Source organism: Rhodopseudomonas sp., from assembly GCF_013377015.1.
Classification (GTDB): Bacteria; Pseudomonadota; Alphaproteobacteria; order Rhizobiales; family Xanthobacteraceae; genus JARJEH01.
In genome coordinates, this window is sequence record NZ_JACABA010000001.1 from 145,554 (window position 1) to 256,410 (window position 110,857).

Below are 110,857 nucleotides of genomic sequence, written 5' to 3' on the forward strand. Positions count from 1 at the left end.
GGCTGGGCTCGGCGTCGGCCGAAACGCCGGGCGGCGTCCGCGTCGCCGCGCTTGCCGTGGTCAACGCGGTCGGCAGCGTCACCATCGGCGACGGGCCGTGGTTCTGGGCGGCGCCGTTCGAACAGCACGGCGAATTCGGCGGCCGCGGCCTGCCGGGTGCGTTCACGCCCGCGATGCTGGCGATGCGGCTGAAGGGCACAGCCACCGCAGTGGAGAACACCACGCTGGTGGTTGTCGTCACCGACGCGCAGCTCAGCAAACCGCAGGCCAAGCGGCTGGCGATGATCGCGCAGACCGGGATGGCGCGGGCGATCTATCCGGTGCACGCGCCGCTCGACGGCGACGTGGTGTTCGCAGCCGCGACCGGCGCCAAGCCGATCGATCCGCTGGTCGGCCTTACCGAATTGGGAATGGTCGCGGCCAATACCGTGGCGCGGGCGATCGCGCGCGGCGTCTATGAGGCCACCGCGCTGCCGTTTCCCGGTGCGCTGCCGGCGTGGCGGGATCGCCATTGAGAGGTGGCGCATCAGCGCCTTGTCATTCCGGGGCGCGAGCGCTTGGGCGAGCGAACCCGGAATCTCGCCACCGGTTCGGACTGCAAGATTCCGGGTTCGCTCACAGCTTCGCTGTTCGCGCCCCGGAATGACGACGACGAAATCTGTGGCGAGCTCAGCAGCCAGATACGCTACGCGCTGACCGACACCGAGGAGCCAGACGCCTGCGTGACCGCGTTGGCCTGACGCTGGATCAGACTCTCGATGAAATTATACGACGAGGTCGCGCTCGACGACGCGGTGCCTGTGGCCGATGTCATCGAGACCCGGGAGCCGTCGGCATAGGTCAGCGACGTCGTGGTGGTGCCGTCGCTGTTGGTGGTCGAGGTGCTGGACGCGCCCTGCAGCGCCTGCAGCAGCGGATCGGTCGCGCCGTCGGCGGAGGTCGCCGAGCCGCTGGTCGGCTTGGCGTGCTTATGATGGCCCTTGCCGCCCTTCAGCGCCGCCGACAATTCGTCGAGGCTGACCTGGCCGTCGCCGTCCTTGTCGAGCTTGGCGAACACCGAATCGGCATTCGCCGTGTTGGTGCCGCCGGCGCCGAGCGCGCTTTCGAATTCCGCCTTGCTGACCTTGCCGTCGCCGTTGCTATCGAGCTGCGCGAACAGGTCCTTCAGCGCGGCGGCCCGGCTGGTCGACGAGGTCGACGCGGTCGAATCCGTGGTCGACGACGTAGATGTCGTCGACGCGGTCGTCGACTGGCCCTGCGCCGCCAGCAACGCGCTCATCATCGCCGCCGACAGCCCGCCCGACGCGGTCGAACCGCTGCTACTTGAGCTGCTGCTGCTCGAGCTGCTGCTGCTGCTGCTCGATGTCGAGCTGGAATCGCTCGACGACAGCAGGTCGGCCGGGTTGAACTCCTTGCTCGACCCGCTGACGCCGGTGGTGGTTTTCGATTTCGACGACGTCGACAGCGCATCGAGCATCGACGACAAGGCGCTCAGGGCGGGTAGCGCAGCCAGCATGGTGAGTCTCCAGAACCGTCGTCTGTCCGTGGCCGCGGGTCGCGGCCGCAATTCGTCACCAGCAACTTAGCAATCGCCATGCCACGCGGCGCGTGCCTGTAAAGACTGGGCTTTTTCACCCGCGCCGCCGCCCACGACCGGGAAAATTCTGCCGCTCCGGCAGAACTTGCCAGCCGCGGCGCGGCAAACTCCCGCGCTTGCCCGCGCGCATTGCCCCGGCACGGGGCGCATGTTAGCGAAGCATTCCCCTCAAGCTTCGGAACCGCGCCCATGTCCCCGTTCGAGCCCCGCCCCCTCGTCATCGCGCCGTCGATCCTGGCGTCGGATTTCTCCAAGCTCGGCGAAGAGGTCCGCGCGGTCGATCAGGCCGGCTGCGACTGGATTCATCTCGACGTGATGGACGGCCATTTCGTGCCGAACATTTCCTACGGCCCCGACGTCATCAAATCGATGCGGCCGCACACCAAGAAGGTGTTCGACGCCCATTTGATGATCTCGCCCTGCGATCCCTATCTGGAAGCCTTCGCCAAGGCCGGCTGCGACATCATCACCGTGCACGCCGAGGCCGGCCCGCATCTGCATCGCTCGCTGCAGGCGATCCGCGCGCTCGGCAAGAAGGCCGGCGTCTCGCTCAACCCCGGCACCCCGGCCAGCGCGATCGAATACGTCATCGACCTGATCGACCTCGTGCTGGTGATGTCGGTCAATCCCGGCTTCGGCGGCCAGGCCTTCATCCCCTCGGCGATCGGCAAGATCCAGGACATCCGCGCCATGACCGCCGGACGGCCGATCGACATTGAGGTCGACGGCGGCGTCACCTCAGCGGTGTCCGGGCAATTGGCGGCGGCCGGAGCGAATGCGTTCGTCGCGGGTTCGGCAGTGTTCAAGGGCGGGACGGTGGAGAGCTACAAGGCGAATATCGATGGGATTCGCGGGGCGGCGGAGTTGGCCCGAGGCGAAGCGGTTTGAAAAATGATGCTGATAATTGCGCCAATAATAGAAGATGACTCAGCAAGACTCATCGAATGAGATTAAAAGTGCCCCGATACTTAACGAACGATTGGTCTGGATTCGTTATGTTCGTATGAATCACATACTGATCATAATCTTCTATATGGACGACCGATGTCTTGTCAGATTCTTGCCAAGTGACCATAAACAGAAAGTCTCGCAGATACGTCGTTTCTATCGTTACGGTTTCGGATTGACCACGACTCCCGTCTCGCCTAACTCCTGTGTACGTTAGAGTACCGTCATTTTCAAAAAAAAGTTCAACAACAAACGCACCGAAATCAACCAAATATTTGTTTCCGGTGCCAGGAAACACTGTGCCGCCAAACGCTGCGCGCAAATTGTACCCAGCTCTGTGTATCAAACTAAGCGGGCTGGCGGCGCTGGCCGAGATCGCAACGTAGACCTCGCCATTTCGGATTTCGGTTGCAAACGGCAGAAGCGGAATTCTTGCCGGGCCGCGAACGACCTGCCCCACCCCAGCGTCGAACTGACTGTTGTGGCAAGGGCAGGTAATGATGTGCGTAGCCGATTCGTAAATGGGCTTGTCTGTCGAGCCCCATACTCCATCCCCAGTCAGAATTGGACAACCTCGGTGAGTGCAAGTGGAGGCGACCGAGGCAAATAGGGGAGAACCGTCTACCGCATCAGAAAATCTAGTAAGCATCCGCGGGACAGCGGTAGGAGCCACCTTCTGGACGATCGGCGTTATGTCAGTAGGCGCTTGATTCGGTTGGAAATCAGAGATCTTTCCGACGCTAACAAAACCATCGGTCATGGCGCCCTCCTTTGTGCACGAAATAGCGACCATACAAAATCGAGTTGTGTAAATTTCAACGCCTTGATCGGTTGACCGGTAGCGCCGGACACGGTCACGAACATGTTTGGGTCGGGGGAGCCAAAAGGCGTCAGAATTTGCGAATCCGCAAAAGGAGCGTCAAAGATCAGCAGACGATTTCCAGGCTTGGAAGTCGCGATTCGGGGGCCAATCGAAGCACGAGCGTGGCAACTTATACACGACGATGTGGTTTGAAAATCTGTCTCGATTTGTGAGTTCGCCAATCGTGTGGGCGAACCGGTGGACTCGACAAAATCGATCTGCGAGCCTCGCAGGAGATAGTTCTGCCACTTGGTGCCATCGAGACCGATGCCTTTTGGAAATTCTTCGCAGTCCAGATGATCGGGGGGACAAGAAAACGCATCCTTCGATGTTAACAGCCAAGGTCCGTAGCCGGGCTTTCCTTGATTTTCTGGCTTCTTATTATCCACGTGCTCAAACGTTGCCCAATACCAATTCGGCAGATCCTTTGTAAGAATGTGCAAGGCTGTAAGGCCATATAGTTTTCCATTAGAGCGACAAGAGTGATAGCGGGCTTCGTCGGCGGCCGAGATTTCACGCCACTGAGCCTTAATCTCCTTCGCTCCAGCAGGAAATTGGATAGAAGCGACGCCGCCGTTGAATAATGCCTCTTGTCCCTCAATATTGAATATCTGCTTGCCCTTAATAAAGGTAAACGTGTCCAAATTCATCCGCACTTCATCAGTCCCAGGCTGGGCAACACCGGGCTCAAATAGAATAGAGATGTCTCTTCTACGAACGAGAAGATTCTGAAGCGGCGCGATGTCGCGTGCGGTCGCATCACAATATGCGTCCAACGGAGAATCCCAATCCGTAGGATCAGCACCACCTGTTCGATAAACCTCGCTCTTCGCAGGCCCGCCTGACACCAGCTTCCACGATTCCCAGACCACTCGACCAGCGTCGCCTAGCTTTTTCGACGGATCAGGCTCCCTGCTTCCCGAACGAGCGGGCCAGTTCAGGGCAACAAAGAGCCGCCAAGCGTACTCATCCGGGCTGAGAAGTGCCATTGCCGTATCCTGAGGCACTTGATAGCCTGAGGAAACCCAACTGGGCGGCGTTCTCTGAGCCAAAGCCGTCTCGGGTGACAAAACATTACAAGCTGAAATTATGAAAAAAGCTGATACTCCACCAAATTTGATTAGTGCCGCCAAACGGTTGCGCCACGAAAGGCAAATCGATTCTAGGGACAACATTAGCCTCCTCCTGTCTTGAAAAATTCTTTTTGTTATCAATGGATAGTACTATACGCTTGCTACTCGCGAAAGTTAACTAATTTTTTCGCAACCCAAGTTCGATCGATATGGATTTCAACGGCGTAGCTGCGGTGGGCTACGATAGGATAATGACCAGCGAGCCGGCCGGGTGGCCGTCCGGGCCGAACCATTCCTCGTGGAACGTGACCGATGATACCGGTCCTCGCCAATATATGGGCCGGCCAGGGCAACCTTCGCGCCGTGCGCACGCGACTGAACCCTTGCACGAACGAAGGGCGTGGTAGCACGCTACGCTTTTCCCAAATAGGAGTAATGTACTAGCCGTCCTTGCCAGGCTTAACACGGCAACCCATCCTCTTCGCGACAATGAAGATGCCGCGCGCTACGCGCGCGATGGATACGTGGGTCAAGCCCGCGTATGAGTCGCGGCTGATGCAGCCGCCTCATATCTCGATTCAAATGTCAAACAGCCACGCCTTCGCAATCTCGCGATGCCGTGCGCCCGAGTTTTGCGATTAGTCCCGCCCCTCAACGCATGAGGGGTGGCGGCGCGCCGGTCGGCGCAGTTGGTAGTTGGCTCGCGATCGGATCGCCGCACACGGCGACGAAGGATCGCGGGGCGCCGTTCCGGCGCGCCCACCGCGGCGTCTTGTCGGCGTCAGGGCCGTGCTTCCGGGGACAGGCGCGATGCCGCTGCACCGCTTGATCCCGACGGTTTCCCGCCGTTCACCCGCCCCGCGTCCAGCGAACTAACAAGTCGCAGGCTCTCGTAGTGGAGCCGGACGGGGACCCGACGCCGCCCGGGGCCGTGCTTGCGAGGCACGACGCGCGGGCGCCGCATCCAATCCGGCTTCGCTGACCAAGGTCAGCTTCGCCGGACCATTGACCCGGCTGGTTGCCCAGCGAGGTGTTCTGTCCCGCTTCCCGACGCCTCGCGAAGCGCCCCTCACGGACAGGACGACAAGGACTATATTCATAATAGGAATTTTGTCAATTGGCCGTTGAAGGATGCCGACGAAAAAACGGACGAAAATCCTGGTCGGAACTGATCCGTCGATGCTGGGCGTGCGGCGCGGGTTCAGCAAAGCGTAGCCCCCATCAGCGCAGCGAAATGCGGGCTACCAACTTGCGCCGTGCCAACGCGATCGAATTTCTCACAAACGATAGGCCCCCGCTGGGCACGCTTCGCCTTGCCACCCTGCGCCCTCCGCGCCTCCCTTGCGCCACGGCCGGGAAACCGCGACTATGGACGCACAGGAAACATCCAGGGAAGCCACATGCAGTTCGATGACGTGATCCGCGGTCGCCGCAGCATCCGCGGTTACAAGCCCGATCCCGTCCCCCGGGCGCTGATCGAGGAAATCATCGCGCTGGCGATGCGCGCGCCGTCGTCGATGAACACCCAGCCGTGGAATTTCTATGTCGTCACCGGCGAACCGCTGGACAAGATTCGCGCCGGCAACACCGAGCGGATGCTGGCCGGCGTGCCGCAGTCGCGCGAATTCCGCACCGGTCAGGGCTTCAGCGGCCCGCACCGCGACCGCCAGGTCGGCGTCGCCAAGCAATTGTTCTCCGCGATGGGGATCGCGCGCGACGACAAGGAGATGCGGCAGGACTGGGTGCTGCGCGGCTTCCGCCAGTTCGACGCCCCGGTCTGCGTGATCGTGACCTATGACCGCGTGCTCGACGGCAGCGACGATACGCCGTTCGATTGCGGCGCGGTGGCGACCGCGCTGGTCAATGCCGCGTGGTCGCGCGGGCTCGGCGCCGTGATCAACAGCCAGGGCATCATGCAATCGCCGGTGGTGCGCGAGCACGCCGGCATCGCCGACGATCAGGTGATCATGAAGAGCATCGCGCTGGGCTGGCCGGATGAGAATTTTCCGGCCAATGCGGTGGTATCCGAGCGAAAGTCCGTTGCCGAAGCCACGGTGTTCGTCGGTTTCGATAATTAGCCGTGCGGAGGGGCGACTAGAACTATCGTCGCATCGCGACACGTGGTCGAGACGGCCGGACGATTTTGGGCGATGCTCCAATCCTGTGGATAGATCATTCCGCGCCTGAACCGCGCGGCCAGCGAGTGCGACCAACCGGGATGCGCCTGTCCCTTCTCGCGCGCCCACTCGCGGCGCTGTTTGGCCTTTTCGTCGTCGCAACCGCCGCGCAGGCCGGCGACGCTGCGGCGCGGCGCGTGCTCGGCTTTTCGCCGGACGGCACCAGCTTCGCCTTCGAGCAATACAGCCAGCTCTACGATTCCACCGAAGTGATCGCCGAGATCCAGCTGATCGACACGCGCAGCAACGGCTTCGTCAAAGGTTCGCCGGTTCGGCTGCGCACCGACGGCGATGACGAGCGCGACGTCGAGACCGTGCGCGCCGCGCTGCTGGCGAAGGCGCAGCCGCTGCTGGCGCGACGTGGCATCGGCCAGCCCGGCACCCGCTATGCCGGCAAGCCGTCGATCGGGCTCGACGCAATCGAGATCTACCAGATGGCGACCGAACCGCTGGCGACGACGCAGGCGATCGCGCTGCCGGACGGCCGCAACTTGAATCTGACGCTGTCCGACCAGGCGCTGGGCAAGGAATCCTGCTACGGCGCCGGCGGCCGCGGCGCCTATGGCGACGTCATTGTCACCGGCCTCACTTTGCAGCTGTCGATCGACGGCGCGGCGCCGCTGACGCTGGCGCATGATTCCAGGCTGCCGCATGCGCGGCGCTGCGTCACCGCCTACGGCATCGCCGAGGTCTGGCATCATACCGCCACCGACGGCGCGCAGACGCTCGCGGTGCTGATCGAAACCGTCGACGCGCACGAATTCCACGCCGGCCCGAACCGCCGCTTCATGGCAGTGACGCACCGGCTGCCGCCGGCGTGAGGGTGGCTTCGCCGCGTCCTTTCTGCTAAAGCGCGGCGTAACCCCCAACAGCATGAGTTCTCGATGATCCCGCGCTACACCCGTCCGGAAATGGCCTCCATTTGGGAGCCGCTGACCCGCTTCAAGATCTGGTTCGAGATCGAGGCGCACGCCGCCACCGCGCAGGCCGAGCTTGGCGTGATCCCGAAATCGGCCGCCGAGACGATATGGGCCAGGGGCAAGGACGCCGCCTTCGACGTGGCGCGGATCGACGAGATCGAGCGCGAGGTCAAGCACGATGTCATCGCGTTTCTGACCCATCTGGCCGAATTCGTAGGTCCCGAGTCGCGCTTCGTGCATCAGGGCATGACCTCGAGCGACGTGCTCGATACCTGCTTCAACGTCCAGCTCGTCCGCGCCGCCGATCTGCTGATTGCCGATGTCGACAAAGTGTTGGCGGCGCTGAAGAAGCAGGCGTTCGAGCACAAGGTGACGCCGTCGATCGGCCGCTCGCACGGCATCCACGCCGAGCCGGTGACGTTCGGCCTCAAGATGGCCTACGCCTATGCGGAATTCTCCCGCGCCCGCGAGCGCCTCGTCACCGCGCGGCGCGAAGTCGCGACCTGCGCGATCTCGGGCTCGGTCGGCACCTTCGCCCATATCGATCCGCGCGTGGAAGAGCATGTCGCCAAGGCGCTCGGCCTCGAAGTCGAGCCGGTGTCGACCCAGGTGATTCCGCGCGACCGCCACGCGATGTATTTCGCCACGCTCGGCGTGATCGCCTCGTCGGTGGAACGGCTCGCCACCGAATTCCGGCACTTGCAAAGAACCGAAGTGCTCGAGGCCGAAGAGTTCTTCTCCGAGGGGCAGAAGGGCTCGTCGTCGATGCCGCACAAGCGCAATCCGGTGCTGAACGAAAATCTCACCGGGCTGTCGCGGATGGTGCGGGCCTATGTGATGCCGGCGATGGAGAACGTCGTGCTGTGGCACGAGCGCGACATCTCGCATTCCTCCGCCGAACGAATGCTGGCGCCGGACGCCACCGTGACGCTGGACTTCGCGCTGTCGCGGCTGGCCGGCGTGATCGAGAAGCTCGTCGTGTATCCGGAAAACATGCTGGCCAATCTCGACCGGCTCGGTGGGTTGATCCACTCGCAGCGGCTCTTGACCGCGCTGACCCAGAAGGGCTGCTCGCGCGAGGAGAGCTACAAGCTCGTGCAGCGCAACGCGATGCCGGTATGGCGCGGCGAAGGCGACTTCCAGACGCTCTTAAAAGCAGACGCCGACGTCAAGAAGTACATGACCGACGCCGAGATCGACGAGCAGTTCGACCTCGACTATCACTTCGAGCACATCGACACGATCTTCCGGCGGGTGTTCGGGGAGACATAGGTGACGGATGCCATATTGGTTTTGGCGATACATCCCATGTAGCGGAGTCAAGCTCGAGTTTGAGCAGTTTTCAGTTTATCCTGAAACTGGAGAGCCCATCCTAAACTTACGAAGAAGAAATCCGAAGCAGAAGATAGCGATAAAGAAGAAACACATACAGGAAGACGAATTCAACGTTTTCAGACATGTGAACGACATTGATTTTGAGATGGAGCTCCGAAGCGAAAGTGGAGACGGCACTTTCTTCTTGGACCCAGCGCATGTATTCACATTCCTGCTTATGATTAAGACCGGCGGATGGGTCAACGCGCCAGCGATCCTAACATCGTCAACGCTCGACGACCCGGATAGTGAGGCTCCGTACATCTTCTGCGAGCCGTTCCATGAAACAGTCCCAACGCATTTTGGAGAAGCAAGCCTCACTATCGAAGACGTCAGTTGGATTAAGGAACGAATGAACGTCGGGCTACGCTTCACAAACAAGCCGGCCTTCCAGAATGCGATGCAGGCACTTACCTCGTTTCATTGCGTTCCTTTTTCAAACACTGCATTGCTGATTGCATGGAGCGGGTTGGAGGCACTATTCAAGACAGACACGGAAATATCATTTCGACTTTCCCTCTACATATCAAACTACTTAAGGAAAGGACTTGAGCGGGCATACCTATTTGAACGCCTGCGAAAGAGTTACGACGTACGATCGAAGATTGCTCACGGCTCGTCGACCAAAGTTGCCGATGCCAGCGAACATGCGAATTTCACGCGAGACATTTTGCGAGAGTGTTTAGAGAAATGCATTAATACATATGAATTTCCGAACCCCGGGTCCTTGATCTTTGGTGAATAGGGGGCTGGCGCAATGAGCACTGTCGTCGCGGTCAGTTCCCGGCGCGGTCATCACTTCAGCAAGATTCCGGGCCTCAGCATTCGGCTGTTGACCGGCCTCGGCGTCGCCGGCGACGGCCATAGCGGCGCGACGGTCCAGCATCGTTCGCGCGTCCGCAAGGACCCGACCGCGCCGAACCTGCGCCAGGTGCATCTGATCCATGCCGAGCTGTTCGACGAATTGTGCGCCAAGGGATTCGTGGTGCGGCCCGGTGAGCTCGGCGAGAACGTCACCACGCAGGGCCTCGATCTGCTGGCGCTGCCGACCGGCGCGCGGCTACGGCTCGGCGACAGCGCGGTGGTCGAGCTCACCGGGTTGCGCAATCCCTGCGTCCAGATCGACCGGTTTCAGCCCGGCCTGATGGCGGCGACGCTGGACCGGGACGCAGCGGGCAATTTGATCCGCAAGGCCGGCGTGATGGCGATCGTGCGGACCGACGGCGATGTCCGGCCGGGCGACGCCGTCGCCGTCGAATGGCCGGAATTGCCGCACATCCCGTTGCGGGTGGTCTGATCGCGGCCAATCGGCAACCCACTGGTAACCATACCGGAGTAGCTTCAAAGCGTGTCCAGCTATCCGACCATCCTCGTCTTCGATTCCGGCCTCGGCGGGCTCACCGTGCTGCGCGAGATCGTCAAGGCGCGGCCCGATGCGCATTATATCTACGCCGCCGACGATGCGTTCTTTCCCTATGGCGCCCATAGCGAGGACGCGCTGATCGCCCGGGTGGTGCCGCTGATCGGCGAATTGATCGCCGCGCATGCGCCGGACCTGGTGGTGATCGCCTGCAACACGGCGTCGACGCTGGTGCTGTCGCATCTGCGCGCGCAATACCGGGTGCCGTTCGTCGGCACCGTGCCGGCGATCAAGCCGGCCTGCGCCCGCTCCACCACCAAGCGGGTCTCGGTGCTCGGCACCAGCGGCACGGTCAAGCGCGAATACACCCACGCGCTGATCCGCGATTTCGCGCAAAGCTGCACCGTGACTCTGGTCGGCTCGGCGCATCTGGCGTCGCTGGCGGAAGCAGCGCTGGGCGGCGCCGCGATCGCCGACCGGGAGATCCTGGCCGAGATCGCGCCGTGCTTCGTCGACAACGCCGACGCCGCGCTGCGCACCGACGCCGTGGTGCTGGCCTGCACGCATTATCCGCTGCTGCTGGAACGCATGATCGCGCTGGCGCCGTGGCCGGTGGCGTGGATCGACCCGGCGCCGGCGATCGCGCGGCGGGTCGCCGACCTGCTCGGCCCCGCCGGCGGCGAACCGGATCACGCCGGCGCGGAGATGATCTTCACCTCCGGGCGGACGCACCCGCTGACCGGGGCGCTGGCGCCGTATTTCGGCGGCCGCGTGCTGGCCTGAGCGCTTTCCCGACCGCGCCCCCGCTGCTAGGTTCGCGGCACGGAGGGAACCATGATGAAAAGCATCCTGCTCAGGCTCGTCGCCGGTAGCGCGTACGCCTGATGCGCGGTACCCCGATCAAGCTCTCGATTCCGCGCCGGCTGATCGCCGATCTGATGCGCGCCTCGATGGGCGTGCCGCTGATTACCTTCCAACGCCGGCTTTCGATCCAGCCGCTTGCGCAGGCGCGCGCCGCGGCGGCGCTGCGGCCGGGCTGGGCGGCGATCTTCGCCAAGGCGTTCAGCCTGGTGGCGCGCGACGAGCCGGTGCTGCGCACGCTCTACGTCACCTGGCCGCGGCCGCATCTGTTCGAATTGCCGCACAGCATCGCGATGATCGCGGTGGCGCGACAATATGACGGCGAGGACTGCGTGATGATGCAGAAGTTGATCTCCGCCGACACCATGGAGCTGGCGGCGATCGACGCCGCCATCAAGCACGCCAAGAACGCGCCGGTCGCAGCCGTGCCGGCGTTCCGCAAGATGCTGCAGGTGACCCGGCTGCCGCTGCCGCTGCGGCGACTGGCCTGGAGCATCGCCCTCGGCATCGGCCGCCAGCGCGCCAATCATTTCGGCACGTTCGGGATCTCATCGGTCGCGGCCTACGGCCCCGGCGCGCTGTATCCAACAAGCCCGGGGCCATTCGTGGTCAGCTATGGGGCGGTCGGCGCGGACCACAGCATCGACGTGGTAATCCGGTTCGACCACCGCGTCACCGACGCCGCCCTGATCGCCGCCACCATGACGAGGCTGGAACAGGCCCTGAACGGCCCGATCGCGGCCGAATTGCAGGCTTTGCCACGCGCGGTCGAGCCGAAACCGGTGCTGGCGGCCGCGACCTGAGCGTCGGGATCGCGCCGGCGCGCGAAAAACTGGCGATTCATTTGACATCATGACGGTTTCTCCCTAGAAACCGCCTGCTCGCGGGCCGTTTTCGGCCCGCGATGCGTTTCGCGACCCGTGGTCCCCCTTAGGCTTTAAGGACGGACCTGTCGGCTCCGGGAAATTCCCGGCGCACAGGAGGGCGCGTCTCCTCATCCATGATCAAACCGAGGACGCGATGACAAAGCGCAATGAAGCGAAGTATAAAATCGACCGCCGTATGGGCCAGAACATCTGGGGCCGTCCGAAGAGCCCGGTCAACCGCCGCGAATACGGCCCCGGCCAGCACGGCCAGCGCCGCAAGGGCAAGCTTTCCGACTTCGGCGTGCAGCTGCGCGCCAAGCAGAAGCTGAAGGGCTATTACGCCAACATTTCCGAGCGCCAGTTCCACAGCATCTATGTCGAAGCCACCCGGATGAAGGGCGACGCCGGCGAGAACCTGATCGGGTTGCTGGAGCGCCGCCTCGACACCGTGGTGTATCGCGCCAAATTCGTCGCCACCATGTTCGCCGCCCGCCAGTTCATCAACCACGGCCACATCAAGGTGAACGGCAAGCGCGTCAACATCTCGAGCTACAAGGTCAAGGTCGGCGACCTGATCGAGATCAAGGAATCCTCCAAGCAGCTCACCATCGTGCTGGAAGCCGCCGGGCTCGGCGAGCGCGACGTCCCCGATTTCATCGAGGTCGATCACTCCAAGGGCACCGCGAAGTATCAGCGCATCCCGCATCTGTCGGACGTGCCGTTCGCCGTGCAGATGGAGCCGCATCTGATCGTCGAATTCTATTCGCGCTGATTTCTTTCAGCGTCGGACGGTATCAGGCCCCGGTTCTGCCGGGGCCTTTTTCGTGGGCTTAACGCCGTCATTCCGGGGCGCGAGGCTGCAGGCCGAGCGAACCCGGAATCTCGCCACACGGCAAAGGCCATCACTGGCCGCGAGATTCCGGGTTCGCTCGCAGCGTCGCTGCTCGCGCCCCGGAATGACCAGCTTGAATCCATCGCGCCGGGATATGACCTAAGCTAGGCTCACTCCGCCTGCAAAACCGAGAGTGCCATGACCACCTACACCCCTGCCCCACGCGATCCGAACCAACCGCCGGTCCGCATCAACCTGTTGTCCGATACCCAGACCCGGCCGACGCAGGCGATGCGGGAGGCGATGGCGCGGGCGGAGGTTGGCGACGAACAGATCGGCGACGATCCCACCGTCAATCTGTTGTGCGCGCGGGTCGCCGAACTGCTCGGCAAGGAAGCCGCGGTGTTCCTGCCGTCCGGCACGATGTGCAACGTCGCCGCGACGCTTTCGACCTGCCGCCCCGGCGACGAGATCCTGGCGCATCCGACCGCGCATATCCTGTCGCGCGAAGGCGGGGCGCACGCGGCGCTCGGCGGCTTTCAGATCACCGCGTTGCACGGGCCGAACGGGCAATTCAGCGTCGAAACCTTCCGCGCCGCGCTGCATCCGCGCACTCGCTACGAACCGCCGCAGACCATGGTCAGCGTCGAGCAGACCGCCAATATCGGCGGCGGCACGATCTGGCCGAAATCCGTGCTCGACGACATCGCCGAGGCCGCCAAGGACGTCGGGCTGGCGACCCATATGGACGGCGCGCGGCTCTTGAACGCCACCGTCGCCGCCGGGATCAGCCCGCGCGCCATGACGGCGGGCTGGGATTCGGCGTGGATCGATTTCAGCAAGGGCCTCGGCGCCCCGGCCGGCGCCGCGATGGCGGGCTCGCGCGACTTCATCGATCAGGTCTGGCGCTGGAAGCAGCGGCTCGGCGGATCGATGCGGCAGGCCGGCATCATCGCCGCCGCCTGCGTCCATGCGCTCGATCATCATGTCGAGCGGCTGGCCGACGATCACGCCAACGCCCGCGCGCTGGCGGCGGGGCTGGCGCAGATTCCCGGAATCACGGTGCAGCAGCCGGAGACCAATCTGGTGTTCTTCGATCCGGCCGGCGCCGGAATCGATGGCGCCGCCATGGTGGCGGCGTTGCGCCAGCGCGGCGTGCTGCTGGCGACGATGGACGGACGGATCCGCGCCTGCACCCATCTCGATGTGACCCGCGCGATGGTCGACGAGATGCTCGGCCTGATCCGCGACATCGTCCGCGGCGCATAGAATCATTCTGTCATTCGGGGACGCGAGCCCTTGGGCGAGCGAACCCGGATTTTGCGCCACGCCGCTACACCGACGTTCCGGGCTCGCTCACGGCCTCTCCGTTCGCGGCCCGGAATCACGGCATCAGTTCTCCATCGCCTCGTAGATCAGTTTCTTGGTTTCGCGCTGCACCGGCTGGCGCTGCGACGGGGTCTGTTCCATCAGCACGAAGAACATGTCCTGCTTGGGATCGATCACGAAATAGCAGCCGGTGGCGCCGTCCCATTTCAATTCGCCCAGCGAGCCGGGCGGCGGCGGCTTGGCGTTGCCCGGATCGGTGCGGACGCCGAGGCCGTAGCCATAGCCGAAGCCGTCGCCGGGAAAGTAGAAGTAATCGCGCTCGACGCCGGAATTCGGACCGATATGGTCGGTGGCCATGTCCTTGAACGTCGCCGGACTGAGATAGCGTTTGCCGTCGAGTTCGCCCTTGTTGAACAGCATGCGGACGAAGCGGATCACGTCGTGCGGCGTCGAACTCAAGCCGCCGCCGCCGGATTCCCATTTCCGGGCGATGTCGGGGCCCACCGGCCGGCCGACGCGGAAATTGGCATCGTTCGGCATCGGCTGCGCCATCCGCGACTTCTGCGCGTCGGACGAGAAGACATACAGCGTATCCTTCATCCCGAGCGGGTCGAACAGCATCTCCTTCTGGACCTGATAGAACGATTTGCCCGACGCCACCTCGATCACGCGGCCGAGCACCTCGTAGGAATTGCCGTAATCCCACAGAGTGCCTGGCTGCTCCTGCAGCGGCAGCTTGGCGACGCGCTCGACGAACTCGGCGGTGGTGGGATCGCCCGCATAGATGTCGGCGGCGGCGATCGCCTTGCGCACCAGGCTGTCGCCGTAGAAGCCGTAAGTGATGCCGGACGTGTGCAGCAGCAGGTCGCTGATGCGGATCGGCCGTTTCGGCGCTTCGTATTCGAGATACTTGTCGCCGTTGTCGCGGGTCTTCTCGACGCCGACCTTCACGTCGGCGAAGGCCGGAATGTATTTCGACAGCGGATCGTCGAGCTTCAACTTGCCCTGGTCGACCAGCTGCATCACCGCGAAGGCGGTGAACGGCTTGGTCAGCGACGACAGCCGGAAGATGGTGTCGTCGGTCATCGGCTGCTTGGTGGCGACATCGCGGACGCCGAAATATTTGTGATAGACCGGCTTGCCGTGCTGCTCGATATAAACCACCGCGCCCGGAATCTTGCCCTCGGCGATGATGGTGTTGAAGAACGCGTCGACCCGTTCGAGCTTGGCCGGCGAGAACTTCGCCCCGGCCGGCAGTTCGAACGTCCCTTCGGCGAAGGCCGGCGCCGCGACCATCGCCAGCAACGCTCCACTCACCCACGCCCGCGTTGCCTGTCGCAGCATTCTGGTTCCTCCCGGTTGATGTCGCGGGGAGGATCGTAGCGGCGGTTTCGATCGATTCAAGTGCCCGCGGCGGCCAGCGCCGCGACGTGGTGCGCGGCGGACGTGTCGGAAAAGCAGCAGAACACCACGCTGACCACGCTCGGACTGACCAAAAGCGCATCGCGCGTCGCAGTCACCGCGATGGTCGCGGCGCGCTCGGCCGGAAAGCCATAGATACCGGTCGAGATCGCCGGGAACGCGACCGAGCCGAGATGGTGCGTCCGGCACAGCGCCAGCGCCCGCCGATAGCAGGACGCCAAGGCCGCGTCCTCGCCAAACTCACCGCCGCGCCACACCGGGCCGACGGCATGGATCACGTGCCGCGCCGGCAGCAAATAGCCTTGGGTGATCTTGGCGTCACCGGTGGCGCAGCCATTCAGGGTGCGGCACTCGGCGAGCAGTTGCGGCCCCGCGGCGCGATGGATCGCACCGTCGACACCGCCGCCGCCGAGCAACGACGGATTGGCCGCATTGACGATGGCATCGACGCCGAGCGTGGTGATGTCGGCGACGATGACCTCAAGCCGGGCCGTGCTGGACTGACGTGCCAACGGGCTCAGCGTCAAGCAGCTCAGGCAGATGCGGCCACTGTGACGCCCTTGTCGGCGAGCAGCTGCTGCAATTCGCCGGCCTGGAACATCTCACGGACGATGTCGCAGCCGCCGACGAATTCGCCCTTGACGTAGAGCTGCGGAATCGTCGGCCAGTTCGAATAGGCCTTGATACCGTCGCGCAGATCGGCGGATTCGAGCACGTTCAAGCCCTTATAGCCGACGCCGACATGATCGAGAATCTGCACTACCTGGCCGGAAAACCCGCACTGCGGAAACTGCGGAGTGCCCTTCATGAACAGCACGACGTCGTTCGACTTCACTTCGTTCTCGATGAATTGCTCAATGCTCATAATGCATCCCTTTGCGGCGCGGCCCGTCTGGCCATCAGCGGTCCGGTCGAACCTGTCATATATGTAGCCTGAAATCCCAGCCTAGCCCAAGTAAAATGCCGGAGAGCAGCCATGCGGGCGGAATTTCCTTACAGAATCCGACGATCGCCGCCGCAGCTCCATCCGGCCGGACGGGGTTTCTTCTGCGGCGGGATCACCTATCTTGGTAGGGTGAGCTGCTGAGGCTGCTTTCGGAACTCATCTCGAAGGGTGACGTTCTCCCCAAAACGGAGACTTTCGTGACGACCATCGCATCCGCCGCAGCCCCCTTGTCCGCCCCTTGCCCGTCATCCGTCTCCGATTCCAGCTCGCTGGCGCGCGATCTGGCGCAGGCCTATCGCGCGGTGCGGGGCGAGACCGAGCGCCGCGCCGCGCCGCTGTCGCCTGAAGACCAACAGGTGCAGTCGATGCCGGACGCAAGCCCCACGAAATGGCACCGCGCCCATACCACCTGGTTCTTCGAGCAGTTCCTGCTCGGCCAGCATTGTCCGGGCTACGTGCCGTATCACCCGGACTACGCCTTTCTGTTCAATTCCTATTACGTCTCGGCCGGCCCCCGCGCCGTTCGCGCTGAACGCGGCCTGGTGACCCGGCCCGGCGCCGCCGAAATCACCGCCTATCGCCGCCATGTCGACGCCGCGGTGCTGCGATTCTTCGAGCAGGCCGACGCGGCGGCGCTCGCCGCGGTGGCACCGCTGGTCGAGGTCGGGCTCAACCACGAGCAGCAGCACCAGGAACTGATGCTGACCGACATCCTGCACGCCTTCGCGCAGAACCCGATTCCGCCGGCCTACGATCCGGCGTGGCGATATCCGGCCGCAACGCGCGGCGGCGACGACTGGGTGACGCTGACCGAGGGCATCCACGCCATCGGCCATGCTGGCGCGACGTTTCATTTCGACAACGAGAAGCCGGTGCATCGCGCGCTGGTCGGCCCGGTGAAGCTGGCGCGGCATCTGGTCAGCAACGCCGAATGGCTGGAATTCATCGCCGACGGCGGCTATCGCGCCGCGACGCTGTGGCTGATGGACGGCTTCGCCGCCGTCGAACGAGAGGGCTGGGAGGCGCCGGGGCACTGGCGCCGTGTCAATGGTGAATGGCAGGTCATGACGCTGGGCGGCTTGCAGCCGATCGATCCGGCGGCGCCGGTGTGCCACGTCAGCTATTACGAAGCCGATGCGTTCGCGCGCTGGCGCGGCCAGCATCTGCCGACCGAAATGGAGTGGGAGGTCGCGGCGCGCGCTGGCCTCCTCAATGACGCCTTCGGCATGGTCTGGCAATGGACCCGCAGCGCCTATGCGGCCTATCCGGGTTACCGCGCCGTCGACGGTGCGCTCGGCGAATACAACGGCAAGTTCATGGTCAATCAACTGGTGTTGCGCGGCTCCTCGCTTGCAACTCCTGCCGGCCACAGCCGTATCTCCTATCGCAACTTCTTCTATCCGCACCACCGCTGGCAATTCACCGGACTTCGCCTCGCCGACTACGCCGCCTGAACGCTTCGAACCGCGCCGCGCGCGCATCCGGGAGACCGTCATGAATGTCCACGTTGACGCGCTGGCCAGACAGCACCAGCTCGACGAGGCGACCTCGACATTCGCGCATGACGTGATCGAGGGCCTGTCGCGGCCGCAGAAGCAATTGTCGCCGAAATATTTCTACGACGCCGCCGGCTCCGCGCTGTTCGAGCAGATCACCTTGCTGCCGGAATACTACCCGACCCGGACCGAGCTCGGCATTCTGCGCGACCGCGGCGCGGCGATCGCCGCGCGGATCCCGAACGATGCGGCGATCATCGAATTCGGCGCCGGCGCCACCACCAAGGTCCGCGCTTTGCTGCAGGCCTGTCACACCCACGCCTATGTGCCGGTCGACATCTCCGGCGACTTTCTCCACGCCCAGGCCGCCGAGCTGCGGCGCGATCTTCCCGGGCTCGCGGTCTATCCGGTGACGGCGGATTTCACCGCGCCGTTCGAACTGCCGGATGCCGTGGCGGCGATGCCAAAGGTCGGGTTCTTTCCCGGCTCGACGCTGGGCAATTTCGAGCCGCACGAGGCCTGCGCCTTCCTGCGCAGCGCGCGGCAGATTTTGGGCGCGGGCTCGGAGCTGTTGATCGGCATCGATCTCGAAAAGGACGACCGCGTGCTGGCGGCGGCGTATAATGATTCCGCCGGCGTCACCGCGCGATTCAATCTCAACATACTGGTCCGGATCAACCGCGAGCTCGGCGGCGATTTCGACCTTTCGGCATTCAAGCATCGCGCGATCTTCAATCGCGAATTACACCGCATCGAAATGCATCTGATCAGCCGCACCAGCCAGACCGTCCGGATCCTCGGCCACAACTTCGCGTTCCGCACCGGCGAAACCATCCATACCGAGAACAGCTACAAATACAGCCTCGCCCGCTTCGGCGCGCTGGCGCTGGGGTCGGGCTGGACGCCGCTGCAATGCTGGACCGATGCCGAGGGGATGTTTTCGGTGCATGTGCTGAAGGCCTCGGACTGATCCCGAGACCTACGAAGACGCGTCACAAAAGCCATTCGCCGCGAAATGAAACGCCGCGCCGCGGTCGAGCCGATGATCGGTCACCTCAGGGCCGACCACCGCATGGGCCGCAACATCGTAAGGGCCGCGACGGCGACCGCATCAATGCCGCCCGCGCCGCCGCCGGCTTCAACTTCCACCTGCTGCTGCGCTGGTTCGAACGGGTCTTGTGTGCCCTGATGCAGATGCTCTGCCGCGTCATCGGCCGCACGCAATACGCCTGAATTTGCGAACGACCGCAACTTCACCGACGACTAGAAAATCCAAATAGAAACCAACGACAACAGCTTTCCTCTCGAGCGTTGCGACGAAGGCGCTGAACGAGCCCGCCCCGAACAATACAGTCTGGTGGAACTTTATGACGATGAAGGCGAGAAAAAACGCGTGGCGGGCAGTGGCAACCAGTTGACCGCCGTTCCCTTTGGGTCCGCAAACAGCGTCAATAGTCTCTTCGCAACAGCGAGTCGGGCCATGCCGCACCATAAGGACGCGGCCAAACATAACCTCTATCCTTCCTATCCCCGTCTGGATCGAGCGGTCGGGACCATATGACCTCCGGTTGGCGTACCGACATTAAGGTTGACGCAGCCTTAAAGGAGAACTGCTCTATGCCCGCGTTGAGACGAAGCATATATTTGTAGTGTTGCTCGTTAGGAATGTCTATTCGATGTGAGCCACGATAAAACTAGCTCGAAGGGGAAGGCGGAGCCCGACGCCGACGAGGTGGGCGAGAAGAGGAGAAGATTTTGTTTCCAGCTTATTTGAAACCCCTCAGCAACTTCTTCCGCAAGAGGCGCAATCGTCGACTTCACCAGCTGGTCGAGCAGCTCTCGTCGGCAAAGGGCGGTCCAATTGACGTGCTCGACATTGGGGGGTCTTTGGGGTTCTGGCGGAATATCCCCGAGAACGTTCGAGCAAAATGCAACGTTGTCCTCTTAAATCTGCCCGGAGCCTATGAGGCCGACCAGCGAGATGGAAATGAGATTCTAGGCACGACAGTTTCATTGCTGACAGGGGATGCGCGCGATCTTTCGAGGTTTGGCGACAGCTCTTTTGATTTGATCGTGTGCAACTCAGTTCTCGAACATGTTGGTTCCTGGTCGGACATGAAATCTGCCGCCGAGGAAGCACGCCGCGTCGGACGGCGTGGCTTAGTGCAGGTGCCAGCTTTTGAATTTCCTATTGAACAGCACTATCTCTTGCCCTTCATCCATTGGTTCGCCTTTCCGATCCAGGTCAAGCTGCTGGCCCTTCTGCATCGCGATTTTACGAAATGGTCATTCCATGATCAGCATATGCTGGTACATCATACGCAACCGCTAACCCGAACTGAACTCCAGGAGCTATTCCCCGGAGCAGAAATCTCCAGAGAATGGGTCGTTCTACCCAAAAGCCATAGCGCATTTTGGTAATAGTCTTTGACTAACGCGCTTGGCACGCACGTCTCCGTGCAGTCACTATTCCCGGCCATCAAGGACAAGACGATTGACCCTTATGGACGTGCCAACGAAGCCCATTCGCCAGCACCATAGTGGCACTTTGAGGGGCTCGCTCAGCAAGATCATCGCGGCGATATTCTTCCTTGCGGTTGAAGCTTTGGCGGCAAGCCTCGGCGCGAGGGCTGAAGCCTTAAGCGCGAGAGCACGTGCAGAATTCCCCGTGAGCGCAAATATTCTGATCGATCAATTCGGATATCCTCCGGATGCGCAAAAGGTTGCTCTCATTCGCGATCCTCAGATCGGCTTTGACGCATCAGCGCATTTTGAGCCAGGCACCAGATATGCCGTCATCGACCTGACGACGGGCGCGGAAATGACCGAAGGAAAGCCACGACCATGGCACGCGAAGGAGACGGATAGCTCGTCGGGCGATAAGGCCTATTGGTTCGATTTCTCTTCTGTGACACGGCCAGGTCGATATTTCATTCTTGATCTTGATCGCAGGGTCCGCTCGCAGGACTTTCGAATTGGAGACGATGTTTACCGGGAAGTTCTCAAACACGCGATGCGCACATTCTTTTACCAGCGCGCGGGTTTTGAGAAGAAGGCCGAATATGCCGGCACAGGCTGGGCGGACGGCGCGAGCCACCTTGGTCCCGGGCAGGACAGGACCGCCCGCCTGTTTAGCGCAGCTGACGATCCGCGCACGGAGCGCGACCTTAGCGGTGGTTGGTATGATGCTGGCGATTTCAACAGATATACGAGCTGGTCCGCCCGTTATGTGATCACTTTGATGAAGGCCTATCAGGAGAATCCAGCCGCATTCACGGATGACTATGGCATCCCGGAATCCGACAATGGGACGCCAGATATCATCGACGAAGCCAAATGGGGGATGGAGTGGCTCATTCGCATGCAGAACTCGGATGGCTCGGCGCTCAGCGTGCTGGGAGTGGCGCAAGCCAGTCCCCCTTCGGCCGCTAGGGGTCCCAGCTACTATGGAGACGCCAGCACAACGGCAACACTTGGCGTCGCTGGGGCCTTTGCGCTCGGCTCCCAGGTGTTCCGAAGATTGGGGCAAACACTCTACGCTGACGACCTGCTTCTTCGCGCTGAGCGAGCCTACCGCTGGGCTGATGACAATCCCGCTGTTCTCTTCAGGAATAATGATCCGGCGTCCGGGACCCGAGGGCTCGCCGCCGGCCAACAGGAGGTGGACGATTACACTCGACTTTCCAGGAAGATCGAAGCTGCGATATATTTGTTCGAGGCAACCGGCAAGGAGGCCTACCGAGCATTTGTCGATGACAATTATACGAGAATTCACTTGATTGAAGATGGCTACGCCTCTCCATTCGAGACGAACGAGCAGGACATGCTACTTTACTACACGAAGATTCCAGGTTCATCCTCCACCGTCGTCAACAAGATCCGGAGCACTTTGGCGCGCGCCATGAATTCGACCGAAAATTTCGGATCTATCACGGCCGAGAAAGATCCCTATCGCGCTTATATCAAGGATTACACATGGGGGAGCAATTCAATCAAAGCCGCACAGGGCAGCTCATTTTATCAGCTCGTGACATATGGTCTCGTGACAGGCAAGGATGCGTCTCGCGCGAAAAATGCCGCCATTGGCTACCTCAACTATATTCACGGCGTCAATCCGCTCGGGATCGTTTACCTGACCAATATGTCCGCCGCCGGCGCAAAGAACAGCGTGAAAGAATTGTTTCACGCCTGGTTCACCGATGGTAGCCCGAAGTGGGATCGCGTCGGCGTGTCGACTTACGGCCCCCCACCCGGGTTTCTCGTTGGCGGCCCAAACCCCACCTACAAGCCGGACAGCTGTTGCCCGGCCAGTTGCGGCCTGAGGAGTGTGTCGAAATGCACTTCCGAATCGGTCTCGCCGCCCATGGATCAGCCGGCGCAAAAGTCGTTTAAGGAATTCAATACCAGCTGGCCGCTAAATTCTTGGGAAGTGACCGAAAACAGCAACTCTTACCAGGTAAATTATATCCGACTTCTTTCCAAATTCGTGAAATAGGCCAAGCTACCAAGCTCCCGCTTATGGCGGGGCGAAAACAGGAAGGAAAGGAGGGAAGTTTGAGCTGCTGCAGGTTTGATGGACACCGGGTTAAGCTAATCCCACCTTGCGCTCGAACTCAACCGGGCTGAGATATCCGATCGTCGAATGACGTCGGACGGCATTGTAGAACCACCCGTCCGCCCGGCGGATTATCAGTTCACGGCCTAGCGCGATCAGGCAAGTTCCGCTTCGGCAAATCGTGCCGCGCGTCTGTCTCTCGCCTCGGCGGCGCATTTTTCCACGTGGACCTCGCGATTGATTACTTGCAGATTCGGCAGTCCCCAATAGCCGAGCAACTCCGACCATGGCGCGTCGCGGTGCTGACGCCAGACCTGAAACAGCGGAACGCGGTGATCGACCTCGGCGGTCCGCCACAGCCGTCCGCTGCTTTGCTGGCAGCGGCGGCCTCGCGACAGGGCGTGCCGCCGGTTAGCGCGTCTCGCGAATGACCCAACTGAGACATTGGGCTACAAGCGTAAGTCGCCGTCTACCGATCAGCTATTTGACGGGTTTCGCGTCAGGAAACTTCCACTTGCCGTCAACAAGCACTTTCCTCGGCTGGTACAGGCGGACGATATAGTTCCAGCCATCGGTGATCGGGAGATAGTTGGAGCTGCCAGGGTCTCCCCCGAAATGAATGGTGATACTGCCGTCTTGATCCTTCTTCGCCGTCACATTGTTGAAAGAATAGGCGTCGCGGTCGTTCTTCTGCATGAAGCCCTCCGCGTTGTAGACGGTGACAGACCAGAACCCGTCCACCGGCACATCCTTCACCGTCAACGCATAGGGTGTCTTGCCGTCGTTCTCGGCTGGAACAGCATTCACATAGATAGCGGCGGTTTTCGGATTTCCGCCCCAGCCATAGGCCGCGCCCAATAGATGATCGATCGGGTTCAGTTTTGACTTCTCGCCGAACATTCTCGACGTATCCTTTTTCGTCGCGGCGAGAACGTTGACGGCGTCACGCACCTTCTTGAGCGACGCCTCGTCCCAATCCGGAATCTCGAACGAGCCGGCACCGGACTGGGTCACGACGATCCTGTCCTGCAAAGCGTTCGCCGCCTTGACATCATCGGCGTTGGCCGGGTCCATGAATGTTCGGAAGACGACGACGACGTAACGTGTCCCGATTTCTTTCTGCGTCAACCTGTACTTGCCGGCGTTGTAGATAACCGGGGATATCGAATGATCCTCATTGACGATCATCATCGACTGGAAGCGACCGCCCGAGGCTGGCTTTTCAATCGTGACCGGCTGCGTAAGATCGAAAACACCGAGGGAGTAGAGCGTGTCCCGGTTCATCCGGATCACGTCCTGTTTTTCGATCGGTGTCGGTTGCCGAATATGAACGAATCTTCCCAATCCGCCCTGCGCGACATATCGCTTCATCGTCAGGTCGGTTTCAGCGCGGACAAAATTGTCCACGGTCACGGTTTCCGCTGCAACTGCGAAATTTGCACCGAACACGAGGATGACGGCGAACAATACAGGAAAAATATACCGCATGCTTTGCCTCGTCAGATCAGAATTTTTGTGCAGCCGACCGAGATCACAAACCGGCCACGATAGTAACAAGCCTGCGAACCTTCGCGACATCACTCTTGGCGGCAGAGGCAAACTCCATTTACGAGCGCAGGCACGCAAGCTGGCGCCACGACAATCGGCGCAGTAACGATGAGATCATAATACATGTGTCGTCGGGTCGCGCGTCGAGCAACGCCTGCCAAGCTTAGCGGCGTGAGTAGTCTGATCAAATTACACGCAACGGAGCCCTTTTTGGTTGATCTGCGTCAACCGAACCCTTGTTCGCAGATCACTCAAAGAAGCAATTTCGCCTGTTGGCCCATCGCGTGGTTTCGCTGCTGTGCGACCCTACGCCGGCCATCGGGGCTTCGCAGTCTGCGCCAGCCGTTCGCCGGTAGATTTATGGATTCACGGCTCAGATCTATCAGGCAATTTCCGCCACCCGCGCCGCGCTTCGGTCCCGCGCTTCGGTGGCGCATTTCTCGACATGGACGTCGCGATTGATCACCTGCAGGTTCGGCAGTCCCCAATAGCCGAGCAACTCCGGCCATGGCGCGTCGCGGTGCTGGCGCCAGACCTGAAACAGCGGGACGCGGTGATCGACCTCGGCGGTCCGCCACAGCCGCCCGTTGCTCTGCCGGCAGCGCCGGCCCTGCAATCGCCGCAGCAGCTTCGCCTGCGCGCTCGGGGCGTTCCAGAATTGCCAGGCGATCACGCAGGCGCCGTGCCAGTTCGCATTGTTGTTGCGACCGCGATCCCACAGATCGACGTGCCAGCCGAAGCGAAAAACCGGTTGGCCGCAGACGCAGCAGAATCCAGGACCTTTCGCGTAGGCATGTTCGCGATAGGGCGCGGGAGGACTGCGGAATGTCGCGGGCCGTCCGCTCGAGCGATCATCATCGATCTGCCAGCTCCAGCCGCCGGGTGCGCCGCTGCGGGCCGCCAGTGCGCGCGCCAATCGTTCGGCGCGCAGCGGATGTGCGCGCCAATAGCCGTCGATCGCCAGCCGCGGCGTCGGCGGCACGAACCGGCCGTTCAGCGCCCGCGACAGCACGCCGGGCGGAAACACGGAGGGCAACGACTTGGTCAGCCGCGCCAACGCCAGCCGATTGGCTTCCGCCTTGTCTTCCTGCCATTTCGACAAACGCACAACCTCCGGACCTCGGGCACGGTGTCATCGGGCCGTAAAGCCTTCGTTAAGCCAACGCGCCTGCGGACGAGCGATCGCGCAATTGATCGATCCATCTGCCGACGGGATGGGGGCGTTGGTCATTCGCGACACCACGGGCGAACGCCCGCTGGGTGATGGCGAACACGAACACCAGGTCGAAGAACAGTTCGACATAAGTTACGCGATTGTGTTGCTGCGGCTCGCGTTGCCGCAGCAGGCTGGCGCCGCGGCCGGGCCGCGCCGCCGTCACGGCGTTGTCGTCAACGCTCAGGATTCGGGCACGCCGGTCTGCAGCGCCAGCGCATGCAGCACGCCGCCCATCTGGCCCTGCAACGATTGGTAGACGATCTGGTGCTGCTGTACCCGCGACTTGCCGCGAAACGATTCCGAGATCACTGTCGCCGCGTAATGGTCGCGGTCGCCGGCCAGATCGCGAATCGTGACCTCGGCGTCGGGGATCGCGGTCTTGATCATGGCCTCGATATCGTGGGCATCCATCGGCATTCACGTTCTCCCAAGACCGCGGCTCCGGACCCGGCCGGCCCGCGGCGATCGCTGCTCAATCCGCCGCGCGCATGCTGCGCAGCGTCGTCACAAAACAATACTATATTGCGGCGCCGGTCTTTCAAAGCCCGCATAAAGCCCACATCTGCACAGCAATGGCCCATTGCGAGGATCGCCCATGAAAATTCCCGGCCCCGACCATCCGATCGCCATCGCAGCCAATCCGAACCGCGTCCGTATCTCGGCCGACGGCGTGGTGATCGCCGAAACCGCCCGCGCCCTGACCCTGAAGGAGGCGAGCTATCCGGCGGTCCAGTATGTCCCACGCGACGACGCCAACATGGCGCTGCTGGCACGGACCTCCCGAGTCACCCATTGCCCCTACAAGGGCGACGCCAGCTATTTCAGCATCACCGCCAGCGGCAACACCATTGCGGACGCAATTTGGAGCTACGAAAAGCCGTTCCCGGCGATGGCCGAGATTGCGGGCTATCTGGCGTTCTATCCTGATAAGGTCAGGATCGAGGAATTGCCCGGTAGCTGACCACCAAGGTCGCAGTCCGGACGCCGACATCGACTTTGCTCATTCGGATTTGCACCTGCACCATTTCTTGAAGACGCCACGGCGGAGGGGTGGATGACGATCGTTTCACAGTCGGGCGCAGCCGCTGCGGCCCCGGCAGCGACGCATCCTGCGCGACGCAACGCCGCGCTCGACCGCACCCGCACCTTCCTGACCGTGCTGGTGCTGATTCACCACGCGGTGATCCCCTATACCTATTTCGGCCACACCGACGACAAATCCTGGCTCGGCTTCGACTGCGTCGTGCTCGCCACCGACAGCTTCTTCATGGCGATGTTCTTCATGCTGTCCGGGCTGTTCCTGTGGCCGAGCCTCGACCACCGACCGATGACCGGGTCGTTCGCGCGCGACCGGCTGGTGCGGCTGGGACTGCCGTTCGCGATCACCGCGGTAACCATCATCCCGATCGCCTACTACGCGCTGGCGCTGCGGGAGACTCCCCAGCTCGGCTTCGCCGAATTCTGGCGCAATATGATCACTGTCGGCCCGTGGCCGAGCGGGCCGCTGTGGTTTCTGTGGGTGCTGCTGATCTTCAACCTGATCGGCGGCGCGCTGTACCGGATTTCCCCGCAGGTGATCGTCCCGCTCAGCCGGCTGTCGCGGCACGGCTTCATCCACCCGGTGAAGTTCTTCCTGTTCGTGTTCGCCGTCACCGCGCTCGTCTATGTGCCGATGCGGCTGGTTTTCGGACCGAGCTACTGGTTCGAGTTCGGACCGTTCTCGGTGCAGGCCAGCCGCGTGCTGTTCTATGCGGTGTATTTCTTCGTCGGCGCCGGGATTGGAGCGGCCGGTGTCGATCGCAGCGTGCTCTGCATCGACGGACAGATGGCGAAGGGCTGGTGGGGCTGGGCGCTGCTGGCGCTGGTGCCGTACGGCGCGATGTGGGGGCTGATCTACGTCAAGCGCGAAATCCTCGACAATCCCGACATACTGCCGCAATGGTACGAGGCCTGCTATGGCCTCGCCTTCGCGGCTTTCAGCGCCGCCATCATCTTCGCGATCCTGGCGTTCTTCCTGCGGTTCCGGCGAACCGGCTGGAGCATGCTGGATCCGCTGCAGAACGACGCCTACGGCATCTTCCTGGTGCACTACGCCTTCATGCTGTGGCTGCAATACTGGCTGTTCGACTATGACCTGCCGGCTGTCGCCAAGGCCGCGATGGTGCTGGTGCTCGGGCTGACGCTGAGCTGGATCGCGACCTCGGCATTGCGAAAAATTCCGGGCGCGTATCGGGTGCTGTAGCGACGCAGCAGCATTGGTCGAGCGACGCGCCCGGCAAGAAATGACGGGTGTGGTGGAGAGATGCGGTGCGTTAGACGACGACGCCGTTACGCCTTGCCCGCCATATAATCCGGCAGCCAGCGCTCATGCGCGGCGTTCAACGCGCGCACGTCGACCGGCCGTTCGCCCTCGATGGCGAGCGTGTGGCCGCCGGTGAGCCCGATCTGAGCGCACGGCACGCCGATGGTCTTCAGCTTGGTCAGCACGCCGAGCAGATCGTCCTGCGCCACGGTGACCAGGTAGCGCGCCTGGTCCTCGCCGAACCACCAGGCATGCGGCACCATCGCTTCGGGCGCGGCGTCGAGCGCAGCACCAATGGACCCCGCGATCGCCATCTCGGCCAGCGCGATCAGCAGGCCGCCGTCGGACAGGTCGTGCACCGCGGTCGCGGTGCCGGAATGGATCATGCCGCGCACCACGTCGCCGTGGCGCTTCTCGGCGGCGAGATCGACCGGCGGCGGGGCGCCCTCCTCGCGGCCGCAGATGTCGCGCAAGTAAACCGACTGGCCGAGCCAGCCGTGGGTGTCGCCGATCAGCAGGATCGCCTCGCCTGCCGCCTTGAACGCCAGCGTGGTGGATTTGGTGAAATCATCGAGCAGGCCGACGCCGCCGATCGAGGGCGTCGGCAGAATGCCGCGGCCGTTGGTCTCGTTGTAGAGCGAGACGTTGCCCGACACGATCGGCGAATCGAGCGCAATGCAGGCTTCCGAAATGCCCTTCAGGCAGCCGACCAGCTGGCCCATGATTTCCGGGCGTTCCGGATTGCCGAAATTCAGATTGTCGGTGATCGCCATCGGCTTGCCGCCGACCGCGGTGATGTTGCGCCAGGCTTCGGCGACCGCCTGCTTGCCGCCCTCATAGGGATCGGCCTCGCAATAGCGCGGCGTCACGTCGACGGTCAGCGCCAGCGCCTTCGGGCCGTCCTCGATCCGCACCACCGCGGCGTCGCCGCCCGGGCGCTGCACGGTGTTGCCGCCGATGACGTGGTCGTATTGCTCCCAGACCCAGCGTTTCGAGCACAGCTCCGGCGTCGCGATCAGCTTTTCCAGCGCCTCCATGACGCCGATCGGCGCCGCGATGTCGCGGGCGTGGATCACCGGCAGCTTCGGCGATTCGACGTGCGGCCGGTCGTAGAGCGGCGCCTCGTCGCCGAGTTCCTTGATCGGCAGCTCGGCCTTCACATCCCCGCCGTGCTTGACGACGAAACGCTTGGTCGGCGTGGTGTAGCCGACCACCGCGAAGTCGAGTCCCCACTTCTTGAAGATTGCCTCGGCCTGCTTTTCCTTCTCGGGCTTCAGCACCATGAGCATGCGCTCCTGGCTTTCTGACAGCATCATCTCGTAGGCGGTCATGCCGGGCTCGCGGGTCGGCACCGCGTCGAGATCGAGATCGACGCCGAGGTCGCCCTTGGCGCCCATTTCCACCGCCGAGCAGGTCAAGCCCGCCGCGCCCATGTCCTGGATCGCAATCACGCAATCGGCCGCCATGATTTCGAGACAGGCTTCCAGCAGCAGCTTTTCGGCGAACGGATCGCCGACCTGCACGGTCGGGCGCTTCTCGGCAGAATCGTCGTCGAATTCGGCCGAGGCCATCGAGGCGCCATGAATGCCATCGCGGCCGGTCTTGGAGCCGAGATAGACGATCGGCATGCCGACGCCAGACGCGGCCGCGAGGAAGATCTTGTCGCTGTCGGCGAGGCCGACCGCCATCGCATTCACCAGAATGTTGCCGTCATAGCGGGTGTGGAACCGGACCTGGCCGCCCACCGTCGGCACGCCGAAGGAATTGCCGTAGCCGCCGACGCCGGCGACCACGCCCGAGACCAGATGCCTTGTGCGCGGATGTTCCGGCGCGCCGAAGCTCAAGGCGTTGAGGCAGGCGATCGGCCGCGCGCCCATCGTGAACACGTCGCGCAAAATGCCGCCGACCCCGGTGGTGGCGCCCTGATACGGCTCGATGAAGCTCGGATGGTTGTGGCTCTCCATCTTGAACACGATGGCCTGGTTGTCGCCGATGTCGATCACGCCGGCATTCTCGCCCGGCCCCTGCAGCACCCACGGCGCTTTGGTCGGCAGCCCCTTCAGATGCAGCCGGGAGGATTTATACGAGCAGTGCTCGTTCCACATCGCTGAGAAGATGCCGAGTTCGGTGAACGTCGGCTCCCGCCCGATCAGCTTGAGAATGCGCTGATATTCGTCCGGCTTGAGGCCATGGCTGGCGACCAGTTCGGGGGTGATTTTCGGCTCAACGGAGGACATTCGGCGCGACCCTGGACGCGCCGGAGGGCCCGGCGCGGTGCCCGTTGTTTAGAAAGATCGGGGAAGCGGGGGAAGCGTTTTTTGCGGGTTTCCGGGTCCGTTTACCGCGCCCTGAACGGCACGCAGAACAGCTCATGGTTCGAGACGCGCGCTCAAGAGCGCGCTCCTCACCATGAGGGCATTGCCATGAGAGCGCGGCGTAACGATGCCCCTCATCCTGAGGAGCCCGGCGCAGCCCGAAGGGCTGAGCCGGGCGTCTCGAAGGATGAGGGTGTTCAGCACGGGTAGGTCCCGGAATCCGCCGGCCTCAGGCCGCGACCGCCGGCAGCCCGGCGAGCGCCATCGCCAGGTCGGCTTCGTCGTAGTCCTGATCGACCAGCTTGCCCTCGAAATAGTTGATGTAGGACTGCATGTCGAAATGGCCGTGGCCGGACAGGTTGAAGACGATGGTCTCGGCCTTGCCTTCGAGTTTGCAGCGCAGCGCCTCGTCGATCGCGCAGCGCACCGCGTGGGTGGATTCCGGCGCCGGCACGATGCCCTCGGTGCGGGCGAACTGCACGCCGGCCTCGAAGCATTTGACTTGGTGATAGGCCCGCGCCTCGATCAGGCCGAGTTCATAGGCGTGCGACACCATCGCGCCCATGCCGTGATAGCGCAGGCCGCCGGCATGGAAGCCGGGCGGGATGAAGGTCGAGCCCAGCGTGTGCATCTTCACCAGCGGGGTCAGATGCGCGGTGTCGCCGAAATCATAGGCGTACTTGCCGCGGGTCAGCGACGGACACGCCGCCGGCTCCACCGCGATGATGCGCCGGGAACGGCCGCCGCGCAGCTGCAAGCCGAGATAGGGGAACGCCAGGCCGGCGAAATTCGAACCGCCGCCGGCGCAAGCGATCACGATATCCGGATCGTCGCCCGCCATCTCGAACTGCTTGATGCACTCTTCGCCGATGATGGTCTGGTGCAGCATCACATGATTGAGCACCGAACCGAGCGCGTATTTGATGTCCGGATTCTTCGCCGCGACTTCGACCGCTTCGGAGATCGCGATGCCTAGCGAGCCGGGACTGTTGGGATGCAGCGCCAGGATGGCGCGGCCGGAATCGGTTTCGTTCGACGGCGACGCGATGCAGCGCGCACCATAGGTCTCCATCAGCGCGCGGCGATACGGCTTCTGGTCGTAGGAGACGCGCACCTGGAACACCAGCACGTCGAGGCCGAACAGCGAGCCGGCGAAGGCGAGCGATGAACCCCATTGCCCGGCACCGGTTTCGGTCGACAGCTTCTTGATGCCGGCTTGCTGATTGTACCAGGCCTGCGGCACCGCGGTGTTCGGCTTGTGTGAACCGGCCGGCGAGACGCCTTCATATTTGAAATATATCTTGGCCGGGGTATCGAGCGCCTGCTCCAGCCGCCGGGCGCGGACCAGCGGCGACGGCCGCCACATCCGAAACACGTCGCGCACCGGCTGCGGGATCTCGATGTAACGCTCGGTTGCGACCTCCTGCAGGATCAATTCCATCGGGAACAGCGGCTCAAGATCGGCCGGGCCGACCGGCTGATGCGTACCGGGATGCAGCACCGCCGGCACCGGCTTGGGAAAGTCCGCATTTAAATTGTACCAAACCTTCGGAATATGCTCCTCGTCGAGGACGTACTTGATCTGGTCGCTCACGTTTCTCTCCCTCAATGGCTCGGACCGCGTTCGGGCACCGTATACAGCTGCCGGCAGGCTGTGAATTGAGCAACGTCAATTAGGTCCTGTCCAGCCCCGATCGGCATTTGCACTGCACGCGTCGATCGGGTTTATGGAGGCGAAACTCGACGAAAGGATAAGCCGCTTGCGACAGACCGCCGACACACCGCGCCCCGAGCGCCCCGATCTCCTGATCGCCACCGAGGGCGAATTCGCCGGCTGGCGGACCTGGAGCCGCGACACCTTCGAATCCAGCAACGGCCCGTTCTGGCACCGGATCGACGACGACGGCAAGGTGCGCTGCGCCTTCCGGGTCGAGAAGAAACACCTCAACGGCCTGCGCGCGGTGCATGGCGGCTGCATGATGACCTTCGCGGATTATTGCCTGTTCGCAATCGCCTCGCGCGAATTGCAGGCCCCCGCCGTCACCGTGGCGTTCGGCTGCGAATTCCTCGACGCCGCGGTGGAAGGCGAGTTGGTCGAAGCCACCGGCGAAGTCACCCGCGCCGGCCGCTCGCTGATCTTCGTCCGCGGCATGCTGAAAAGCGGCGACCGGCCGCTGTTCACCTTTTCCGGGACGATCAAGCGGGTGAAACGGAAAATTCCGCCGAGCGAGGTCCGCGACAGCCATTGAGAGGTTCGGGCTGGGCCGTGAACACGCCATTTCGCGGGGATGCGCTCAACGCCAGGCTCGATGGCCGGACCCCGGTTGGGTCGTCTCACCGCTGAATCGATCATTGCGTTGATTCAGATCAAGCTTCCCCGCAGGATGAATTTTACCATCAAAAAAAGTTGGCGATGGCGCGCAAACTAGCCTGATGAGGTATTAGTTTGGCAGTACCCTTCGGGGAATCCACACGATGAAGCGCCGCGCCGTTGTTTCATTCTTCCTCCTGATCGCGATTTTGATATCGCCGGCTGTTGCCGAAAAGCGGGTAGCTCTCGTGATCGGAAACTCGGCCTACCAAAACATTCCGCGTCTCGATAATCCGAAAAACGATGCCATCCTGGTGGCCGATACATTGAACAGACTGGGCTTCACCCTGGTGGGTGGGGGAGCTCAGGTGGACCTCGACAAGCCTCGGTTCGATTCGCTGGTTCAACGTTTTGGCAACCAACTCATCGGTGCCGACGTTGCATTGTTCTATTACGCCGGACACGGGATTCAAGTTCGCGGAACGAACTACCTTGTCCCGGTTACGGCCAATCCGGTTCGCGAGACGGATGTTGATTTCCAGATGGTCGACGCCGCGCTGGTGCTTCGACAGATGGAAGGAGCCGTCACCAAGCTTAATCTGGTGATCTTGGACGCCTGCCGCAACAACCCTTTCGGTGGACGAGGTTTGCGATCCGCCGATGGTGGCCTTGCTCAAATGCGGGCACCGGAGGGGACCCTGCTCTCATATGCCACCCAGCCGGGAAGCGTCGCACTGGACGGAGACGACGGGCACAGCCCTTATACAAAGGCTCTCGTCGAGACCGTGCAAAAGCCCGGACTTGATGTTCTTCAAACCTTCAATCAGGTCGGATTGATTGTTAAGCACGCAACGGGTAACTCGCAGCAGCCGTGGGTCTCCACGTCACCGATCGATGGTTCATTCTATTTCGCGGGCGCCGCTCCAACCCAGCAGGCCCCCGTCGCCATTCCGGTGACACCGCCATCGACGCCGAAAGCTCCGCCTGCGGCGAAATCGCTCGAACAACGCGCCATCGAGTTTGCAACCGAGTACATGAGTCAATCGAGCGGCGATGCATCGGATTTCCTGGCTTACGAGAGAAGGAGTCTTGATGAACAAGTCGAATTTTATGGAAAGACGATGAACCGCGCCGATGTTCTCAGGGAAAAGGAGCAATATACCGCGCGATGGCCGGTTCGATCGTACAAGCTGTTGCCTGAGGCAACGCGAACTTCGTGCAAGGACGAACAGTCAAAATGTCAAATAAGCGGCGTTGTTGTCTTCAGCGCATCGAATCCCTTGACGGGAAAGAAGTCGACAGGAAGGGCGTCTTTTGAATTTGGCATCAGCTTCATTACGGGCGCGGCTAGAATATTTTCCGAAAATGGAAAGACCTTGTCAGCGCAGCACTGACGCATATTGCGCCAGCAACGCCCGCGAACAAGATCAATAGGGTAAAGGACCGACTATGACGACAAAGCGGAAGCTATTTCTTGCCGCTGTCCTTGTTCTGGGCGCGCCATTTGCAGGACCGGCAGGTGCGGCCGCAACCGATTCCTGTCTCGATATCGACTCGTCCCGAACAGTAGTATTTGATGGAAAATTGACCCACAAAGTGTTTCCGGGACCGCCAAACTTTGAAGATGTTGGTAAAGGCGACCGGCCTGAACCGAGTTACATTCTTCAACTCCAGAAATCGATCTGTGTCGTGGGCATCGACAAGCAGGTTGATCGCGTGCAAATCTTTCCGGAGCTTCCAGAGCAAGGCCCTGACAATCGTGCTTTGTGGGCGAAGCTTAAAAGTCTGATCGGCAAGCAGGTGACTGTCACTGGAACTTCAGCATTCACTTCGTTCACCGGGCATCACCACGCTCCGCTGCTATTGCCAATCACGGAAATCCAACGGGCTCCCGCGGAGCAGCGATAAGGCGCTTTGACTGGTCATCGATATCGTCGTGCGCGTCACAGGCGGCCGGTCGCGGCAGCGCTACGCGGCGCGGCCGAGATGCTCCACCAGCCCGGCGAACAGGCCGCGGCCGTCGGTACAGCCCATGATGGCTTCGACGTGGTTTTCCGGATGCGGCATCATGCCGAGCACGTTGCCGCGGTCGCTGACGATGCCCGCGATTCCGGCTGCGGCGCCGTTGATGTTGGATTGCTCATCGACGATGCCGTCGGCGGAGCAATAGCGATACAGCACCCGGCCGTCGCCCTCGAGCCGCTGCAGCGTCTCTGCGTCGGCCTCGTAATTGCCTTCGCCATGCGCCACCGGCACCCGGATCACCTGGCCGGCATTGTAGCCGCGAGTGAACGGCGAATCCGAGCGCTCGACCCGCAGGTGAACGTCGTGGCAAATGAACTTTAGCCGCGCGTTGCGCATCAAGACGCCCGGCAGCAAGCCGGACTCGCACAGGATCTGGAAGCCGTTGCAGACGCCGAGCACCAGCCCGCCGCCATCGGCGAATTTCCGCACCGCGTCCATCACCGGCGCGCGCGCCGCGATCGCGCCGCAGCGCAGATAGTCGCCATAGGAGAAGCCGCCGGGAACCACCACGAGATCGGTGCCTACCGGCAACGATTTCTCGGCGTGCCACACCATCGCGGGCTCATGGCCGGAGATCAGTTTCAGCGCCCGAGCCATGTCGCGCTCGCGGTTGATGCCGGGGAAGACGAGGACGGCGGATTTCATAGTGAGGGTGCTTCGTTGAGTTCGAGACGGCGCTCGATGCGATCGAGCCGCTGTTCATAGCGACCGAGTGTGGCGTGGATGCCGGAAAGCTCCGTATGCACGCCGATCATCTCCAATCGGAATGCCTGCATCGAGTGCTTCATCTCGCCGATCTCACCTTTGATCTGCGAGATGTCGTGCTGCACCGATTTCAGTACTTCATAAACCAAATCAGCGCTGATCTCAGCCATGACCCGATCTCCGGAGACTTAACCCCGCACCTCGATAGCATAATTCTCGATCACGGTGTTCGCCAGCAGCTTGTCGGCGGCGTCCTTCAACGCCGCTTCGGCTTTCGCCTTGTCGGCGCCGGCGATCTCGATGTCGAACACCTTGCCCTGGCGGACGCTGGCGATGCCATCGACGCCGAGCGATTTCAGCGCACCCTCGATCGCCTTGCCTTGCGGATCGAGGATGCCGGTCTTCAGCGTAACAGTCACACGCGCTTTCACGGCGTCAGCCCTTCACCAGCACCGGGCCGGAGCCGGCCGGGCGCTCGTTTTCCATGAGGATGCCGAGCCGCTTGGCGACCTCCGTATAGGCCTCCAGCACGCCGCCGAGATCGCGGCGGAAGCGATCCTTGTCGAGCTTCTCGTTCGACTTGATGTCCCACAGCCGGCACGAATCCGGCGAGATCTCGTCGGCGACGATGATCCGCATCATGTCGTTCTCGAACAGCCGGCCGCATTCCATCTTGAAATCGACCAGCCGGATGCCGATGCCGAGAAACAGCCCGGTCAGGAAGTCGTTGACGCGGATCGCCAGCGCCATGATGTCGTCGATTTCCTGCGGCGTGGCCCAGCCGAACGCGGTGATGTGCTCCTCGGAGACCATCGGGTCGTTGAGCTGGTCATTCTTGTAATAGAACTCGATGATCGAGCGCGGCAGCTGGGTGCCCTCCTCGATGCCGAGCCGCTGCGACAGCGAGCCCGCGGCGACGTTCCGCACCACCACTTCCAGCGGCACGATCTCGACTTCGCGAATCAGCTGTTCGCGCATGTTAAGCCGGCGGATGAAATGGGTCGGCACCCCGATGTCGTTCAGATGCTGGAACAGGAACTCCGAGATCCGGTTGTTGAGGACGCCCTTGCCCTCGATGATCTGGTGTTTCTTGGCGTTAAACGCAGTCGCATCGTCCTTGAAGTGCTGAATCAGGGTTCCGGGCTCCGGTCCTTCATAGAGGACTTTGGCCTTGCCTTCATAAATGCGACGTCGACGGCTCATGGGGATGTACCGTGTGTTGTTGAAATCCATGGGATTGGTGGGCTCCGTCTGACAATTGCGACCCACGGCGGAGCTGCCGTGAAGGCCCGGTACGGGAAACAGAACGAGAACCTTGCCTGGGGCCAACCTATCTGATTGGGCCATCCAGCACAATCGATCCGGCTGGCCGGGCCCCAAGTTTTACCGAACTGCGTGCGATGATGTGGCGGTTGTCTTAACGGCCCGCGATGGGTATCTAGGCATCCAACCCGCCCACCGCAAACCCACGGTCCATTCCCCGGCCTGGCAGAGAGATCGGAACCAAGATCATGACGACATTCGACAAGCGCGAAGAAGGTTTCGAGAAGAAATTCGCGGTCGACGAAGAACAGAAATTCAAGGCCGAAGCGCGCCGCGACAAGCTGCTCGGGCTGTGGATCGCCGAGAAGCTCGGCCTGTCCGGCGACGCCGCGGCGGCCTACGCGAAGGAAGTGGTGATCGCGGACCTCGAAGAGGCCGGCGACGCCGACGTGATCCGCAAGGTCACCAAGGACCTCGCCGCCAAGGGCGTGACCGTCAGCGAGCAGGACCTCCGCACCAAGATGGGCGAATTCTACGCCCAGGCCATCAAGCAGGTGAAGGACGGGATTTAAGGCGCGCGACTGCGGGACACAGCGACGGCATCCAAAGCTCCGCAGCGCCCAGCTGCTGCGTCGCAGTATGGACCGAACCGCCACGACCGCCGCGCAGCATTCCCGCCCAGCGGCTTCCGCTTTCGACAGGACTCGCACGCCGCTCCTCAAGCCAGCCAATTCTCCACCTTCACGCCGCGGACGCGTTTGAATTCCTGCGTGTTGGCCGTCACGATGACTGCCCCGAGCGCCTTCGCATGCGCGGCGATCAGCAGGTCGTTGCTGCCGACCGGCGTGCCGGCAGCTTCCAGCGCCGCGCGGATGGCGCCGTAGTCGGCATCAGCCGGCGCCTCGAACGGCAGCACCTCGATCTCGCCGAGCAGATCGGCGACCGCCTTGCGCAGCTTGGCCGAGCCGCTCTTGGCGCAGCCGTAGCGCAGCTCGGCCGCGACGATGATGCTGGTGCAGATTCCGGCCTCGCCGACCTTGGCAATCCGCCGGGCTGCCTTGCCCTGCGGATTTCGGATCAGGTCCGACAGAATATTGGTATCCAGCAAATAACGCGTCACAGCACGCGCTCCGCGGGCGGCGCCGGACCGTCGATCGCAGGAAAATCCTCGTCGAGTGGCGTCATCGATTGCAGCAGGGCGATCAGGCCACGCTTGCGCACCGGCTCGATCACCAGCCGGTCGCCGTCACGGTGCATGATGGCTTCGTCGCCCGGCAGTTCGAATTCCACCGGAATCCGGACCGCCTGGTTGCGGCCATTGCGAAACAATCGGACGTGCCTCTGGTCGGACATGCTGCGCCTCCCGGCATATGTTAGAAACATAGGCCGCTGGGGACGCCGCCGCAAGCACGATTCCTCATCCTGAGGAGCCCGTCGCCGCCCGCAGGGCGGTGACGGGCGTCTCGAAGGATGAGGCTGATCATCCTCATGGTTCGAGACGCGCTTCGCGCTCCTCACCATGAGGACTCAGTGCGCTTCGCGCTTCTGATCGGGGAGAATTAGGTCAAGAGGATTCAGTGCAGACCGCGCCTCACATGTGCTGGGCGCGCTTCGCTGTCGCGCCCTACTCTTCCTTGAACCCGTATTCCTGCACGTTGCCCGTCGCGCCGTAATATTTGAACGGCAGGAATTTGCCGCTCATGGTGATCTTGACGCGGTCGCCCTTCGGATTGGCGACGCGCTCCATCGCCATGTCGAAGTCGATCGCCGACATGATGCCGTCGCCGAATTCCTCCTCGATCAGCGCCTTCCAGGCCGGGCCGTTGACCATCACCAGTTCGTAGAGCCGGTAGATCAGCGGATCGGTCGGCGGCATCGCAACGCCCGCGCCGCGCATCGGCACTTCGTTGAGCATCGCGATCTCGGATTTGCTCAAGCCGAACAGCTCGCCGGCGTTGGCGGCCTGCGGCTTCGTCAATTTCATCTGGCCGAGGATCGCGCCGACGATCAGCACCTCGGAGAACCCGCCGATCTGCTCGCAGATGTGCTTCCAGCTCCAGCCATTGTCGCGCTTGATGTCGAGCAGCTTTTCGGTGAGGTCGCTTCGCTTCATGTTGGTCTCCTTCGGATTGATCTGGATGGACGATCAGCGCGCGCTGGCCTGCGCCGGGCCGTGGCTGCCGGAAGCCGGAACCAGCGCCGGCTCGCTCAGTTGCGGCCGCACCACCGGCACCCGGCGCGGGTCGTGGTCCGGCGTCATGCTGGCAAACGTCTTGCTGCGCGTCACCAGGAAATCGACGATGTGGTTGCGCAGCGCGTAGTAATAAGGATGCCGGTGCAGATCGATCCGGACGCGATCCTTCGGCAGCGGATTTTCCACCACCTCGGCCAGCACCGCGCCAGGGCCGTTGGTCATTAGATAGATTTTGTCGGCCAGATACATCGCCTCGTCGACGTCGTGGGTGATCATGAAGGTGGTCTGCCCGGTCTCGAGGCAAATGCGCCGGACCTCGTCCTGCAGCGAGCCGCGGGTCAGCGCGTCGAGCGCCGAGAACGGCTCGTCCATCAGCATGATTTTCGGCGTGATGCTGAGCGCCCGCGCAATGCCGACGCGCTGCTTCATGCCGCCGGAGAGTTCCGACGGATGCTTGTGCTCGGCGCCGGTGAGGCCGACCAGGTCGATGAAGGTCTGGGCGTGGGCGCGGACTTTGGCCTTGTCCCAGCCGCGCCATTTCGAGCTCACCGCGTAGGCGACGTTGCCCATCACGGTTCGCCACGGCAGCAGCGCGTGGCTCTGGAAGATCACCGCGCGGTCGAGACTGGTGCCCTCGATCGCCTGGCCGTCGACGATCACCACGCCGTCGCTCGGCTGATCCAGCCCGGCGAGGATGTTGAGCACCGTGGTCTTGCCGCAGCCGGAATGCCCGATCACGCAGCCGAATTCGCCGCGCGGCAGCGACAGCCACAGATTCTCGAACACCGCGATCGCGCCGCCGTCCGCGCCGGGATAACGCTTGGCGATGCCCTCGATGGAGATGAATTTGTCGATCATCGCGCTCACTCCGGAAACGTCACGAGCCGGGTTGCGCGTGCGAGGATCTGGTCGAGCAGCATGCCGACCAGCCCGATCAACAGAATGCCGATCATGATATTGGTGATCGACAAATTATTCCATTCGTTCCAGATCCAGTAACCCAGGCCGGTCCCACCAACTAACATCTCGGCCGCGACGATAACTAACCAGGCAATGCCGATCGAGATCCGCATCCCGGTGAGGATGGTCGGTGCCGCCGCGGGCAGGATGACGGTGAAGGCGCGGCGCACGGTGCCGACTTCCAGCGTGCGGGCGACGTTGATCCATTCCTTGCGCACCGACGCCACGCCGAACGCGGTGTTGAGCAGCATCGGCCACACCGAGCAGATGAAGATCACGAAGATCGCCGACAGCCCGGAATCCTTGATGGTGTAGAGCGCCAGCGGCATCCAGGCCAACGGCGAGATCGGCTTCAAGATCTGGATGAACGGATCGAGCGCCTTGTTGAGCAGCGGCGACATCCCGATCAGGAAGCCGAGCGGAATCGCCACCACGACCGCGAGCAGATAGCCGAGCCCGACCCGCGCGATCGAATAGCCGAGCTGGATGCCGAGGCCTTTGTCGTTCGGGCCGTTATCGTAAAACGGCCGCCTCATGTGCTCCCACAATTTGGCGCCGACATCGAGCGGGCCCGGCATCGCCGATTTGCCTTGCGTTGCGGTCAGCCCCATCAGCTTGGCGTATTCGGGAGTCATGGTTGCGACCGCGCCGGTGCCGCGCGTGGCCAGATGCCAGCTGCCGATGAAGGCCGCGAAGATCAGCACCGAGATCAGCGCGGCGCGGAGGCGAAGGGAACGGGTCATGGCTGCCCTCCACCCTCCCCCTCCAGGGGAGGGTGAAGCGCGCGCTGTCTGCGGCTCACGACGCCTTCCTGATCTTGAAGCTGGCGAGATAGTCCTCCGGCTTCGACGCATCGAACGGCTTGCCCATCACCGAGAACGATTTTGTCGTCGTGGTCGGCGGCGTCATGCCGGCCTCTTGCATCAGCCGGGTGGCGTCGGTGGCGAGATAGACCTGCGCGGCGATGCCGGCGTAGTCGATGTCGCCCTTGACCTGACCCCAGCGCTTCATCTGGGTCATGATCCAGATCGCGAAGGACTGCCACGGGAACGGATCGAAATCGATGCGGTTCGGCTGGTTGACGATATTGCCGAGGCCGTCGGCGTAGGTGCCGGTGAGGATCTGCTCAAGCACGATCTGCGGCTGGTTCAGATAGTTCGCCGGCGCGATCGCCTCGGCGATCTGCTTGCGGTTCTCCGGTCTGTGCGCGAAGGCGGTGGCCTCGATGATAGATTTCAGCAGCGCGCCGTAGGTGTTCGGCATCGCGGTGACGAATTCCTTGGAGGCGGCGAAGGCGCAGCACGGATGGCCGTCCCAGATCTCCTTGGTCAACAGATGGATGAAGCCGACGCCGTCGAACACCGCGCGCTGGTTCATCGGATCGGGCGCGAGAAAGCCGTCGATATTGTCGGCGCGCAGATTGGCGACCATCTCGGGCGGCGGCACGGCGCGGATCTGCACGTCGACGTCGGGATCGAGGCCGTGTTCGGCGAGATAATAGCGCAGCAGGTAGTTGTGCATGGAGAAGTCGAACGGCACCGCGAATTTGAAGCCCTTCCAATCCTTCGGGTTGCGCTTGTCCTTGTGCTTCATCGCCAGCGTGATCGCCTGGCCGTTGATGTTCTCGACCGCCGGCATGGTGTAGGGAATCGGGTTGGAGCCGACCCCCATGGTGATGGCGAGCGGCATCGGGCTCAGCATGTGGGCGGCGTCGTATTCCTTGTTGATGGTCTTGTCGCGGATCACCGCCCAGCCGGCGGTCTTGATCACTTCGACGTTGAGGCCGTTCTTGGCGTAGAACCCCATCGGCGCCGCCATGATGATCGGCGTGGCGCAGGTGATCGGGATGAAGCCGACCTTGAGGTCCTTCTTCTCCAGCGGCCCGCCTTGCGCAAACAGGTCGGTCGCGGTCTTGAGCGGGAAGAACTGCGACACCGCGGCGAGCGCGGTGGCGGCGCCGACCGATTTCAGGAAGGCGCGCCGGCTGGCGTCCTGCGGAAACATCGCCCGCATCACCGCCGAGGCGACCACGCCCTCGTAGCGCGTCTGCTCGCTGTCGAGCGCGGCCTGGATCTGCAATTGCTGCGCGGCCTGGTGCTCGGCCTCGCTGTTATGCCGGCCGCAGCCGCAGCCCGAGGCGTGAAGTCTGCGGTTCGGATCGAACGGGTTGTCGAATGTGGACATGAAACCTCCCTGCGTGACGCCATCGCCAATAACGCAAGGAGTGTGCCAGCCCGGCCGTAGGGAAATGCGCAATGGCCGCAGCGCGTTGTCCGAATTTGCCGGCTACGATATTCCGTAGTATACGAAATATCGTAGCTCAATTACGAAATCTCGGAGTCTGCCGATGGATCCCGGCCTGCTCTCCCCGCTCGCCGACGCCGCGGCGCGGGCGATCGTGTTCGACGGCCTGATCGAGCCGGCGCTGCTGCTGGATCCGGCGGCCGACCGCATCATCGACGCCAATCCGGCCGCTTGCGCCCTGCTCGGCTTCGACCGCGCCGCGTTGCAGCTGACCCGGATCAGCGCGCTGCACCCCGGGCAGCTGCCGGCGCTGATCGTGTTCACCCAGGCGGTGTTCGCCAAGGGCGCCTATTGGACCCACGCGCTAACGCCGCGCCACGCCACCGGCACGACGCTGCGGCTGGAATATGCCGGCACCGTGCTGCCGCACCATGGCCGTAACCTGTTGCTGCTGACCATGAGCGATCTGGACCAGCGCCGGCGGCGCCATGTCGATGCCGCCGCCGAAGACTACATGCGCAGCGGGCTGTCGGCCTGGCAGCGGGTCGAGCGGGTGTTCCAGGATATCGAACGTGAAAATCAGCTGATCCTGCGCGCCGCCGGCGAAGGCATCTACGGCGTCAATGCCGAGGGCAAGACCACCTTCGTCAATCCGGCGGCGGAGCGGATGCTAGGCTGGACCGCCGAGGAACTGGTCGGCAAGCCGATCCACCCGATCGTGCACCACAGCCATCATGACGGAACGCACTATCCGGACCACGATTGCCCGATCTACGCGGCGTTTCGCGACGGCGCTGTGCACACGGTCGACGGCGAAGTGTTCTGGCGCAAGGACGGCTCGAAGGTGTGGGTGGAGTACACCTCGACCCCTATCCGCGACCGCGGCATCGTGGTCGGCGCCGTCGTGGTGTTTCGCGACGTCAGCCAGCGCCGCGAGGCCGACGAAAAGCTGCACGCCGCGCTCGCCGAAGTCGACCGGCTGCGCGAGCGGCTGCAACTGGAGAACGCCTATCTGCAGGAGGAAATCCGGATCGAGACCAACCCGCGCGGCATCATCGGGCAATCCGAGGCGATCCAGAAGACGCTGCGGCAGGTCACGCTGGTGGCGCCGACCACCGCGGCGGTGATGATCACCGGCGAATCCGGCACCGGCAAGGAGCTGATCGCCCGCGCCATCCACGAGGCGAGTTCGCGCAGCGGTCGGCCGCTGATCCGGGTCAATTGCGCGGCGATCCCGCGCGAATTGTTCGAGAGCGAATTCTTCGGCCATGCCAGAGGCGCCTTCACCGGTGCGGTGCGCGACCGCATCGGGAGGTTCGAACTCGCCGACGGCGGCACGCTGTTTCTCGACGAGGTCGGTGAAATTCCGCTGGAGCTGCAGGGCAAGCTGCTGCGGGTGCTGCAGGAGGGCAATTTCGAGCGCGTCGGCGAGGAACGCACCCGCCGGGTCGACGTCCGGCTGATCGCCGCCACCAACCGCGACCTCAAGCAGGAGGTGGCGCGCGGCCGTTTCCGCGAGGATCTGTATTTCCGCCTCAACGTGTTTCCGATCGAATCGGTGCCGCTGCGCGAACGCCGCGAGGACATCCCGCTGCTGGCGCAGCACTTCCTCAGTAGCGAGAAGGAACTGAAATCCGGACTTCGGCTGTCGCAGGGCGATGCCAAGCGGCTGTCGCGCTACGACTGGCCCGGCAATGTGCGCGAGCTGCAGAACGTCATCGAGCGCGCCACCATTCTGGCGCAGAACGGCCGGCTGCGTTTCGATCTGCCAGAGACGCCCGGCCATCCCGCGCCAGGCCCCCACCGCCACAAGGGCGACGCCGCGCCCGCGGTGATGACGGCGGCGGAGCTGCGTGATCTCGAGCGCGCCAACATCGCCGCGGCGCTGCGCGCCTGCAACGGCAAGGTGTTCGGCAATGACGGCGCCGCGGCGCTGCTCGACATCAAGCCGACCACGCTGGCGTCGCGGATCAAGGCGCTCGGGATCGCGGCGCAGCGGGGACCGATCGGCTGAGGCGCCAAGGTCGTCATTCCTCCAACCAACCCGTTCAGCCCCGGACGCGCCTCCCTTGCGTTTTCCGATCCTAGGTATATATTCCGCAGTCGATTGGACCGCGGCTAACGGGAGTCGGCATGCCCTATCCTCTCGTTCCTCTCTTTGCCCCCCGCATACGCGTCATCGACTCCTCGGTGGAGCGGCCGGCGCTGGCCGCGGTGGACGACGGACCGCCGCCTGTGCCGGGCGGCCGCCCGAAGGGCTGCAAGCGGCTGCACACCAACGCCACGGTCGCCACTGTCCGCCGGCTGATCGAACAGAGCACGCTGACCTACAAGCAGATCGCGGAAAAGACCGGCGTCAGTGCCGGCACCGTCGGGCGCTGGGCCCGCGACGGCGGCTGGCCGCGCCACCCGTTCGCGCCGCGGGCCAGCGACACCGTGCCGACCGCGCGCGCCGGCCGCAGGCTCAAGCTGCGGATGCTCGGCACCAGACTGCATCTGCTCGCCGAGCGCTGCGTCGACGAGCTGTGGCAAAACCCCTGCGTCGATCTCGACCGGTTGATCGAGGCGATGCAGGTGCTGAAGATGGCGCGCCTGACCGTCAAAGGCCGCGGCCGGCCCGGCAGGCCCGGTCCGGCGCCACGCACCGGGCAGGACTGGATCGACCGCGACACCGCGATCCGCACCGCGCTGAAGGAGATGCGCCGCGGCGGCGTCGCCCTCGACCGCATCCCCGACGCCGCGATGGCGCTGCTGGAAGACGCCCATACGCCGCCGGAGCGCGAGCCGCCGCGGCGGCGGGGGCCGAGGCGGAGGCGGTAGCGCAAAGCCACACGAATAGTGTAGATGACCCCACAACCGCTTAACCATCACTCAGTCACCATAAAGCGTTGACGGGAGCTGTCTGTGGATATTGTTTCAAGCGACAAGCGGTCGTCAATGATGGCTGCGGTTCGCCAAAAGCACACCAAGCCGGAAGTCACCTTGCGTAGCGCCGTTCACCGGCTCGGCCTCCGCTTCCGATTGCATCGCCGCGATCTGCCAGGTAGTCCGGACTTAGTATTTCCAGCGGCCCTGATGGTTGTTTTCGTCCACGGGTGCTTTTGGCATCGTCACGAAGGCTGCCGCAAGGCCACGACCCCAGCAACGCGGGCAAAATTCTGGCAAGAAAAATTCGCGAAGAATATTGCCCGAGATCGCACCGCCAAGGTCGCGCTGGAAAATGCGGGATGGAAGGTTCTTGTGGTCTGGGAATGCGAATTGTCCTCCGCGAATGCTGCCGCCACTGTCGCAAGGTCGATTGCCACACAGGTAAAGAAAGAGCTCGAGTTCTCGGCGCAAACCTGCTAAACGACGCGTAACTCGGGACTGTGAATGCGCGTCGTTAGCCTTTTCAGCGGTATTGGGGGTTTCGAACTCGGCCTGTCGCGGGCCGGCTTCGAAACTGTGATGATGTGCGAGAACGACGATCTTGCCCGGTCGGTTCTCCAGTGCAGGTTTCCAGGCGTTACGGTCCGCAAAGACGTGCGAACGTTGAAGCGACTACCCCAATGTGAAATCCTCACCGCCGGATGGCCCTGCCAAGACCTGAGCCAAGCCGGAAGAACGGCTGGGTTGGATGGAGATCGTTCAGGACTGATCTCCGAAGTGTTCCGCCTCGTCGAGGCCAGCAAGCACAAACCCGAGTTCATTCTTCTGGAAAATGTTGCCTTTGCCTTGCATCTAAAAAAGGGAGCGGCACTCAAGTACGTTACATCGAACCTTGAGAGGCTAGGCTACAAGTGGTCCTATCGCGTGCTCGACAGCCGACAGTTCGGCATCCCACAACGTAGGCGCCGCGTCTTCATCCTCGGGTCGAGAGAGATCGTGCCGCAGTCGATCCTTTTCGGCGGCGTGGACACATCCATACAAACGGACGCAAGAAACGCTGATCTTTTCGGATTTTACTGGACCGAAGGAAATACCGGGTTGGGCTGGTCACCTGAAGCAGTCCCGCCGCTCAAAGGAGGCTCTTCTTTTTCAATTCCGTCTCCGCCCGCGATTTGGAACAAGCGCACGGGAGATTTTTACACGCCCGGCATCTCGGACGCGGAGCGTATGCAGGGCTTCCCCATCGACTGGACGGCCGTAGGCCCTCTCAAGGATGCAAAGAAGCGCGGTCGCTGGAAGCTAGTCGGCAACGCCGTCAGCGTGCCGGTCGTCGAGTGGATTGGCAGATCTATAAAAGAAAGTCGAAAAATTACACCCGATTGTCTCGGCGAGCACACTTTCAGCACCACCGCCAGCGCGGCTTTCGGCCAATCAGGACAGGCACCTTTGTTTTTTAGGTTTGATCACGAAGGGCCTGAGACTGCAACGATTGAGCGCCTCAAAGACTTCGGCCTTCTTGATACAAACAAGCTATCAACTCGCGCCGCCGCCGGCTTTTTGTCACGGATAGAGAAGAGTTCTTTGAAAACAGACGCCGAGTTTATACCTGCTCTACGCAACTACGTCAGTTGAGATACTTCCGATCCGCTTCGTACCGCTCCATCATCTTGATGAATGAGCACATGAACGATTTTATTCGCTTCAGTTTGTCCGAGATGTCGTCAATCGAATAGTTACTGCCAACCACCTCAAACGTATCTTCACCATGAGCGAGCGCGTTCCGAGCAATCTTCACAGTCTTTAAGTCCGAGCCACCAAGAGAACTGTGCGGTGGCCGCCAGTTTCGATCGCCGATATCCTTGGCAAACTTGATAAGCTTTTCGTGGTCAATACTACCAGAGAAAGGTATGTCTCCTTTTTTATGAAGCCAAGTGATCTTTCCAGGAGTGAAACTCGCAAACTCCCTAATTATCGAGATGTGATTTACGCCATCTTCAAATTTCTTCTTGAAATGCGCCTCAAGAATTTCGTGCTGCCAGTATTTCTCCAATTCGATGAAGGCAACGCTGTCGCCCTCCATCCGCTTGCGCACGCTGACAATTGTTTCCCGCGTCGCGTATTCAACACAGTTGTAAATCATAATGAAAGACGCAGCACGCGAAGCGGCTAATGCGGAAGCTGCGCCGTAGAAGCCCTTGCCGGGCGTCTTATGCCTCTTCTCAAGTTCGCGGAGCGATCTGAGATACGCGGACACACCTCGAAGCCTAGCTTTGAACTGCCCCTCAAGCATGGCTACGCCAGCAGCTTTGTTTTCACATACTCAATCCGGTCGCGAAGTCGCGGCCCGCTGTTCGAAGCGTGAGTGCGCACGAGCGCATTGAGCTCAGAGCCAAATATCCAATTGGATGACCCATGATATTGGAGCGCCGGATCTTCACGCAACGCCAGACACGTGCCTACAGCTATCGCCTCAAATCTCACTCTGGGTAGTGTGCCGCCCTTTCCATTCCGGTAGAACGCGTTCGCGTAATTTTCCGCGATGAAACTCATTGTAGCGAAGAACTCATTTCGCTTCGCGTCAATCTCAGGCTCAGTTATTCTCTTGTTCAGACGAATGACATTCTGGTCGAGAAACCTTCGGACATCGTGCTTAAACTCAGTGTACAAATCCGAGTAAATCAAGAATCGAGTAACGAGCTCTTGACGTTCACTATCCGGATCGGCGGACTTCGCTATTCTTGGCGTAAGAACCCTGAATACCGCAGACTGCGCGCATTCAAGTATCAAGTCCAAAAACGGGCCGCGAAACGCGCCCTTCCGAATTTCGGCGTCGTGCAGGGTCTTTCCCGTCGTGTTCAGACGGCGAAAGAGTTCGATGCGTGTGCTTTCGTCGGTGCCTTCATCAAGCACGAAGGAGCGGATCGGTGTGTTGAAGAGCCGCTTCTGCACCGTAATTGGAAAATCGCGGTAGTGAAGGCCTGTGAGTACGTCCAGCTTGTCTAACTCGCCCAGCGCGAACTCGTTATTAACGAAACGAGCCAACGTACGCACGCGCTGCGAGCCATCCACGATCTCAAGACGCCCCTTCACATCGTAAAAGAAGATCGGGGGTACTGGGATGCGAAGAATGACGCTTTCGATAAAGTACGACTGGGCCTGATCGGTCCAACGTAGCTTTCGCTGGTATTCTGGGATGTAAATATCGCCCTCTTGTTCGGGCTCTTCGACAAATTTGTTCACCAGCAATTCGACAGGATAGTCGGTCACGAGATATCGAACGTCGCGGCGGGCCTCTTCGATGATAGCCGTTATTTCATCATCGGACGGGCGATTGATGAAGCCCGAAAAAATTTCATACTCACTCATTAACCACGCCCCCAGAACATACCCATCCAACTATAACCGCTATGAGCGAACAAGTTACTATTTTCAATCATCTGGGGACGGCGATGAGATCGACGCGCTGATTTGGCTGCGATACTGAGCACGCGGGAATGTGCGTCACGCTGTCCAAAACCTTGCTCAAAATCCTGCGACTAAAAGCGCGCGCGCATTGCAGGCAATAAATCTCTCGGGATTTCAGTAACTTGCTTGGTGCTGCTGGGCGAGTCCGAATCACCGACCTCCTGTTCCACAGGCGGGCCGCGTCTTCATCCTCGGGGATCTCCATTCGGGCATCACCCTTAGGCGGACCGTCGGCGTCGGCACCAGGCTTCCGGGAGCCCTCGTGGGCGGCACTCACCCTTCTGCAGCGAGACCCTTATTTTCCCGCATTCTTCGCAGACAACCCGTTCAGTTCCGCGCCCTTCGCCGCCCCGTAGGCTGATCAGCGAAGCGTGATCCGCCATTCTGCGGTTTGATCGGGGACGGCGCAATACGCTCCGCTATTGCGCCCTACGCATGCTGCCGGTGGTGAAAACGAGCGCCAAATTCTGCGCGCGCCCCATCGCCCGGAGATTGTCCGGGCGATACCGATCGGCGCGAAAAATCTCGGCGGATCGTTCGATGCTAGAGCCCAGCCGCTGCCCAACCGGCCTGCAGGTCCTCTGCGCTCATGCAGGGCGTCAACGTCACCTTGCAGCCAAGGTCGAAAAACGGTTCTCCGACCTGCGGCATTTGGTTGGAGTTTTTCAGGTCGAAGACGTACAGACCCGACCGGTTGCCATTTTCGACGGTGAAATAGGCCGCTTCCGGCGTGAACTTTTCCATGAAGGCCGCGATCGCCTTCTTCAGTGCGCCGGACTTGATCGCTTCGCTTCCGTCGCTCGCATCCAGATGAGTTCGCAGCAGCATTCGCATTGTTTTCCCTCCAAGGCATCATCGAGAAAATGGGTTCGGCGCGGAACGCCGGTGAACATGAGGATGCCTGTCCTTTCGCAGCCTGGCGCCCGCAACTCTGCTTCAGGCTGGGAAGGCGCTTCCTCCATTCGGGCAATAGCAGTCCGACACACACGACACTTGAAAAACATTGCGCCTATTGGAATTGGCCAATCCACCAACAAAGATTGGCGGGTGTCGGGGGCGACGTTGGAACAAGCGGAAATCGAACGTCTTGTCGGCGAGCCGCCGAGCCATCAGACTCAAATTGGATCAAGCAAGTAGCCCGCATCAGCGCAGCGATATGCGGGGGTCAACATCAGCAGGGGAAACCCGCATGCCGCTTCGCTCATGCGGGCTACGCTTGCTGCTGCCCAAGGCGCGGCCGGCCCGATTTGACTTTGGCCGCGTTTTTTCCAACGATGCGATCTCATTGCTGTTGGACATTTTCGCGAGGACTAATCGATGCTGTACGTCGCATTGACATTTCTGACTTTGTCCGTGATTGCAGCGATCGCGATCGGTCTGAAATATCTGCTCGCGAAGTCATATACGCCCTATCATGCCCAGGTGACCGGCAAACCATGGGAGCAGGTTGAGCCGCGCCTGCAGGCCATCATCATCGGCATGATGAGGATCATCGGCGCCGGATTTTTGAGTCTCGGGGCAAGCATCGCGTGGTTCAGCTACGCTCTCTACCAAGATGCTCGCTGGGCGCCATGGGCGCTGGCGAGCGTTGGTCTGATCGCGCTGTTGGCGCCGCTCTGGGTCGCGCTGCAATTGCGCAAGACGGAGCCCCGGGCCGATACGCCCGTCGTCCCCAGCGCGGTGGGAATCGGCCTCATCCTGCTCGGAGCAGCCGCGGGATTGTTCGCCTGACGGACGCGGACGAGTTCACTGCTCCGCAAACAGCTTGTTGAGTTCGCCGCCCTTCGCCGCATGGGCAAACTCCGTGAACGTCCCCTGCCCGGCGATCTCGCGCGCCGCGCGCAAGAATCCGGCCCAGGCGCTGCGCGCCAGCGCGCCGCCGACGCTGATCCGGCGCACCCCCATGTCGGCGAGCTCCGCGACGGTCATCGTCGGCAGCACCGTCAGCACGTTCAGCGGCTTCGGGCTCACCGCCTTGACCAACGTTTCAATCTCGGCGCGCGTCGACACGCCGGGCGCGTAGAGGCAATCGGCGCCGGCCGCGGCGAACGCCACCAGCCGCGCCGCCGTCTTGTTCAGATCGCGCTCGCCCCACAAGAAACCCTCGCAGCGCGCCACCAGCATCACGTCATGCCCGGTGGCGTCGATCGCCGCGCGCGCCGCGGCGATCCGCTCCACCGCCAGCCCGTCGTCATACAGCGGCGCTTCGGCCTTGCCGGTGGAGTTCTCGATCGACAACCCGGCGATCCCAGTGGCCACCGCGCGCGTCACATTGGCGGCGACGCCGTGCGGATTGTCGGCGAAGCCGGCCTCGAAATCGGCGTTGACCGGCAGATCGGTCGCCGCGCACAGCGTCGTCAGATGCGCCAGCACGTCGTCGCAGGACACATGATTGTCGGCGCGGCCGGTCGACCACGCATAGCCCGAACTGGTCGAGGCCAGCGCCTTGAAGCCCATGCCCTGCAGCAGCCGCGCGCTGCCGACGTCCCATGGATTGGGAATCACGAAGCAGCCTTGGTCATGCAATCGGCGAAACGCCGCGCGCTTGTCGGCGGTGGTGATCGTCATCGGCGCTCTCCCATGGCTGTTGCGGCGCAGCCTAGAGCATCCTGCCATTGCGTTGAAGCGCACGACGTAAAGGACGCCGTCATTCCGGGGCGCGAGCAGCTTCGCTGCGAGCGAACCCGGAATCTCGCTCAGCGCCCGGCCTTGCCGCAAGATTCCGGGTTCGCTCGCCGGATGGGCTTGCGCCCCGGAATGACCCACGAGCGACCAGGCGAAGGGCCAGCTAAGCGATGGCCATGATCTCGAGCTCATGATCGCCGGAGCCTGCGACATCGCCGACGGCTTTGCGCAGCAACAGCCTGGCCACCGGCGACACGAACGAGATCGTGCCCGCCTTGGGATCGGCCTCGTCCTCGCCGACGATCCGATAGGTCTGCACCCGGCCGTCGCCGCGCCGGAACGTCACCGTGCTGCCGAACGCAACGGTGTCGGTCGAGGCCGGATCTGGCATCACCTGAGCGGTCCGAACCCGTGCCGCGAAGTATCTCGCATCCCGCAACGGGGCAGCCTCCTGCCGGCGTCGTTCATTGACGTCCTCGATCGCCTGCGCCGCCGCGCAGTCCGCGCGCGCCTGCGCCAGCTGATGCTCCAGCGCCGCCAGGCCGGCCGCGGTGACCCAATTCGGATGCGGCGAAATCGGCCGATCCGGCAGCATCGTCTCCGACGCCGTTTCGGCACTGTCTTCCTTGGTGAAGGCGACGCTCACGCGGGAACTCCGTTCGATTTAGGGCAGCCCGCCAGCTATAGCGGTTTTGCCAAATCGGGCAACGCGGCGAAAGTCCGTCGCACGGCGAGGTGGCACCATCGGCAGTTGCTCGAAGCGTCAGGCGCTCAACCTTCGCGCCCGCGGAATCGTTCCGCGCCGGCTTGAAGAGAGTTTTGCGTAATTCTCGGTTTCTGATTCATTTGATGTCGCTAGTGCATTGATTGCCTCTTGCTGCAGCAATGGTACCGGCGGAGCGATCCGGAGCTGGAAGAGGCTTTGGCCGACCGCCTGAGTCCGTCGATTTGTCGGCTGGTCGCCGCTGTCTGGACCGCCATCATTCTGGCTAAAGCAGAGGAAGAGGACCGCCCGGATTTTCGGAAGCCTGTCCCAAGGCAGAACTAATTAGCTGTGCTGTCATGGTGTAACGGAACCGAGGGTCGGCAAGTTTCTGTTGGTAGTCCGGGAGACCCATGTAGGGATCAGATCGTAATATGGGTGCAGCATTGGTTTTGTATAGGTCACAGTCTGGAACCGGCCCGACGTGCCTATCTACGAGAACAAGATTTTTGCAGCGATCTCGTATACTGGGTACATCAAAGGAATCGTGATCTAGTTTATGGGCGAAATCATTTCTGATGTTCTTTATGTTTGTGAGGTCTTTGTATGCCTCATCCGATAGAAGACACATCAGGTAAGCAAGATCAATCTTAATGCTGAATGGGCCAAGGGCTCCGCTTGGCCGAAACAATTGACCTGAGATTTCTTGTAATTTGGAGGTGTCAGTTTTCCGCAATCGGGATTGAAGAGCCTGCTCAAGGCGAGTCTCCGCTATCGATCCCGCAACAATTCCCGCCGCTCGATCAGAGTCAAACTCGACTTGTTCAAAAGGATTTGGGCCAATTCGCTTTTCGCCCTTACCATAATAATAGAAACCTAGGCCCTCTGTCGTTAGTAAGAAGTTGTCGTCGCCAAAGGATGTTGCCCTGGTAGATTGTGTGTCTAGCGTACTTGTGATCGTAGTCACCTTCCGTAACCACTTGGCGATGTTACCCGCTTCGTGGCGGGGGAATCCAAATGCAGACCAGCCTAAGCCAGGGTGGCGGATCGCAAACGTAGCGAACCTATTTTGGTTGTCTGGTCCAACCCTCCAGCGGGGATCAAACGCCGCGAGAGGTAGGTTCGAAAATTCGTCAGGAACGGGCTCTAGCATCTGGCCACGCGCAGTTCCGAGGGCACTAATCAGCGCTTCAACGGCAGCCGTATTGAGGGCCGTTATGAAAGTTGCGTCTTCGCCACTTCCAAGGCGCAACATTACTTGGCGCTTGTCCTCGGCAAGCACTGTTTCAATGGTAGTTTGTGGGCTAGAGCCACTACCTTCTTCCTGCGACATCTGCTATCCTCATTAACATAAATGGCAATCTGAGCAGCTGCCGGTTTGATGGACACCCGGTTAAGCTAATCCCACCTTGCGCTCGAACTCAACGGGGCTGACGTACCCGATCGTCGAATGACGTCGGATGGCGTTGTAGAACCGCTCGATGTAATCGAACACATCTGCCCTGGCCTCGTTCCTGGTGCGATAGATTTTGCGCGCGGTGCGTTCGGTCTTCAGCGACGAGAAGAAGCTCTCCATCGCCGCGTTGTCCCAGACGTTGCCGGATCGGCTCATGCTGCAAATGATGCCGCTGTCGACCATCAGCCGCTGGAACTGCTCGCTGGTGTATTGGCTGCCCTGGTCGGAGTGATGCAGCAGGGCATCCGGTTTGCCGCGCCGCCACACCGCCATCAGCAGAGCGTCCGCGACCAGTTGAGCTGTCATGCTGGCACTCATCGACCAACCGACGACCCGGCGCGAGAACAGATCGATCACGGCCGCAACGTACAGCCAGCCCTCGAGCGTCCAGATGTAGGTGAAGTCGGCGATCCACTTCTGGTTCGGTCGCTCGGCCTCGAACTGCCGGTCCAGGATGTTGGACGGCACGTTCAGCAGCTGACGATCGCCCTCGTCCTTCGGCAGCCGCCGCCGGCGGGGCCGCGCGCGCAGGGCCTGCATCCGCATCAAGCGCTCGATCCGGTGCAGACCGCAGTCGACGCCATCGGCAAGAAGATCACGCCAGAGCCGGCGAGCGCCATAAGTCCGGTCGCTGCCGAGGAAGCTGGCCTTGACCTGCCGGCCGACCGTTTCGTCGCTGCGGGATCTGGCGCTGGGCGCGCGGTTCAGCCAGGCATGGAAGCCCGACCGCGAGACGCCCATTGCTTCGCATAGCCATGCCACCGGCCAGATGGTCCGGTGCTTCGCGATGAAGACGAACTTCATGTCGCTTCCCTCGCGAAGAAGGCTGCGGCCTTTTTTAGGATATCCCGCTCGGCCTTCAGCTTCTGGACCTCGCGCCGCAGACGCTCGATCTCCAATTGCTCAGGCTTCACCTGGCCGTGGCCGGGGAACGCCTGCGCAGGATCGGAGCCGAACTCCTTCACCCATTTGCGCAGCACGTTCTCATGAACGTCCAGATCTCGGCCAGCCTGCGCTACCGATACCCCGCGCTCTCTGACAAGCTTGACCGCCTCAATCTTGAACTCTCGGCTGAATCGTCGTCTCTGCATGGCCTACCTCCGGCTTCATGAAACACCCAATCTCGGTGTCCATCAAACCGGCAGCAGCTCAATCAATCCGACGACGAATATAGCGAGCAAGAAACGCAGAAACGATTTATGGCCGCGCTCAAGGCGACCGTGAAAACCCCGCCCAAACCACTGAAGTCCATCAAACCGACTTCGCCAAAGCGAGGGGTATCGCAAGACAAAAGGCGCGCGACGTAGGCGGGTTATTCTCTTTTCTTACGCTTCTTTCGCCAGCGCAGGAAGCGCCCCGCCTTGTATTTAAAAACAGGCTCAGTGAGCTTGATGATAGGTGAGGCGCTTGCCTTCGATGGCCTTGATAACGGCTTTGGTGCGGTCAATATCGCTGTAACCCGAGCCGACGCGGTGATTGTAGCGGAAATTAAATTCCGCCAGATATCGATGCAGGCGCTTTTCCTTGCTGCCCGGAGCTGCGGTGGGTTACGATCCGACGACCGGCGATCCGGCCCGGTGGGTTACGCGCCTTCGGTGCCAACCCCCTACGTTCTCAATCATCCCTCCGCTCTCATTACTCCAACCAATTCTCGACCTTCACACCTCGAACGCGCTTGAATTCCTGCGTGTTGGCGGTGACGATGGTTGCCCCCAGCGCCCTGGCGTGGGCGGCGATTAGCAGATCGTTGCTGCCGATCGGCGTGCCGGCGGCTTCCAGCGTCACCCGAATGTCGCCGTAGTCGGCGTCGGCCGGCGCTTCGAACGGCAGTACCTCGATTTCGCCGAGCAGATCCTCGACCGCCTTGCACAATCTGGCCGAGCCGCTCTTGGCGCAGCCGTAGCGCAACTCGGCCGCGACGACGATGCTGGTACAGATGGCGGCCTCGCCGACTTTGGCGATCCGCCGCGCCGCCTTGCCCTGCGGGTTTCGGATCAGGTCGGACAGGATGTTGGTGTCCAGAAAATACCGCTTCACAGCACGCGCTCCGGTGCCGGCACCGGATCGTCGATCGCAGGAAACTCCTCGTCGATCGGGGTCATCGATTGCAGCAGACCGACCAGACCGCGCTTGCGCACCGGTTCGATCACCAGTCGGTCGCCGTCGCGGTGCATGATGGCCTCATTGCCTGGCAACTCGAATTCCACCGGAATCCGGACCGCCTGGTTGCGGCCATTGCGAAACAATCGGACGTGCCTGTGATCGGACATGCGGCTCCTCCTAGCCTATGCCGAGAACATAGGCCGCGGCGACCGCCTCCGCAAGGCAATCAGCGGCCTGGCCAGCGGCAGGATTCCGGGTTCGCTCACCGCTGGCGCGGCTCGCGCCCCGGAATGACGGCGCTCCGGCGCTACCCCGCCAGCACCGTCTCCAGCCGTGCCAGCACCGCCGCGATGTCGGCGGTGATGTCGTCGGCCGCGACGCTGACGACGCGATAGTCGCGCGCCTCGAGCCATTGCTGCCGCGACGCCCGGTCGCTGCGGATCACCTCGGTCTCGTCGGGATTGACCAGTTCGATAGCGAGGCGCTGCGTGAAGGAGACGAAATCCGGGATGTGGCGGCCGACCGGAGTCTGCCGTTTGAACTGACCGGCGAAGCGGCGGTCGGTGCGCAGCGCTTCCCAGAGGATCCGTTCGGCGTCGGTCGGGTTGCGGCGCAACAGCCGCGCCAGGCCGCGCACCGTGCCGCTCTCATGCGGCTGCGCGCCCTGACCGTGTTCGGCCAGCAGCGCCCGCAGCCGCGTCGCCTGTTCGCCGTCGAGCACGCCGCCCTTGGCCGGACCCTTGCGGCCTTCGGCGATCGCCATCACCACGCCGTGCAGGGTGTGCATGTCCTGCTTGGTCGGCTCCATCCGGGTGAAGATGTTGCGCAGGTTGACCAGCATGGTGTCGCGCTTCTCGGCCGGGCGCAAAAACTCCACCTTGTCGAGCTCGCGCACCAGATTGTCGAAGAACGCCTGCATCTGGTGCTGCGAGGCGCGCTCGGAGCGCTCCGGCATCGCGAACGGCAGCGCGTTCGCCGTCGCCAGCTTGAACCATTCATAGCCGATCAGCAGCACCGCCTGCGCCAGGTTGAGCGAGGCGAAGGCCGGGTTGACCGGGAAGGTGATGATGCGGTCGGCCAGCGCCACCTCCTCGTTCTGCAAGCCGTAGCGCTCACGGCCGAACAGGATCCCGGCGGTGCCGCCGGAGCCGACCTGCGCGGCGATCTCGCGCGCGGCCTGCTCCGGCGCCACCACCGGCTTGGCCTGGTCGTGGGCGCGGGCGGTGGTGGCGAACAGCAGCGTGCAATCGGCCACCGCGGCTTCCACGGTGTCGAACAGCTCGACCGCGTCCAGGATGTAGTCGGCGCCCGAGGCGGCGCGGCGCGCATGGACATTGGGCCAGCCGTCGCGCGGTTTAACAATTCTTAAGCGTGTTAGGCCAAAGTTACCCATGGCGCGGGCGCACATGCCGATGTTCTCGCCGAGTTGCGGTTCCACCAGAACGACAACCGGTCCGGCCAAAGCGGCCTGCGGCTTGGTCTTATCGGTGCCTGAACCGGACATCTGGCGTCACTTTCTGATTCGATTTCGATGAAGAGCGGGGCCGCGGTGGCTTAGCTGCCCGATCCGCCGCGGTCGACCGCCAGAGTTGAGGCGGCGCTTCAACGGGGCGCCGCAATGGCGTCGGCACCCGGCGCCGTTTGGCCGCTCATTTATGAATGATTTATTAATCATTACAAAGTGATTACACGCATCCTTTACACTTCATTAAGAACATCAGCTGCGCTCCCTAACACTTCATTAAGAACTTCAACAACGCGGCCCGACGGCCGCCGTCGCCGATCGCCAAGGTGATCGCCCGAGGCGATGCAATTCCGTCCAGTCTGCCCGCCCATTCGCCTTCCAGCCCGCGCTGGGCGGTGCTATAGCGGCTTCGGCAATCCAAGCCCAATCCTGCCCTTCAAGCGCAGTCTCAAAGAGGCCCGATCCCGCATGGCGAAAATCAAGGTGACCAACCCCGTCGTCGAACTCGATGGCGACGAAATGACAAGGATCATCTGGCAGTACATCAAGGACAAGCTGATCAATCCGTTTCTCGACATCGACCTGATGTATTTCGACCTCGGGATGGAATATCGCGATCAGACCAACGACCAGGTCACCATCGACGCCGCCAACGCCATCAAGAAGGTCGGCGTCGGCGTCAAATGCGCCACCATCACCCCGGACGAGGCCCGGGTCGCCGAATTCGGCCTGAAGGAAATGTGGAAGTCGCCGAACGGCACCATCCGCAACATCCTCGGCGGCGTGGTGTTCCGCGAACCGATCATCTGCAAGAACGTGCCGCGGCTGGTGCCGGGCTGGACCAAGCCGATCATCATCGGCCGCCACGCCTTCGGCGATCAATACCGCGCCACCGACTTCCGCTTCCCCGGCAAGGGCACGCTGACGATGAAATTCGTCGGTGAGGACGGCGCCGTGATCGAGCGCGAGGTCTACAAGTCGCCCAGCGCCGGCGTCGCGCTGGCGATGTACAATCTCGACGATTCGATCGCCGACTTCGCCCGCGCCTCGCTCAACCAGGGCCTGGCCAAGAATTATTCGGTCTATCTGTCGACCAAGAACACCATCCTGAAAGTCTATGACGGCCGCTTCAAGGACATCTTCCAGGAGATCTTCGACGCCGAATTCAAGGACAAGTTCGCCGAGAAGAAGATCACCTACGAGCACCGGCTGATCGACGACATGGTGGCGGCGGCGATGAAATGGTCCGGCGGCTACGTCTGGGCTTGCAAGAACTACGACGGCGACGTGCAGTCCGACACCATCGCCCAGGGTTACGGCTCGCTCGGCCTGATGACCTCGGTGCTGATGACCCCGGACGGCAAGACCGTCGAGGCCGAGGCCGCCCACGGCACGGTGACGCGGCATTATCGCGAGCACCAGAAGGGTAAGGAAACCTCGACCAACTCGATCGCGTCGATCTTCGCCTGGACTCGTGGCCTGTCGCACCGCGCCAAGCTCGACAACAACGCAGCCCTAGATGCCTTCGCGCTGACCCTGGAGCGGGTCTGCGTCGAGACCGTCGAGGCCGGCTTCATGACCAAGGACCTCGCGCTGCTGGTCGGCGCCGACCAGCGCTGGCTCTCCACCACCGGCTTCCTCGACAAGGTGGCGGAGAACCTGACCAAGGCGATGGCCCCGGTCGCGGCCTGAGACGGGCACAGACTCCTCATCCTGAGGAGCCCGACGTCGCCCGAACGGCGGCGGCGGGCGTCTCGAAGGATGAGGAGATGGACCGCCTCATCGTTCGAGACGCGCGCCAACAGGCGCGCTCCTCACCATGAGTCTGTGACGTTCCCGCCTGAACAGCGCGGCCGACATTGCCGCGAAACATCGCCGCAGCCCGATCGAATTTGACCCAGCCCCTCGCCCGATCCGGCGCGTCGTGCTTGATGGAGACCATGGCGGCGGCAACTGACATCGGGGGCTATCGCGAAGCGCTGGTGTTTCTCGGCACCGCCGGCGTGGTGATTCCGCTGATGGCGCGGTTGCGCGTCAGTCCGGTGCTGGGCTTTCTGATCGCCGGCCTGGTGCTCGGTCCGAACAGTCTCGGCCGGCTCGACGACGCCCTGCCCTGGCTCGGCCTCATCACCATCACCTCGCAGGACGCGGTCGACCGGCTCGCCGAGCTCGGCGTCGCCTTCCTGCTGTTCTCGATCGGGCTGGAACTGTCGTTCGACCGGCTGTGGACGATGCGCCGGCTGGTGTTCGGCTTCGGCATCGCGCAGGTGGTGCTGACCACAATGGCGATCAGCGCCGTCACGCTGGCATTCGGCAATGCGGTCGAGGCCAGTCTGGTGATCGGCGCCTGCCTGGCGCTGTCCTCGACCGCGATCGTGCTGCAGCTGCTGGCCGAGCAGAAACGGCTGGCGTCGGTGGCCGGCCGAAGCATCTTCGCGGTGCTGCTGGCGCAGGATCTGGCGGTGGTGCCGATCCTGTTCCTGATCGTGGTGTTCGGCGGCACCGCCACGGGTGCGACGACGACAGCCGGCTCGGTGTGGGCCGGGCTGGGACTCGCCTTGCTGCAGGCGGCGGCGGCGATCGCGCTGATCGTCGGCTTCGGCCGGCTGATCCTGCGCCGGCTGTTCCGGCTGGTGGCGCGGACCCACAACCGCGAATTGTTCATGGCGACGATCCAGTTCGTGGTGGTCGGCACCTCGCTGCTGACCCAGGTCGCCGGCCTGTCGATGGCGCTCGGCGCCTTCCTCGCCGGCCTGCTGCTGTCGGAGACAGAATTCCGCCGCCAGGTCGAGGTCGACATCGAACCGTTCAAGGGCATGCTGCTTGGGCTGTTCTTCATCTCGGTCGGGATGCGGATCGACCTCGCCGAGGTGGCGAGCCAGCCCTTGATGCTGGCGGCGTCGGTGCTCGGCATGGTGGCGCTGAAGGCGGCCGTGATCGCCGTGCTGGCGCGGCTGTTCGGCCTGTCCTGGCCGGTCGCGGTCGAGGCCAGCCTGCTGCTCGCCGGCGGCGGCGAATTCGCCTTCCTGATGCTCGGGCTCGCCAGTTCGAGCGGGGTGATGCCGCGCGATGTCGAACAATTCATGCTGCTGGTGGCGTCCGGCACCATGCTGCTGACGCCCTATCTGGCCCGGCTCGGTCGCAAGGCCGGCGCCCGGGTGCGGAACGCCTCGCTGGTCGAGCGCGGCTATGGCGATCCCGGTCCGGTCGCGGCCGGGCGCAGCATCGTGGTCGGCCATGGCCGGGTCGGCCGCATCGTCTGCGACATCCTGCACAAGCAGGGGCAGCCCTTCCTCGCCATCGAGATCGACGCCGACCTGGTGTCGCAGGCGCGCAAGGCCGGCCGCCCGCTGGTCTATGGCGACGCCGCGCAGCGCGCCTTCCTGCGCAAATGCGGCGTCGCCGAAGCGCCGGCTTTGGTCGTGACCATGCATGACGCGGTAGCCGCCGAACACGTCGTCGCCGCCGCCCGCGCCGAACGCGCCGACATTCCGGTGATCGTCCGCGCCCGCGACGCCGAGCACGCGGTGCGGCTGTTCCGGCTCGGCGCCAGCGACGTGGTGCGCGAAGTGCTCGAAGCCAGCTTCGAGATCGCCAGCACGGTGTTGCAGACGCTCGGTCTGCCGGTCGGCAAGGTGATCGCGATCATTCACGACGAGCGCGACATCCGGAAGAAGCAGGTGCGCGAGGGCCGCGCTGCCGAATGATCGTGCGGGCGATTTCATCCGCGGCGCAGTTGGCGGCCCGCCGCTTTCGCACTATCTGAAAGGTCTCGGGCGCCGCGCCCTCCCCGCATTCAGAAAGCCCCGATGACCGCACCGAGCAACCCGGCCGATGGCAGCGACGATCCCTTGCTCTGGCTCGAACAGATCGAGGGCGAACAGGCGGTGGCCTGGGTCGAGGCTCAGAACAGCCGCACCGACGCGCTGCGCGACGACGACCGCTACCGCGCCGATTTCGACGCGGTGCTGGCGATCCTCAATGCCGACGACCGGATTCCCTTCGTCGGCAAATCCGGCGATCACCTCTACAATTTCTGGAAGGACGCAGCCCATCCGCGCGGGCTGTGGCGACGTACCACGCTGGACAGCTACCGCACTGACAAGCCGGACTGGGATGTGCTGCTCGACATCGACACGCTCAACGCCGCCGAGGGCATCGCCTGGGCCTTCGCCGGTGCCGCGCGCTCGCCGGACAAGAGCCGGGCGCTGGTCAGCCTGTCGTTCAACGGCACCGACGCCATCGAGGTGCGCGAATTTGATTTCGCCAGCAAAAGCTTTATTGCGGGCGGCTTCGTGCTGCCGCAAGCAAAGACCCAGGTCGACTGGCTCGACCGCGACACCATCCTGTTCGGCAGCGCGTTCAGCGCCGACGACACCACCGCGGCCGGCTACGCCCGATGGGTGCGGAAATGGCGGCGCGGCACGCCACTCGCCGACGCCGAGATAGTGTTCGCGGTGGAGCACGACGACGTCGCGGCTTGGTTCGGCGTCAATCATCGCCCGGGCCATGAATCCGTCAGCTATTCGCGCGCGCTGGATTTCACCCGCGCGCAGATGTTCATTGAGCCTGCGCATGGCGCCTTCGCCGGCCAGCGCATCCGGCTGGAGCTGCCGGAGGAAGTCGCGATCTCGCACGAGGCCGGCGCGCTGCTGGTCAGCCCGAAACAGGACTGGCAGATCGGCGGACAGATCATCGCCTCGGGCGCCTTGGCGGCGATCGGCCTCGATCGCTTCCTGGCGGGCGCGCGCGATTTCGAGATCGTGTTTGCGCCGACGCCGACCCGCGCGCTGCAATCCTGGCTGGAGACCCGTCACGGCCTGGTGCTGCAGATCCTCGACAACGTCCGCGGCCGCGTCGTGCTCGCCACCCGCACCGCCGGCGGCTGGCAGGAGACCGCGATTCCCGGCCTGCCCGACAACGCCACCATCGGCGCGGACAATTTCGGCGGCGAGGACGATCCCGATCTCGGCACCGACGTGCTGCTCACCATCACCGGCTTCGACCAGCCGACCTCGACCGCATTGTGGAACGGCGCCGGCGCGCCGCAGAAGCTGAAGCAGGCACCGGCGTCGTTCGATGCGACCGGGATCGAGATCAAGCAATGTCACGCCACAGCCCCCGACGGCACCAGCATTCCGTATTTCCTGATCGGCAAGGATCTCGCGGCGAAAGGCCCGCGTCCCACCATCCTGTACGGCTATGGCGGCTTCGAGATTTCACTGACGCCGTCCTACATGGCGGTCGCCGGCAAGCTCTGGCTCGAACGCGGCCATCTCTACGCGCTGGCGAATATCCGCGGCGGCGGCGAGTTCGGCCCGGCCTGGCACCTCGCCTCGCGCAAGGCCACCAAGCACGTCGCCCATGACGATTTCGCCGCGGTCGCGCGCGACCTCGCCGCAAGCGGCGTCACCACTGCGCGGCAGCTCGCCTGCCATGGCGGCAGCAACGGCGGCCTCCTAGTCGGCAACATGTTGACGCGCTATCCGGAGCTGTTCGGCGCGGTGTGGTGCAGCGTGCCGCTGCTGGACATGGCGCGCTACACCAAGCTGCTGGCCGGGCAGAGCTGGATCGCCGAATATGGCGATCCGGAAATTCCCGACGAGTGGGACTACATCAGGAAATATTCGCCCTATCATCTGGCGACGCGCGACAAGACCTATCCGCCGATCCTGATCACCACCAACCGCACCGACGACCGCGTCCATCCCGGCCACGCCCGCAAGATGGCGGCGCGGCTGCAGGAATTGGGGCATCAGGTGTGGTTCAACGAGACCGTCTCCGGCGGCCATTCCGGCGCGGTCGACAACACCGACCAGGCGAGAACCCAGGCGCTCGGCTACGCGTTCTTCCGCCGGACGATTGGTGCGGCGTGAGCGCGCGGAATTGAGCGACGCGCTCTTTGCACAACGCTGTCATTCCGGGGCGCGAGCAGCGTCAGCTGCGCGCGAACCCGGAATCTCGCAGCCCGCACCGTGTCGCATCTCGCACCACGTGTAGCAAGATTCCGGGTTCGCTCGGCCTGCGGCCTCGCGCCCCGGAATGACCGGTGTGTTTGGCGAACACGCTGCGACAGTCACCACCTCCGTCATGCCCGGGCTTGACCCGGGCATCCACGGACGCAAGCACGGCTTTGCTCGTGGGCATGGATGGCCGGGTCAAGCCCGGCCATGACGCGGAGAGGGATTGGGCAGTGGAGAATTTGCAGCGCGCTGCAAATCCAGAGTCCACTGTCGGCGCACCGATCAGCCGGCCGGCGCTCGCCGATAGTGATAGCGGTGGAGTTCGGTATCGAGCTTGATGCTGCGATACAGCGCGCGGCCGGCGACGTTGGAGGCCTCGACCTGCAGGCAGGCGGCCTCGGCGCCGCGGCTGGCGGCCCAGGCAAACAGCGCGGTCATCATCCGCGCGCCCAAGCCCTCGCCACGATGGGCTTCGCTGACCACCACGGATTCGCAGCACAGCAGGCGATCCTGAATCGCCCCATAGGCGGTGGCGACGATCTCGCCGTCGCGGCGCAGCGCCGCAAAGCCCGCCGGCAGCGCCACCACCGCAACCACCCGGGCATAGGTCGCGGCATGCGTCGGCGTCTGCTTCTGCAGGGCGCTGATCGCCGCCAGCCATTCAGCGTCGGCGGTCGCTTCAATCGTCACCGCGGGATCGGCGGCGAGCGCGCGGCCCGCAAGATCGCCATGCAGCGTGCAGGTCTCGCCTTCGGTGGTGAAGTCATGATGATCGAGTTCGCGATCGACCTGCGGACCCAGCAGCGCCGGCACCCGCACGATCAGCGGCAGCTTCTGCGCACGATAGAGTTCCGTGAAGAGCGGGATCTGAGCCGCGATCGACGCCGCCTCGGCGCGCAGCGGATTGACCGAATTGGAACGCCGCGACACGCCTTCGCCGAACCGCAGCAGCCAGTCGCCATGATACACGCTGCGCAACGCCGGCCAGGCATTGAAGCAGGCGTCCTCGATCCGCCACGGCAATGACCGCGTCACCTCACCCCGCCATTGCGGCCGCGATGGCGTCGAGCGCCGCGGCGGCCTTGGAGCCGTCGGGGCCGCCGGCCTGTGCCATGTCGGGCTTGCCGCCGCCGCCCTTGCCGCCGAGTACTTCGGAGGCCTTGCGCACCAGATCGATCGCCGAGAACCGGCTGACCAGATCGGGCGTGACGCCGACCACGACGCTGCCCTTGCCGTCCTCGCTGGTAGCGATCAGCGCGATCACCCCGGAGCCGAGCTGTTTCTTGCCCTGATCGACCAGGCTCTTGAGATCCTTGATCTCGATGCCCTCGACCGCGCGCGCCATCAGCTTGACGCCGGCGACCTCGCGAACGCCGGCGTCACCATTCGCCGCCGACGCGCCGGCGGCAGCGCCGCCGCCCATCGCCAGCCGCTTGCGGGCCTCGGCGAGATCGCGCTCGAGCTTCTTGCGCTCGTCCATCAGCGCGGCGATCCGCGCCGGCATCTCGTCGAGCGGCGTGCGTAGTTCCGCGGCCGCCGCCCTCGCGGTGGCGATCGCCGCGTTGGCGCTGTGGCGGGCCTGACGCCCGGTCAGCGCCTCGATCCGACGCACCCCGGAGGCGACCGCGCTTTCGCCGGTGACGGAGATCAGCCCGATATCACCGGTGCGTTTGACATGGGTGCCGCCGCACAATTCGACCGACCAGCCCAGCGCATTATTGCCGCTGTCGCGGGCGGTCTTGCCCATCGACACCACGCGGACCTCGTCGCCATATTTCTCGCCGAACAGCGCGCGCGCGCCGGCATCGCGGGCATCGTCGACCGCCATCAGCCTTGTGGTGACCTCATCGTTCTCGAGCACGATCTCGTTGGCGATGTCCTCGACCCGGCGTAGCTCGTCCGGCGTGATCGGCTTCTGATGCACGAAGTCGAAGCGCAGCCGGTCCGGCGACACCAGCGAGCCCTTCTGCGCGATGTGATCGCCCAGCACCTGGCGCAGCGCCTCGTGCAGCAGGTGAGTGGCGGAGTGATTGGCGCGGATCGCCGAGCGCCGCGTGTGATCGACCTCAAGCAGCAATGCCGTGCCGGCCTTGAGGGTGCCGCGCTCGACGGTGCCGATGTGGACGAACAGGTCGCCGGCGCGCTTCTGGGTCTCGGTGACGTGGAACACCACGCCCTCGCCGGCCATCACGCCGGTGTCGCCGACCTGGCCACCGGACTCGGCGTAGAACGGAGTCTGGTTGAGCACGATGGCGCCGGTGTCGCCGGCCTTGAGTTGATCGATTTCCTTGCCGTCCTTGACCAGCGCCGCGACCACGCCTTCGGCGGTTTCGGTCTCGTAGCCCAAGAACTCCGTGGCGCCGAGTTTTTCGCGCAGACCGAACCAGACGGTTTCGGTCGCGGTGTCGCCGGAGCCCGACCACGACGCCCGCGCCTTGGCGCGCTGGCGGTCCATCGCGTCAGTGAAGGAGGCGATGTCGACGCTGATGCCGCGATTGCGCAGCGCGTCCTGGGTCAGGTCGAGCGGGAAGCCGTAGGTGTCGTATAGCGTGAAGGCGGTGTCGCCGTCGAACATGTCGCCCTTCTTCAGCGTGCTGCTCTTGTCGTCGAGAATGATCAGGCCGCGCTCCAGCGTCTTGCGGAACCTGGTCTCTTCCAGCCGCAGCGTCTCCTCGATCATCGCCTCGGCGCGCACCAGTTCGGGATAGGCCTGGCCCATCTCGCGCACCAGCGCCCACACCAGCCGCCACATCAGGGGTTCGGTGGCGCCGAGCAACTGGCCGTGCCGCATCGCGCGGCGCATGATCCGGCGCAGCACATAGCCACGGCCCTCGTTCGACGGCAGCACGCCGTCGGCGATCAGGAACGAGGTGGCGCGCAGATGATCGGCGATCACCCGCAGCGAGGCCTTCTGCTCGCCCTGCGGGTCGGCGCCGGTCAGTTCGGCGATGGCGCGGATCAGCGCGGTGAACAGATCGATATCGTAATTGTCGTGCTTGCCCTGCAGCACCGCTGCGATCCGCTCCAGCCCCATGCCGGTGTCGATCGATGGCTTCGGCAGCGCCAGCCGGTTGCCCGGCGCGATCTGCTCGTACTGCATGAACACCAGATTCCAGATCTCGATGAAGCGGTCGCCATCCTCATCGAGCGAGCCCGGAGGGCCGCCGGGAATCTTGTCGCCATGGTCGAAGAAGATTTCGGAACACGGACCGCACGGGCCGGTATCGCCCATCTGCCAAAAATTGTCCGAGGTCGGAATCCGGATGATTTTCGAGTCCGGCAGGCCGGCGATCTTCTTCCAGAGCTGGAAGGCTTCGTCGTCCTCGGAATAGACAGTGACCAGCAGTCGGTCCTTTGAAAGACCATATTCCTTGGTGATCAGGTTCCAGGCCAGTTCGATCGCGCGGTCTTTGAAGTAGTCGCCGAACGAAAAATTACCCAGCATCTCGAAAAAGGTGTGGTGCCGCGCGGTGTAGCCGACATTGTCGAGGTCGTTGTGCTTGCCGCCGGCGCGGACGCATTTCTGCGAGGTGGTGGCGCGCGGATTGGCGCGCTTCTCGACGCCGGTGAACACGTTCTTGAACTGCACCATGCCGGCATTGGTGAACATCAAGGTCGGATCGTTGCGCGGCACCAGCGGCGACGACGGCACGATCTCGTGGCCGTTGTTGGCAAAGTAGTTCAAAAACGCCGATCTGATTTCGTTAACGCCGCTCATGTTCGTCCAATCGTCCAGGATCGCCTGCGAGATTTTCGGTAGAATGGATGTAGTCCTGGCGCACCGCTTTTAGACGCGGGGAACCCCGCTGTCCAGAAAGTGGGCGGGGATTCAGGGGCTTGCCGGTTGCCCACAAGACCCGTTGCAGGCCCCCTCAGAAGCCCCAATATAAGACCCGTTGATAGATACCGCAGCTGCGTTGACAGTCTTGTTGAAGCCGTGTTTGTCTCCTAGCTGTCAAGAGTAAGTCACGTCGGGAGAGATCGGCCGCAAGGCCGGCGCCGAAGGAGCAACCGCCCCGGAAACTCTCAGGCAAACGGACCGCGTGACTCGATAACATCTGGAAAGAGACCCGGCCGAACCAGCATGGTTCGGGTGGGGACGCCGACGGGATAATGCTCTCAGGCACAGCGACAGATGGGGCTCGATTGGTTGACGAGAAATCGGTCTCGGGAACCGCGGGAGCCCAAACATGCTTGCGCGTGACGAAACGCAATTGCCTTTGAAAACGACCCCGCTGCACGCGCTGCATCTGGCGCGCGGCGGCAAGATGGTGCCGTTCGCCGGCTATGAGATGCCGGTGCAATACGGCCCCGGCGTGCTCAAGGAACATCTCCACACCCGCGCCCATGCCGGGCTGTTCGACGTCTCCCACATGGGCCAGATCGAACTGCGCGCCAAATCCGGCCGGCTCGAAGACGCCGCAACAGCGCTGGAGCGGCTGGTTCCGCAGGACATCGTCGCTTTGGCGCCGGGCCGGCAGCGCTACGCGCAATTCACCAACGCCGCCGGCGGGATTCTCGACGACCTGATGGTGGCCAATCTCGGCGACCGACTGTTCCTGGTGGTCAACGCCGCCTGCAAGGACGCCGACGAAGCCCATCTGCGCGCGCAGCTGTCGGACGCCTGCGAGATCGCGACGCTGCCGAATCGGGCGCTGCTGGCGCTGCAGGGACCGCAGGCCGAGGCGGTGCTGGCGAAGTTTTGTGCAGACGTTGCCGCGCTGAAATTCATGGATGTCGCCGCGCTGCGCGTGATGGATCTCGACTGCATGGTGTCGCGCTCCGGCTACACCGGCGAGGACGGCTTCGAGATTTCGGTTCCGGCTGAGGGCGCCGCAGCGCTTGCAACTGCGCTGTTGGACAATCCCGACGTGTTATTGATCGGGCTCGGCGCCCGCGACAGCCTGCGGCTCGAAGCCGGGCTTTGTCTCTATGGCCACGACATCGACACCACGACCACGCCGGTCGAGGCCGCGCTGACCTGGTCGATCCAGAAAAGCCGTCGCACGGGCGGCGCCCGCGCCGGCGGCTTTCCCGGCGCCGACGTGATTCTGGCGCAGCTTGACGGCGGCGCGCCGCGCCAGCGAGTCGGGCTCAAGCCCGAGGGCCGCGCGCCGGTGCGCGACAACGCGCCGTTGTTCGCTGACGCCACCACCACCCCCATCGGCACCGTGACCTCCGGCGGCTTCGGCCCCAGCGTCAATGCGCCGGTGGCGATGGGCTATCTGCCCACCGCGCAGGCCGCGCTCGGCGGCACGGTGTTTGCTGAAGTGCGGGGTCAGCGCCTGCCGCTGCGCGTCGCCCCGCTGCCTTTCGTTTCCCACGGCTACAAGCGTTGAGGACCTGACATGACCACCCTGTACACCTCCGATCACGAATGGCTGCGGATCGAGGGCGACATCGCCACCATCGGCGTCACCGACTACGCGCAGAGCCAGCTCGGCGACGTGGTGTTCGTCGAGCTGCCGAAGGTCGGCCGCACATTCAAGAAGGCCGAGGCCGCCGCGGTGGTCGAATCGGTCAAGGCCGCCTCCGACGTCTATGCGCCGATCTCGGGCGAGGTGCTCGAGGTCAACGAGACGCTCAGCGCCGAGCCGGCGCTGGTGAATTCCGACGCCGCCGGCAAGGCATGGTTTTTCAAGATGAAGATCGCCGACAAGAGTGAGCTCGACGGGTTGATGGACGAAGCCGCCTACCAGTCGCACACGGCCTGACGACGAGGAGATCACCATGACCACCCACCGCAGACCGATCGACGCCGCCCATGATTTCGTGCGCCGCCACATCGGCCCGTCGCCGCAGGATATCGCGGCGATGCTGCGGACGGTTGGCGCCAAGAGCCTCGACCAGTTGATGGACGAGACGATGCCGGCGTCGATCCGGCAGCGCACACCGCTGCAACTTGGCGCGGCCTTGTCCGAGACCGAGGCGCTGGCCCATATCGGCGACATCGCCGGGCGCAACCAGGTGTTCACCTCGCTGATCGGGCAAGGCTATTCGGGCACCATCCTGCCCACGGTGATCCAGCGCAACATTCTGGAGAACCCGGCCTGGTACACGGCCTATACGCCGTATCAGCCGGAGATCAGCCAGGGCCGGCTGGAAGCGCTGTTCAACTTCCAGACCATGATCTGCGATCTCACCGGGCTCGACGTCGCCAACGCCTCGCTGCTCGACGAGGCCACCGCGGCGGCCGAGGCGATGGCGCTGGCGGAACGCGCCGCCTCGAAGAAGACCAAAGCGTTCTTCGTCGACCGCGACGTGCATCCGCAGACGCTGGCGGTGCTGCGCACCCGCGCCGAGCCGCTGGGCTGGATGCTGATTGTCGGCGATCCGGCCACCGACCTCGCCGAGCCCGACGTGTTCGGCGCGCTGCTGCAATATCCCGGTTCCTCCGGTGCGTTGCGTGATCCGCGTGGCGCGATCGCAGCGCTGCACGCCAAGGGCGCGCTGGCGGTGATCGCCGCCGACCTGCTGGCGCTGACGCTGATCAGCTCGCCGGGTGAACTCGGCGCCGACATCGCGATCGGCTCGGCGCAGCGCTTCGGCGTGCCGATGGGCTATGGCGGGCCGCACGCCGCCTTCATGGCGGTGCGCGACAGTCTGAAGCGATCGCTGCCCGGCCGCATCGTCGGGCTGTCGATCGACGCCCACGGCCAGCCGGCCTATCGGCTGGCGCTGCAGACCCGCGAGCAGCATATCCGCCGCGAGAAGGCCACCTCCAACATCTGCACCGCGCAGGTGCTGCTGGCGGTGATCGCCGCGATGTACGCAGTGTATCACGGCCCCGACGGATTGACCGAGATCGCCGCGCTTGTGCACCGTCGCGCCTGCGTGCTGGCGGCCGGATTGAAAAAGCTCGGCTTCGCGCCGGCCAGCGATTCCTTCTTCGACACGCTGACGATCGAGGTCGGTACCCAGCGCGACGCCATCGTCGCGCGCGCGCTGGCGGAAAAGATCAATCTGCGGCTCGGCGAAACCTCGCTCGGCATCGCGATCGATGAGACCACCACGCCGGCGATCGTCGAGGCGGTGTGGCGCGCCTGCGGCGGCGCGCTCAGCTATGCGGAGATCGAACGCGACGCCGCCGTGACGCTGCCGAAGGCCTTGCATCGCACCAGCGACTTCCTGACCCAGGAGGTGTTTTCGGCCTATCGCTCCGAGACCGAAATGCTGCGCTACATGCGCAAGCTGAGCGACCGAGATCTCGCGCTCGACCGCGCCATGATCCCGCTCGGCTCCTGCACCATGAAGCTGAACGCCACCACCGAGATGATCCCGCTGACCTGGCCCGCATTCGGCGCCCTGCATCCGTTCGCGCCGCGCGACCAAGCGCAGGGCTATCACGCGATGTTCGAAACGCTGCAGCGCTGGCTCGCCGAGATCACCGGCTATGACGCAGTGTCGCTGCAGCCGAACTCCGGCGCCAACGGCGAATATGCCGGACTGCTGGCGATCCGCGGCTATCACCTCGCGCGCGGCGAGCCGCATCGCAAGGTCTGCCTGATTCCGTCCTCGGCGCACGGCACCAATCCGGCCTCCGCCAGCATGGCGGGGATGGAGGTGGTGGTGGTTGCCTGCGACGCCCGCGGCGACGTCGACGTCGGCGATCTGCGCGCCAAGGCGGAGAGCCACGCCGCCAATCTGGCGGCGGTGATGATCACCTATCCGTCGACCCACGGCGTGTTCGAGGAACATATCGGCGAGATCTGCGACATCGTTCATCGCCATGGCGGCCAGGTCTATCTCGACGGCGCCAATATGAATGCGCAGGTCGGCCTCGCCCGGCCCGGCGACTATGGCGCCGACGTCAGCCATCTCAATCTGCACAAGACGTTCTGCATTCCGCATGGCGGCGGCGGCCCAGGGATGGGGCCGATCGGCGTCAAGGCGCATCTGGCGCCGTTCCTGCCCGGCCATCCGACCGAGGGCGATCCCACAGGCACGCTGCATGGCGGCGGCACGGTGGCGGCGGCGCCGTACGGTTCGGCGTCGATCCTGACGATCTCCTACATCTACATTCTGATGATGGGCGGCGAAGGATTGCGGCGCGCCACCGAGGTGGCGATCCTCAACGCCAACTACATCGCCGCCAAACTCGATCCGCATTTCCCGGTGCTGTATCGCAACGCGCGCGGCCGGGTCGCGCATGAATGCATCGTCGATCCGCGCGCGCTGAAGAATTCCAGCGGCGTCACCGTCGACGATATCGCCAAACGGCTGATCGATTACGGCTTCCATGCCCCGACCATGAGCTTCCCGGTGCCGGGCACGCTGATGATCGAGCCGACCGAATCGGAATCCAAGGTCGAGATCGACCGCTTCTGCGCAGCGATGATCGCGATCCGCCACGAGATTGCGCAGATCGAGAATGGCCGCTGGGCGGTGGAAGCCTCGCCGCTGCGGCACGCGCCGCATACCGTGCACGACGTCACCAGCGCGCAATGGACGCGGCCGTATTCGCGCGCCGAGGGTTGCTTTCCGGCGCCGCATTCGCGCACCGACAAATATTGGTGCCCTGTCGGCCGGGTCGACAACGTCTATGGCGACCGCAATCTGGTGTGTTCCTGCCCGCCGATCGAGGATTACGCACTGGCGGCGGAGTGAGCGGGGGCGGCGGCGCGAAGGCCGGGGCTGCACAACGAGGTCCGCCACAGCAGTGGCGCCCCGCACCTGTTCAGCACACCTGTTCAGCACAGCACGTTAATCGAGTCATTCCGGGGCATGCGCAGCGAAGCTGCGTGTGAACCCGGAATCTTGCGGTCCGGTAGCGGTGGCGATATTCCGGGTTCGCTCGCAGCCAAGGCTGCTCGCGCCCCGGAATGACGGCCTGAAGTCAGGCGAGCCGTCCGCTGCATTCACGGATCGCGGCGGCCGAGATGCAAAAGTAGTTGCGGCAGGCACCGCGGGGCATCGGCAACAGACCCCCACGGCGCCCGCCGCGGAAACTCACTCGTCGACGGGCTCCTCGCCCTCGGCGTCGCGCTCCGGCGAGCCGGCCAGGATCTGCTCGGCGATCAGTCCGGAATTCTGCCGGATCGAGGCCTCGATCTTGGCGGTCATTTCCGGATTGGCCTTCAGGAACGCCTTGGAATTCTCGCGGCCCTGGCCGAGCCGCTGGCTGTCATAGGAGAACCAGGCGCCGGATTTCTCGACAATGCCGGCCTTGACGCCGAGATCGAGGATCTCGCCCATCTTGGAGACGCCCTCGCCATACATGATGTCGAATTCGACCTGCTTGAACGGCGGCGCCAGCTTGTTCTTCACCACCTTGACGCGGGTCTGGTTGCCGACCACCTCGTCGCGCTCCTTGATCGCGCCGATGCGTCGGATGTCGAGCCGCACCGAGGCGTAGAATTTCAGGGCGTTGCCGCCGGTGGTGGTTTCCGGCGAGCCGTACATCACCCCGATCTTCATCCGGATCTGGTTGATGAAGATCACCATCGTGTTGGATTTGTTGATCGAGGCGGTGAGCTTGCGCAGCGCCTGGCTCATCAGCCGGGCCTGCAGGCCGGGCAGCGCGTCGCCCATCTCGCCCTCGAGCTCGGCGCGCGGCACCAAAGCGGCGACCGAATCGATCACCAGCACGTCGACCGCGCCGGAACGCACCAGCGTGTCGCAGATTTCGAGCGCCTGCTCGCCGGTATCCGGCTGCGAGATCAGCAGTTCATCGATATTGACGCCGAGCTTGCGGGCATAGACCGGGTCGAGCGCGTGTTCGGCATCGATGAAGGCGCAAATGCCGCCCTTCTTCTGGCCCTCGGCGACGGTGTGCAGCGCCAGCGTGGTCTTGCCGGAGGATTCCGGGCCGTAAATCTCCACCACCCGGCCGCGCGGCAACCCACCGACGCCGAGTGCGATGTCCAGCCCCAGCGAGCCCGACGAGATCGTCTCGATGTCCATTGAGCGATCGTTCTTGCCGAGCTTCATCACCGAGCCCTTGCCGAACTGCCGCTCGATCTGGGACAGCGCGGCGGCCAGGGCCTTGGTCTTGTCCATGGAAGATCCTTCGACGATACGCAAAGCGGTGGGGGCGGCGGCCATGATCTAGCTCCTATGAACGGATTCGGCGAGCGAACAAACGGCGGTCTGATCGTTAAAATCAATGTACCCTATTTGTTCTAAGTTCGCAATATGTTCTTTTCGGGGATCCGGCAGATATATACCCTTGAGACATGTACCATGAATCGGTGTATTGTTCCGTCTGCCACAACTAGCCCTAGAGGGCCGTGGGAGACGTGGGAATGCTCTGGGCGGGCCGAATTATTTCTTGGGTTCTTGTCGTGACCGGCGGTTTTACATGGACTGTTGGGCAGGCGGGCTTCGATTCGACCGAAAAAAACCTCTGCGAATTGGCCAACAAGATAACGCAATCTCCGATAGAGAATTGTCACGTTGTCCCGATGCTCGTGCTCTTATGGCAAATCGGAATCTTCGTAGCGCTGGCATTTCTCGTTTTCGACCTAGTTCATTGGCTATGGGGTAAGAAGCAATGGCAACGCCATCAACGTGATCGCTATTCCGATAAGTATCTCGGGGTAATGCAGGCGATCTTGCAGATCGCGGAAAGGTCAGCGTGGGGCCGTTGGCAAGATGCACAACACTTAGCCTCAGGGTCCAAACCCCGTTGCGAACAAAAACTGCATATCGCAGAGCATGTGCTGCGAAGCGCGGCAGAGAACGGTGACGTAGTTGTCAGGGCACGGCTCAAAAATTCGGTCGAATACTCGGAGATTGACCGCCATTTTTGGCGAACGGCATATATCGAAGTCCAGCCAAACGAGGTATCATTATTTAGAGCTGAACTGAAAGCACGGCATGGCGTCACAGCATCAATCCCGGCTTATGACGACCTGCTTGTTGAACGCGATCAGATCGAAGCGCTCTGGCCCAGACACGATTGGAAGCTAACCTGGATCACTTTCCGTCTAAAGTTAGCTGCCAAACTGAAAAGCGCATCAATCCACATGTCGGAAGTCGAAAAAAAGGAACAGACCGCGCCCGAACCCGAAACAACGGTCGCCGCGTCGGCTGCTGAGATAGTTCACATTCTGGCCCCTGCTCCGGTCAGCATAACGCCGTCGCCAGATGCCCCTGAGGGTTGGGAGAGACTTTTTGCCATCGGCGATGAAGGTAAATCGGTCTGGTTGAAGTTTTTGCCAGATAAGAAAAGCCCAAAGGCCGAAACACTCGTTCTTATAGTCTATGGATACAAAATTTTGCTTGGACAGGAATGTGTCAGAGAGCGTGTTGCTTATGCGGCGGTTCACAAGACATACGACAATGCTCCAAATAAACCGCACCATCCGTTATCCGGTATCCTTGCCGCCGTCGCCGCGATGAACATGCAGTTGCAAGAACAAAAGGAAGACTTTGCAGAAGAATGCGTCGGGAGCTATTTGGAGCGCGTCGGCCTTTCGCAGGGAGGCATGTACACCTTAACTAAATTTGGATTGTCCCACGCCATTTCGCTCGCTAACGACCTGATACGCAGAGCTTAGAAATGAAAATCAAAACCGAAACAATCGAACGCTTCGACCAGCTTTTGCAAGCGATGACTACTCAACCCGTACCTTTGGAAAAGCCTGCAACAAAAGTTCGAACATCAGCGCTGGCTGCTTCCGCAAGTTATGGCGATACTCGAACTCGCGCAGGTAAAGCTGCAAGTGCTTCTTCGAAACCCAAACATAAGTCCCGTTGATCCCGCGCTTGACCTGAGACCAGAACGACTCAATTGAGTTGGTGTGAACGTCACCGCGAACGTACTCTTTCGCGGAATGATCGACCGCTTCGTGATCAAACCCATAGGTTTCGGTCAGCAGATTGTAGGCCTTTGCTTCATCGGTATGAACGCGGGATCCGGGCTTCACGAAATTCACGACATGCGGAATGACGTGCGCCTTGCGGCGGCTCGGAACGTGACGGGTGACGACATCGCCACCCCGCTCAATGATGCCCAGCACAACGGCCTTGTCATCAGGCACACCATTTAGGTCGCGACCGCCGATGAAAGTTTCGTCCGCCTCAACCGTCTTGCCGGGGCCGCCTAAAGGGAAGTCGCCGTCCACATAGCCCATGTAGAGCCGGATCAGGCGGCACATGCGCCACGCCGTTTTATAGGTCACGCCAAGCTGGCGCTCGACTTCCTTGGCCGCGACTCCGTTCCGCGTCGTGCAGAACAGGAACATGACGTAAAACCAGTCGCGCAGGCTGGTCCGGGTCTTTTCAAACGGCGTTCCGGCGGTTGGATAGACCTGATAGCCGCAGTGTTCGCACTCGAATGAGCGCCGTCCGCGAACGCGGTAATAGGTGGACTCTTTCAAGCACTTGAAACAGGTGAACCGCTCGCCAAACCGGGTCCGCATCAGGTGCGTGAGGCAGCTATCCTCATCCGGGAAGCGCTTCTGGAACTCGCGAATTTTCGACGGCTTCTGTGCCATAGGTATCTCCTTGGAGAATACCCATTCTATAACACGGTTTGTTCTACATGTCTATAGGGTATATATCCGGGATCCGGATCGCGGATCGTCTGGCGCGCGCTGTCTTCGGACCTGCGTGGCCTTGATCCGGCGGCGGCCTCATTCCAAAGAATTATCTGGTTCGGTCCGGCAGCGGACGGACCGACTCGTCCTCATGGCGTTATGCTTTATTTCGTTGCTTGTTTGGTGCGACGAATGCACGACCGTCCAGCCCCTGAGCCGAACGAAAAATCAATGGTTTGCGCGTTGTGCGGTGAGCCGATGTACCGCCTAGGCAATCTGCCAAAGCGGGGGCTGAAGCCAATGGTCGAAGTGTTCCGCTGCAGCGGCTGCGGTTGCGTAGTGTCCGAGGCCAAATAGGCTCCTCGGTCCGCGGCTTCCTGGTCTGTTGCAATTTTCTGTTCGAACCGCGGCCAGTCCGCGAACGACGGAAAGCGATGATGCTGTCCCATTTCGGGTCGGCGATGCCGATTTTCCACAAATGCCATCCGCGGATGATTGATCTGGCGAGGGAACGCCAGCCTCGGCAGCCCGTTCGTCTTCCGAAGGACATTCACCATGACGACACCCGAACGGTTATTGATGCGACGCCGCCTCGAGATGGAGCGCGATCGGGCAAAATCCGACGAGCTGGCGCGAGCGGTTTGCGAGAAAGAGGATCGCTGGGTCGCTGACTTCATTGCCAATCTCGCCGGCGCGATCGGCAAAATCGGCCGCAACAAAAAATGAGCGGCCACGCCGGAGGACGGATCGTCGCACCGACGAAGACTGGCTGCCTCGGTCTCAAGGTCTGCGATATTGCAGGTCGAAACGCTTGCCGCATGAATGATGCCGGAGAATCCGGCGTTGGTTGGACAGGCGCCCATCGGCGTCATCGTGCATCCGGGTCGCGATGGAAATTGAACATTGCGGTCACCTGCGGCCCCTCCTGATCCCCAGCCCCGACCACGTAGCAATACTGGGTACGTTCGGCATACGACATTGCCGCTGGCAACCGCCGCATCGCGGTTGCATGGTGCCATCATGACTACCGGATCGGATCAAGCCGCCCCTCCCGTCTGCATGCGATGCGGCTTTCCGATGGAACTGCTCGGGCGGTTGCCCAGACGCGGCATCAAGCCAACGGTCGATGTCTTCCGCTGCATCGGCTGCAAGATCGTCTTGTCCGAGCAACGAAAATAGCTGCCCGGGATGTGGTCCCGCCGCTATTTGGTGAGCTGGATGCCCCACATGATCGCCAGCATGATCGGGATGCTGATGGCGGAGAATGTCAGCCATTTGAGCAGGCCGGCGCCGATCCCAAGCCGGAACGCGGCGAGGATCCGATAGGTCGCGATGATCCAGGGAAGAATGAGCCCGACAACGATCGCGTAGAGATACCAGCTCATTCCAGATCGTCCCTGCCAAATCGTCGCTGCTCGTCGGCGCTGCTTCAACATAACCAGCCGTGGCGACGCCACCACCCGTCCATTCGGATGATCGCTCGCTGCCCGCTCGCGCCGCCCGGCGACGCAACCTGGACGCGAATCTCGTCCCGCACGGCACCAAGCATGAGCAAAATTGAGCAGAAATTTGGCTCCGATTGAGCATTATGAGACATGCGGGCGGCCATGCCGGCGCAACGACGGCAAAAAGCAATCCTGTGCAACACGGCATCGGCGGCATGCAATCACGCTGACCGCACGGCGGCCGAGTCCGCAGCAATCCACGCCCGCCGTTACGCCGGGCCACCGATTGGCCATGACCGCGCATGCCCCCTTGCGCGGTTATGCCCTGATCCCCCGGGCCGACCGCCGCCCGCCCGGGGGGTCGACTTTTTGCCGGATCGACCCGCCACCGCGCGCCGTCGATGAACTGATGCCAATCGCCAGAGCTGCGGTCTTTCTTTGTTGCCGCGACGCACAGCTGAGCTATGGTATCCAATCACCGCTCCGACCTCGGCAGCATCCGGTGACTGAGAGACGCTCGCGCTCCCGCCTGATCGATCAGGGGAGCAACATGGACGACTTCATTCGCAATGAAAATCTGAAGCTCTACCGCCGCGCGTTGGAAACGTGTTTGGATCCCGCGCAGCGTCTGGTGCTGCAGGAGTTGCTGCGGCTCCTGATCGCTGAGCAGCCAACAGCGTTACCGCCGCTGCCGCCGCCGCCGCGACAGATCCCGTATGGCGCTCCAAGTTAGTCCGAAGGCCCTCGACGCCAGATCTTCTCTGCTGCTGATCGCATGAAATCTTGTCCGGATTCATCCGGACAGATTCGATCGTCGAACGTCGCTTGTGAGTCCGTTTCCGACCGACAAGCATTCACGAGCGACGTCGCTATTCCCATCGCCTCTGGCGCAGCTCGTGTCCGGTGAGCGAGCGTCGGATAGTATGCAGCTCTGAACACCGGCAGCGTCGTCGAGCAATCGATCCGCGACAGGAACCTGAAATGATACCGCGGATGGCTGGCCGAACGGCGGCACGACGAACGGCGCCGCGACTCGTTGTCACTGATCGCCTTTGGGTTCGAACGGAAGACGCCGCAACCGGCGCCGATTTTCGATCGATCAACTGATTGATCGGCCACGAATCGATGATTGCGACGACGATGCAAAAATCCTTGTGGCGCAGCGGTTCTCGACGCTCCAGAGGTATTTGATTTCACGCAATGCGGCCCGCCTCCTGCTCGCTAGTTTACACGCCGTCATTGCCGAACTTTCTAGAGGTGGGGAGTTACGACGCTGACGGAGAGCCCCGAACATGGCCTCGTTCGGGGCTCTTTGATTCCAGCCCTGCGATCAAGGCCGCGCGAGTTGAGGTCGCCGATTCGGCGCATCGCTTCAAGCTCGCTCGATTCAAAGCCGCGCGATGCCGATGGTGGCGCGAGTGTTGCGCCAAGAAAATCGTAGATCAAGATCGCAGGTCATTGCGGCACACGGCAGCCAGCAACGACGGCATCACTGCTCGGCAAATCCAGAGCAGCGCGGTCGCGTGCTGATTTGACCGAGATCAAGTGCAATGATCGCATTCTCAACTTAGCTGTCGATGATCCGGCTCACAGGCAGTGCGCTCGATGGTGCCGCGGCAACATCGCCAAGTATTACAGCGAAGTACGACAGCCACGTATGACAAGGGAGTAAGGAATGCGTTTGCCGACATTGATGATATTGCTGACCGCCACCGTCGCGCTCGCCGGCTGCAATGAAGGATCGGGTACACCGGGTCCCAAGGGCGAACCCGGAATCGCGGGACCGCCCGGCCCTCCCGGAAAAGACGGCGTCGGCGGCACCTCGCTGCGCTCCGTCACGTCGAATTCGTGCTCCGCGAATGGCTGTCCGACCGCTTGCGAGGCCGACGAAACGCTGGTCTCGGCAATCTGCATGGGCTCAGCCAGCGCCAAGTTTAGCGACACGCTCTCGGTCGACAACGGTGTCATGACCGCGAGGTGCGGTCCGAGTTTCAGCAGCATCGCCCTGACCTGCGCGAAGAAATAGCCCGACGCATCGGCATCGGGAATTCCGAGGCCGCCCAATGTGCGGCCTCCGTCACATTCAAGGCCGTCCGGATCGTTGCGGCGTCGGACGCCACCCAGCGGCCCAACTGGGAGTAATCATACCAGCAAGATTTTTCTCGCTTTCGTGCGGTCGACATGATCAAGATTCGGCCGTCACGCGTCATCGCGAGAGCGTTGCGTTTCCGAACCTGTTCGAGGAGCAGCATCGTGCCAAACGCCCTGCCGACGCCGACCTGCACCCATCACCAGACCACCGAGATCCGGTGCCTGACATGCCGAGGCATGATGCAGCTGGTCGCCATCGAGCCCGGCCTGCCCCATTTCGAGCTGCGCAGCTATGGCTGCCCGCAATGCGGCACGAACGAGAGGTTCCTGATGTCGATCGCGACCGCGGCTGGCGCCTCGATCAACTCAAATCGAGGCTCGATCGCAGTTTGATCTAGATCAAGCCGATCGATCCAGAGTGGGTGATCTTGTGATTAAAATGGCGCATATTCTCTATCAATGTCCTCGGACCAGCATGAAGGTTCAGGCGTGGCTGGCTGATGAGCCGTCCGCCAAGCCGAGCGGCTTTGAACTGTTCGAGTGTCCAGCTTGCACCCAGGTGCACTTCATCGACCGTTCGACCGGCAAGCTGTTGGGTGACAATTCCAAGTAGCCACTGCGCAGCGCCTGCTTCGCAGGTGGTGACGGCCCGGATTAATCGTGCAATTCTGCGATGACGCGAAGGCTCAGCACCGGCTTGCGCGTCTCGTCCGAGACTTCCATCCGCAGCACCGGCCCGGGAGAAACGACGTGGTTGATCTCGCGCAACAATTCGCCGGTCGATTTGGTCGCCTCGATCCAAACCGAATCCAGATCCGGAAAATCGATTCCATCGCTGTGCGAATTAACCCGGTCGTCGTTGCTGACGGTGAAGAAGTAAAGTGGCATATCTTCGGACCCTTGCGGCCTCGCGCCACGCATCAAATCTAGATTGAAGCGATACTCCAAGTCTGTTCAAAATTGCTCTACCGGTCGAACCCGCTGCGCCAAAATCATCGCTCCGTTACCGGAGGTTGAACCGCCTCGCGGGTTTGCCTCGCAAGTTGCCGAGCCGACCCAACTCCGGCGCTCACTTATAATTCGCGCTGCCCTCATCGCCTTCGATCCGCGGCTTGTCGTGCAGCACCGCGTTCAGCAGCGAGGTGTGAACCTCGATCCGGCCGTTGTAACTGATGAAGCCTAGTTTCCGGAACTTGTTCATGAAGAAGCTGACGCGCGACCGCGTGGTGCCGATCATTTCCGCCAGAGTTTCCTGGCTGATGTCGACCAGAATGTGACTCGTATTGCCTTCCTTGCCGAAATTGGCGAGCAGCAGTAGCAGACGCGCAAGCCGCTTCTCGCTGGAATTGAACAGCTGATCGATCAGGTCCTCTTCAATCCGGTTGTTACGCGACAAAAGGTGCGTGATGAACACCGTGGCCATCGCTGGCTCGCTTTGGATGGCAGCACTCAGCGTGACATTGGTCACCGCCGTTATCGTGCAGTCCTCCATCGCGGTCGTCGTCGAAAGACGGATCGGTTGGCCGTTCAGACAGCCTTCGCCGAAGAATTGTCCTGCCTCCAGAATCCCGACCACCGCTTCTTTGCCGTGTTGCGACACCACGGTGAGCTTCACCTTGCCGTGCTGGATATAGAAGACCGTGTCCGCTGCGTCGCCCTGAGCAAAGATGGTCTGGTTCTTGCGGAATTGCAGAATGGTCTTTCCCGCGCCCAGCGTCGCCAGGAACATCTTGGGATCGAAGGCTTCCATCACTGCATTCACCTGACCGTCCTGTCGAGCCATCAAGGTTCTTATCGCGCACCACCTCGCCAAATCGGGGAGGACCGACAAGCATGTTGGACAAATCGTGCAACGAGTCTGTGCAGTATTGGACATGCAGGAAATCCGTCGGCGAAACGAGAAATCTACCTCGATCAGATCATTACGGAACATCACTCGCTCTGGCGAGTCACGCATTATGGCCGCGATTTTCGCGAGAGGTTTGGGTATGCAATCAACGAAGAAACCGTTGACCGCAGGAAACGATCAAAGCGTCGTGCAAGACCGAGTAGCGCAGCGCAGCGCCGCCACCGTGCCGAACCCGCCGGCGAAGCTGACGGCGACGATGAAACGACGCGCGCTCAAGAAGAAGCCCTGCAGCGAGGGCGCCAGTCGTCCTTGAATCGCCGCGGCCGGAACGGACGTCGTTGCCCGCCAACGCCCAGGTGGCTAGAGGGGCTAAGAACGGAGATCATCGATGCCAGCCTATTTACATCCCTTGGCAGATTCCCTGGCAAATTCCTTGACGGATACCTTGGCACATCCCTTGGCCAGGGCTGACCGAGATCTTCCCGCAATGTTGCAGTGTTCGACCTGCGGCTCGCCGCAACCGATGCAGATCAACGGCGTCTATGCGGCGCTGTACCGCGGCATGGACGTGATCCTCTTGCAGTGCGTGAACTGCGGCACCGAGAGGACAGAGCGATTGGCCGGCGGCGGATCGGTAGCTGCGGCGGCCGATGGGGCTGGCCGGCAATCGCGCTGAGACGATCTTTCCGTCGGCGACAGCGGGTCAGCGATTCCAGATTGCCACGGCTGCGAAAAGCGCGCTGGCTGAAATCCGCTGACGCCATTGCGCAGCCCCGCATCCTGGAAAGCCTTCCATGTCCGATCGAACCGAGACCCTGAAATTGGCGCGCGCACGGATGGTCGAGGATCAGGATGCATTCACCAAGGTTCTGGCCGCGCCGTTCGATCGCAACAATGCCGAGCGCGCGAGGGTGAAGTTCATCGAGATTCAGGATCTGATCGATGCGATCGATCGCGCCATCGCCGGCGATTCGACCGACGCAGCACCGCCCTCCGCCGCGAGCTGACGGCCGGAGCCGCGCCACTCTCGGGCCCAGCGGACTTATTTCGCGTTGTGGCCGGCCTTACTGACGGGCTTCACCGGTTTCGGCGTGTCGGCGCCACGCACATTGCCCCACGGATCGGCCGCGCCCTTGGCGTCGGGAATCTTGCGCAGCGATTCCCGGTAGGCCTTCTCCCGGATCCGGTCCTGCTCCTTCTGCTCGTCAGTCTTGTGCTCGATCTCCGGGATGATGTTGACGTTCGGCATCTCGGCATAGGCCGGCCCCGCCAGCAACGCCAACACCGCTGCTCCGCGCAATATTCTCATCGGTCGACTCCATTGCGGCAGCCACGGCAGGCATGGCCGAGGCGCAGCCATCGGCTACAAGCGATCGGACCTGCAGGATTTCGGCGATTGCAGCCAATCGTCCCAGATCGGACCGCATTTGGTGCAACCGCCAAGTGCGATTGCCACGGCAACGATGCCGAAAACGATAACCGAACGCCTGACCATATCCACTACTCCACCGCGATCGAGCATAAAGGATGCACCGTGGCGTTTTCAAGCCATGCAGAATCGGCCGGGATAGTGGAAACTGCACCCAATCGAACGATCGCAGGCTCGGACCAATCCGGCGGCCCGGTCAATCATGGGGTGGAAACAGCAGGAATGGCATCGGAACAGCAGACCGTGGAATTCGACATTGAAGAGGCACGGCGCGTCCTGCGCGAGATGTTCGCGCCCTGGGTGCTGGACCTCGGGCTCACCGTCGAGCGGATCGAGATCGCCCCGCCGCCCGGCGCCGGCGCCGACTGGCAGCCCGGCGCGGTGCTGCGGATGGGGTTTTCCGAGCGCCTGTGCCGCCATGGCGGCATCGTCTGCGGTCAGGCGCTGATGGCGCTGGCCGACACCGCGATGGTGATCGCGATCCTGGCCGCCAACCGCGGCTTCCGGCCGATGACCACGGTCGATCAGACCACGCATTTCCTCAAAGCGGTTGCCTCGGCCGACGTGCTGGCGGACGCGCGAGTGATCAGGCTCGGGCGCACCATGAGCTTCGGCCGGGTCACCCTGTCGAGCGCCGCCGACGCCAAGCCGGTGGCGATGGTGTCGAGCGCGTTTGCGATGCTGTGACGCCGCGGCGATCTACTCGCCGAGGATCTTCTCGGCCGCAGTGACGATGCTGATGGTCGGGTTGGTGGCGCAATAGGCGCCAAACTTCTTGGCGTTCTCGACGAACTCCTCGGTATCGATCACGGCCTCGTCGGAATCGCCTTTGTACCAGCCGTCCAGCCAGGTCAGAACCATCTTGATCTCGTCGGGGCCGGAATCGACGAACTGCTTGCACGACATCGTCGCCAGATCGAGCACGACGGCATTGGCGGGCAGCGGCGAGATCGCGAGTCCGGCGGCGAACAGCGCGGCGGCGGCTAGTTTCATGGCGGTTTCCTTCCGATTCCGGAGGCAGACCGGAGGCTGGCGCCCGGGCAGGAAACCGGGACGCGACCGGCTTTCAAGCCGCCGGCGAGCCATTCGTAAACAGATTCTGAATCGGTCCTGCTGCAGTGCGGCAATCGAATTTAATTGTCTGCAATCTGTCCCTGCGAGATTGCGCCAGTCTTCAACCGATCGGGACCACGACGATGATCGAGAAACGCGCGGCGCCCAGGCACAGGGTCTTCAAACGCGGCACCATCGCTTTCGGTGGCGGCGGCTTCGATTGCACGGTCCGCAACATGTCGGCGACCGGCGCGCGGATCGAGGTCGCCAACCCGGTTGGTCTGCCGCCGACCTTCATGCTGGTGATCGAGGCCGATCAGTTCATGCGGCGCTGTCATCCGGTGTGGAGCGACCACCAGCGCATCGGCGTCGCCTTCGACTGACGAAGGCGCTAGGTGCGGTTGTTGAAAATCCAGATTCCGCCGTCGCGGGCCGACTGGACCCGGACCTGGATCGCGATGTCCCGGTTGTCGAAATCACCAACCCAGCCGATCTCGACATCGACCGCGCCGTGGCGTCTGGCGTGATCGATGCGGCCCTTGAACCCGTCCGAATTCATGCACGGCGCGACATGGGAGAAGAATTCGAGCCCGAGCGGGCGGCGTCCATATCCCGACTCGATCGCCTCGGTGGTGTTGTAGATCGCCACGATGCCGGCCGAATCCAGCTTGATCACGCCGAACGGCAGCGCATTGATCTCGCCAATGCTGAGCGATTCCACCCGCCTTGCCAGATCCGGATTGCCAAACGTCACCGCGCTCATCTGTGTCCCTCGACACCGACGTCGATCTAATCAACCCGCCGATTGTAGCCAGTGTGCCACGCCGGGGCCAGTCACCGATAGGCCTACCCCACGTCGAAATCGTGACGTGGGGTCGCACGCGGTCCGGCGACTCGCGAAACGGCTGCGTCAATAACGGCCCCGTCCCTGCATCGGCATTCCGCCGCGCCCACCGTCGTAACCGCCGCCGCCCGGAAAGCGCACGATCGGACCGCCGCGCACGATCGGATCGGCATAGATCGGCGGCCGCCGCACCACCACGTCGTCATCGTCGACATAATCGATCACCGGCGCCCTGTTGCCGCGCTTCGGCTTGCTGCCGCGGCCGGGCGGCGGATCGTCACGTTCGACACGCTGCTTGGCTTTCGGCAGATCGACCTTCTTTTGCAATAACGGCGCCGTCGGCGGCGTGCCGCACGGGCAGGTCAGCGCCGCCGTGCTGGCCGCGATCGGCGTCGCCACCGGCGTCGCGACCGCCACGACGTTGTCGGGCCGGTTGCGGGTCCGCTCCTCGAGCTTGCGCGCGGTCGCGGTCAGATCGCTGTCGGGAAACTTCTCCAGAAACGCCCGATACGCCGCGCCGGTGTTGGCAATCACCGCGTTGTTCCAGGCGATCATGCGGCGGTGGCGGTCGAGCCATTCCTTCGCCTCCGGCGCGAACGGCTTCTCGGTGTAGAGTTCGACGAACGCCTCATAGGCCGGGCCGGAGCCGTCATACACGATCAGCGCATTGGCCTGCTCGGCCGACTTGCCCTTCAGCGCGGCGCGCCATTCCTCAACGGTCCGCTTCACGCCGGGCTTGCTGTCGGCGACCTGCTTCTCGGCCGCCGGCTTGGCTTCGGCTACGCCGAAGAAACTGAAATCGCTGACCAGCGACGAGCTCTCCCACGGCGTCTGCCGGCCGCTGGTTTCCTGGTTGACCGCGAGCCGGACCCGCTTGAACGCATCCTCGATTGGAATCCCGGGCTCGCGCCCGGCCTTCAGCAGCGCCGTGGTGTAGGGGCTGTTGGCGCCGCTGCCGTCCTCGGCCTCGGCGCCCGGCGCGGTCGAGAACGCCAGCAGCGTGCCGGCGGCGCCGAGTTTCACGTCGACATGCGCCAGGCCGCGGCCGGCGGTCTTGTTGATCTCGGGAAACGGATTGTTGCGGCAGGCGTCGAGCAAAATGATCCTGGTCTTGCTCGGCACCGAGGTCAGCGTGTTCAGGATGTCGTTGAGGCGGACCGCCTGCAGCGGAATATCGGCTTCGCGCTTCGGGTCGACGTCGATCGGCACCAGATAGTTCTCGCCGTCGATCTGCAAACCGTGGCCGGCATAGAACATCAGCGCCACGGTGTCCGGGCCCTTCGCCGCCACCTTGGCGGCGAAGTCGCTGACCCGTTCGCGCAATTCGTTCTGCGACAGGTCCGACGCCGAGGTCACCTCGAAGCCGGCGTCGCCCAGCATCTGCCCGATCGCCTTGGCGTCGTTGGCGGGATTCGGCAGCGTCGTCACCGCCCGATAGGCCGACTGACCGATCACCAGCGCGACGCGGTTTTCGGCGAGCGCGGCATGGCCGCCGCACAGCATCGTCGCGGCAAGCGTTGCGCCGCACAGCATCGAACGAAACATGCGTATCCCTCCTGCTTGCCCTTGGTCGAGCGCCGCCGGCTTCAGGTTCATGCCCGCCCCGCCATCGCGCTGCGATCAACCGGCGCTACTTGCTGCGCGGTTCGGAGGGCCGCATTTGCCCCCACGGATCGACCTTCACCTTGGAATCCGGAATCCTTTCGAGCGCGGCCTTGTAAGCCTTCTCGTCGATCGCAGCTCCCTTCTTCACCGCCCCCTTGGCTTCGCCGCGATGGCGACCGCCGCCCATCTGCGCCTGAGCCGGCAGCATCAAGAGCGCCAGCGCGATCATCGCAATCGTCAGGTGCCTCACCGGCTTCCTCCCCCAAGCTTCGCATCGCCGCGACCGCGATGCGGCGATGCGTATGATCAATGCACAGTTAACATTACCACTCAATTTGGTTGGCCAAACACACTCTATTTTGCCGGCTCTGCGTTAAGGTCGCAACTCGGCGCGGTGCAAAGCGAAGCGGCTTGACTGCTCGCGGCTACCGTTGCGCAGGGAATTTCGGGACGTGGTCGAACTCGCAAATTCAACATCGGTTGCGCGTGCGTCCGGCCATCCGGCAATCGGGCAACCGCGGCTGCTGGCAATGCGCGACGCCGGCGCGTTGCTGCCGCTTGCCGCGCTCGACGCCGGTGCCTGGCAAAGCCTCGCCGACCGCGCGATCGAGCCGAACGGCTACTATTTGCCGCATTGGGCGCTGGCGGCCAATGGTTCGGCGGGCGCACGCGCAGCCACCATGGCGCTCGCCGCGCACGACGGGTCCGGCGCGACGATCGGCCTCGTACCGGTGATCTCGGCGTGGCGCGCGTTCCGGCTGCCGCTGCCGGCGCTGGTCTCCGCCGATCCTTTTCATTCGCTCGATACCCCGCTGCTCGACGCCAATGCCGCCGACGCCGCCGCCGCTGGCCTGATCGAACGCGCGCGCAACGCCGGCGCCCGCGCGCTGCTGCTGCGCAGCGTCGCGCTCGAAGGTGCCGCAGTGGACGCCTTCACTCGCGCGCTCGGCGCCGACGGCTTGCGGCCGCGGCTGGTGAAATCCTGGAAGCGCGCCTGTCTCGACGCCAGGCGCAATCCGAACACCGTGCTGCGCGACGCGCTCGGCCGCAAGAAGCTGAAGGAGCTGCGGCGGCTGCGCCGGCGGCTCGGCGACCGCGGCGAGGTCAGCTTCACGGTGGTGCGCGACGCCGATGCGGTCGCGCACGGCTTCGACACCTTCCTGGCGCTGGAGATGACCGGCTGGAAATTCGCCCGCGGCACCGCTCTGGCGCAACATACCGACGACGCCGCCCGGTTGCGGCGCGCCGCGATCGAACTCGCCGGACGCGGCCAATGCGAGGTAGTGACCCTGCACGCCGGCACCGCGCCGGTCGCCGCCGGAATCGTGCTGCGACATCAGGACCGCGCGTTCTTCTTCAAGCTCGGGATCGACCAGCGCTTCGCGCGGTTCTCCCCCGGCGTGCAGCTGACGCTGGAGCTGACCCGGCATCTCTGCGCCGATCCGGAGATCACGATGGCCGATTCCACCGCCGCCCCGGATCATCCGATGATCGATCCAATCTGGCGCGGCCGGCTGCCGATCGGCGACCTGCTGATCCCGCTGCGACGCAACGATCCGCTGCTGCCGGTGATCCACCTGGCGCTGCGCGCGTACAATGTGGCGCGAACCACGGCGCTGCGACTGCTGCGGCGGCGGTAGGTTCGGAACCGCGCTGGTTCGCCACCCAACAACGAAGCTGTCATTCCGGGGCGCGAACAGCTTCAGCTGTGAGCGAACCCGGAATCTTGCGACCCGATGCCGAGATTCCGGGTTCGCTCGCCAATTGGCTCGCGCCCCGGAATGACGATGGCCTGGATAGCTACTCCGCCGCCTCGGCATTGATCTCCGCCGAGATCTGCCGGATCGCGCGGGCCAGTTTGTCGGGGTCCTGCGCGCCCGACACCGCGTATTTCTGCGCGAACACGAAGGTCGGCACCCCAGAAATGCCCTTGTCGGAAGCGTCCTTGGCCTGCGCCGAGATCAGCGCGACATCCTCGTCGGTGGCGAGCCGCCGCCGGATGTCGTCGGCGTCGAGGCCGCAATCGGCTGCCGCCTGCACCAGCACCTCGGTATCGGTGAGATCGCCGCCGTCGCGGAAATACAATTCCATCAGTCGCTGCTTGACCGCGCCGGATTTGCCGGCCGGATCGGCCCAGTGGATCAGCCGATGGCAATCGATGGTGTTGGGCTGACGCCGGACCAGTTCCGGGTGATACGACAGCCCCTCCTGCTCGGCGGCGTCGACGACGCGGCCGGCGATGTTCTTGTAGGCATCCACCGAACCGAATTTCGCGGTGAGATATTCATCGCGCCCAATGCCCTCGCGCGGCACCCATGGATTGAGAAAGAACGGCCGCCAATTGATCTCGACCGGCACGTCCGGCACCAGCGCCAGCGCGTTTTCGATCCGGCGCTTGCCGATATAGCACCACGGGCACACGACGTCGGAGACGATGTCGATCTGCAGCGGTCGCGTCGCGCCCATGGTCCGTCTCCTCTTGTTCGCCAAAAAGATAGGCGGCGCACGGCGCCGCGGCAAGGCCGCAACGCAGTTCAGCCTGCATCGCTCGCAGCCGTTTTGCGGTGACTGTCCGGGTGTTCGCCGGGTTGCAATATCTCGGGCTGCGCAGCAGTGACTCGAGGCTTGCAGCCTAGGCGTTCAGCTATCGGATCGGCTCTTGGCGTCGCGACTGGCCAGCAGCGCCGCCATCTCGTCGAGCGCGGAGAAGACCTCTTCGGACGCCTTCTCCATCTGCCCGGCGGCGGCGACCGCCGCCTCGAAATCGCCGGCCTGGAACTTCGCCAGCGCCTCCTTGCCATGGGCATGAACGCGCAGGTGCGGGTTCTCGATCCGGCGATATGCCGCGCTGCTCTTGATCGCGGTGTCCTGCAGGCCGTCGTACCATTTGCCGAAGCGGCAGTTGTGATGGTCCGGCAGGTCGTTGTCCTTGGTGTTGCCGCGTCCAACCAGGGTGTCGATCACCCGCTTCTTGAAGCTGGCATGGTCGGAGCGCGCGAGTTGCACCAGCGTTCTGTCGTTGAGGTGCTTGCCGAGTTCCTGCAGGCGCGGCTGCACCACTTCGCCGACGCGATCGAACGCGCCGGCCAGCCGCTCGATCGTCGCCAGCGCGCTCGCCGACATCGACGCCGTGGCGGTCACGCTCTGGTCGACTTCCGTGGTCGCGGTCATCTGCTCCTGCACCACCCCGGCGATCGTCGTCATGTTGCGGGTCACTTCATCGACCGACGCGTTGATCGTCTTGATGGCCTGGCCGGCCTGCTGCACGGCGGAAGTCCCCGCCTCCACGGTCGCGCCGCTGGCCTTCATCGCCGCGACGATATCCTGCATGCTGCCCTGCAGGCCGCCGATGCGTTGCCGAATATCCTCGGTGGCCTTGGCGGTCTGGTTCGACAGGATCTTGACCTCGCTGGCGACCACCGCGAAGCCCTTGCCGGCCTCACCCGCGCGCGCCGCCTCGATGGTGGCGTTGAGCGCCAGCAGATTGGTCTGGCTGGCGATGGCTTCGATCGCCTTGACGATGTCGGCGATCTGTTCGATCGCCACGCTCAGCGTATCGACCTTGTGCTCGAGTTGGCCGACGGCGGAGGCGGATTTGCTGATGCAATCGACCGCCTGTTCGGCGGCGTTGCCGCTATCGCTCACCTTGGTCTGGACCTGGACCGCTTCGCGCGCCACCTCGTCGGTGGCACGGCCGATCTCGCCGGTGGAGGCCAGCAATTCGCTGACGGCGCTGGCGATCGCCTGGGTGCGTCCGCCAAGGTCGGTCATGTCGGCCTTCATCCGCGCGACCGCCAGCAGTGGCACGGTCTGCGCCACCCAGATGTCGGCGATGGTGGACAGCGCTCGGAAGTTCTTCTCGCGCAGATGCCCGACCAGGGGAGCCAGGCAGCGCGCGGCTTCGTCGTCGCCGACGATGTCGGTGTAATCCTCCCTGACGATAGCGGAAACCAGATGCCGGACTCGTTCAAGCACCGCCGCGGCCGAGTCTTCCACCGTCTCCGGCTGCTTGTCCGACCTCGATCTCCAACCGAATTGAAACATGCTCCCCCCTCTCAATACGTTCGTCCCAGCATTCCCGCATCGGGAGCCGATTGCTCGACCGCCGCCGGCCGAATCGCCGCCACCGCGACCGCTTGGCCAACCCGTCGCGCACAAATCACGTTGGCTCGCGCAGTTGTGCTGCTAACAACTCGACATATTGTTATCCGACAATTTGAGTTGGAAAGATTAACCGCCGAATTTTTTCGTGGCACGCGCCCACTGCCGTTCGCTACATGAGCGCCCCGGGGCACACCTTGAGTTTCAGGCCGAGTTTTCAGCGACGGCGGCGCGCCGACTGATGACCTGTCACTACTTGCATAGTGATCACCGTCTGCAATTGATGCGCAAAAGCGCTCTCTGGCGATGTCGATCGCGAATCAGCTGAGGTCGTCGCTGCGTCGGGCGCGCGGAAGATCAATCCGACGGCCGCGGGTCAGACTCGCGCGGAGGCCGGTCGCTTCCGCGAAGCCGACGGAGTCTTGGCGATTACGGCCGCTGGAATGGCCGCGGCCTTGTTCGGCGCCGCCCTCGCCGCCTTACCGTGCCCGTTCATCGACACGGGACTCGCCGCCTTGCCGTTGTCGGCTTTGGCCAACTTGCCGCCAGCCTTCGCCGCCGGTTTCTTGGCGCTACGCGAACGCGCATTCTTCTCGGCTTCACGCGCCGCCTGCTTCGCCGCCTTCTTTTCTTCCTTGGCCTTCAGCCGCGCTTTCTCGGCGCGGGCTTCGGCGCGCTTCTTCTTGCGCTTCTTTTCGCAGGCGTCGCATTTGCAGCCGATCGGCTTCAGATATTCCTTGAAGTAATCGGTGCCGTAATCGTAGTTGATCTCTTCGCCCGGCTCGATGTTCTTGATGGCTCGGATGATGATCTTGCGCTTGCGCACATTGACATCCGACTCCGCGTTCGGCTTGCAGGCGTGGTTGATGTAGCGCGCGATGTTCTTGCGCACCGAGCCGTCGACGGTCCAGCGCTTGCTGATCTGGAACAGATACTTGTTCTCGACCGCGTCGTCCTTCTTCTTGTTGCAGTCGAGCATCGGCCCGAAATAGCGGACGATCTTGGCGCCCTTCTTGATCGGCGCGGTGGCGAACAGGCCCAATCCGGTTTTGGAGCGGCCAACGCGGTACGGCTTCTTCGGCGACGAGACGGGCATGATCTAGGGGGCTGACACATTGCTGGTGACGGGGATCGCGAGCCGCAGTTCTAGAGCGATTCCGTGGCCGATGTCAGTCCTTTCGAGCGGAAGTCGTGAACCTTCCCCAGCTTGCATGCCGCGCTGACCGGCGCTCACGCCCCGCGCATCGCCGATTTCAGCATCGCGCCCAGCAGCGTCTCGGCGTCGACGCCCGGCAGCCGGTGCAGGATGTCGGTGAGCCGACCGTCGAGCAGCAGCGTGGTGAAGCCGTGGATCATCGACCACGCCCGCGCGATCTCCGCAGCCTGCTCCAGCGTCAGGGTTTCCCGGGCGATCGGGGTCTGCAGCCGGGCGGCGACCGCGCCGGCCAGTCCGGCGAACGCGGCTTCGGAGGCCTCGTGCAGCGCCGGCCGGGTCATGTCGAGTCGCTCGCCGCGGAACATCAATTGATACATGCCGGGATGCGCCCGGGCGCAGGCGACGTAGCGCGCGGCGCGCGCCATCGCCTTTTCGCTCGCGGTGCCGTCGATGCTGCCCGCTGCCGCCAGTTCGGCGTTGAAGCGGCGAAAACCGATCGCGGCGAGTTCGCTGACCAGCCCGGTGAGATCGCCAAAATGATGCGTCGGAGCGGCGTGCGAGACGCCGGCCTCGCGTGCCACTGCGCGCAACGTCAGGCCCTCGAGGCCGTCGCGCTCCAGCACCCGCTCGGCCGCCGCCAGCAGCGCGTCGCGCAACGCGCCGTGATGATACGGCGCGTCCTCGGCCGGCTTGCCGGCAGGCTGTTTGCCGGCTCGTTTAGGCGCCGGCTTGATTGTGGATTTCGACGCGGCTTTGGCCGCTGTCGGCGTGGCGCGGGGTCGGGTGCTCATCAAAGTTTCATAAACCGTGATGTTGACACTGTAAAGATTTTGCTTGACGGCGCCGAACCCGACCGCTAGACGATCTTGACGATGTAAAGATGTCCCGCAGGACTATTGAGACCCGCCATGACGCTGTTCCTGATCCTCGCGCCGTTCGGCGCTTTCGCCACGCTGATGCTGGTAGCGTCGCCGTCGCTGAGCCTGTTCGTCGCAGCCTTCGTGGCGCTGGCGGTGATCGCCTATGACGTGTTCCGCGGCAAATCGGTCAAGATCCTGATGGCCAGCTCGATGGTGCTGTTCGGCGCGCTCGGCTGCTACGATCTGTTCAGCCACGGCAACTGGAGCACGGTCGCGGTGCGGCTCGCGGTCGATGGCGGCGTGCTCGCGATCGCATTGGCGTCGATCGTGATCCGGGTGCCGTTCACGGTGCAGTACGCCCGCGAGCACGTCGCGCCGGACGTGCTGCTGCTGCCCAGTTTCAAGCGGGTAAACTACATCCTGACCTGGGCCTGGACCGCCGCCTTCCTGCTGATGCTGGTCGCCGACATCCTGATGATCTACGCGCCCGGCCTGCCGCTATGGGTGGGCGTCGGCATCGCCTTCGCGGCGCGCAACGCCGCGGTGTATTTCACCAAATGGTATCCGCAATATCGCCGCAGCCGGATCGCCGCGCAGGCCGCCGCGGCTCCGCCGGCCTGAGCTTTCGGCGCCGGCCTCGCGCCGCCACCGCCTGCTACATCCCGCGCGACGGCGCCGCGTCGGGCAGCAGCGCCAGGCCGACGTCCTGTTCGAGCCGCATCGAGACCGCCGGCGCATGATCGCCGTCGCCCTCATATTCGGCCGTGATCGCGCGCAGACCGTCGTGCAGCGCCGAGGTGGTGAACGACGCGGTGCCGCAGGAATCCAGCGCCACATGGGCGGCCAGCACGGCGCTGCCGTCGCGGAACGTCACCGCGCCAATCGCGGCGCCGGCCTCGCCGCTCACCTTCGCCGTCAGCGTCACCAACTGGCCTGGCGCGCTGGGATTCTGCGACGATGACAGCGTCACCGCAGGCTTGCTCAACACGTTGAGGATCAGCGGCTCGGACTGGCTCGGCTCGACGATCAGCGGCAGGAACGCATCGGTGCCGCGATAGTCGGCGCGGATCACGTGCGGCCCGGCAGGCAGGCTGGCGACGGTGATCGACGGCGAGGCCGCCTCGGCCCAGCCGAGCACGTTCAGCGTGGTCTCGTCGATGAACTGGATGCTGCCACCGGGGACGCCGGCGCCCTGCCGCGTGGTCACATGCGCGGTCAGGCTAAAGCCGCCTGCGGCATCCGCGGCGGAGTCCAGCGCCACCACGGTGGGTTCGGTCAGGATCACCGACTGCGCCGGCGCGGCGCCTGCGAACGGCACCAGCAGCACGATGGCGAGAACAGCCTTCGAGGCGGGGATGATCGGGCGACGCATGAGCGGCCTCCTTCAAAAAAAGGGGCGATCCTTGCTGCGCGTCCTCAAGAGCGAACGTTCTGACTGCCAACACAATAGGACGCATTTGTGCATCGCACAATCGCGCCACCCATGCGCGGCAAGCGGGGCAGACCGCCGGCTTCGCCAGACCTGAATACCCGGGCGTCGCCGTGGCCAACCGCCGCGCAACATCGCCCTTGTTCGCGCCGCCCGCGCCATATTAAGACGGGCCGCCCGCGACCGTTCCGGTCCGCGACTGGCACAGGGGAGAGACAGATGGCGGTGGACGGAAACTGGAAGATCACCATGAGCACGCCGATGGGCGAGCGCCAGGCGGACCTGACCTTGAAGGCCGACGGCGGCACGCTGACCGGCACCCAATCCGCCGACGGCGATGCCGGAGAGATCTTCGAAGGCACCGTGAACGGCAACGACGTCGCCTGGAAGCTCTCGATCGTCAATCCGATGCCGCTGACGTTGAGCTACAGCGGCAAGGTCGACGGCGACACCATCTCCGGCGAAATGGGCATCGGCCCGATGGGCAGCTTCCCGTTCACCGGGACAAGGGCGTAGGAGGCAAGCACTGAACCCGCCCATCATGGTGAGGAGCGCGCGGAACTATGCTTGCAGCTTGCACAAGCTTGGCTGCGGCGCGCGTCTCGAACCATGAGGCCACGACGCCTCCTCATCCTTCGAGACGCGCTCCTTCGGAGCGCTCCTCAGGATGAGGAGTTTCGTCACCCCAAATTCAATTCCTTGAAGAAGTCGTTGCCCTTGTCATCGATGATGATGAAGGCCGGGAAGTTCTCCACTTCGATCCGCCAGATCGCTTCCATGCCGAGCTCGGGATATTCCAGCACCTCGACCTTGCGGATGCAGTTCTCGGCGAGGTTGGCGGCGGCGCCGCCGATCGAGCCGAGATAGAAGCCGCCATGCTTCTTGCAGGCCTCGCGCACCGCGGGTGCGCGGTTGCCCTTCGCCACCATCACCATTGAGCCGCCGGCGGCCTGGAACTGCTCGACGAAACTGTCCATCCGCCCCGCGGTGGTCGGGCCGAACGCGCCCGAGGCATAACCCTCCGGGGTCTTGGCCGGGCCGGCGTAGTACACCGGATGGTTCTTGAAGTAGTCCGGCAGCGGTTCGCCCTTCTCCAGCCGCTCGCGCAGCTTGGCATGGGCGGAATCGCGCGCCACGATCATGGTGCCGGTCAGCGACAACCTTGTCTTGATCGGGTGCTTCGCCAGCGTGGCGAGAATGTCTTTCATCGGCTGGTTGAGATCAATCTGCACCACCTCGCCGCCGAGCGCTTCCTCGACCGCCGGCAGATATTGCGCCGGGTTGTGCTCGAGCTCTTCCAGATAGACGCCGTCGCGGGTGATCTTGCCGAGCACCTGGCGGTCCGCCGAGCACGACACGCCAAGGCCAATGGGCAGCGACGCGCCGTGGCGCGGCAGCCGGATCACGCGGACGTCGTGGCAGAAATACTTGCCGCCGAACTGCGCGCCGACGCCGAGCGACTGCGTCATCTTCAGGATTTCCTGCTCCATCTCCAGATCGCGGAACGCATTGCCGTCGGCCGAGCCGTGGGTCGGCAGCGCGTCGAGATAGCGCGCCGAGGCCAGCTTCACCGTCTTCATGCAGAGCTCGGCCGAGGTCCCGCCGATCACGATCGCCAGGTGATAGGGCGGGCACGCCGCGGTGCCTAGCGTCAGCACCTTCTCCTTCAGGAACGCCAGCATCCGGTCATGGGTCAGCACCGAGGGCGTCGCCTGGAACAGGAAGCTCTTGTTGGCGGAACCGCCGCCTTTGGCCATGAACATGAACTTGTAGGCGTCGTCGCCCTCGGCATAGATCTCGCACTGCGCCGGCATGTTGTTGGCGGTGTTTTTCTCCTCGTACATCGACAGCGGCGCCACCTGCGAATAGCGCAGATTGCGGCGCAGATAGGCGTCGCGCGCGCCCTCGGACAGCGCGGCCTCGTCGTCGCCGTCGGTGATGACGTTGCTGCCCTTCTTGCCCATGATGATCGCGGTGCCGGTGTCCTGGCACATCGGCAGCACGCCGCCGGCGGCGATATTGGCGTTCTTCAGAAAATCCAGCGCCACGAACTTGTCGTTCGGGCTGGCCTCGGCATCGTCGAGGATATTGCGCAGCTGCTTCAGATGCCCCGGCCGCAGATAATGATTGATGTCGCCGAACGCCGCCTCCGACAAAGCCCGCAGCGCCTCCCGCTCCACCACCAGCATGTCGCGGCCGAGCACCTTTTCGACCCGGACGCCGGCCGAGCTGATCTTCCGGTAGGGCGTGGTGTCGGCGCCAAGCGGAAACAGCGGTGTGTGCTTGTAGGGCGGAACCGGGGTGGCGGACGGGATGGCGGTGGGGGCGTTCATGGGGGGCCTCGGGGTGGGATTTGAGCTCCTGTCTAGGCCGTTTCGCTGCGGTTTTGAAGGGTTCAAAAGCGCCCGATCATGCGATCATTCCTCTCGGCCGCGGTCCTGCGCGCCGTGAAGCACGGCAGTGACGATGACCAAGTCCAGGGATCGATCGACTTCGTCGACGACGACGTAGGGCAACCTCGGCACCACCCATTCGAGCGTGCCGGGATCTTGACCGGCATGGCCCATCAACGGAAATGAAATCAGCAATTCGGTACTACTGAAAAGCCGATCGACGATGCTTCTTGCCGTGGCGGGGCTGTCCCGCGCAATCCATTCGAAGATGTTGTCGATGTCGTCGAGCGCCTGATCGTCGAAGACCAGCCTCATCTGATTCGTCAGCCACCGAGCCGCGCGATGCGCGCGCGGGCTTCTTCGAGCGACACCAACTTTCGCTCGGGATTGGCCCGGCGGCGGCGCACTTCGGCCACCTGGGCTTCTGTCAAACGCATATCCCGCATGTGCTTGAGATAATCGATCAACGCGCCGGCGGCGGCGTCTTGATCCGCGTCCGGAAGTTGTTCGATCTGGCGCAATGCCTGTTCCAGCAGCTTTGTCATTTCGACAGTCTAGCATAGGCGGGAGTCAAATTCACCCCTTCCCCTCCTGCTTCTCCGCATAGGCATCGACCAGCGCGCGGATCATCCGCTGATACGGCAGCCGGCGCTTCTGCGCGGCGCGCTTGAAATAGGCGACCGAGCGCTGCGACAGGCTCAGCGTCACCTTGACGTTCTCCTCGCGCAGCACGAGCTTGTCCGGCGACGGCAGGAAATCCTCGACGATCCGGGCGCGGCCGATCTCGCCCTTGCTATATTTAACCGTTGGCTTCTTCATTGCTCGTCGCGCTTTCTCCCGCAGTGAACGATGTTGAGTACTGCAATTTCGTCCGCCGCGTCGTTGACGCAATAGACGATGATGTAGGGCGGTTCGAGTAATTCGCGGGTACCCTCGATGAGGCCCGGCCGCCCCATGTTGGCGAGGCCGGGCGTCGCCAACCGGTTGACGCGCAGCAAGATCCTGCGAACCAGCGCATGCGCCGCACGCGGACTATCCTTGGAAATCCAATCGAGAATACCGTCGAGGTCGCGCCTGGCGGCCTTCCGGACGATCACTTTCACGGATCGAGGCGCCGCATGAAGTGCGCGTTGAATTCCTCGAGCGTCATCGTCTCGGCGTCGGTGTCCGCGAGCCGCCGACGCACTTCTTCGGCTTGCTCGGCGGACAGCCGGTATTGGCTCGAATCCGACGCTTCCATGGCCGTCAGGATGGTCGCGGCGTCTTCCTGGCGCTCTGCAGGCCACGTCAGCACGCGTTCCAAAATGGCTTTGACCTGCTCTTTGCTCATGGTTTTAATTTAGCACAATCGAGATCGCGCGAGAAGCGACGCGAACAGCCGCGGCAAGCCCCGGCCACGACGACGCGGCGGCGGAGCCATCCGCACTGAGCCTCGTCCTCCTCGCTCCCCCTTGCCTCCCGCTCCGTCCCGCCCGATGATCGCCGCTCCACGCGAGGCCTCACCATGTCCTATCGCCGCCTGCTCCTGCTCGCCGCGCTGCTGCTCGCCGCTCCGACATCGGCCTTTGCCGACGCCATCGACGGCGACTGGTGTGCGGCCGATGGCCAGCACATGACGATCCAGGGCCCCGCCATCGTCACGCCCGGCGGCGCGCGGATCGAGGGCCGTTACGACCGCCACGGCTTCGACTATGTGGTACCGCCCGGCGAGGCCGGCGCCGGCGACAGCGTCAGCATCCTGCTGCGTGGCGAGTATCTGGCGGTGTCGCGGCAGGGCGGCGCCGACGCGCCGCCGAAGGAATGGCGGCGCTGCGCCAACCGCACTAGTTAAGCGCCGGACGTTCGCCGGCCCGCGATGCGACCGACGCGGTCGGGCGCGGCCCGTCCGGATTTTGAATTCTCCGCGCGCCCCTGTAAGAAGCTCGGCGCAGGCCTGCGTGGCGCGGAGGATTTCATGACCGGGATTGGACTTCGATCGTCGCATTCGATCGCGCGCGCCGTCGCGCTCGGCATCAGCTTCGCCGTCGCGCTGCTGCTCGCCGTCGCCCCGGCGCGGGCCGATCATTGCGACGACCTCGCCAAGCAGCTGGCGGACCAGATCGACGGCGTCAAGATCGGCCGCACCGCGGCCAATGTGATCTACCTGTCGCATCCGGCGGCGAAGCAGTTGCGGCTCGGCTGCGCCAGCCGCAACATCAGCAACGAGATCTACGGCGCCGCCGACAGCCGCAAGCCGTCGCCGGCGTTCCAGCAATTGATCGCCGGCGCCGCCGCGATCGTGTTCACGATCCCGAAGCCGGATACGCTGCGCGGCGTGGCGCGCTGCTTCGGGCGGCTCGGACTGCTACGCGGCAACGACATCACGACCCGCTTCCGCCGGCTCGACATGCACTGCACCCGCTCCAAGACCGCTTCGACCATCGCGATTTCGCGCGGCAAGGACGAGTAGGCGCACGGCCCGCCGCACGATCGATCGCATTTGAGCGATATTTGCACGATCTCGCGCGCGAAAATTTCACCAGCCGGTTCGATATCGTGCCCGCGCAACGTCGCGTCGGCATCTTGTTCATGACTCCTTGCCGCCGCCCCGCCATGATGATCGGGAACTTCGCAAAGCAAGGATAGTGTCATGAGTAGTATCTCCAGCGTCAGCTCGCCGCCCCCGTCGAAACCGATCCAGGCCAGCGAGCCGCCGCGACCGGACGTCAAGGCCGACGCCGACGCCGACGATTCCCGCGTCGCGCCGCCGCCGCCGGCCCCGCTGCCGCCCGGCCAGGGCACCAGGGTCAACATCTTCGCCTGATCCGGCGCTGTCGTCGTTTTGCAGAGCCCCGCCTTGCGCGGGGCTCTGTCGTTTGCGCCGCCGGCAATCTTGTCAGACGCGCGGCTTATGCTAAGCGAAGGGGCGGATATCCTCGCGCCAGCACGGAGCCACGCGATGACGGGAATGAAAGTCTGCACCGGCGGCTGCCATTGCGGCTTGGTGCGGTTCGAATGCACCACGGACCTCGCGATGGTCACCGCGTGCAATTGCTCGATCTGCACCAAGAAGGGCCTGCACTTCACATTTCTTTCGCCGAAGAGTTTCCAGCTCCGCGCCGGCGAGGACAATCTGAAGGAGTACCTGTTCAACAAGCACGCGATCCGGCATCAATTCTGTGTCGATTGCGGAGTCGAGGTGTTCGCCCGCGGCAAGAAAACCGACGGCACCGACGTGATCGCGCTCAACGTCAGCTGCATCGACGGCATCGAGCTGGCGACGCTGACGATGACGCCGATCGACGGGCGCAACAGGTAGTCCGGCTCGACCGATCACATGCGCCTGCCACAATCGCGGCGCGCTCCCTCTCCCCGCTCGCGGGGAGAAGTGATCGCCCTCACCTGTCCAGCGCCTTGTAGTGCCGGAAGATGCCGTCCTCGTTGAAGGCGATGCGGCGGTCGCTTTCCAGATACGCCGCGATGTTCGGCCGCGCCGCGACGCGGTCGTGCAACGCGACCAGGCCGGGGATGTTGCGCTCGAACTTGGTCATGTGGTCGGGGAACGCGTAGCGCAGCCCGGCCACGATCTGGAACAGCGACAGGTCGACGTAAGTCAGCCTTCGTCCGGTCAGATAGGCGCCGCCGCTGCCCGATTGCAGCTGTTCGAAATAGCCGAGATATTTCGGCACCCGTTCTTTCCAGAATTCCTCGCTGCGCCGCCTCGCCGCCGGCCGCTGCTCCTCGTAATACAGCGTCGGCCCGAGCGGATGATGGGTGTCGTGAATCTCCAGCACCAGGTCGGTGATCGTCAGTTGCAATTGGTGCACCCAGATCCGACCGGCTTCCGCCTTTGGCGCCAAGCCGTGACGCGATCCGAGATAGAGCAAGATGTTGGCGGTCTGGCCGATCACCAGCTTGCCGGCCTTGAGGAACGGCGGCGCGAACGGCGGCGTGCCGCCCCCCTTCGCCTCCATTATCCGCGTCATCGCGGCGACACCGCCGCTGCGCCGCGCCACGTCGTCATAGCCGGCGCCGGCCTCCTCCAGCGCAAGGCGAACATATTCGCCCCGCCCCTGAATGCCCGGCCAGTAATACAGCTCATAGCGCATCGGCGATCCCTTCATTCCGGACGGCGGAGATTCAGAATAGCTCAATGCGCCGGCGAAAACTCAGTTCACCGCGAAACAATACAGCAGCGCGTCACCGCCGGTGCTCTTGAGATCGTTCTGCGAACAGCCGCCGTCCGGGCCGCGCGTGGTATGGGCGCCGATCCACGAGCCTCTGGTCGGGACGCTCTCCGGACCGCTGAGATCGGAATGCCCGAGCATCGCCGCGCCCTGGGTGCTGCTCGTCCAGTTCTTGCAAGTGCGATCCGGCTCGGGCGGAAAAGCGGTGCCGTCGTTCTGCGAGCCGGTGAGAATGTCGTGGCGGTTCGGCTTGTCGCCGTAGCCGTTGATCATCTCGCCCTTCTCGTCCAGCGCGGTCTGCTTGTTGATGTTGTTGGCGGCGTGCAGGTCGGCGACGTCCTTGGCGATCGTCACGCCCTTGACGTTCTGCCACGGTCCCTTGCCGATGCGGTCGCGGGCGTTGATCGCCGGCTTGCCGTCGGCGGCCTGGGTCGAGAGGTAGGCGTGCCAGGTCTTCGATCCCGCGCCCGCGGCCTGCGCTAGTTCCTGGCAATGATTGTCGGCGCCGGCCAGGCCGCCGAGATTACCGCCATTGCCGATGCTGGTGCTGGTGACGAAGAAACTCATATTGGCGGCCTGCGCCTGCGCAGCCGGCGCGGCGAACGCCGCGATTGCCGAGACGGCGAGTGCGCCGGCAACCCGCGACAGCATGTTGGAACCGTAGAGCATCACAACCTCCGAAAAGAATTTCTTGAACATCCGGCCCGCCGCAGCGCGCCAGCATAAGGATCAACCCGATTTCGTCGCCGTTATTCCACCGCGACGCGCCGCGATCGAACCGCATCGCCGCGACAAAACAAAGGCGCCGCAGCTTTCACCGCGACGCCTGTTTCCGACCCGGTCCGTCAGACCTTAGCTGGCCTGGGTCTGCTGGATCGCCGACAGCTCCCAATCCGAGCCGCGGCGGCGCGCGAAGGTCCAGACTTCGGTGGCCTCGATCGGCGTCTCGCTGCCATTAACCAGCCGGTTGGTGCCGCGCTCAAGGGTCTTGTCGACCAGCGAGAACCGCATCGCCACGCTGGCGTAGTCGGTGTCGCCCTCGCGCCAGGCTTCCGCGAGGTCGCCCTGCAGCAGCTTGACGTCGGAGACCTTGTTGATGTCGTTGTTGGCCTTGTTCTCCGCCAGATCGGCGGTGAAGTACGACACCATTTCGGGGGTCGCCAGTTCGTGCAGCTTGCCGACATCCTCGTTCGACCAGGCGGCCTGGATCTCGCTGAGCAGCCGTTCGAACGCCTCGTAATCGGCCGGGCCGATTTCCAGCGGCGCGCTGGCTGCGGTGTTGGCACCGAAGCCGAAGCCGGAACCGAAGCTGTTATGCGGGCTCGGCGCGGCACCCGGGCCGGCCGCGGTGCTGGCATAGGCCGGCGACGCGGTCGCGGCGTTGCGGCGCTGCCACCACGACATTGCCAGCCGCACCACGATGATGATCAGGCCGATCTGCAGCACGAGGCCGATGATCGATGACAGCCCACCGAGGCCGCTGAACATCCCGCCGCCGAACAGCATGCCGAGCAGGCCGGCGCCAAGGAAGCCGGCGGCGAGGCCACCGAGCATGCCCATGCCGGGCCGGTTGAAGAAGCCGCCCTTGGCGGCTCCGGCGGCCGGCGCGGCCATACCGGGGCTACCCGGCTGGGTGATGGTGCGATTGAACGGCTGCGCCGCGCTCGGCGCGGTCGAGGTGCTGGGCGGGGCGGAGAAGGTCCGCGTGCCACGCGAGCCCATGCTGCCGCCGCCGCCGATGCGGGCGTCGGCCGACGAAGCAATCGTCAGCATCACTGGAAGCGCGAGTGACAAGGCCACGGCCATTGCGCGAACCATTCCGCGCGTACGCTGTGCAAATTTCATGGAATTCCCTCAATCCCCGGCAGGGGGAAGCGCCGCTAATGTGGGCACTGCTGCCCAAAAGTGAAGCCTGCATCACGTCTCGAGGCTGCGGCCCTCGGTCGCGGGCGGGCTGAGCGGACCGGGGCTCCCATCCTGAGAGCCTGGCCGAAAACACAATTTTGAAACATCAGGGGTTGTTTTGTCATTGCGAGCCGAGGCCAGCGCGACGCGCTGGCCGAAAGCGAAGCAATCCAGGCGCTTCGCGTGCTGCCCTGGATTGCTTCGCCGCAAGAGCTCCTCGCAATGACGAACTTGGGCGCCAGATCTGCGACGGCCATTTTCGGCAGCGACTCAGCCCGGCGCCATCGTCTCCTTGACCTTGGCGACCAGCGCGCTGAGGGCGAACGGCTTGGCCAGGAAGGCGAACTGCTCGTTCTCGGGCAGGCTCTTTTCGAACGCGTCCTCCGCATAGCCCGACACGAAGATGATCTTGAGGTCGGGATTCTTGCCGCGCATCGCCTTCAGCAGCGTCGGGCCGTCCATTTCCGGCATCACCACGTCGGACACCACCAGATCGACCGCGCCTTGTCGCTCCTCCAGCGCTTCCAGTGCCTCGATGCCATTGGAGGCCTCGATCACGCTGTAGCCGCGCGAGCGCAGGCCGCGCGCGTTCAGCGAGCGCAGGCCCTCCTCGTCCTCGACCAGCAGGATCGTGCCCTGCCCGGTCAGATCCGCCGCGCGTTGCCGGGTCTCGACCGGCTGTTCGGGCAATGCGCTGCTCGCTGCGGCCCCCGGCTGCGCATCGCTGCTGGCGTCGTGGCGCGGCAGGAAGATATGAAACGTGGTGCCCTTGTCGGCTTCGGAATCGACATAGACGAAACCGCCGGTCTGCTTGACGATGCCGTAGACCGTCGACAGTCCGAGCCCGGTGCCCTTGCCGACCTCCTTGGTCGAAAAGAACGGCTCGAAGATCTTGTCGACGATGTCGGCCGGAATGCCGGTGCCGGTATCGCTGACGTCGATCCGCACGTAATCGGCCGCCGGCATGCCCTTGTGCGACAATTGCGCGGCTTCCTGCGCCGTGACGTTGGCGGTGCGAATCGTCAGCCGGCCGCCGTCCGGCATCGCGTCGCGGGCGTTGACCGCGAGATTGACGATTACCTGCTCGAATTGCGAGACGTCGGCCTTGACCCGCCACAGGTCGCGGCCGTGCTGCATTTCCAGCGTCACCTTCTCGCCGATCAGTCGCTTCAGCAGCCGGTCGATATCGGTCAGCGCCTCGCCGAGATCGAGCACCTGCGGCCGCAAGGTTTGTTTGCGCGAGAACGCCAGCAGCTGCCGCACCAGTGTCGCGGCGCGGGTGGCGTTCTGCTTGATCTGCATGATGTCCTGGAACGACGGATCGGTCGGCTTGTGGGCGTTCAGCAGGAAGTCGTTGGCCATCATGATGGCGGACAGCACGTTGTTGAAATCATGCGCGATGCCGCCGGCAAGCTGGCCGATGGTGTCCATCTTTTGCGCCTGATTGACCTGGTTCTCCAGCACCCGCCGCTCGGTGGTCTCCAGCATGTAGACGATCGCCACCTCGGCATCGGCTTCGTCGTCCAGCACCGCGGTGACGAAGAACTGGCCCCAGCGCTCGCGTGCGCCTTCCAGCATCGCCTCTACCGGCGCGATGTCGCCCTGCCCTTCGGCGGCGCGCGCGATCGCACTGACCAGCAGATGGCGGTCGCGGTCGTTGACCGCGGCGAGGATCGACTTGTTGACGGCGGGATTGAGGCTCTGCGCCAGCTTGGCGAAGCGGGCGTTGGCGAGCACCACCGCGCCGGCCTTGTCGACGGTGGCGATCGCCATCGGGGTGTGATCGAAGAACCGCATGAACCGCACTTCGGCGGCGCGCTGCGGATCGAGCCGTTCGTCGCGTGCGCGGCTGATCACTAGCGTGCGCGACGCGCCGGGCGCGCCGTCGGCGCCGAATGCCAGCTTGTGATAGAGCCGCGCCGGCATCGTCTTGCCGCCGCGCATCTTGAGGTCGACGTCGAACACCTCGGTCTTGACCTCGCCCGGCTCCGGCACGATCGAGGCCAGCAAGGCGGCGCCGTCGCCCGACACGATGTCGCCGAGCTTGAGCCCGCCGGAACCGATCTCGGCGAGGTCGTGGTCGAGCCAGGTCGCCAGCGTGGCGTTGACGTAGACCAGATTGCCGGCGGCATCGACCGAGAAGAAACCGCAAGGCGCGTGATCGAGATATTCGATCGCGTGCTGCAATTCCTGGAACACGTCTTCCTGGCGTTCGCGGTCGCGGGTGATGTCGGCCAGCGACCATACGGAATATTTCGACTCGCGCTTGCTCGCGCCGAGCGGGCGCACCCGCATCCGCAGCCAGCGACCGTGGACGCCGTCGGTCGCCGCGACGCGGACTTCCTCCTGCTGGCGCTTGCCCTCGCGCGCCGCCTTCAACAGCCGAAACACCGCCTCGGAGACGTCGGGATTGCCGATGAAGACCCGCTCCACCGGCCGCACCTCCTGGACCGTGGCGGCCCCGGTCAGCGCCAGATAGGCATGGTTGGCATAGATCACATGGCCGCGGGAATCGGTCACCGCCAGCCCGTCGAAGGCATGATCGGCGATCGGGCGCATGATCGGGTCGTCGGCGACCCGGTCGGCGAAGCGGACGATGCCGGCCGCGAAGGCGAACAGCATGAACAGCCCGACCATCGCCAATAACGCCAGCAAGCCGAGGATATAGGGCTGCGCCTCGGCCCGGCCGAGCGTCATCAGCGCCACCGCCGCGGCGATGATGGCGCCTGCGACCAGCAGCACCAGCACGATGCTGCCGCTGCGCCGCGGCGGCTCCGGGTTGGCGATCAGGGCGTCAGGCGGGATCTGATGGTCGTTGGTGGTCATGAAACCGAGCACATTCCCTTACCGCAGGCGCAGCGCCCACCGCCCCCTGAGTGCCTGAATCGGAGCCGCCAGCCAAGCAGATCATGCGGTCAGGAGCCCGATCCGCCTGTATTCGCGCGCCGCCTGGACTGAAACCAGCCCCAGCAGCCGCCTCACGTCCGCCGGCCCGACAGCCCGCGCTTCAGTCCCATCACGTAGCCGATGATCTCGGCGACCGCCTGATAGTGCTCGACCGGAATTTCGGCGTCGACCTCGACGGTGGCGTAGAGCGAGCGCGCCAGCGGCACGTTCTCGACGATCGGAATGTCGTGTTCCTTGGCGACCTCCCGGATCTTCAGCGCGATCGCGTCCTGGCCCTTGGCGACGCAGATCGGCGCCGGCATGCCGCGCTCGTATTTCAGCGCCACCGAGAAGTGGGTCGGGTTGGTGATGATCACCGAGGCCTTCGGCACCTCCGCCATCATCCGCTTGCGCATCCGCTCGTGCCGCAATTGCCGCAGCCGGCCCTTGATGTGCGGGTCGCCTTCGGACTGTTTGTATTCTTCCTTGATTTCCTGCAGCGACATCTTCTGCTTCTCGTACCAGGCACGGTACTGGAAGAAGAAATCGGCGATCGCCACGAAGGCCAGCATCGCCACCACCGCGGTCATCAGCTTCAGCGTCAGCGCAATGGTCACGCCCATGATGGCGGCGACGTCGAACCGCACCATGGCATCGAGTCGGTGTCGTTCCGGATACAGCACCGCCACCATCACCACGCCGAGCGCCACGACCTTGAAGATGCCCTTGAGGAAGTTCGCCCCCGCCTGCTTGCCGAACAACCGCTTGGCGCCGGCCATCGGCGAGATCTTGCTGAATTTCGGGATCAGCGATTCCGCCGAGAACACCAGCCGGTGCTGCACCAGATTGCTACCGATCGCCACCAGCATCAGCATCAAGAGCGGCACCCCGAGCGCGGAAATCATGGTGACGAGCAGGCTTTGCGTCAGCGCCATCAGCCCCGGGCCGTCGGTCCGGATCATCCATGAATTCGCGATCAGATTGCGCATCGGCATCTCGATGCCGGTACCGATCGAGCCGCCGAACGACGACAGCACCAGCGTGGCGCCGGCGATCAGGAACCAGGTGTTGACCTCCTGGCTCTTGGCGACGTCGCCGCGCTGCAGCGCGTCGTCGAGCTTTTTTTGCGTAGGGTCCTGTGTTTTCTCTGAGGCGTCGTCGTCGGACATCGTTCAGGCTTTCGCAAAATCAGGTGCGCGGCATCAGATCGTGCATCACGCCGATGAAGTAGTCGAGGAAAGTACCCATCATGGTCGCCAGCACGGCGGCCAGGATCACGAAGCCGATCATGATCGACAGCGGCACGCCGACGAAATACACCTGCATCTGCGGCATCAGCCGCGCCAGCACGCCGAGCCCGATGTTGAACACCAGCCCGAACACCAGGAACGGCGCGGCGAGCTGCATCCCGATCTTGAACGCGGCGGCGAAGGCGCGGGTGGCGAGGGCTGCGATATCGCCGCTCTGCATCAACTCGCCCGGCGAGAAGATCTTGTAGCTGTCGTCGAGCGCGGCGATCACCAGATGGTGGGTGTCGGTGGCGAACAGCAGCGTGATGCCGAGGATGGTGAGGAAGTTGCCGATCAGCAGGCCCTGCTGGCCCTGGGTCGGATCGACCGCGGTGACGAAGCCGAGCCCGAGTTGCTGGGCGATGATCGAGCCCGCCACCTGCAGCGCCGACAGCGTCACCCGCGCGGTGGCGCCGAGCACGACGCCGATGACGATTTCCTGCAGCATCAGCACCAACAGCGGCGTCAGCGAGCTCATGTCGACCTGATAGGCGGTGCGGTGCAGCGGCAGGATGATCAGCGTCAGCGCCAGCGCGATCGACAGCTTGACCCGGACCGGAATGTTGACCTCGCCGAGACCGGGCATCAACATCACCATCGCGCCGATGCGGGCGAACACCAGCATGAAGGCGGCGGCGAGCGCCGGCAGAAACGAGACGTCGATGCGCATGGCATTCCCTGCGCTGCCGCGGATTCAGGCGATGCGGGCGCGGATTCGGATCGACCGGATCATGCGCTAACCCCCGATGATTCGCGACGAGATCCGCATCATATGACTGTGCAGCGCATCGGCCATGAACGGCAGAGCGAGCACCAAAGTGACGAAGATCGCGATAATTTTCGGCACGAACACCAGGGTCTGCTCCTGGATCTGGGTCAGCGCCTGCACCAGCGAGACCACGACGCCGACCACCAGGCCGACCACCATCAGCGGCGACGACACCACCACGATGGTCCAGATCGCATCGCGGGCGACGTCGAGAGTTTCAGCGCCTGTCATTGCAATATTCCTTCGAGCTTTCGCCCTGTGTTGCCCCTCATGGTGAGGAGCGCGCCCTCGGCGCGCGTCTCGAACCATGAGGATGTTCGTCCCTCATCCTTCGAGACGCGGCCTGGCGGCCGCTCCTCAGGATGAGGTTCATCAGATCGGCATCTTCATGATGTCCTCGTAGGACTGGATCACCCGGTCGCGCACCGACACCAGCGTCGACACCGCGACGTCGGTTTCCGCCACCGCGGTGACCACGTCCATCACGTTGGACTTGCCCGACGCCATCGCCATGGTCTGGGCGTCGGATTTGCGGCCGGCGTCGAGCACGCTGCCGACCGCGTTCTTCAACACGTCGCCGAACGACGGCCCGCCGCCGCCGCCGAGGGATTTGCCGGCGGCGCCGGCGCCACCCGCGTCGGTGAGACGGGCGAGGCTCGCATAGGCGTTGGCGGCTGTGATCGGTGAAGCCATGGCTCAGATGTCCTTCTCAGGCCTTGAGGATGTCGAGAGTGCGCTGGATCATCCGGCGCGTCGCGCTGATGATGTTGAGGTTCGCCTCGTAGGATCGCTGCGCGTCGCGCATGTCGGTCATTTCGATCAGCGGATTGACGTTGGGGTATTTGACGTTGCCGGCGGCGTCGGCCGCCGGGTTGCTCGGCTCGTATTTGACGCGGAAATCCGAGGTGTCCGGCTTGACCCGGCCGAGCGACACGGTCTTCGCGTCCAGCGCGCGGTCCAGCGTCGAGGTGAAGGTCGGCACCTTGCGCCGGTACGGATCGCCGCCCGCCGTCTGCGCGGTGGAATCGGCATTGGCGATGTTTTCCGAGATCACCCGCATCCGCCCGGCCTGCGCGCGCAGGCCGGAGGTGGCGATCCCCATCGACCTGGCGAAATCTCCGCGGTCGTCTGCCATCACTCTGTCTCCCGGCTTCGATTACGTCAGCGTTTCCCGATCGCGGTCTTCAGCAGACCGAGACTGCGGGTGTAGAGCGAGGTCGCGGCCGCGTAGTCCATCTGATTGGCCGAGACCTTCAGCATCTCGTCCTCCAGATTGACCGCGTTGCCGGCCGGCCGGGTCTGGAATCCGGCCTTGCGATCCTGTGCGAAACTGTCCGGCGCCCCCGACGCCGCCATATGGCTGACGGCGGTACGCATCATCGGCAGCGTCCCCATGCCGCCGCCGGCGATATTGCCGGTGGAATCGAATTTCGGTTCCACCAGATCGCGCGGCTTGAAGTTCGGCGTGTCGGAATTGGAGATGTTCTCGGCCAGCACGCGCTGGCGCTCCTGATGCCATTGCATCTTGGTGCGCAGCGCCGACAGAATCGGAAGATCGTTGATGGGCATCGGCCTGTCTCCACCCCGGCGCCACGCTGCTGCGTTGGCTGAGGTAGGCAGAATTTGCCGCCCTTATGGTTAACGACGAGTTAAGACCCGCCGCCCCGGGGCGGCGCCGATGCGATTCCGGGCTCATTTTCGCCTCGGATCGGTGCATTAACCCTCCAAGGTATTGAGCAAAGGGTTTCAGAAGTTGTTTTGGTCCCTTTGATTCGTGCGCTATTAAGAGATCACACGGCAGTTTTTACCGGGAATTATTAAGACAAGGGGCGGACCGCGCAGCGTTCCGGTTGGTTGTATCCTTTGCGAAGCGCCTTCGGCGTTTCCGGGACCACGCATCCAGAACCATGAACGAGGCGCCATTTGCCGGGGACAAGCATGACGACACCGCTGACTTTCTTTTTCGCATTTCTGGCCGTGCTGGCGTTGATCGGCCTGGTAGCCTGGCTGGTGCGTCGTTTCGCCGGCAACCGGCTCGGCACCAACGCCAATCGCGGCCGGATGCCGCGGCTGGCGGTGATCGACGCCGCCGCGGTCGACGGCAGGCGGCGGCTGGTGCTGGTGCGCCGCGACAATGTCGAACACCTGTTGATGATCGGCGGGCCAACCGACATCGTGGTGGAGCCCAATATCGTCCGCGCCAACCCGGTCCGCGAACAGATGCCGCAGCGCCCGACCGCGCTGGAAGCCGGCAATTGGGACGGCGACGGCCAGGCCGAACATCAAGAGCCGCAGTTGCCGGATTTGCCGCCGCGGCCGCCGCGCCCGGCCTTCGCCGAGGAGGTCCGCCGCCCGGCGCCGCCGATCCCGGAACGACGCAATCCCGATCACATGCCGGGTATCATGCTGGACACGATCAGCCGTCCGGAGCCTCGGCCCGAACCCCGGATGGAGCCGCGGCCCGAACCTCGGATGGAGCCGCGCGAGCCGCGGCCCGAGCTGCCGCCGCGCAGCCAGCCCCGCGCCGAACCTGCGATGCCGCCGATGCCGCGGCCGCCGCGTCCGGCCGAGCCACCGAAGGCGCCGCCGATCCGCACCGAACGCGCCGCGCCACCGCCGGCTCCACCGCAGCCACCGGCCCAGAGCATCTCGGCCGCCGACCAGAATCTGGCCGACATGGCCAATCGTCTGGAGGCCGCGTTGCGGCGCCCGGCCGGTGAGGCCCGGCCCGAACCTATCGAACCGCGCGTCGGCGCGCCGCCGGTCGTGCCCGAGCCGCCGCCGAGCCGCCCGGCCGCTCGCGCCGAAGCGCGACAGGAGCCGTCGATGGCGGCGCCGGTGTCGTCGTCGCCGAAGTCCGGATTCGAGAACCTTGAAGACGAGATGGCGTCGCTGCTGGGGCGTCCGAAGACCCCTTCGTGAGACCGCCGTCCGTCCCGCGTAGAGTTGTTTTTTTCCTTCTCGCCCTGATCGCCGCCGTAACGCTCGCCGTTCCGGCGCTGGCGCAGGACATCAGTATCAATCTCGGCGGCGCGGGCGGCGGCGGGGTCACGGAGCGCGCGATCCAGATGATCGCGCTGCTGACGGTGCTGGCGATCGCGCCGTCGATCCTGATCATGATGACGTCGTTCACCCGGATCGTGGTGGTGCTGTCGCTGCTGCGCACCGCGCTCGGTACCGCGACCGCGCCGCCGAATTCGGTGATCGTCGCGCTGGCGATGTTTCTCACCGCCTTCGTGATGGGGCCGGTGCTGCAGAAATCCTATGACGACGGCATCAAGCCGCTGGTCGCCAACCAGATCAGCGTCGAGGACGCGCTGGTGCGCGCCGCGGTGCCGCTGCGCGGTTTCATGCAGAAGAACGTCCGCGAAAAAGACCTGAAACTGTTCATGGACCTGTCCGGCGAAGCGCCGCCGGCCACGCCCGAGGATATGTCGCTGCGGATTCTGGTGCCTGCCTTCATGATCTCCGAACTGAAGCGCGCGTTCGAGATCGGCTTCCTGCTGTTCCTGCCGTTCCTGATCATCGACCTCGTGGTCGCCTCGGTCTTGATGTCGATGGGCATGATGATGCTGCCGCCAGTGGTGGTGTCGCTACCGTTCAAGCTGATCTTCTTCGTGCTGGTCGACGGCTGGTCGCTGGTCGCGGGCAGTCTGGTGCAGAGCTACGGCGGCGGGTAGCAACCGGTCACGGTCTCCAGCCTGAGCCCCGGATGCGGTGCGCCGCGCTGCGGGCAACGCCGGGGACTGATCCGGATCAATGCAATCCTGCGCGGAAAGCGGTAGTTGGGTGCCCTGCTGGGTGATCGATAGCAGGAGCACGCCCATGGACAATCAACTTTTCGCCGGACACGAGAAGCGCTTGATGGCGGTCACGGCCATTGCGGTTGAGGCCAACGCCCTGGTGTACGACCACGGATCCGAAGAAGTGCTTTCGACCGATGATCCAGACGCCAGCCGCAAGGTGTTCGCCGCTGCGTTCCAGGCTTGGGCCGACGGCAAGATCGGCGGCACCGCCGAAGAAATCTTCGCGGCGGTTCAGGAAGTCCTCGAGGCGTAGTCGCCGGCCGGGCGCGGCCGCGCAATCGCCCTGATGGCGCCTACCGCGCCGCCTCGACTGATTTCACCCCCACGATCGCTGGCAGCGACCCGGTGGTCTCGCGGTCGGCGCCCGGGATGATCGCCTTGGCGCTGGCGTCCGGGAACCGCTGCCTCATCTCGCGCAGGAAGCCGTCGAGCGTGTCGACGCTCGCCGCCATCTTGGCGATCGCGCCGAATTCTGAACTGTTGCCGGAGCTCGGCATGCTGGCGGTGTCGAGCGCGGTGCGATCGGCGGCGTCGGTCATTAGCGGCGCGAACTTCTCGCGGAACCGCGCCGACCCCAGCGCATCTTCGGCCAGCGCGTAGCCGACCGCGGCGCGGATCACATCGCCCTTTTCGGCCGCGGTCAGCGGCCGGAAGTCGCGCCAGCGCTCGCCGAGATAGAGTTCGATCTGTTCGGAGGCCTCGCGCCAACGCCGCGACGCCCAGTAGATGTCAGAGCGCAGCCGGATCGCCTCGCGGCCACCGCTGTTGGCAATGATGTCGAGCGCCAGATCGTGGCGGCCGATGTCGCTCTGCGCGCGGGCTTCGAGCAGCAGCCGCTGCTGCCGGACCTCGCCGGCGAGATCGGAAATCCGCGTCGTGCGCAACGCCGCGATGGCGCGGTCGGGCTTGCGGTTCATCAGATAGATCATCGCCAGCTTGGCGGCGACCCC

General features: G+C 63.5%; 121 protein-coding genes, 3 pseudogenes and 1 riboswitch (1 of these 125 running past the window's edge). Of the genes and pseudogenes, 55 read left to right on the forward strand and 69 right to left on the reverse strand.

Translation table 11 applies throughout. The features are described 5' to 3' along the window. The coding region (locus HXX15_RS00660; RefSeq protein ID WP_296511591.1) for a P1 family peptidase at nt 1–515 on the forward strand (515 nt) is incomplete at its 5' end. Nucleotides 516–685: 170 nt separating this feature from the next. Here HXX15_RS00660 and HXX15_RS00665 read toward each other — a convergent pair. Further along, the gene (locus HXX15_RS00665) at nt 686–1,279 is read right to left on the reverse strand and encodes an EF-hand domain-containing protein (RefSeq protein ID WP_366558546.1); all 594 of its coding nucleotides are present in this window, start codon (nt 1,277–1,279) and stop codon (nt 686–688) included. Between HXX15_RS00665 and HXX15_RS23150 the strand changes: the two genes are divergently transcribed. Further along, a complete protein-coding gene (locus tag HXX15_RS23150; protein WP_366558547.1) occupies nt 1,212–1,586 on the forward strand; it encodes a hypothetical protein in 375 nt (124 codons plus the stop codon). The two genes, HXX15_RS00665 and HXX15_RS23150, sit on opposite strands and share 68 nt — an antisense overlap. 200 nt (nt 1,587–1,786) lie before the next feature. Then, nucleotides 1,787–2,485, forward strand: a complete 699-nt coding sequence (gene rpe, locus HXX15_RS00670) for a ribulose-phosphate 3-epimerase (protein ID WP_296511596.1) — start codon at nt 1,787–1,789, stop codon at nt 2,483–2,485. 49 nt (nt 2,486–2,534) lie between these two features. Here rpe and HXX15_RS00675 read toward each other — a convergent pair whose 3' ends face one another. Together HXX15_RS00675 and HXX15_RS00680 are read right to left on the reverse strand one after the other, a co-directional pair. After that, entirely contained in the window at nt 2,535–3,305 is a 771-nt protein-coding gene (locus tag HXX15_RS00675; protein WP_296511598.1) for a Rieske (2Fe-2S) protein, read from the reverse strand. Beyond that, on the reverse strand, nt 3,302–4,396 hold the full coding sequence (locus HXX15_RS00680) for a hypothetical protein (protein ID WP_296511600.1): 1,095 nt from the start codon (nt 4,394–4,396) through the stop codon (nt 3,302–3,304). The genes HXX15_RS00675 and HXX15_RS00680 overlap by 4 nt, the downstream gene beginning before the upstream one ends. 1,484 nt (nt 4,397–5,880) lie before the next feature. On the opposite strand from HXX15_RS00680, the gene HXX15_RS00685 reads away from it, so the two are divergent. From HXX15_RS00685 to HXX15_RS00725, 9 genes are all read left to right on the forward strand, one after another. Next, nucleotides 5,881–6,558 carry a nitroreductase gene (locus HXX15_RS00685; protein ID WP_296511602.1) on the forward strand — a complete coding sequence of 226 codons (678 nt, stop codon included), beginning with the start codon at nt 5,881–5,883 and terminating at the stop codon, nt 6,556–6,558. A 140-nt stretch (nt 6,559–6,698) separates the two neighbouring features. Next, entirely contained in the window at nt 6,699–7,478 is a 780-nt protein-coding gene (locus HXX15_RS00690) for a DUF2259 domain-containing protein (RefSeq protein WP_296511604.1), read from the forward strand. A 63-nt stretch (nt 7,479–7,541) separates the two neighbouring features. Then, nucleotides 7,542–8,849, forward strand: coding sequence for an adenylosuccinate lyase (gene purB, locus HXX15_RS00695; RefSeq protein WP_296511607.1), 1,308 nt, complete (start codon nt 7,542–7,544; stop codon nt 8,847–8,849). Nucleotides 8,850–8,856: 7 nt separating this feature from the next. After that, complete coding sequence (locus HXX15_RS00700) at nt 8,857–9,696, forward strand: HEPN domain-containing protein (protein WP_296511609.1); 840 nt, start codon at nt 8,857–8,859, stop codon at nt 9,694–9,696. Between the two features lie 12 nt (nt 9,697–9,708). Further along, nucleotides 9,709–10,248: an MOSC domain-containing protein gene (locus HXX15_RS00705; RefSeq protein WP_296511611.1), complete on the forward strand. Its 540-nt coding sequence runs from the start codon at nt 9,709–9,711 to the stop codon at nt 10,246–10,248. Nucleotides 10,249–10,299: 51 nt separating this feature from the next. After that, a complete protein-coding gene (gene murI, locus HXX15_RS00710) occupies nt 10,300–11,094 on the forward strand; it encodes a glutamate racemase (protein ID WP_296511613.1) in 795 nt (264 codons plus the stop codon). A gap of 101 nt (nt 11,095–11,195) precedes the next feature. Next, the gene (locus HXX15_RS00715) at nt 11,196–11,975 is read left to right on the forward strand and encodes an acyltransferase (protein ID WP_296511615.1); all 780 of its coding nucleotides are present in this window, start codon (nt 11,196–11,198) and stop codon (nt 11,973–11,975) included. Between the two features lie 217 nt (nt 11,976–12,192). Beyond that, entirely contained in the window at nt 12,193–12,810 is a 618-nt protein-coding gene (rpsD, locus tag HXX15_RS00720; protein WP_296511617.1) for a 30S ribosomal protein S4, read from the forward strand. A gap of 258 nt (nt 12,811–13,068) precedes the next feature. Beyond that, nucleotides 13,069–14,139: a threonine aldolase family protein gene (locus HXX15_RS00725; protein ID WP_296511620.1), complete on the forward strand. Its 1,071-nt coding sequence runs from the start codon at nt 13,069–13,071 to the stop codon at nt 14,137–14,139. A 123-nt stretch (nt 14,140–14,262) separates the two neighbouring features. On the opposite strand, the gene HXX15_RS00730 is transcribed toward HXX15_RS00725, so the two are convergent. The 3 genes from HXX15_RS00730 to grxD are packed head-to-tail and all read right to left on the reverse strand — an operon-like array spanning nt 14,263 to nt 16,486. After that, nucleotides 14,263–15,543 (reverse strand): serine hydrolase domain-containing protein, encoded by a 1,281-nt coding sequence (locus tag HXX15_RS00730; protein ID WP_296511622.1) that lies wholly within the window; start codon nt 15,541–15,543, stop codon nt 14,263–14,265. Between the two features lie 56 nt (nt 15,544–15,599). Continuing rightward, nucleotides 15,600–16,142 carry an O-acetyl-ADP-ribose deacetylase gene (locus HXX15_RS00735; protein WP_296514738.1) on the reverse strand — a complete coding sequence of 181 codons (543 nt, stop codon included), beginning with the start codon at nt 16,140–16,142 and terminating at the stop codon, nt 15,600–15,602. Nucleotides 16,143–16,153: 11 nt separating this feature from the next. After that, complete coding sequence (gene grxD / locus HXX15_RS00740; protein WP_296511625.1) at nt 16,154–16,486, reverse strand: Grx4 family monothiol glutaredoxin; 333 nt, start codon at nt 16,484–16,486, stop codon at nt 16,154–16,156. A gap of 278 nt (nt 16,487–16,764) precedes the next feature. Between grxD and egtB the strand changes: the two genes are divergently transcribed. From egtB to HXX15_RS00755, 3 genes and pseudogenes are all read left to right on the forward strand, one after another. After that, entirely contained in the window at nt 16,765–18,021 is a 1,257-nt protein-coding gene (gene egtB / locus HXX15_RS00745) for an ergothioneine biosynthesis protein EgtB (protein ID WP_296511627.1), read from the forward strand. Nucleotides 18,022–18,061: 40 nt separating this feature from the next. Beyond that, entirely contained in the window at nt 18,062–19,033 is a 972-nt protein-coding gene (gene egtD / locus HXX15_RS00750; RefSeq protein WP_296511629.1) for an L-histidine N(alpha)-methyltransferase, read from the forward strand. Nucleotides 19,034–19,048: 15 nt separating this feature from the next. Continuing rightward, nucleotides 19,049–19,296 (forward strand): annotated as a pseudogene (locus HXX15_RS00755) (IS5/IS1182 family transposase); the annotation flags it as partial. Here the strand turns inward: HXX15_RS00755 and HXX15_RS00760 are convergent. Continuing rightward, entirely contained in the window at nt 19,271–19,573 is a 303-nt protein-coding gene (locus HXX15_RS00760; RefSeq protein ID WP_296514913.1) for a hypothetical protein, read from the reverse strand. The pseudogene HXX15_RS00755 and the gene HXX15_RS00760 sit on opposite strands and share 26 nt — an antisense overlap. A gap of 245 nt (nt 19,574–19,818) precedes the next feature. On the opposite strand from HXX15_RS00760, the gene HXX15_RS00765 reads away from it, so the two are divergent. Together HXX15_RS00765 and HXX15_RS00770 are read left to right on the forward strand one after the other, a co-directional pair. Beyond that, nucleotides 19,819–20,484, forward strand: coding sequence for a class I SAM-dependent methyltransferase (locus HXX15_RS00765; RefSeq protein ID WP_296511632.1), 666 nt, complete (start codon nt 19,819–19,821; stop codon nt 20,482–20,484). Between the two features lie 82 nt (nt 20,485–20,566). Beyond that, on the forward strand, nt 20,567–22,558 hold the full coding sequence (locus HXX15_RS00770) for a glycoside hydrolase family 9 protein (protein WP_296514740.1): 1,992 nt from the start codon (nt 20,567–20,569) through the stop codon (nt 22,556–22,558). A 215-nt stretch (nt 22,559–22,773) separates the two neighbouring features. On the opposite strand, the pseudogene HXX15_RS00775 reads toward HXX15_RS00770, so the two are convergent. The 5 genes and pseudogenes from HXX15_RS00775 to HXX15_RS00795 form a co-directional block, all read right to left on the reverse strand. Then, nucleotides 22,774–23,010 (reverse strand): annotated as a pseudogene (locus HXX15_RS00775) (hypothetical protein); the annotation flags it as partial. 88 nt (nt 23,011–23,098) lie between these two features. After that, entirely contained in the window at nt 23,099–24,106 is a 1,008-nt protein-coding gene (locus HXX15_RS00780) for a DUF1214 domain-containing protein (protein WP_296511634.1), read from the reverse strand. A 442-nt stretch (nt 24,107–24,548) separates the two neighbouring features. Beyond that, a complete protein-coding gene (locus HXX15_RS00785) occupies nt 24,549–25,268 on the reverse strand; it encodes a hypothetical protein (protein WP_296511636.1) in 720 nt (239 codons plus the stop codon). Nucleotides 25,269–25,320: 52 nt separating this feature from the next. Further along, nucleotides 25,321–25,545: a hypothetical protein gene (locus HXX15_RS00790; RefSeq protein WP_296514915.1), complete on the reverse strand. Its 225-nt coding sequence runs from the start codon at nt 25,543–25,545 to the stop codon at nt 25,321–25,323. A gap of 17 nt (nt 25,546–25,562) precedes the next feature. After that, on the reverse strand, nt 25,563–25,799 hold the full coding sequence (locus tag HXX15_RS00795) for a BolA family transcriptional regulator (RefSeq protein ID WP_296511639.1): 237 nt from the start codon (nt 25,797–25,799) through the stop codon (nt 25,563–25,565). A 178-nt stretch (nt 25,800–25,977) separates the two neighbouring features. On the opposite strand from HXX15_RS00795, the gene HXX15_RS00800 reads away from it, so the two are divergent. Both HXX15_RS00800 and HXX15_RS00805 read left to right on the forward strand, forming a co-directional pair. Beyond that, nucleotides 25,978–26,343, forward strand: a complete 366-nt coding sequence (locus tag HXX15_RS00800; protein WP_296511641.1) for a DUF427 domain-containing protein — start codon at nt 25,978–25,980, stop codon at nt 26,341–26,343. 93 nt (nt 26,344–26,436) lie between these two features. Then, nucleotides 26,437–27,624 carry an acyltransferase gene (locus HXX15_RS00805; protein ID WP_296511643.1) on the forward strand — a complete coding sequence of 396 codons (1,188 nt, stop codon included), beginning with the start codon at nt 26,437–26,439 and terminating at the stop codon, nt 27,622–27,624. Between the two features lie 86 nt (nt 27,625–27,710). Here HXX15_RS00805 and purL read toward each other — a convergent pair whose 3' ends face one another. Both purL and HXX15_RS00815 read right to left on the reverse strand, forming a co-directional pair. Next, the gene (gene purL / locus HXX15_RS00810; RefSeq protein WP_296511645.1) at nt 27,711–29,921 is read right to left on the reverse strand and encodes a phosphoribosylformylglycinamidine synthase subunit PurL; all 2,211 of its coding nucleotides are present in this window, start codon (nt 29,919–29,921) and stop codon (nt 27,711–27,713) included. Between the two features lie 307 nt (nt 29,922–30,228). Further along, complete coding sequence (locus HXX15_RS00815) at nt 30,229–31,593, reverse strand: TrpB-like pyridoxal phosphate-dependent enzyme (protein WP_296511647.1); 1,365 nt, start codon at nt 31,591–31,593, stop codon at nt 30,229–30,231. A 133-nt stretch (nt 31,594–31,726) separates the two neighbouring features. On the opposite strand from HXX15_RS00815, the gene HXX15_RS00820 reads away from it, so the two are divergent. The 3 genes from HXX15_RS00820 to HXX15_RS00830 all read left to right on the forward strand — a co-directional run bounded on the left by HXX15_RS00820 (nt 31,727) and on the right by HXX15_RS00830 (nt 34,218). Further along, nucleotides 31,727–32,248 carry a PaaI family thioesterase gene (locus HXX15_RS00820; RefSeq protein WP_296511650.1) on the forward strand — a complete coding sequence of 174 codons (522 nt, stop codon included), beginning with the start codon at nt 31,727–31,729 and terminating at the stop codon, nt 32,246–32,248. A gap of 226 nt (nt 32,249–32,474) precedes the next feature. Then, nucleotides 32,475–33,704, forward strand: a complete 1,230-nt coding sequence (locus HXX15_RS00825; RefSeq protein ID WP_296511652.1) for a caspase family protein — start codon at nt 32,475–32,477, stop codon at nt 33,702–33,704. Nucleotides 33,705–33,759: 55 nt separating this feature from the next. After that, nucleotides 33,760–34,218: a DUF4431 domain-containing protein gene (locus HXX15_RS00830; protein WP_296511655.1), complete on the forward strand. Its 459-nt coding sequence runs from the start codon at nt 33,760–33,762 to the stop codon at nt 34,216–34,218. Between the two features lie 60 nt (nt 34,219–34,278). Here HXX15_RS00830 and purQ read toward each other — a convergent pair whose 3' ends face one another. Genes purQ through purC form a run of 4 tightly spaced genes read right to left on the reverse strand, consistent with a single transcriptional unit; the run spans nt 34,279 to nt 36,243 of the window. Further along, the gene (purQ, locus tag HXX15_RS00835) at nt 34,279–34,980 is read right to left on the reverse strand and encodes a phosphoribosylformylglycinamidine synthase subunit PurQ (protein ID WP_296511658.1); all 702 of its coding nucleotides are present in this window, start codon (nt 34,978–34,980) and stop codon (nt 34,279–34,281) included. Continuing rightward, a complete protein-coding gene (locus tag HXX15_RS00840; RefSeq protein WP_296511660.1) occupies nt 34,977–35,210 on the reverse strand; it encodes a hypothetical protein in 234 nt (77 codons plus the stop codon). Before HXX15_RS00840 ends, purQ begins: the two co-directional genes overlap by 4 nt. Before the next feature lie 18 nt (nt 35,211–35,228). Continuing rightward, a complete protein-coding gene (gene purS, locus HXX15_RS00845; protein WP_296511662.1) occupies nt 35,229–35,471 on the reverse strand; it encodes a phosphoribosylformylglycinamidine synthase subunit PurS in 243 nt (80 codons plus the stop codon). Between the two features lie 4 nt (nt 35,472–35,475). Then, nucleotides 35,476–36,243 (reverse strand): phosphoribosylaminoimidazolesuccinocarboxamide synthase, encoded by a 768-nt coding sequence (gene purC, locus HXX15_RS00850; RefSeq protein WP_296511664.1) that lies wholly within the window; start codon nt 36,241–36,243, stop codon nt 35,476–35,478. A 308-nt stretch (nt 36,244–36,551) separates the two neighbouring features. Between purC and HXX15_RS00855 the strand changes: the two genes are divergently transcribed. Further along, nucleotides 36,552–36,875: a DUF1476 domain-containing protein gene (locus tag HXX15_RS00855; RefSeq protein ID WP_296511666.1), complete on the forward strand. Its 324-nt coding sequence runs from the start codon at nt 36,552–36,554 to the stop codon at nt 36,873–36,875. 146 nt (nt 36,876–37,021) lie between these two features. Here the strand turns inward: HXX15_RS00855 and HXX15_RS00860 are convergent, their stop codons facing one another. The 6 genes from HXX15_RS00860 to HXX15_RS00885 form a co-directional block, all read right to left on the reverse strand. Next, entirely contained in the window at nt 37,022–37,423 is a 402-nt protein-coding gene (locus tag HXX15_RS00860) for a type II toxin-antitoxin system VapC family toxin (RefSeq protein WP_296511668.1), read from the reverse strand. Beyond that, a complete protein-coding gene (locus HXX15_RS00865) occupies nt 37,420–37,656 on the reverse strand; it encodes an AbrB/MazE/SpoVT family DNA-binding domain-containing protein (protein ID WP_296511669.1) in 237 nt (78 codons plus the stop codon). The genes HXX15_RS00860 and HXX15_RS00865 overlap by 4 nt, the downstream gene beginning before the upstream one ends. A 271-nt stretch (nt 37,657–37,927) precedes the next feature. Next, entirely contained in the window at nt 37,928–38,416 is a 489-nt protein-coding gene (gene cynS, locus HXX15_RS00870) for a cyanase (RefSeq protein WP_296511672.1), read from the reverse strand. A gap of 33 nt (nt 38,417–38,449) precedes the next feature. Continuing rightward, entirely contained in the window at nt 38,450–39,355 is a 906-nt protein-coding gene (locus tag HXX15_RS00875) for an ABC transporter ATP-binding protein (RefSeq protein WP_296511674.1), read from the reverse strand. Nucleotides 39,356–39,360: 5 nt separating this feature from the next. Continuing rightward, nucleotides 39,361–40,200, reverse strand: coding sequence for a nitrate ABC transporter permease (ntrB, locus tag HXX15_RS00880; protein ID WP_296511676.1), 840 nt, complete (start codon nt 40,198–40,200; stop codon nt 39,361–39,363). 55 nt (nt 40,201–40,255) lie between these two features. Continuing rightward, the gene (locus tag HXX15_RS00885; protein ID WP_296511678.1) at nt 40,256–41,641 is read right to left on the reverse strand and encodes a CmpA/NrtA family ABC transporter substrate-binding protein; all 1,386 of its coding nucleotides are present in this window, start codon (nt 41,639–41,641) and stop codon (nt 40,256–40,258) included. Between the two features lie 163 nt (nt 41,642–41,804). Between HXX15_RS00885 and HXX15_RS00890 the strand changes: the two genes are divergently transcribed. The 4 genes from HXX15_RS00890 to dcm all read left to right on the forward strand — a co-directional run bounded on the left by HXX15_RS00890 (nt 41,805) and on the right by dcm (nt 46,201). Beyond that, nucleotides 41,805–43,715 (forward strand): sigma 54-interacting transcriptional regulator, encoded by a 1,911-nt coding sequence (locus HXX15_RS00890; protein ID WP_296511680.1) that lies wholly within the window; start codon nt 41,805–41,807, stop codon nt 43,713–43,715. Between the two features lie 119 nt (nt 43,716–43,834). Continuing rightward, a complete protein-coding gene (locus HXX15_RS00895) occupies nt 43,835–44,521 on the forward strand; it encodes a hypothetical protein (protein ID WP_296511683.1) in 687 nt (228 codons plus the stop codon). Between the two features lie 84 nt (nt 44,522–44,605). Further along, nucleotides 44,606–45,049, forward strand: coding sequence for a very short patch repair endonuclease (locus HXX15_RS00900; RefSeq protein ID WP_296511685.1), 444 nt, complete (start codon nt 44,606–44,608; stop codon nt 45,047–45,049). A 24-nt stretch (nt 45,050–45,073) separates the two neighbouring features. Next, nucleotides 45,074–46,201 (forward strand): DNA cytosine methyltransferase, encoded by a 1,128-nt coding sequence (gene dcm, locus HXX15_RS00905; protein WP_296511687.1) that lies wholly within the window; start codon nt 45,074–45,076, stop codon nt 46,199–46,201. On the opposite strand, the gene HXX15_RS00910 is transcribed toward dcm, so the two are convergent. From HXX15_RS00910 to HXX15_RS00920, 3 genes are all read right to left on the reverse strand, one after another. Further along, a complete protein-coding gene (locus HXX15_RS00910; protein WP_296511689.1) occupies nt 46,194–46,859 on the reverse strand; it encodes a HEPN domain-containing protein in 666 nt (221 codons plus the stop codon). The two genes, dcm and HXX15_RS00910, sit on opposite strands and share 8 nt — an antisense overlap. A 2-nt stretch (nt 46,860–46,861) precedes the next feature. Continuing rightward, nucleotides 46,862–47,935, reverse strand: coding sequence for a DUF262 domain-containing protein (locus tag HXX15_RS00915; protein WP_296511691.1), 1,074 nt, complete (start codon nt 47,933–47,935; stop codon nt 46,862–46,864). 642 nt (nt 47,936–48,577) lie between these two features. Beyond that, nucleotides 48,578–48,868 carry a hypothetical protein gene (locus HXX15_RS00920; RefSeq protein WP_296511693.1) on the reverse strand — a complete coding sequence of 97 codons (291 nt, stop codon included), beginning with the start codon at nt 48,866–48,868 and terminating at the stop codon, nt 48,578–48,580. Between the two features lie 483 nt (nt 48,869–49,351). Between HXX15_RS00920 and HXX15_RS00925 the strand changes: the two genes are divergently transcribed. Next, nucleotides 49,352–49,765, forward strand: a complete 414-nt coding sequence (locus tag HXX15_RS00925; protein WP_296511695.1) for a hypothetical protein — start codon at nt 49,352–49,354, stop codon at nt 49,763–49,765. Nucleotides 49,766–49,780: 15 nt separating this feature from the next. On the opposite strand, the gene HXX15_RS00930 is transcribed toward HXX15_RS00925, so the two are convergent. The 8 genes and pseudogenes from HXX15_RS00930 to HXX15_RS00965 form a co-directional block, all read right to left on the reverse strand. Beyond that, nucleotides 49,781–50,602, reverse strand: a complete 822-nt coding sequence (locus HXX15_RS00930; protein ID WP_296511697.1) for an isocitrate lyase/phosphoenolpyruvate mutase family protein — start codon at nt 50,600–50,602, stop codon at nt 49,781–49,783. Between the two features lie 220 nt (nt 50,603–50,822). Then, complete coding sequence (gene greA / locus HXX15_RS00935; protein WP_296511699.1) at nt 50,823–51,305, reverse strand: transcription elongation factor GreA; 483 nt, start codon at nt 51,303–51,305, stop codon at nt 50,823–50,825. Nucleotides 51,306–51,648: 343 nt separating this feature from the next. Next, complete coding sequence (locus tag HXX15_RS00940) at nt 51,649–52,695, reverse strand: MltR family transcriptional regulator (protein WP_296511701.1); 1,047 nt, start codon at nt 52,693–52,695, stop codon at nt 51,649–51,651. A gap of 60 nt (nt 52,696–52,755) precedes the next feature. After that, nucleotides 52,756–53,909 (reverse strand): IS3 family transposase gene (locus HXX15_RS00945; protein WP_296511702.1). Its coding sequence is split into 2 segments (ribosomal slippage): nt 52,756–53,660 and nt 53,660–53,909, totalling 1,155 coding nucleotides; the frame shifts between segments, so codons are not numbered across the junction. 288 nt (nt 53,910–54,197) lie between these two features. Beyond that, nucleotides 54,198–54,341: pseudogene (locus tag HXX15_RS00950) on the reverse strand (IS1595 family transposase); the annotation flags it as partial. A 112-nt stretch (nt 54,342–54,453) separates the two neighbouring features. Further along, nucleotides 54,454–54,855: a type II toxin-antitoxin system VapC family toxin gene (locus HXX15_RS00955; protein WP_296511704.1), complete on the reverse strand. Its 402-nt coding sequence runs from the start codon at nt 54,853–54,855 to the stop codon at nt 54,454–54,456. After that, on the reverse strand, nt 54,852–55,088 hold the full coding sequence (locus HXX15_RS00960; RefSeq protein WP_296511705.1) for an AbrB/MazE/SpoVT family DNA-binding domain-containing protein: 237 nt from the start codon (nt 55,086–55,088) through the stop codon (nt 54,852–54,854). Before HXX15_RS00960 ends, HXX15_RS00955 begins: the two co-directional genes overlap by 4 nt. Nucleotides 55,089–55,228: 140 nt before the next feature. Further along, nucleotides 55,229–56,425, reverse strand: a complete 1,197-nt coding sequence (locus tag HXX15_RS00965; protein WP_296511707.1) for a TrmJ/YjtD family RNA methyltransferase — start codon at nt 56,423–56,425, stop codon at nt 55,229–55,231. Between the two features lie 429 nt (nt 56,426–56,854). On the opposite strand from HXX15_RS00965, the gene HXX15_RS00970 reads away from it, so the two are divergent. The 3 genes from HXX15_RS00970 to HXX15_RS00980 all read left to right on the forward strand — a co-directional run bounded on the left by HXX15_RS00970 (nt 56,855) and on the right by HXX15_RS00980 (nt 62,262). Next, nucleotides 56,855–58,078: an NADP-dependent isocitrate dehydrogenase gene (locus tag HXX15_RS00970; RefSeq protein ID WP_296511709.1), complete on the forward strand. Its 1,224-nt coding sequence runs from the start codon at nt 56,855–56,857 to the stop codon at nt 58,076–58,078. A 248-nt stretch (nt 58,079–58,326) separates the two neighbouring features. Continuing rightward, entirely contained in the window at nt 58,327–60,093 is a 1,767-nt protein-coding gene (locus tag HXX15_RS00975) for a cation:proton antiporter (protein WP_296511711.1), read from the forward strand. Between the two features lie 87 nt (nt 60,094–60,180). Then, on the forward strand, nt 60,181–62,262 hold the full coding sequence (locus HXX15_RS00980; protein WP_296514743.1) for a prolyl oligopeptidase family serine peptidase: 2,082 nt from the start codon (nt 60,181–60,183) through the stop codon (nt 62,260–62,262). Nucleotides 62,263–62,631: 369 nt separating this feature from the next. Here the strand turns inward: HXX15_RS00980 and HXX15_RS00985 are convergent, their stop codons facing one another. Then, the gene (locus HXX15_RS00985) at nt 62,632–63,384 is read right to left on the reverse strand and encodes a GNAT family N-acetyltransferase (RefSeq protein WP_296511714.1); all 753 of its coding nucleotides are present in this window, start codon (nt 63,382–63,384) and stop codon (nt 62,632–62,634) included. A gap of 1 nt (nt 63,385) precedes the next feature. Beyond that, a complete protein-coding gene (alaS, locus tag HXX15_RS00990) occupies nt 63,386–66,067 on the reverse strand; it encodes an alanine--tRNA ligase (RefSeq protein ID WP_296511716.1) in 2,682 nt (893 codons plus the stop codon). A gap of 243 nt (nt 66,068–66,310) precedes the next feature. Next, nucleotides 66,311–66,401, forward strand: a riboswitch (glycine riboswitch). A gap of 138 nt (nt 66,402–66,539) precedes the next feature. Between alaS and gcvT the strand changes: the two genes are divergently transcribed. From gcvT to gcvP, 3 genes are read left to right on the forward strand one after another with little or no spacing between them, the layout of a single operon-like run. After that, nucleotides 66,540–67,688 (forward strand): glycine cleavage system aminomethyltransferase GcvT, encoded by a 1,149-nt coding sequence (gene gcvT, locus HXX15_RS00995; protein WP_296511718.1) that lies wholly within the window; start codon nt 66,540–66,542, stop codon nt 67,686–67,688. Between the two features lie 9 nt (nt 67,689–67,697). Then, the gene (gcvH, locus tag HXX15_RS01000) at nt 67,698–68,063 is read left to right on the forward strand and encodes a glycine cleavage system protein GcvH (protein ID WP_296511719.1); all 366 of its coding nucleotides are present in this window, start codon (nt 67,698–67,700) and stop codon (nt 68,061–68,063) included. A gap of 16 nt (nt 68,064–68,079) precedes the next feature. Then, nucleotides 68,080–70,956, forward strand: a complete 2,877-nt coding sequence (gcvP, locus tag HXX15_RS01005) for an aminomethyl-transferring glycine dehydrogenase (protein WP_296511721.1) — start codon at nt 68,080–68,082, stop codon at nt 70,954–70,956. A 342-nt stretch (nt 70,957–71,298) separates the two neighbouring features. Here gcvP and recA read toward each other — a convergent pair whose 3' ends face one another. After that, nucleotides 71,299–72,393 (reverse strand): recombinase RecA, encoded by a 1,095-nt coding sequence (gene recA, locus HXX15_RS01010; protein ID WP_296511724.1) that lies wholly within the window; start codon nt 72,391–72,393, stop codon nt 71,299–71,301. Between the two features lie 200 nt (nt 72,394–72,593). Here recA and HXX15_RS01015 point away from each other — a divergent pair, with 200 nt between their 5' ends. Next, nucleotides 72,594–73,850 (forward strand): hypothetical protein, encoded by a 1,257-nt coding sequence (locus tag HXX15_RS01015; RefSeq protein ID WP_296511726.1) that lies wholly within the window; start codon nt 72,594–72,596, stop codon nt 73,848–73,850. Between the two features lie 57 nt (nt 73,851–73,907). Here the strand turns inward: HXX15_RS01015 and HXX15_RS01020 are convergent, their stop codons facing one another. Further along, nucleotides 73,908–74,789 (reverse strand): IS1595 family transposase, encoded by an 882-nt coding sequence (locus HXX15_RS01020; protein ID WP_296511728.1) that lies wholly within the window; start codon nt 74,787–74,789, stop codon nt 73,908–73,910. 597 nt (nt 74,790–75,386) lie between these two features. Here HXX15_RS01020 and HXX15_RS01025 point away from each other — a divergent pair. Beyond that, nucleotides 75,387–75,557, forward strand: coding sequence for a hypothetical protein (locus tag HXX15_RS01025; protein WP_296511730.1), 171 nt, complete (start codon nt 75,387–75,389; stop codon nt 75,555–75,557). A 476-nt stretch (nt 75,558–76,033) separates the two neighbouring features. Here HXX15_RS01025 and HXX15_RS01030 read toward each other — a convergent pair whose 3' ends face one another. Then, nucleotides 76,034–76,216, reverse strand: coding sequence for a hypothetical protein (locus tag HXX15_RS01030; RefSeq protein WP_296511732.1), 183 nt, complete (start codon nt 76,214–76,216; stop codon nt 76,034–76,036). Between the two features lie 610 nt (nt 76,217–76,826). On the opposite strand from HXX15_RS01030, the gene HXX15_RS01035 reads away from it, so the two are divergent. The 4 genes from HXX15_RS01035 to HXX15_RS01050 all read left to right on the forward strand — a co-directional run bounded on the left by HXX15_RS01035 (nt 76,827) and on the right by HXX15_RS01050 (nt 78,980). Then, nucleotides 76,827–77,009: a hypothetical protein gene (locus tag HXX15_RS01035; RefSeq protein WP_296511735.1), complete on the forward strand. Its 183-nt coding sequence runs from the start codon at nt 76,827–76,829 to the stop codon at nt 77,007–77,009. A gap of 942 nt (nt 77,010–77,951) precedes the next feature. Next, nucleotides 77,952–78,302, forward strand: coding sequence for a hypothetical protein (locus HXX15_RS01040; RefSeq protein WP_296511736.1), 351 nt, complete (start codon nt 77,952–77,954; stop codon nt 78,300–78,302). Nucleotides 78,303–78,607: 305 nt separating this feature from the next. Further along, entirely contained in the window at nt 78,608–78,760 is a 153-nt protein-coding gene (locus HXX15_RS01045) for a hypothetical protein (protein WP_296511739.1), read from the forward strand. Nucleotides 78,761–78,806: 46 nt separating this feature from the next. After that, the gene (locus HXX15_RS01050) at nt 78,807–78,980 is read left to right on the forward strand and encodes a hypothetical protein (RefSeq protein ID WP_296511741.1); all 174 of its coding nucleotides are present in this window, start codon (nt 78,807–78,809) and stop codon (nt 78,978–78,980) included. A gap of 41 nt (nt 78,981–79,021) precedes the next feature. Here the strand turns inward: HXX15_RS01050 and HXX15_RS01055 are convergent, their stop codons facing one another. Both HXX15_RS01055 and HXX15_RS01060 read right to left on the reverse strand, forming a co-directional pair. Continuing rightward, nucleotides 79,022–79,255, reverse strand: a complete 234-nt coding sequence (locus HXX15_RS01055) for a hypothetical protein (protein WP_296511743.1) — start codon at nt 79,253–79,255, stop codon at nt 79,022–79,024. 181 nt (nt 79,256–79,436) lie between these two features. Further along, a complete protein-coding gene (locus HXX15_RS01060; protein WP_296514746.1) occupies nt 79,437–80,117 on the reverse strand; it encodes a Crp/Fnr family transcriptional regulator in 681 nt (226 codons plus the stop codon). Between the two features lie 208 nt (nt 80,118–80,325). On the opposite strand from HXX15_RS01060, the gene HXX15_RS01065 reads away from it, so the two are divergent. The 3 genes from HXX15_RS01065 to HXX15_RS01075 all read left to right on the forward strand — a co-directional run bounded on the left by HXX15_RS01065 (nt 80,326) and on the right by HXX15_RS01075 (nt 81,223). Beyond that, nucleotides 80,326–80,529 carry a hypothetical protein gene (locus tag HXX15_RS01065; RefSeq protein ID WP_296511745.1) on the forward strand — a complete coding sequence of 68 codons (204 nt, stop codon included), beginning with the start codon at nt 80,326–80,328 and terminating at the stop codon, nt 80,527–80,529. 75 nt (nt 80,530–80,604) lie between these two features. Next, nucleotides 80,605–80,892, forward strand: a complete 288-nt coding sequence (locus tag HXX15_RS01070; protein WP_296511747.1) for a hypothetical protein — start codon at nt 80,605–80,607, stop codon at nt 80,890–80,892. A gap of 118 nt (nt 80,893–81,010) precedes the next feature. Beyond that, nucleotides 81,011–81,223, forward strand: coding sequence for a hypothetical protein (locus tag HXX15_RS01075; protein WP_296511749.1), 213 nt, complete (start codon nt 81,011–81,013; stop codon nt 81,221–81,223). Nucleotides 81,224–81,258: 35 nt separating this feature from the next. Here the strand turns inward: HXX15_RS01075 and HXX15_RS01080 are convergent, their stop codons facing one another. After that, complete coding sequence (locus HXX15_RS01080) at nt 81,259–81,525, reverse strand: hypothetical protein (RefSeq protein WP_296511750.1); 267 nt, start codon at nt 81,523–81,525, stop codon at nt 81,259–81,261. Nucleotides 81,526–81,867: 342 nt separating this feature from the next. Here HXX15_RS01080 and HXX15_RS01085 point away from each other — a divergent pair, with 342 nt between their 5' ends. Further along, on the forward strand, nt 81,868–82,332 hold the full coding sequence (locus HXX15_RS01085) for a PaaI family thioesterase (protein ID WP_296511752.1): 465 nt from the start codon (nt 81,868–81,870) through the stop codon (nt 82,330–82,332). Nucleotides 82,333–82,344: 12 nt separating this feature from the next. Here the strand turns inward: HXX15_RS01085 and HXX15_RS01090 are convergent, their stop codons facing one another. Beyond that, nucleotides 82,345–82,638: an HdeA/HdeB family chaperone gene (locus tag HXX15_RS01090; protein ID WP_296511754.1), complete on the reverse strand. Its 294-nt coding sequence runs from the start codon at nt 82,636–82,638 to the stop codon at nt 82,345–82,347. 203 nt (nt 82,639–82,841) lie between these two features. Between HXX15_RS01090 and HXX15_RS01095 the strand changes: the two genes are divergently transcribed. Then, complete coding sequence (locus tag HXX15_RS01095; protein WP_296511755.1) at nt 82,842–83,081, forward strand: PilZ domain-containing protein; 240 nt, start codon at nt 82,842–82,844, stop codon at nt 83,079–83,081. 8 nt (nt 83,082–83,089) lie between these two features. Here HXX15_RS01095 and HXX15_RS01100 read toward each other — a convergent pair whose 3' ends face one another. The 3 genes from HXX15_RS01100 to HXX15_RS01110 all read right to left on the reverse strand — a co-directional run bounded on the left by HXX15_RS01100 (nt 83,090) and on the right by HXX15_RS01110 (nt 85,397). Then, nucleotides 83,090–83,461, reverse strand: a complete 372-nt coding sequence (locus HXX15_RS01100; protein WP_296511757.1) for a hypothetical protein — start codon at nt 83,459–83,461, stop codon at nt 83,090–83,092. A 147-nt stretch (nt 83,462–83,608) separates the two neighbouring features. After that, nucleotides 83,609–85,087 (reverse strand): caspase family protein, encoded by a 1,479-nt coding sequence (locus HXX15_RS01105; RefSeq protein ID WP_296511758.1) that lies wholly within the window; start codon nt 85,085–85,087, stop codon nt 83,609–83,611. Nucleotides 85,088–85,172: 85 nt separating this feature from the next. Further along, a complete protein-coding gene (locus HXX15_RS01110; RefSeq protein ID WP_296511760.1) occupies nt 85,173–85,397 on the reverse strand; it encodes a hypothetical protein in 225 nt (74 codons plus the stop codon). 280 nt (nt 85,398–85,677) lie between these two features. Between HXX15_RS01110 and HXX15_RS01115 the strand changes: the two genes are divergently transcribed. Beyond that, a complete protein-coding gene (locus HXX15_RS01115) occupies nt 85,678–86,787 on the forward strand; it encodes a GNAT family N-acetyltransferase (RefSeq protein ID WP_296514747.1) in 1,110 nt (369 codons plus the stop codon). Between the two features lie 160 nt (nt 86,788–86,947). Here HXX15_RS01115 and HXX15_RS01120 read toward each other — a convergent pair whose 3' ends face one another. The 4 genes from HXX15_RS01120 to HXX15_RS01135 form a co-directional block, all read right to left on the reverse strand. Beyond that, nucleotides 86,948–87,613: a DsbA family oxidoreductase gene (locus HXX15_RS01120; RefSeq protein ID WP_296511762.1), complete on the reverse strand. Its 666-nt coding sequence runs from the start codon at nt 87,611–87,613 to the stop codon at nt 86,948–86,950. Between the two features lie 174 nt (nt 87,614–87,787). Then, complete coding sequence (locus tag HXX15_RS01125; protein ID WP_296511764.1) at nt 87,788–89,143, reverse strand: methyl-accepting chemotaxis protein; 1,356 nt, start codon at nt 89,141–89,143, stop codon at nt 87,788–87,790. A 481-nt stretch (nt 89,144–89,624) separates the two neighbouring features. Beyond that, nucleotides 89,625–90,344 carry an SET domain-containing protein gene (locus HXX15_RS01130; RefSeq protein ID WP_296511766.1) on the reverse strand — a complete coding sequence of 240 codons (720 nt, stop codon included), beginning with the start codon at nt 90,342–90,344 and terminating at the stop codon, nt 89,625–89,627. Between the two features lie 134 nt (nt 90,345–90,478). Beyond that, nucleotides 90,479–91,195, reverse strand: coding sequence for a WHG domain-containing protein (locus tag HXX15_RS01135; RefSeq protein ID WP_296511769.1), 717 nt, complete (start codon nt 91,193–91,195; stop codon nt 90,479–90,481). Nucleotides 91,196–91,312: 117 nt separating this feature from the next. Between HXX15_RS01135 and HXX15_RS01140 the strand changes: the two genes are divergently transcribed. Next, nucleotides 91,313–91,885, forward strand: coding sequence for a hypothetical protein (locus HXX15_RS01140; RefSeq protein WP_296511771.1), 573 nt, complete (start codon nt 91,313–91,315; stop codon nt 91,883–91,885). A gap of 34 nt (nt 91,886–91,919) precedes the next feature. Here the strand turns inward: HXX15_RS01140 and HXX15_RS01145 are convergent, their stop codons facing one another. Continuing rightward, complete coding sequence (locus HXX15_RS01145) at nt 91,920–92,636, reverse strand: Ig-like domain-containing protein (protein WP_296511772.1); 717 nt, start codon at nt 92,634–92,636, stop codon at nt 91,920–91,922. 276 nt (nt 92,637–92,912) lie between these two features. On the opposite strand from HXX15_RS01145, the gene HXX15_RS01150 reads away from it, so the two are divergent. After that, on the forward strand, nt 92,913–93,209 hold the full coding sequence (locus HXX15_RS01150; RefSeq protein WP_296511773.1) for a hypothetical protein: 297 nt from the start codon (nt 92,913–92,915) through the stop codon (nt 93,207–93,209). A gap of 164 nt (nt 93,210–93,373) precedes the next feature. Here the strand turns inward: HXX15_RS01150 and HXX15_RS01155 are convergent, their stop codons facing one another. The 6 genes from HXX15_RS01155 to HXX15_RS01180 all read right to left on the reverse strand — a co-directional run bounded on the left by HXX15_RS01155 (nt 93,374) and on the right by HXX15_RS01180 (nt 96,416). Further along, complete coding sequence (locus tag HXX15_RS01155) at nt 93,374–95,026, reverse strand: fumarate hydratase (protein ID WP_296511776.1); 1,653 nt, start codon at nt 95,024–95,026, stop codon at nt 93,374–93,376. Nucleotides 95,027–95,110: 84 nt separating this feature from the next. Then, on the reverse strand, nt 95,111–95,401 hold the full coding sequence (locus HXX15_RS01160; RefSeq protein ID WP_296511778.1) for a type II toxin-antitoxin system RelE/ParE family toxin: 291 nt from the start codon (nt 95,399–95,401) through the stop codon (nt 95,111–95,113). An 8-nt stretch (nt 95,402–95,409) separates the two neighbouring features. Then, nucleotides 95,410–95,631 carry a hypothetical protein gene (locus tag HXX15_RS01165; RefSeq protein WP_296511780.1) on the reverse strand — a complete coding sequence of 74 codons (222 nt, stop codon included), beginning with the start codon at nt 95,629–95,631 and terminating at the stop codon, nt 95,410–95,412. Between the two features lie 31 nt (nt 95,632–95,662). Beyond that, entirely contained in the window at nt 95,663–95,905 is a 243-nt protein-coding gene (locus HXX15_RS01170) for a hypothetical protein (RefSeq protein WP_296511782.1), read from the reverse strand. Beyond that, a complete protein-coding gene (locus tag HXX15_RS01175; protein WP_296511784.1) occupies nt 95,902–96,189 on the reverse strand; it encodes a type II toxin-antitoxin system RelE/ParE family toxin in 288 nt (95 codons plus the stop codon). The genes HXX15_RS01170 and HXX15_RS01175 overlap by 4 nt, the downstream gene beginning before the upstream one ends. Further along, on the reverse strand, nt 96,186–96,416 hold the full coding sequence (locus tag HXX15_RS01180; RefSeq protein ID WP_296511786.1) for a hypothetical protein: 231 nt from the start codon (nt 96,414–96,416) through the stop codon (nt 96,186–96,188). The genes HXX15_RS01175 and HXX15_RS01180 overlap by 4 nt, the downstream gene beginning before the upstream one ends. A gap of 174 nt (nt 96,417–96,590) precedes the next feature. Here HXX15_RS01180 and HXX15_RS01185 point away from each other — a divergent pair, with 174 nt between their 5' ends. The 4 genes from HXX15_RS01185 to HXX15_RS01200 all read left to right on the forward strand — a co-directional run bounded on the left by HXX15_RS01185 (nt 96,591) and on the right by HXX15_RS01200 (nt 98,384). Further along, complete coding sequence (locus HXX15_RS01185) at nt 96,591–96,917, forward strand: hypothetical protein (protein ID WP_296511787.1); 327 nt, start codon at nt 96,591–96,593, stop codon at nt 96,915–96,917. A 123-nt stretch (nt 96,918–97,040) separates the two neighbouring features. Further along, a complete protein-coding gene (locus tag HXX15_RS01190; protein WP_296511789.1) occupies nt 97,041–97,535 on the forward strand; it encodes a hypothetical protein in 495 nt (164 codons plus the stop codon). A 180-nt stretch (nt 97,536–97,715) separates the two neighbouring features. Further along, a complete protein-coding gene (locus HXX15_RS01195) occupies nt 97,716–97,889 on the forward strand; it encodes a hypothetical protein (protein WP_296511791.1) in 174 nt (57 codons plus the stop codon). A gap of 135 nt (nt 97,890–98,024) precedes the next feature. Then, nucleotides 98,025–98,384 carry a GFA family protein gene (locus HXX15_RS01200; RefSeq protein ID WP_296511793.1) on the forward strand — a complete coding sequence of 120 codons (360 nt, stop codon included), beginning with the start codon at nt 98,025–98,027 and terminating at the stop codon, nt 98,382–98,384. Between the two features lie 79 nt (nt 98,385–98,463). Here HXX15_RS01200 and HXX15_RS01205 read toward each other — a convergent pair whose 3' ends face one another. From HXX15_RS01205 to flgB, 10 genes are all read right to left on the reverse strand, one after another. Further along, nucleotides 98,464–99,174 carry a glutathione S-transferase gene (locus HXX15_RS01205; protein WP_296511795.1) on the reverse strand — a complete coding sequence of 237 codons (711 nt, stop codon included), beginning with the start codon at nt 99,172–99,174 and terminating at the stop codon, nt 98,464–98,466. Between the two features lie 60 nt (nt 99,175–99,234). Then, complete coding sequence (locus HXX15_RS01210) at nt 99,235–99,903, reverse strand: lectin (protein WP_296514750.1); 669 nt, start codon at nt 99,901–99,903, stop codon at nt 99,235–99,237. 201 nt (nt 99,904–100,104) lie between these two features. Continuing rightward, nucleotides 100,105–101,097: a TIM44-like domain-containing protein gene (locus tag HXX15_RS01215; protein ID WP_296511797.1), complete on the reverse strand. Its 993-nt coding sequence runs from the start codon at nt 101,095–101,097 to the stop codon at nt 100,105–100,107. A 330-nt stretch (nt 101,098–101,427) separates the two neighbouring features. Further along, the gene (cckA, locus tag HXX15_RS01220) at nt 101,428–103,983 is read right to left on the reverse strand and encodes a cell cycle histidine kinase CckA (RefSeq protein WP_296511798.1); all 2,556 of its coding nucleotides are present in this window, start codon (nt 103,981–103,983) and stop codon (nt 101,428–101,430) included. Nucleotides 103,984–104,135: 152 nt separating this feature from the next. Then, nucleotides 104,136–105,212 carry a flagellar biosynthesis protein FlhB gene (gene flhB / locus HXX15_RS01225; RefSeq protein WP_296511801.1) on the reverse strand — a complete coding sequence of 359 codons (1,077 nt, stop codon included), beginning with the start codon at nt 105,210–105,212 and terminating at the stop codon, nt 104,136–104,138. Between the two features lie 19 nt (nt 105,213–105,231). After that, the gene (fliR, locus tag HXX15_RS01230) at nt 105,232–106,002 is read right to left on the reverse strand and encodes a flagellar biosynthetic protein FliR (protein WP_296511802.1); all 771 of its coding nucleotides are present in this window, start codon (nt 106,000–106,002) and stop codon (nt 105,232–105,234) included. A gap of 66 nt (nt 106,003–106,068) precedes the next feature. After that, a complete protein-coding gene (fliQ, locus tag HXX15_RS01235) occupies nt 106,069–106,332 on the reverse strand; it encodes a flagellar biosynthesis protein FliQ (RefSeq protein ID WP_296511804.1) in 264 nt (87 codons plus the stop codon). A 141-nt stretch (nt 106,333–106,473) separates the two neighbouring features. Next, entirely contained in the window at nt 106,474–106,794 is a 321-nt protein-coding gene (gene fliE / locus HXX15_RS01240) for a flagellar hook-basal body complex protein FliE (protein ID WP_296511806.1), read from the reverse strand. Nucleotides 106,795–106,810: 16 nt separating this feature from the next. Next, a complete protein-coding gene (gene flgC, locus HXX15_RS01245) occupies nt 106,811–107,236 on the reverse strand; it encodes a flagellar basal body rod protein FlgC (RefSeq protein WP_296511808.1) in 426 nt (141 codons plus the stop codon). A 26-nt stretch (nt 107,237–107,262) separates the two neighbouring features. Then, nucleotides 107,263–107,670, reverse strand: a complete 408-nt coding sequence (gene flgB / locus HXX15_RS01250; RefSeq protein WP_296511810.1) for a flagellar basal body rod protein FlgB — start codon at nt 107,668–107,670, stop codon at nt 107,263–107,265. Nucleotides 107,671–108,039: 369 nt separating this feature from the next. Between flgB and HXX15_RS01255 the strand changes: the two genes are divergently transcribed. The 3 genes from HXX15_RS01255 to HXX15_RS01265 all read left to right on the forward strand — a co-directional run bounded on the left by HXX15_RS01255 (nt 108,040) and on the right by HXX15_RS01265 (nt 110,160). After that, the gene (locus HXX15_RS01255; protein ID WP_296511812.1) at nt 108,040–109,023 is read left to right on the forward strand and encodes a flagellar biosynthetic protein FliO; all 984 of its coding nucleotides are present in this window, start codon (nt 108,040–108,042) and stop codon (nt 109,021–109,023) included. Continuing rightward, nucleotides 109,020–109,781 carry a flagellar type III secretion system pore protein FliP gene (gene fliP / locus HXX15_RS01260; protein WP_296511814.1) on the forward strand — a complete coding sequence of 254 codons (762 nt, stop codon included), beginning with the start codon at nt 109,020–109,022 and terminating at the stop codon, nt 109,779–109,781. The genes HXX15_RS01255 and fliP overlap by 4 nt, the downstream gene beginning before the upstream one ends. Nucleotides 109,782–109,926: 145 nt before the next feature. Continuing rightward, on the forward strand, nt 109,927–110,160 hold the full coding sequence (locus tag HXX15_RS01265) for a hypothetical protein (protein ID WP_296511816.1): 234 nt from the start codon (nt 109,927–109,929) through the stop codon (nt 110,158–110,160). 40 nt (nt 110,161–110,200) lie between these two features. On the opposite strand, the gene HXX15_RS01270 is transcribed toward HXX15_RS01265, so the two are convergent. Further along, nucleotides 110,201–110,857: the 3' end of a tetratricopeptide repeat protein gene (locus tag HXX15_RS01270; RefSeq protein ID WP_296511817.1), read on the reverse strand. Its footprint extends 3,264 nt past the window's final position; only the last 657 of its 3,921 coding nucleotides appear in the window; its start codon lies beyond the right edge, outside the window — the gene reads right to left on this strand; it ends in the stop codon at nt 110,201–110,203.

Coding starts and splice junctions, on each gene's coding strand:
- fliR (WP_296511802.1), bottom strand. CDS start 106,002: ATGCGCATCGACGTCTCGTTTCTGCCGGCGCTCGCCGCCGCCTTCATG.
- HXX15_RS01120 (WP_296511762.1), bottom strand. CDS start 87,613: ATGGGCGCGACGCGACCGCTGCAGATCGACATCGTCTCCGACGTCGTG.
- HXX15_RS00795 (WP_296511639.1), bottom strand. CDS start 25,799: ATGCCGATGGATGCCCACGATATCGAGGCCATGATCAAGACCGCGATC.
- HXX15_RS01205 (WP_296511795.1), bottom strand. CDS start 99,174: ATGCGCTATGAGCTGTATTACTGGCCGGGCATTCAGGGGCGGGGCGAA.
- HXX15_RS00925 (WP_296511695.1), top strand. CDS start 49,352: ATGCTGTACGTCGCATTGACATTTCTGACTTTGTCCGTGATTGCAGCG.
- HXX15_RS00915 (WP_296511691.1), bottom strand. CDS start 47,935: ATGAGTGAGTATGAAATTTTTTCGGGCTTCATCAATCGCCCGTCCGAT.
- HXX15_RS00940 (WP_296511701.1), bottom strand. CDS start 52,695: ATGTCGCAGGAAGAAGGTAGTGGCTCTAGCCCACAAACTACCATTGAA.
- HXX15_RS01025 (WP_296511730.1), top strand. CDS start 75,387: ATGACGACACCCGAACGGTTATTGATGCGACGCCGCCTCGAGATGGAG.
- HXX15_RS01145 (WP_296511772.1), bottom strand. CDS start 92,636: ATGCGTCGCCCGATCATCCCCGCCTCGAAGGCTGTTCTCGCCATCGTG.
- HXX15_RS01140 (WP_296511771.1), top strand. CDS start 91,313: ATGACGCTGTTCCTGATCCTCGCGCCGTTCGGCGCTTTCGCCACGCTG.
- HXX15_RS00885 (WP_296511678.1), bottom strand. CDS start 41,641: ATGTCCACATTCGACAACCCGTTCGATCCGAACCGCAGACTTCACGCC.
- gcvP (WP_296511721.1), top strand. CDS start 68,080: ATGACCACCCACCGCAGACCGATCGACGCCGCCCATGATTTCGTGCGC.
- HXX15_RS01255 (WP_296511812.1), top strand. CDS start 108,040: ATGACGACACCGCTGACTTTCTTTTTCGCATTTCTGGCCGTGCTGGCG.
- HXX15_RS01115 (WP_296514747.1), top strand. CDS start 85,678: ATGCGCGACGCCGGCGCGTTGCTGCCGCTTGCCGCGCTCGACGCCGGT.
- HXX15_RS00760 (WP_296514913.1), bottom strand. CDS start 19,573: ATGTTTGGCCGCGTCCTTATGGTGCGGCATGGCCCGACTCGCTGTTGC.
- HXX15_RS00675 (WP_296511598.1), bottom strand. CDS start 3,305: ATGACCGATGGTTTTGTTAGCGTCGGAAAGATCTCTGATTTCCAACCG.
- HXX15_RS01265 (WP_296511816.1), top strand. CDS start 109,927: ATGGACAATCAACTTTTCGCCGGACACGAGAAGCGCTTGATGGCGGTC.
- HXX15_RS01015 (WP_296511726.1), top strand. CDS start 72,594: ATGCTCTGGGCGGGCCGAATTATTTCTTGGGTTCTTGTCGTGACCGGC.
- ntrB (WP_296511676.1), bottom strand. CDS start 40,200: ATGACCCGTTCCCTTCGCCTCCGCGCCGCGCTGATCTCGGTGCTGATC.
- HXX15_RS00890 (WP_296511680.1), top strand. CDS start 41,805: ATGGATCCCGGCCTGCTCTCCCCGCTCGCCGACGCCGCGGCGCGGGCG.
- HXX15_RS00920 (WP_296511693.1), bottom strand. CDS start 48,868: ATGCGAATGCTGCTGCGAACTCATCTGGATGCGAGCGACGGAAGCGAA.
- HXX15_RS01135 (WP_296511769.1), bottom strand. CDS start 91,195: ATGAGCACCCGACCCCGCGCCACGCCGACAGCGGCCAAAGCCGCGTCG.
- HXX15_RS01075 (WP_296511749.1), top strand. CDS start 81,011: ATGTCCGATCGAACCGAGACCCTGAAATTGGCGCGCGCACGGATGGTC.
- HXX15_RS00665 (WP_366558546.1), bottom strand. CDS start 1,279: ATGAGCGCGTTGCTGGCGGCGCAGGGCCAGTCGACGACCGCGTCGACG.
- cckA (WP_296511798.1), bottom strand. CDS start 103,983: ATGACCACCAACGACCATCAGATCCCGCCTGACGCCCTGATCGCCAAC.
- HXX15_RS01070 (WP_296511747.1), top strand. CDS start 80,605: ATGCCAGCCTATTTACATCCCTTGGCAGATTCCCTGGCAAATTCCTTG.
- HXX15_RS00910 (WP_296511689.1), bottom strand. CDS start 46,859: ATGCTTGAGGGGCAGTTCAAAGCTAGGCTTCGAGGTGTGTCCGCGTAT.
- fliQ (WP_296511804.1), bottom strand. CDS start 106,332: ATGACAGGCGCTGAAACTCTCGACGTCGCCCGCGATGCGATCTGGACC.
- HXX15_RS01130 (WP_296511766.1), bottom strand. CDS start 90,344: ATGCCCGTCTCGTCGCCGAAGAAGCCGTACCGCGTTGGCCGCTCCAAA.
- HXX15_RS01190 (WP_296511789.1), top strand. CDS start 97,041: ATGACCGGGATTGGACTTCGATCGTCGCATTCGATCGCGCGCGCCGTC.
- HXX15_RS01045 (WP_296511739.1), top strand. CDS start 78,608: ATGCAGCTGGTCGCCATCGAGCCCGGCCTGCCCCATTTCGAGCTGCGC.
- HXX15_RS00770 (WP_296514740.1), top strand. CDS start 20,567: ATGGACGTGCCAACGAAGCCCATTCGCCAGCACCATAGTGGCACTTTG.
- HXX15_RS00700 (WP_296511609.1), top strand. CDS start 8,857: ATGCCATATTGGTTTTGGCGATACATCCCATGTAGCGGAGTCAAGCTC.
- HXX15_RS00875 (WP_296511674.1), bottom strand. CDS start 39,355: ATGATCGACAAATTCATCTCCATCGAGGGCATCGCCAAGCGTTATCCC.
- HXX15_RS00930 (WP_296511697.1), bottom strand. CDS start 50,602: ATGACGATCACCACCGCCGACAAGCGCGCGGCGTTTCGCCGATTGCAT.
- HXX15_RS01165 (WP_296511780.1), bottom strand. CDS start 95,631: ATGACAAAGCTGCTGGAACAGGCATTGCGCCAGATCGAACAACTTCCG.
- HXX15_RS01150 (WP_296511773.1), top strand. CDS start 92,913: ATGGCGGTGGACGGAAACTGGAAGATCACCATGAGCACGCCGATGGGC.
- recA (WP_296511724.1), bottom strand. CDS start 72,393: ATGGCCGCCGCCCCCACCGCTTTGCGTATCGTCGAAGGATCTTCCATG.
- HXX15_RS00685 (WP_296511602.1), top strand. CDS start 5,881: ATGCAGTTCGATGACGTGATCCGCGGTCGCCGCAGCATCCGCGGTTAC.
- HXX15_RS01040 (WP_296511736.1), top strand. CDS start 77,952: ATGCGTTTGCCGACATTGATGATATTGCTGACCGCCACCGTCGCGCTC.
- purQ (WP_296511658.1), bottom strand. CDS start 34,980: ATGAAATCCGCCGTCCTCGTCTTCCCCGGCATCAACCGCGAGCGCGAC.
- HXX15_RS01100 (WP_296511757.1), bottom strand. CDS start 83,461: ATGAGCGCGGTGACGTTTGGCAATCCGGATCTGGCAAGGCGGGTGGAA.
- HXX15_RS00865 (WP_296511669.1), bottom strand. CDS start 37,656: ATGTCCGACCAGAGGCACGTCCGATTGTTTCGCAATGGCCGCAACCAG.
- HXX15_RS00705 (WP_296511611.1), top strand. CDS start 9,709: ATGAGCACTGTCGTCGCGGTCAGTTCCCGGCGCGGTCATCACTTCAGC.
- gcvT (WP_296511718.1), top strand. CDS start 66,540: ATGCTTGCGCGTGACGAAACGCAATTGCCTTTGAAAACGACCCCGCTG.
- HXX15_RS00825 (WP_296511652.1), top strand. CDS start 32,475: ATGAAGCGCCGCGCCGTTGTTTCATTCTTCCTCCTGATCGCGATTTTG.
- HXX15_RS01200 (WP_296511793.1), top strand. CDS start 98,025: ATGACGGGAATGAAAGTCTGCACCGGCGGCTGCCATTGCGGCTTGGTG.
- HXX15_RS01095 (WP_296511755.1), top strand. CDS start 82,842: ATGATCGAGAAACGCGCGGCGCCCAGGCACAGGGTCTTCAAACGCGGC.
- HXX15_RS01080 (WP_296511750.1), bottom strand. CDS start 81,525: ATGAGAATATTGCGCGGAGCAGCGGTGTTGGCGTTGCTGGCGGGGCCG.
- HXX15_RS01020 (WP_296511728.1), bottom strand. CDS start 74,789: ATGGCACAGAAGCCGTCGAAAATTCGCGAGTTCCAGAAGCGCTTCCCG.
- HXX15_RS01065 (WP_296511745.1), top strand. CDS start 80,326: ATGGCCGCGATTTTCGCGAGAGGTTTGGGTATGCAATCAACGAAGAAA.
- HXX15_RS00830 (WP_296511655.1), top strand. CDS start 33,760: ATGACGACAAAGCGGAAGCTATTTCTTGCCGCTGTCCTTGTTCTGGGC.
- rpe (WP_296511596.1), top strand. CDS start 1,787: ATGTCCCCGTTCGAGCCCCGCCCCCTCGTCATCGCGCCGTCGATCCTG.
- rpsD (WP_296511617.1), top strand. CDS start 12,193: ATGACAAAGCGCAATGAAGCGAAGTATAAAATCGACCGCCGTATGGGC.
- HXX15_RS01160 (WP_296511778.1), bottom strand. CDS start 95,401: ATGAGGCTGGTCTTCGACGATCAGGCGCTCGACGACATCGACAACATC.
- HXX15_RS01180 (WP_296511786.1), bottom strand. CDS start 96,416: ATGAGCAAAGAGCAGGTCAAAGCCATTTTGGAACGCGTGCTGACGTGG.
- HXX15_RS01170 (WP_296511782.1), bottom strand. CDS start 95,905: ATGAAGAAGCCAACGGTTAAATATAGCAAGGGCGAGATCGGCCGCGCC.
- HXX15_RS00960 (WP_296511705.1), bottom strand. CDS start 55,088: ATGTCCGATCACAGGCACGTCCGATTGTTTCGCAATGGCCGCAACCAG.
- HXX15_RS01030 (WP_296511732.1), bottom strand. CDS start 76,216: ATGAGCTGGTATCTCTACGCGATCGTTGTCGGGCTCATTCTTCCCTGG.
- HXX15_RS01085 (WP_296511752.1), top strand. CDS start 81,868: ATGGCATCGGAACAGCAGACCGTGGAATTCGACATTGAAGAGGCACGG.
- HXX15_RS01055 (WP_296511743.1), bottom strand. CDS start 79,255: ATGCCACTTTACTTCTTCACCGTCAGCAACGACGACCGGGTTAATTCG.
- HXX15_RS01155 (WP_296511776.1), bottom strand. CDS start 95,026: ATGAACGCCCCCACCGCCATCCCGTCCGCCACCCCGGTTCCGCCCTAC.
- HXX15_RS00855 (WP_296511666.1), top strand. CDS start 36,552: ATGACGACATTCGACAAGCGCGAAGAAGGTTTCGAGAAGAAATTCGCG.
- HXX15_RS01210 (WP_296514750.1), bottom strand. CDS start 99,903: ATGCTGTCGCGGGTTGCCGGCGCACTCGCCGTCTCGGCAATCGCGGCG.
- purB (WP_296511607.1), top strand. CDS start 7,542: ATGATCCCGCGCTACACCCGTCCGGAAATGGCCTCCATTTGGGAGCCG.
- fliE (WP_296511806.1), bottom strand. CDS start 106,794: ATGGCTTCACCGATCACAGCCGCCAACGCCTATGCGAGCCTCGCCCGT.
- HXX15_RS01215 (WP_296511797.1), bottom strand. CDS start 101,097: ATGAAATTTGCACAGCGTACGCGCGGAATGGTTCGCGCAATGGCCGTG.
- HXX15_RS01090 (WP_296511754.1), bottom strand. CDS start 82,638: ATGAAACTAGCCGCCGCCGCGCTGTTCGCCGCCGGACTCGCGATCTCG.
- gcvH (WP_296511719.1), top strand. CDS start 67,698: ATGACCACCCTGTACACCTCCGATCACGAATGGCTGCGGATCGAGGGC.
- flgB (WP_296511810.1), bottom strand. CDS start 107,670: ATGCCCATCAACGATCTTCCGATTCTGTCGGCGCTGCGCACCAAGATG.
- HXX15_RS01050 (WP_296511741.1), top strand. CDS start 78,807: ATGGCGCATATTCTCTATCAATGTCCTCGGACCAGCATGAAGGTTCAG.
- HXX15_RS01195 (WP_296511791.1), top strand. CDS start 97,716: ATGAGTAGTATCTCCAGCGTCAGCTCGCCGCCCCCGTCGAAACCGATC.
- HXX15_RS00800 (WP_296511641.1), top strand. CDS start 25,978: ATGAAAATTCCCGGCCCCGACCATCCGATCGCCATCGCAGCCAATCCG.
- HXX15_RS01035 (WP_296511735.1), top strand. CDS start 76,827: ATGGACGACTTCATTCGCAATGAAAATCTGAAGCTCTACCGCCGCGCG.
- purL (WP_296511645.1), bottom strand. CDS start 29,921: ATGTCCTCCGTTGAGCCGAAAATCACCCCCGAACTGGTCGCCAGCCAT.
- alaS (WP_296511716.1), bottom strand. CDS start 66,067: ATGAGCGGCGTTAACGAAATCAGATCGGCGTTTTTGAACTACTTTGCC.
- HXX15_RS00840 (WP_296511660.1), bottom strand. CDS start 35,210: ATGGCTGAGATCAGCGCTGATTTGGTTTATGAAGTACTGAAATCGGTG.
- HXX15_RS00715 (WP_296511615.1), top strand. CDS start 11,196: ATGCGCGGTACCCCGATCAAGCTCTCGATTCCGCGCCGGCTGATCGCC.
- HXX15_RS00965 (WP_296511707.1), bottom strand. CDS start 56,425: ATGTCCGGTTCAGGCACCGATAAGACCAAGCCGCAGGCCGCTTTGGCC.
- HXX15_RS01105 (WP_296511758.1), bottom strand. CDS start 85,087: ATGTTTCGTTCGATGCTGTGCGGCGCAACGCTTGCCGCGACGATGCTG.
- dcm (WP_296511687.1), top strand. CDS start 45,074: ATGCGCGTCGTTAGCCTTTTCAGCGGTATTGGGGGTTTCGAACTCGGC.
- egtD (WP_296511629.1), top strand. CDS start 18,062: ATGAATGTCCACGTTGACGCGCTGGCCAGACAGCACCAGCTCGACGAG.
- HXX15_RS00780 (WP_296511634.1), bottom strand. CDS start 24,106: ATGCGGTATATTTTTCCTGTATTGTTCGCCGTCATCCTCGTGTTCGGT.
- HXX15_RS00805 (WP_296511643.1), top strand. CDS start 26,437: ATGACGATCGTTTCACAGTCGGGCGCAGCCGCTGCGGCCCCGGCAGCG.
- HXX15_RS00680 (WP_296511600.1), bottom strand. CDS start 4,396: ATGGCACTTCTCAGCCCGGATGAGTACGCTTGGCGGCTCTTTGTTGCC.
- purC (WP_296511664.1), bottom strand. CDS start 36,243: ATGAGCCGTCGACGTCGCATTTATGAAGGCAAGGCCAAAGTCCTCTAT.
- flhB (WP_296511801.1), bottom strand. CDS start 105,212: ATGTCCGACGACGACGCCTCAGAGAAAACACAGGACCCTACGCAAAAA.
- flgC (WP_296511808.1), bottom strand. CDS start 107,236: ATGGCAGACGACCGCGGAGATTTCGCCAGGTCGATGGGGATCGCCACC.
- HXX15_RS00820 (WP_296511650.1), top strand. CDS start 31,727: ATGGAGGCGAAACTCGACGAAAGGATAAGCCGCTTGCGACAGACCGCC.
- HXX15_RS00730 (WP_296511622.1), bottom strand. CDS start 15,543: ATGCTGCGACAGGCAACGCGGGCGTGGGTGAGTGGAGCGTTGCTGGCG.
- HXX15_RS00895 (WP_296511683.1), top strand. CDS start 43,835: ATGCCCTATCCTCTCGTTCCTCTCTTTGCCCCCCGCATACGCGTCATC.
- HXX15_RS00725 (WP_296511620.1), top strand. CDS start 13,069: ATGACCACCTACACCCCTGCCCCACGCGATCCGAACCAACCGCCGGTC.
- cynS (WP_296511672.1), bottom strand. CDS start 38,416: ATGAAGCGAAGCGACCTCACCGAAAAGCTGCTCGACATCAAGCGCGAC.
- HXX15_RS01060 (WP_296514746.1), bottom strand. CDS start 80,117: ATGGAAGCCTTCGATCCCAAGATGTTCCTGGCGACGCTGGGCGCGGGA.
- HXX15_RS00975 (WP_296511711.1), top strand. CDS start 58,327: ATGGCGGCGGCAACTGACATCGGGGGCTATCGCGAAGCGCTGGTGTTT.
- HXX15_RS00970 (WP_296511709.1), top strand. CDS start 56,855: ATGGCGAAAATCAAGGTGACCAACCCCGTCGTCGAACTCGATGGCGAC.
- HXX15_RS00690 (WP_296511604.1), top strand. CDS start 6,699: ATGCGCCTGTCCCTTCTCGCGCGCCCACTCGCGGCGCTGTTTGGCCTT.
- grxD (WP_296511625.1), bottom strand. CDS start 16,486: ATGAGCATTGAGCAATTCATCGAGAACGAAGTGAAGTCGAACGACGTC.
- HXX15_RS01185 (WP_296511787.1), top strand. CDS start 96,591: ATGTCCTATCGCCGCCTGCTCCTGCTCGCCGCGCTGCTGCTCGCCGCT.